Raw genomic sequence first — 113,141 nt, 5'->3', positions numbered from 1 at the left:
TGGGGGCTCATTTACGGGCTGGTGAAGAACACGCAGAAGTTCATGCCCTTCAAATGGCTGGTCAGAACGCCAAAGACGCTACCGTTTATGTAACACTGGAACCGTGTAGCCACTTTGGAAAAACACCACCTTGTTGTGAATTGCTCATCGAAAAAGGAGTTAAGCGTGTTGTAATTGCTACTCTCGATTGTAATCCGCTCGTTTCTGGTAACGGAAAAAGAAGATTAGAGGAAGCTAGAATTGAAGTAACTACCGGTGTTCTTGAAGCAGAAGCAGTTTTATTAAATCGCTACTTTTTTCACTACATGAAAACGAAACGCCCTTTTGTAACAATCAAAACAGCGATGAGCTTAGATGGAAAAACAGCAACTGTAACTGGTGAAAGTAAGTGGATTACAGGTGAAGAAGCACGTGCTGATGTTCACCAATATCGCCATATACATGATGCAATTCTTGTTGGAGTGAATACAGTTATAGCTGATAATCCTCATTTAACAACAAGAATTCCAAATGGTGGGAAACATCCTATTCGCGTTGTTTTAGATACCCATTTACGAACACCACCATCTTCTCATGTTATAACAGATGGTTTAGCACCGACATGGATTATTGTCGGTAAGGATGTAAAGAAAGAGAAGATATCTTCTTATGAATCTAAAAATATAGCTATATTCCAAATGGAAACGAAGCATATAGAAATCGAGGACCTTCTTTCCTTTCTTGGAGAAAAACAAATTCTTTCTCTATTCGTTGAAGGTGGCCAATCGATTCATGCAAGTTTCTTAAAAACAAACAATTTTAATGAAATTGTAACCTATATAAGCCCGAAATTAATTGGTGGGAAAGATGCTCCTACTTTATTTGGAGGAAATGGTTTTTCAAAATTACAAGATGCGCTTTCCTTGAAAATTCAAGAGATGAAACAAATTGGTGATGATATAAAAATTGTTGCGAATGCCCGAAACGAGGTGACGGAATGTTTACAGGAATTGTAGACGAATTAGGAACGATAGCAAACATGCAACAAAGCGGAGAAGCGATGAAATTAACGATTCATGCAAAGAAAATTTTATCAGATGTTCACTTAGGTGATAGTATCGCGGTGAACGGTATTTGCTTAACTGTAACAAGCTTTACAACTAATTCATTTACAGTTGATGCAATGCCTGAAACGATGCAGTCGACATCACTTCGCATGCTTAAACCGCACTCTAAAGTAAATTTAGAGCGAGCAATGGCTGCAAACGGACGATTCGGTGGACATTTCGTTTCAGGACATATTGATGGCATCGGAACGATTTTAAATAAAAAACAACATTACAATGCCGTCTATTACAAAATAGCAATTTCTGATGAACTGCTGCGCTATTGTTTGCATAAAGGATCCATTGCTGTTGATGGAACGAGTTTAACGATATTTGATATAGACGAATCTTCCATAACGATTTCACTCATCCCGCACACAGTAAGCGAATCTGTCATTGGAGAAAAAAATGCCGGAGATATCGTAAACATTGAGTGTGACATGATTGGTAAATATATCGAACGCTTTATTACTAAACCTACAAAACGAGTAGGTTCAATGACTGAAAGCTTTTTACAAGAAAACGGATTTCTATAAGGGGGAAGCACAATGTTTCATCGTATTGAAGAAGCTCTAGAAGATTTAAAACAAGGTAAAGTCGTTATCGTATGTGATGATGAAAACCGAGAAAATGAAGGCGATTTTATTGCTTTAGCAGAGTACATTACACCAGAAACAATTAATTTTATGATTACACATGGCCGTGGTCTCGTTTGTGTACCGATTACAGCAGGGTACGCAGAACGTCTACAATTAGAACCAATGGTATCTCATAATACAGATTCACATCATACTGCGTTTACAGTGAGCATTGACCATGTTTCTACAACAACAGGGATTAGCGCTCACGAACGTGCAACTACGATACAAGAATTGTTAAACCCCGCATCAAAAGGCGCTGATTTCAATCGACCTGGACATATCTTTCCATTAATTGCGAAAGAAGGCGGTGTCCTGCGTCGTGCAGGTCATACAGAAGCTGCTGTTGATTTAGCGAAGCTATGCGGTGCCGAACCAGCTGGAGTTATTTGCGAGATTATAAATGAGGACGGCACGATGGCACGTGTACCTGATTTAATAGAATGCGCAAAACAATTTGATATAAAAATGATTACAATAGAAGATTTAATTGCTTACCGCCGCCATCATGAAACACTTGTGACGAGAGAGGTGGAAATTACATTACCTACAGATTTCGGTACTTTCCACGCAATTGGCTATTCTAACTCATTAGATACGAAAGAACATATCGCACTTGTAAAAGGTGATATTTCAATAGGTGAACCGGTACTTGTGCGTGTTCATTCTGAATGCTTAACAGGAGATGTATTCGGTTCACATCGCTGCGATTGCGGACCACAACTCCATGCAGCACTTGCTCAAATTGAGCGTGAAGGAAACGGTGTTCTTCTTTATATGAGACAAGAAGGAAGAGGCATTGGGCTTCTTAATAAGCTTCGTGCTTATAAATTACAAGAAGAAGGATTCGATACTGTAGAAGCAAATGAAAAACTCGGCTTCCCTGCTGATCTTCGTGATTACGGTATCGGAGCACAAATATTAAAAGATTTAGGTTTACAAAGTTTACGATTATTAACGAATAACCCAAGAAAAATTGCTGGCTTACAAGGTTACGATTTAGAAGTAGTCGAGCGTGTACCGTTGCAAATGCCAGCAAAAGAAGAGAATAAATCGTATTTACAAACGAAAGTAAACAAATTAGGACACTTACTAAACTTATAATTAAAGGAGAGATTTATTATGGTATTCGAAGGTCATTTAGTTGGTACAGGATTAAAAGTTGGAGTTGTTGTTGGACGTTTTAACGAATTTATTACAAGTAAGTTACTTGGCGGCGCTTTAGACGGATTAAAGCGTCACGGTGTAGAAGAAAATGATATTGATGTTGCTTGGGTTCCTGGTGCATTTGAAATTCCTTTAATCGCTAAAAAGATGGCTAGTAGCGGAAAGTATGATGCTGTTATTACATTAGGTACTGTAATCCGAGGTGCTACAACTCACTACGATTACGTTTGTAATGAAGTAGCAAAAGGTGTTGCGTCTTTATCACTACAAATGGACATCCCAGTTATTTTCGGCGTATTAACGACAGAAACAATTGAACAAGCGATTGAACGCGCAGGTACGAAAGCTGGTAATAAAGGATATGAATCAGCTGTTGCTGCAATTGAAATGGCTCACTTATCAAAACAATGGGCATAAAAAAAGAGGCTTCGGCCTCTTTTTATTTTTTCACCTTTTTTTGTACATCTTTTATTAATTCATTCATCGTTTTTCCTTCTGTTTTTATATGAAGAGCTTGTGCTGTTCTCCATACATTCTCTCTTTTTTTCGCTTCTTCTATAATAGTAATTTCTTTTCTAACTTCCTTTAAATCTTTTCCTTCCGTTTTCAATCCAAAATGTTCAGCTTTCGTTCGAAAGTGTTGTTCGATTCTTTGTTGCATCTCTTTTTGTTCAGGATTTTCAGCAGCCTTAACTGGATCAGAACTTATTGCTTTTATTAAAATTAAACAAGTCATAATCGCTAATATGTATTTGTACATGTAAAATCCTCCAACCCAATATAAATTACATATTTACTATGTACAACTAGGGCTTGGAAAATTCGTCCACAAAAATTCTTTTTTCCGCTCAAAAACCAATAATATCAAGCGTTCACAACTATTTATTACATTTTATTTACAAAAAAAGCAAACCCTTTTACAAGTTTGCTTTTTCAACTATCTTATAATGCACACTCTTCAATCTCAAATCCTAAATCTGCAATCATACCCCAGTCTGCAGTCGGCTCTTGTCCAGCTGTCGTTAAGTAGTCCCCGACAAAAATAGAATTTGCTGCAAATAAACCGATTGGCTGTACAGAACGTAAATTGATTTCACGTCCTCCTGAAATACGAATTTCTTTTGTCGGGTTTACAAAACGCATCATTGCCAGTACTTTTAAACATTCTACTGGCGTTAACTCTTTTTGCCCTTCAAGAGGTGTTCCCTTTACAGCAACAAGGAAATTACAAGGGATAGAATCTGCATCTATACGTTGTAATTCAAATGCAATTTCAGCACGCTCTTCAATTGTTTCTCCCATGCCAAAAATCGCTCCAGAGCATGGAGAAATGCCCGCTTGTTTCGCTTTTTGAACTGTATCAACACGATCATCATACGTATGAGTTGAACAAATACTATCGTAATTATTTTCATGTGTATTTAAGTTGTGGTTATAACGATGCACGCCCGCTTCCGCTAAACGTCCTGCTTGATCTTCATTTAAGAAACCTAAACAACAACAAATCTTCAAGTCTGTCGTTTCACGAATTTCCTTAACTGCTCCAATTACGTGATTTACCTCTTTATCCGTCGGACGACGACCAGACGCTACAATACAATATGTACCTGCTTTACGGCGTATTGCTTCATGTGCCCCTTCTACAATCTTCTCCTGCGTTAACCATGCATATTTATCAATTGGTGCTTCTGAAATAATAGACTGTGAGCAATATCCACAATCTTCAGGACATAATCCAGATTTCGTATTAATAATCATATTCAATTTTACTTTCTTACCAAAGTGATGATGGCGAATAATGTAAGCTGCATTCATAATTTCTAAAACTTCTGTATCATCAGCTTCTAATATCGCTATTGCATCTTCTTTCGTAATCATTTTCTCTTCCACTACGTCGTATGCAAGTTTTTTCCAATCCCTTTTTGTTTGTACTTGTTTCATTTCATCTCTTCCCCTCTTTTGTTATATGCATAAATAAAGCATGATACGTTGCCATTATCCCTTCATTTCCCGTGAAGTCTCTTTCGTATATGCGCAGCATCGCACGAAAGAGTGAGGGACTTTGACAATATGATCCTTCATTGCTATTAGTCGCTCCTACTTTTCGAATAGAATGTAGAAATTCCTTAACTTCTGTAAAACTCTCTATGTAACATGTTTCAGAAACATGCACATCCCCTGTTTCTATCTTGCATATATGAAGCAACTGATCTTTCGAATAAAAACGTTGACCAATCGATGTTTCATTTTTTATATTTCTTTCTTCTTTCGCACGTTGGAACGAAGCATGCAATTCTTGAAATGTTTCATGTCCAAACGTTGAAAAGAGTAATATCCCATCTATAGACAAATGTTGAAATAAATTTCTTAACACTTGTTGTAAATTATTTAACCATTGAAATGTAGCATTTGAAATAATGACATCATATGATTCTTCTAATCGTAATCGCTCAATATCTTCACAGTGAAACGTTACATTTTTTACATTTTGTCTAGTTTGCGCAATTGCAATCATACTTTCAGCAAAATCAACTGCTGTAATATGTGCTTTCGGAAATAACTTTGATAATTGCTCTGTTACATACCCCGTCCCGCACCCCAGTTCTAAAATACGTATTGATGCCGTTTCACTATATCGTTCCTTTAAGATTGAAAGTAATGAATGTGCCATCTTTTTTTGTACATTTGCATATCGATCGTAAGATACGGCTGCCCCATTAAACCGTTTTTGTAGTAACGTTTTGTTGATCATGTCGTATCCCCTCTATAAATTGAATTATCTCATTTGCGCAATATTCAAAATTCGTCACACATAACGCATGCCCTGCATCACTTACTACTTTCAGCTCGCTGCTGCTATTCTCCGTCATACTACGTGCCGCAGACAATGGGCATATTACATCCTGTTCTCCGTGAATAAGTAGTATAGGTACTTTAATTTCTTTTAGTTCTTCTCTCATATCTGTTTCTATTAAATAATCCAAACCTAGTTGTAAAGACTGAATAGAATCACCTTTAAAACGGTTTACAATGTCTTCAAAGTTTTTATTCTCTTTTAGCTCATCTTTCGTAAACATATTTTCATAAAACCGCTTGAGCGTATCTTCTTTCCTTCTCGCCAAATTCCTTTTCAGCCGTTCTACATGCAAAGCATTCCATCCGTTACTGTAGTCGCTCGTATTTGTAAATTTAGCAGTACCACCAATTAATACGATGCCTTTTGCCTGAATCTTTTTATAAGCTTCAACTGCTGCTAACGCTCCTAGTGACCATCCAACTAAAATTACGTTGTCATTATGCGCTACATCTACAATTCGTTCCGCAAATTCACTTCGTTCTTTCACATTACGCCAATCTATGCTTTGAACAGGGTATCCTTTAAAATACGGAAATACTAAATCCCAAATATTCTCTTCCATTCCCCATCCTGGGATAAAAATAATCTTTAGCTCGTTCATACGAAAATCTCCTCTTCTTTCGCAATGTGAATAATTCGGTCAATAGCCCATTTTAAATCATCTATTGTATGTTGCGATGTAACTGCAAAGCGAATTCGAGAGCTATGAACCGGCACAGTTGGCGGACGAATTGCAATAGCCGCAATCCCTGCCTCTTGCAACCTTTTACTAAATCGTAAAGCATGTTCATTTGAACCGACTACAATCGGTACAATATGAGTTGAACTATTCCCAATATCAAAACCAGCATCCCTTAATTTAGTTCTGAAGTATTCTCCGTTTGCTATAAGGTTCTCTCTTCTTTCATTATCTTCTTTTACAATTTCAATTGCTTTTTGCACTGCTCCTAACGTACTTGGTGGTAAAGCTGTAGTAAAAATAAAGCTTCTCATCATATTTTGTAAATACTCTATATAAATTTCATCACCTGTCAAATACGCACCATAACACCCTAAAGCCTTGCTAAACGTCCCCATATGTATATCAATTTTTTGAGCAAGATTTTTTTCTATATGAGATAACCCAGCTCCGCCGATTCCATATATTCCACTCGCATGTGCTTCATCGACTATAATGATTGCCCCGTATTTCTCTTTCAGCTGTACTAAATCTCTCAAATAAGCAGTATCACCATCCATACTAAAAATGGTATCAGTTACGATTAATTTCCGCTTTTCAGGTGACGCTGTTTTCAACAGCTTCTCTAAATGATCCAAATCATTATGACGATACCTTTTATGCTCTGCCCCGCTTAATATGATTCCATCAACAATACTTGCGTGATTTAACTTATCACTAAAAACAATATCGTGCCGAGAGGCTAAAGAAGATATGGCACCTATATTTGCCGTATACCCACTATTTACAATTAAAGCTCTTTCAGTACCTTTCCAGTCACATATGCTTCTCTCAACCTCTTCATATAATGGATGATTTCCTACAACGAGACGAGAGGCAGTCGCTCCAGTTCCACATCTTTTTGTACAGGCAATAGCAGCTTCTTTTAACCTTTCATCTCCAGCTAACCCTAAATAATTATTTGACGCTAAATTTAACATCCTTTTTTTATCTCGAATAAGCCAAGTCTCTTCTGCCTTCTCTGTTACATATAAATTTCGATACTGCCCTTGCTCATGTAATTGTTGTAATTTAGATTGAAGATGCGCCCGCCACGTTTGATTCATTTTGGATAAACTCCTCTAATTTTGAAATCATAATATGTTCTTTTGCAGATTCCAATACTTCTTCTTTCGTAAACTCACCTTCAAAGAATGGTAATAATCCTAAAACTGGTACCCCGCTCAGCTCTTCAATCATCTCTTTATTTTCTTGCACTCTTTCCATTTCACATTCTTTGCAACCTGATAAAATGACACCCGCTACGGTTAAGCCATGCGTCTTTGCGTAAGCAATCGTTAACACTGTATGATTTACTGTTCCTAATGTAGGACGAGCTACTACAATAAGAGGCAACTGTAATTCTTTTGCAAAATCAATTACTAAAGCATCTTCTGTATATGGGACAGCAAGCCCACCTGCTCCTTCTACAAATAAGCTATTAAACTCTTTTAATAGTTCATTATAGCAATCAGTAATTTCTTTTAACTTTACTACTCTTCCAGCTCTTTTCATGGCAAGTCTCGGAGCAAGTGGTTCTTCAATAGAATAAGGGCAAATTTCATTTTCTTGTGTCGGTACACCTGATAGTACTTTTAACCTTGCCGCATCTCCCTCAGGGTTTGATGCAACATGCCCACTTTGTAACGGTTTATATACCCCTACGTTATATCCTAATTCTCTAAATACACCTGCTATAGCACCTGCAACTACTGTTTTTCCAACTTCAGTATCAGTTGCTGTTATGAAAAAACCACTCATTATTCTCCCTCCGTAACATCTGAGATTGCCTTATATAAAATGCGTAACATATCATCAATCTCTTCAAAAGTAGAAGCAAGTGGTGGCATAAATACAATCGTGTTACCTAGCGGTCGTAAAATCATACCCAGCTCTCTTGAGCGTTTACATACTTGAACACCGACTCTTTCTGTCCAGTCAAACGCTTCTTTCGTTTCCTTATTCTTCACAAGCTCAATACCAACCATTAATCCGCACTGACGAATATCACCTACATGTTTATACGCAAAGAGCTTTTCTAATTGCGCTGTCACATAATCCGTTTTACGTGTCACGTCTTCTATTAAATTTGTTTTTTCATATAGTTCTAGATTCGCGATTGCTACGGCACACCCTAACGGATTACCTGTGTAGCTATGTCCATGGAAAAATGTTTTTTGTTCTTCATATTCTCCTAAGAAGGCATTATATATTTCATCTGTTGTTACCGTAACTGCAATTGGTAAATATCCACCTGTTAAACCTTTCCCAGCAGTTAAAATGTCTGGCGTCACATTTTCATGTTCACAAGCAAACATTTTCCCTGTACGCCCAAATCCAGTCGCTACCTCATCTGTAATAAATAATACATTGTACTTAGTACATAAATCGCGCAGTCCTTTTAAATATCCTTTTGGCATTGTAATCATCCCGCCAGCACCTTGCATTAATGGCTCTACAATGATGGCAGCTACTTCTTCATGCTTTTCTTTCAACAATTCTTCCATTTCTTCTAAATGGCTTTTTACAATTTCCTCCTTATTATTTCCGTAAGGAGAACGATATGTATATGGATACGGCATTTTAATCGCATCAAATAAGAGCGAACTATACACTTGGTGAAACAAGTCTATTGCTCCTACCGAAACAGCTCCAATTGTATCACCGTGATATGCTTCTTTTAATGTAACGAATCTTTGTTTCTTTCGTTTCCCTTTATGCTGCCAATATTGGAAAGCCATCTTAATTGCAATTTCAACAGCGGTAGAACCTGAATCAGAATAGAATACCTTCTTCAATCCATCTGGTACAACCTCAATAATTTTTTCTGCTAATAAAATAGATGGAACGTTAGCAAGTCCTAACATAGTAGAATGAGCAATTTTATTTAATTGCTCACGAATTGCTTCATCTAATTCCGGTACTTGATGTCCGTGAACATTTAACCATATAGATGAAACACCATCCCAATATTCATTACCATTTACATCGTATAGCTTTCTTCCCTCTCCACGTTCAATAATGACAGGATCTTCTTCTAAATAATCTTTCATTTGTGTAAATGGGTGCCATACGTAAGCTTTATTTTTCTCCGCTAATTCTTCATATGTATAAGATGATTTTTCAATCGTTCTACTATTTATTGTCACAATTGTCACCCCTAATGTTAACTTGTTTATAAATATAGTTAACATTAAATCCGAATGACTGTCAATTATTTTAAAATCAAATAGTTCTTAAAAAAGAACAACTTATCATACGATAAGTTGTTCTACTTTCCATGCTGTATCTTTCCAATTTCTAAAATAATTTCTTCATCTTTTTTTCCCTCTGTATCAATTCCAAGTTGCTTAGCGTGCTCAATTAATAAATCATGACGCTTCTCAAACCTAGCGGTATTCACTTCTTTCGTAACCTCTTCTTTTGTTTTCCCCTCAGTAGAAACTCCTAGTTTTTCTGCTGCTTTTTCCATTGATTTCTTCTCTTCTATTTCTTTTACTTTCTTCACTTCTGACTGTTGTATTTGCTTTTGTTTCAACTGCTCTGATTCAGCCGCAAAAGCTGTGTAAATTCCAGCACTTCCTCCAATAACTAATAAAGTGGTAAAAAGAATTATTTTTTTCTTCACTCTTTCCTCCCCCTTTCAAATTCATTATAACGTACATTTTTACAGCGTTAAAAACAATTCTCCTTTATTTCCCTAAAAAAATAGTTAATATTTTTATTGACATGTAAGATGAAAATATGATAAAAATTTAACTAACATCATATGAATCGGCGTTGATAGGATTTAGTAGTATTTCGATTTCTGATTTCAGAGAGCTGGTGGTCGGTGCGAACCAGTACAGAGCGAATTATGAATTACCCCCTGGAGCTTCTTTTACGAAACGTGAGGAGTAGTGAAAGACGGTTATAGACCGTTATGTCTAAAGAGTGGTGAAACGACACTGTTTCACAATTTAGGGTGGTACCGCGAATTTTTCGTCCCTGCATATATTGCAGGGGCGTTTTTTATTTTATAAGTGCATATCATATGACCCTTTATTTTGTGACGCATTCATTTCACAAGCTAGGGTGGTACCGCGATTTCTTCGTCCCTGCATAATTATATGCAGGGACGTTTTTTTATCCAATCATTTCCGTATCATATAGAAGGACTAACAATTACCGGTAATTTGCCACAAAATTCTAAATTTTAGAAGGAAATATACAATATTGGCGAATTTTATATAAAAAAGAGCTATTTTACATTACTTAGGAGGGGAAAACAATGGTTTCAAAAATTGAGTCTGTTCTTTTAACAATTTTTATCTTTTTCTGTATTGGTTTTAGTGTTATTCAATTAGAAGTTTCACCACACATCCCAATTTTATTTGGTATCGTTCTTTTATTAGCATTTGGATTCCTGAAGAGAATCTCTTGGTCTACTATGGAGAAAGGGATGATTAGTAGTATTTCAGCTGGTATTCCATCTATATTTATTTTCTTACTTGTAGGCGTATTAATTAGCGTTTGGATCGCAGCTGGAACTATTCCGACTTTAATGGTATACGGCTTCCAGCTTGTATCTCCAAAAATTTTCGTTCCAACTGTTTTTGTTGTTTGTGCAATTGTTGGAACGAGTATCGGTAGTGCTTTTACAACTGCTGCAACTGTAGGACTTGCTTTTATGGGAATGGGTACTGCCCTTGGATACGATCCAGCTCTTATTGCTGGTGCAATTATTTCTGGTGCATTCTTCGGAGATAAAATGTCTCCTTTATCTGATACAACAAACTTAGCGCCTGCTGTAACGGGTGTAGATTTATTTGAACATATTCGTAACATGCTTTGGACAACAGTGCCAGCTTTCATTATTGCTTTTATCGCATTTTTCATTTTAGGAAGCGGATCTGGTGGAAACGTTGATTTCTCAGCATTTATTAACACATTAGAAAAAAATGCAACGATTTCTATCGTTACACTGATTCCTATTTTATTACTGTTCCTATTCGCATTTAAAAAGGTACCCGCAGTTCCAACATTACTTGCAGGAATTGTGGTAGGGATTATTATTCTCTTTATTTTTAAACCTAGCACTTCTTTAGCTGATTTAATAAAAATTATGCAAGACGGTTACGTTTCTAAAACTGGTATCAAAGATATTGATAGCTTATTATCTCGCGGTGGCCTGCAAAGTATGATGATGTCAATTGCTCTTATTTTCCTAGCTCTTTGTATGGGAGGATTATTACAAGGAATGGGTATTATAGCGCAGCTGATGAATATTATCTCTAGCTTCGTAAAAACTAGTACACGCTTAATTATTTCTACTGCTTCAACTGCAATTGGTGTAAACTTCTTACTCGGTGAGCAGTACTTATCCATCGTTTTAACAGGACAAGCATTTGCTAATAAATACGATGAAGTCGGTTTAGAACGTCGTAATTTATCACGAGTATTAGAAGATGCTGGTACAGTAATTAATCCACTCGTACCATGGGGTGTAAGTGGCGTATTCTTAACAAACGTTCTTAGCGTTCCAACATTCGATTACCTGCCATACGCAATCTTCTGTTTAGCATGTCCAGTCGTAACCATTATCGTCGGCTTTACTGGATTCGGTCTTTCATGGAAAAAAGAAAAAGCAGTACCAGTTTCATAATATAACAAAAAGGATTACCAAATCGGTAATCCTTTTTATATTTCTCGACTATCTATTCGCTTTCTTTCTTCTAAATAACATAAGTAATCCCGCTCCAACAAACGCAAGACCCACTCCAATTGTAGAAGCAATACTTGCACCTGTTTTCGGTAAATCACGTTCATCTTTTTCAGCTTCTTTATTTTCACTTACAGTTGTTGTTGTTTCTTTTGTATTTTGATCATCTGTTGTAGTTTGTCCAGATCCAGTATTGTTTCCATCTTGTTTTGGTTCATTACCATTATTACCTTCTTCTGTTGGTGGTGTTGGGTTTTCTCCATTACCTGTTGGCGGTGTTGTTGGATTTTCTCCCCCACCTGTTGGCGGTGTCGTTGGATTTCCTTCACCAGTTTCTTTATCATCATTTTTCTTCGTTATATCAATTGCATATTTAGCAAATTCATTTTCAGATGGTCCAACATATGATATGTTCCCATCTTTCTTTATATACTTTTGTGCATTTGGTGAAGAATCAAATGTTGTATGTAATTTATCTGCAACAATCGGTTTAAACGTCCAATTTTGATCAGCTGCTGGATCAATATTTTTTATTTTTTGCATATACTTCACAATGATTTGACGTGTTTCATCTTGTGATTGGTATACAACCTCCCCTTTACTTACACCTGGGAACGTTTGACTACTTCCACGATAGTTATTTGTAGCGACGATGAACTCTTGATCATCAGCTACTGGCTTACCTTCATATGTCATATTTACAATACGATTCGTATTTGCATTTACAACTTTTCCATCTTTATCGTATTTCGCCGGTTGTGTTACATCAATTTCGTATTTTAAGCCATCTAAAATATCGAAGTTATATGTAGGATAGCCTATATTTACTAATGGCTGTTCTTCTGTTTTCTTTGGATCAATTGTATTAAACTGACCTGCAGACATTTCAAGCCATTCTTTCACTTGTGCCCCATTTACTTTTACAGCATATAACGTATTTGGATACACGTATAAATCTGCAACGTTTTTAATTGCTAACGTTCCAGCTGGAATATCCGTATAATATGTAGCACCGTTTCGGCCACCTGCTTTAAATGGTGCGCCTGCAGATAAAACCGGAATATCTTTAATCTTTTCGTACTCTGGTTTTTTAAGTTCTTGTTCTACATACCATTTTTGCGCATTTGTCACAATTTGTACGGAAGGATCATCTTGTACTAATGAAAAATAACTATTAATTGGTGCTTTCGTTTCACCTACAGGTGTATTTACATAGTCGATTGTCGCTTGATGCTCATCTTTAATTTCATTAACTAATTTTTGATCAGATTCTACTAATGGGGTACCTTTACTATTAGCAATCGGGCGAAGTTGCGGCTTAGATTGATCTTTTTGTACTTCCCATTTTCCGTTTACCTTTTTCAATTGCATATCAATAATACCTAAGTTACTACCAAAAACACCAGGCATTACAACTGGAACACCATTAAATACATCCTTCACTTCAGTATGTGAATGTCCCATTAATACTGCATCTACGCCAGGAACTTGTGTTGCTAAATGATATGATGCATTTTCCATTCCTTCGTTGTATCCACTCTTATCAACACCTGAATGCGCTAGTGCAACGACAATATCTGCATGTTCCTCATTTTTCAGTTTCGGTACTAATTTATTCGCTGTTTTGACAATATCTTTCGCTTTTACTTTTCCTTCTAAATTTGCCTTATCCCAGTTCATAACTTGAGGTGGGACAAATCCTATTACACCAATTTTCACTATTTGTTTTTGGCCTGCTTCATCCACTACTTCTTTCTCTAAAATATGATATGGTTTAAAATAATTTTCATCGTTCGCTTCATTATTATCATGATCATCTTTATAAACATTCGAGTTAATAACCGGGAATTCCGTTTTACTAATTACTTTGTTTAAATAGTCTAAGCCGTAGTTAAATTCATGATTCCCAAGAGAGATGACGTCATACTTCATTAAATTCATTACACGATATAATGGATGTGTATAACTAGGATCCACAGGATTCTTCGGATCTTTTATTTTATTTGCTACATAATCTCCAAGCGGTGTCCCTTGTAATGCATCTCCATCATCAAATAGGACAGAGTTTTTCGCTTCTTCACGTGCTTTATTAACGAGTGTTGCAGTTTGCACGAGACCTACTTTATTATCTGTTTTCGTTTGATAATAATCGTAATTCATTAAGTTAACGTGAATATCTGATGTTTCTAGAATTCGTAAGTTAACTGTACTCTCCCCAGTGTTCTCATCTGCATGAGCTGTTGTTGGCATTACTTGCGGTGCTATAACACCAATCGCAAGAGTTGCTCCAGCTAGCATTTTTTTTGACTTTTTCACAAAAAATCCCCCTTATACAATTACCAGAAATAATGAAATGAATCCCTATCTGTCTCTAACCACATACCTTTTTTCTTCTATTAGAGACACAATTTTCATTTCACCCTGCGCTAACGAGTAGTCTCCTTAAACGCCCGATTGATGAAGACTATTAATTAATAGGAAATAAAGCTCCCACTCATTAAAGTTTCACCTTATCTGACATTATCATATATAAAGTTCTTTCCTATCGTCAATATTTTTTGACAAACTTCAACAAATTTTCTGTAAAGTTATTATAAACTTTTCATAAACATATAATATGCCCTTACATTGCTAATACTGCTGAATATGATACAATTACCAATTACAAGGAGGATGAATTTATGAAAAAAGTCATCTTAACAATTGTTTGTCTCCTCCTTCTGATCATTTCTTATTCTTATTTTGAAAAGAACGACGAGACAAAACAAAATGAATCTGAAGAAAAAACAGAAAAAACATCTGCCCCAAATTGGATTGATAAGCAAACAAACGAATCTTTTTATCATCTTGTATTAGGTGATTCACTCGCTAAAGGATATGGATCGACACAAGGTGGATTTGCTGAATTAGCTTCTAAGCAAATAGAAGCACAAATTCATAAACCAATTACAGTAGAAAACCTTGGGGTAAACGGTCTTACAACAGATCGTCTCGCTAAAAAAGTTCAATCAGAAGATGTAAAGGAAAAAATTAGAGCAGCAAATATAATTACAATTAATATTGGAGGAAATAATTTATTTCGTTTAAATCGTGATGTCGGTGTTATAGATGGTATAAAAATGTTAAATAAAGAAAAAGCCCATTTTGAAGCGGATATAAAAAGTATTGTAAAGACAGTTCGAGATCAAAATCCGGACGCTTTACTCATTCTCTCAGAACTCTATAACCCGTTACAACTCGATGACTCCATCGCAAGTTATGCAGATATGTTTTTAGATGGCTGGAATGAATCTGTTTATTCCATTTCCAAAGCAAATCAACCATCTATCGTTTTACCAATTCGCAAATTAATATCGAATGATAAAAAAGAGTTATTATTTGACCAAGTACACCCAAATGATAACGGCTATGCAATTATTGCCAACACATTTACAAAGCAAGTGTTATCCTACAAATATTAAAGCGACCATGAAACAATTCTATTTTTATAACATGTCTTTTTTGTTACAATGATAGTGGAAGGGGGCCTTTATATGGAATCACGCGAGTGGGAACGTATTGTTGATCATCTTCTTTCGCTAGTGCCTCTTTTTTATCGCAAATTTATGCTTCCTGGAGAATTTTCTTCTCAAAGACATATGCCGCCATCACATACACAAGTATTACTGCTTTTGCATGAAAACGGCACATTAGCAGTTTCCGAAATCGGCAAGCGGCTAGCGATTTCACGGCCTAACATGACACCTCTATTAAACAAACTTATTCAAGAAGAACTAATAGAGCGTCATTATAGCGAAAAAGATCGACGGGTCATTTTAATTTCTCTAACAGCTGAAGGGAAATTATTAGTAAATCAGTATCAGCAATTCATTTTAGACAAACTAAAAGAAAATTTCCAAACATTATCTGAGGAAGAGCGCGAAAAGCTCATTCATTCTCTTCAAACCATTCAAAATTTAATTTTGAAAACAAACGTATAAAGCTGCTTCTAAATAGAAGCAGCTTTATGATTCGTAATAATTACCATAGTATACATTGGAATATGGCCATGTTGTTAAATATGGTTTTTTTTCCTGTGTAGGCTGTTGTGTTGGTAATTGTGGTATTTGTGATAATTGCTGTAATTGTTGTTGCCGATATAATTCGTATTGTCTACTCGTATCATAAACCGGATAATAATTTACATATGGATATACTTGAGGCACGTAATAATAATACATTATCCTCTCCTCCTTTTTCTTAAACATATTCAAAGGAGAAAATGAATGTGACATTGTTTATAATTGTACAAGTGGTTCTCTCACTCGTTTCTTCCTTTTCTTCAAACGTAACTTACGGTTCTTTTCGTATAAATAATGCACAACGAAATATGAAATGAGACCAAACACAACTCCTAAAATCGTCATTCCAATTAATACATACACTTCACTTTGTAATAAGCTCTTTAATATCGTAAAAATGTGACTTGAAAACAAGTCCGATATCGTAAATGGTTCATGATGAATTTTCTGTACATGAAATGGATAAATCATTTTTCCTAGCGCATACGCAAGCGGAAATAAAAATACTGGGAGAAACGATATTTTCCCAATAATATTGCCAATAACTGCCGCAGGAAAAGATCCCTTTGCTAACCTGACGATTGGATAAAATATTACATATACGAGCGATGCCGTATAAATGACTAACATTTCTAAGCCGAATCCTATAGCAAACCCTAACGATACTTTCTTTGCGCCTTCTGGCGATCGAAGCAACTTATAATATTGAAACTTTAATATTCTCCACATCCGCTGGAAAAACGAATATGTTTTCTTAGTTGTTTTCACCCTCATCATCTCTTTAACTATATTTTTATATGTAGTATGTCCTTACACACTCTGAAAAACAAATTTAGTTTTCTCTTTTATTATAAATGATATCGAAATGGTTAACCAAATATACATCCGACATTTTAATATAAAAAAACCTCCCTTTTAGGAAGGCTCTTCTACATTTTTAAATAAACTCACTAATAACGCTTTTTGAGCATGCAATCGATTACCAGCTTGCTCAAAGACGATAGACTGCGGTCCATCTATAATTTCTCCTGTTACTTCTTCTTCACGATGGGCAGGTAAACAGTGTAAGAAACGATATGTTTGCTTCGCATGCTTAACAAGTTCGTTATTGATTTGGTAAGGTTGAAATAAAGTATACTTCTCTTCTTCGCCCTCTTGCCCCATGCTCATCCAAACGTCAGTATAAATGAAATCTGCTTCATTCACCGCTAATTCAGGATCATGCAAAACTTCAATTTCAGCTCCTGTTTCCTTGGCAATTGCTAACGCTTTTTTTACAATCTCTTCATTCGGTTCATACCCTACAGGCGTTGCCACAGTCATATGCATTCCGACTTTTGCACTCGCTAGCAACAATGAATGACATACATTATTTCCGTCACCTACGTAAGCCAATTTTATTCCTTTAAATGTATTTGTTTCTTCGTATATCGTCATAAGGTCTGCCAATGCTTGACAAGGATGATGATCATCCGTTAAACCGTTAATAACAGGAATACTTGATTCTTTTGCAAGCTCTTCTACATCCGCGTGTGAGAATGTACGTATCATGATCCCGTCAATATACTGCGATAATACTTTCGCAGTATCTGAAACGCTTTCTCCTCTTCCCATTTGCATCTCTTTCCCACTTAAAAACATACCATGTCCCCCGAGCTGTACCATTCCTGCTTCAAAAGATACACGAGTACGAGTTGAATGCTTATCAAAAATAAGCCCTAATATTTTGCCTTGTAATAAAGGCTCTTGCTTATTCTTTTTTAAATATATAGCGAACTCAATTAAAGAAATAATTTCTTCTTTCGTTAATTCTTCTAGTGTTAAAAGATCTTTCGTATTTAATTTCGGTACTTGTACAGTTGACATGAAACTTCCCCCTTATATGATTGATACGTTTTTTGTACAAACTACTTTTTTTATTATATATACTGCCTGTTCTAACTCTTCATTCGTGACAATGAGTGGCGGTAATAGTCTTATCACATTAGGACCTGCTTGTAATACGAGAAGTCCTTCGTTTTCTAGTTGTTCTATAAAACTTGCAACTTCATGCTTACACTCAATCCCAATCATAAGCCCCTTACCACGTATATTTTGAATACATTCGACATGCTGTAATTCCTCTTGCAACTTCTCTAATACGTACTCGCCTTTTTCTTGTACTTCTTTTAAAAACGATGGTTTTTCACTTACTTGCAATACTTCTTTCGCTGCAGCCATCGCGATGTAATTCCCGCCAAAAGTTGAACCGTGTGATCCTGCAGTAAACGACGCTCCGAGCTCTTTCCGGCCAATCATCGCTCCGACAGGAATCCCATTCCCAAGCGCCTTTGCAACGGTAACGATATCAGGCTCTATTCCCACTTGTTCATAAGCGAATAGTGTTCCAGTTCTTCCTATCCCCGTTTGTACTTCGTCTATAATAAATAAGGAACCGAACTTATTACATAATGTTTCAATCTCTTTCAAAAAAGATAGATCAGCAGGTATTACTCCTCCCTCTCCTTGAACAACTTCTACCATTACCGCCGCAACTTCTTCATTCATTACTTCCTCTAATGCTTTAATATCGTTAAAAGGGATATGTAAAAAAGATGGAAGTAATGGACCAAATCCTTCTTTTACCTTATCTTGGCCCGTTGCACTCATCGTTCCAAATGTTCTACCGTGAAAAGACTGCTGGCATGTTACGACGAGAGATTTTCCAGTATGCTTACGTGCTAACTTTAAAGCCGCTTCATTTGCCTCTGCCCCACTATTACAGAAAAACACATAATCTAATTCTCTATTTTCTGTTAATAATGACGCAACTTCTTCTTGCAAGCTGTTTGTAAACAGGTTAGATATATGCCATATATCATAAAGTTGCTCTTGTACACCTTTGAGAACAGTAGGGTGACAATGTCCTAAATTACATACGCCAATTCCTGATGTGAAATCTAAATATTCCTTACCGTTATTATCAATAACTTTCGTTCCAGTTCCCTTTACAAACTCAATAGTTCTTCTGCCATACGTTTGAAAAAGATGACTCGTCATGCAATACTCACACCTTTCGTTACCGTCGTTCCAATACACTCTCCCGTAACCTCAGTAAAATCTTTTGTACCATTCACAATACTTATCTTTTGCACTCCCATTTTTAATGATGCTAGTGCCGCCTGTACTTTCGGAATCATCCCACCTGTAATAACACCTGTTTCTATAAAAGTAGCAATTTCAGATTCATCCGTTTCCTTTACCAAATTCCCTTCATGTAATATTCCATCTACATCCGTAATAAAAATAAGCTCTTTTGCCCCTAACGCAGCCGCAATCCCAGCTGCAGCATTGTCCGCATTTATGTTATAAACTTCATTACCATTTACCCCGATTGGAGCAATAACAGGAATATACTCCATATTCATTAATCCTTTTAATAAGGCTGTTTCTACATAACTTACTTCCCCCACATATCCTATCTCTTCACTGACAGGTTGAACTTGAAGTAAATTGCCGTCACATCCTGAACAACCTACCGCAAGTAAATTATGCTTTTGTAAATTCATTACGAGTTTTTTATTCGTACTTCCGCATAGCACCATTTGAACAACATCCATAACTTCTTTTGGTGTTACGCGTAATCCATCTCTTTTTTCTACGTTGATGTTACAATCTTTTAATTTGGCATCAATTTCTGGCCCACCACCATGAACAATCACTACTTTATACTTCTGTTGCAATTTCTTTATACATTCAAAAAACACAGCTTTTAATTGATTCAACATACTACCGCCGCATTTCACTACAATATATTCGCTCATCTTCTCTCTCCTTATGTACGATAACAAGCGTTTATTTTTACATATTCATAGCTTAAGTCACAGCCCCAAGCTGATCCTGTCTCTTCTCCTAAGTGTAAGTACACATTAATGACTATTTCATCTTCTTGTAATCTCTCTTTCATTTCTTCTTCAGAAAATGTTTGAGGCTCACTATTTTTTAATACCAATATAGATTGAAGAGTAATGTCAATTGTATTCGGACTAATAGCTACTTCACTTTGTCCAATACTGCTAATAATTCGTCCCCAGTTTGGGTCTTCACCATGTATTGCTGTTTTCACAAGACTCGAACCGACTATTTGCTTTGCAATTTTTTTTGCCTCTTCATTCGTTTGAGCTCCTAGCACATTTACTTCTATTAACTTCGTAGCGCCTTCACCATCTTGCGCAATTTTTTTTGCTAAATCTTCACATACCTTCTGTAAAGCACATACGAAAGTTTCCCAATCTGTATGTTCCATATTTATCGGCCTTGTTTCTGATAATCCACTTGCCATAACGATGACCATATCATTCGTAGAAGTATCTCCATCTACCGTAATTTGATTAAATGTATGATTCGTAATTTGGGATAATGCCGTTTGCAATACGTCATGCTCTATATGAGCATCTGTCGTAATAAAACTAAGCATCGTTGCCATATTCGGATGAATCATCCCTGAACCTTTTGCAACACCCGCAATCGTCACTTTCTTCCCATCAATAATCATTTCATAGCAAGTTTCTTTCGTTATGAGATCCGTCGTTAAAATTGCTTCAGAAAAAGAATATGCTTCACTTTCTTCCTTCGTCGGTATAAGAGTTGCAACTCCCTTTCGGATTATATCCATCGGCAGCGGAACACCAATTACACCTGTTGAAGCTACTGCAACGTAATTTTCTTTCAATCCAAAATGTTCCGCCCCTAATGTGCGCATCTCGTATGCGTCTTGTAATCCTTTCATTCCAGTACAAGCATTTGCATTTCCACTATTAACGATAATTGCTTGTAACTTCCCTTCTGCCGTTATACTATCCTTCGTTACTTGCAAAGGGGCTGCTTGTATTTGATTCGTTGTATACACAGCGGCACATGATGCTGGTACGTCACAAACGATTGCCCCTAAATCCTTTTTCTCCTTTTTCAGACCATTTGCAGTACCAATTGCCGAAAAGCCTTTCGGCGTTACAATTGAACCATTTTCTAATTTTGTAATAGACGCTACTTTAATCATCATGTCCCCCTTATAGATAAAGCGGCATATGTTGTAAACCTGTTGTCTCTTCTAGTCCCGCTATTATGTTTGCATTTTGAATCGCTTGCCCAGCCGCGCCTTTCATCATATTGTCTATAACAGAAACGACCGTAACTCTTTCTGTTCTTTCATCGTAAGCTATGCCAATATCACAATAATTTGAGCCTCTCACTTCTTTTGGACTTGGAAATTTCCCTTGCGTACAAATTCGGATGAAAGGCGATTGTTCATACGTTTCTTCATACAATTTTTGAAGTTGCTTTATTTCCATCTTTTGTTTTACTTTTGCATAAAGTGTAATCATGATTCCTCGTGATATCGGTATTAAATGTGTGCTAAATGTAATTGGCTGTAATTCACTATTCCATTCTGTAAGCATTTGCTCAATCTCTGGAACGTGCTGATGCTGGTTTACTTTATAGATGTGTAAGTTATCGTATAGCTCAGGAAAATGAGTCATTGTTGTTGGTGTTTTACCTGCTCCTGATACCCCTGATTTCGCGTCAATAATAATCGAATCTTCTTCAATCCTGCTACTACGTACTAACGGTGCTATCGCTAGCAATGTGGCTGTAGCAAAACATCCTGGGTTTGCAATTAAATTTGCCTTTTGAATCTCAGTCCTTTTCCATTCACTTAACCCATACACTGCTTTTCTAAGAATTTCTTCTTTCGCTGCTGGCCTTTTATACCACAGTTCATATGACGAAGGATCTATCATACGAAAGTCTCCAGATAGGTCAATTACTTTTAAACCTTCTGCTAATAACTTGGGAGTTAACTCCGCCGATACTCCTGCTGGGGTTGCTAGAAATACGATTTCTGCTTCTTTTCCTATCGTCTCCACATCAATTTCTTGTAACGTATGAAAAAGGACATTTCGAAGATGCGGATATACATTTGTTATACACTCACCAACTTGTGAAAAAGAATGGAGAGATGCTATCGAAAAATATGGATGTTGTTCTAATAAACGAATTAACTCAATGCCCCCATATCCAGTGGCTCCAATAATTGCGACTTTCATAAGTTCCTCCTCATATCGATTCTTTAAATTAAGTATGATTATAATATTGTATATTTATAGAGTCAATTAAATATTTATAAATTTTTAAATCTAAAAAAACTTAATTTTATTAGAAAAATAATATACTCAACCGAATTTTTATACAAAAATAGTGCATAGTAGTTTTTTTATTTCACTTCAAGTACAATAAAACAATACATACGTACATACAGGCGGGGAAAAATATGAACGAAAAATTAATTGAGAAAATGATTATAAAAAGTTTTCAACAATATCAATGCAGTCCAATATCAAAAGAAGATCAGGAAATGCTAGTGAAACATATTCAAACGGTGACTCATTCAAATATTGAAATTGATTTATACGAGGAAATTGAGGATATTGTTTATGATTATGTAACTGGAAAACAATAAAAAATAGGAGATTTCCATATGGAAATCTCCTATTTTTTACTTAATGATTTACCTGCTACACGTTCAAATAAACCTGGGAATAAAGCATAAAGTTTCGGGCCAATTCCCATCCACTTCGGTAAGTTTACTTCACGTTTTTTCGTGTGCATCGACTTTACGATTTGTTCTGCTACGTATGTTGGTTTTAACATGTAACGTCCCATATTCTTTACATATGTACCAGATTGATCCGCTATTTCAAAAAAGTTTGTATCTATCGGACCTGGATTAATTGCTGTAACATAAATATCTGTATTCGCTAATTCCATGCGTAAACTATTCGTAAATCCTAATACGGCATGTTTCGTTGCTGCATAAGCACTCGATTTCGGAGTTGCAATTTTTCCAGCAAGTGAAGCAATATTAATAATATGCCCTTCATTCTTGTTTACCATATAAGGTAGTACCGCTTTCGTACATGCTACTAATCCAAATACATTTACTTGGAACATATCTTTTACTTCACCCATTGACGCATCTTCAAACGTTTTAAAAATACCAAATCCCGCATTGTTTACTAATATATCAATACGTCCCACTTCTTGTAATACCTTTGAAAAAACAGACTGTACTTCCATCTCTTCACTTACATCTAATACATAATAATAGCAAGGCGTATTATAAGTTTCTTTAATTTTGTCTACTAACGCTTGTAGTTTCTCTTCTGTTCGAGCCATTAATACTGGAGTCGCTCCCTGTGCTGCAACTTGCATTGCAACTTGCTCACCAATCCCACTAGAAGCACCTGTAATGACGATTACTTTATTTTGTAAACGTCCTGTCATTGCTGTCACCTACTTTGCATAATAAATCAATTGTTGCGATGACTCATCAATCATCACTTGTTGATTATATGCTAAATAGTCCAATTGTCCAACCGTTTCTGAAATAGTAAGTGGTAATTGTTCTTTATATAATACCGGAAATAGTTTTACACATACTTCAAATGCTGTCATTGGTTTTTCCTTTAATAACTCAAGTACTTTAAAAGCACGTGTTTCTTGCTTTTGTAATCTCGTTTCAATAAGTTGTTTCACATTTAGAACATCTTCCCCATGCCCTGATAAAATGCGTGAAATATTCATTTCGCTTAAACGCTGTAATGTTTGATTATATTGTAGTAATGGGCGTGCCCGTTCTGTTTGCCCTTCATATGGTGGTTCTAGTATTGGATTCGAAGAAATATGACTAATGAGAGCATCTCCACCAATTAATATTCCATCAGATTCTCTATATAAAGAAATATGAGTAGAAGCATGACCTGGTGTTTCAAGCACTGTAAATCCAGGCAAAGAATTAATACGATCTCCTTCTCTCACAGTATGCGTTAACGATCTATTACAAGAATATTTAAGTGTCCTCGTCGTCAATAACGACTCGTCTTTCAAAAATGCTACTGGCACACCAAACTGTAAGGCCGTCTCTCTAAAAAATTCATGATACCGCTTTAAAAACTCTGGATTTTGTGTGATCCAAGGCTCATTCCAAGGATGTCCAATAATATTCGTCTTCTCAGAAAATATATTTAAAAGTCCACAATGATCTGCATGATGATGCGTAATGACTACTGTTTCAATATCTTCTATCGTATGTCCTAATGTACCTAATTGACTTTCTAACGCATTTCTTGCCTCTTCTGTATTCGTCCCTGTATCAATTAATGTTAATGTCTCCCCCTCAACTAAAAACACATTCACAGTTTCCACTGCAAATGGTACAGGAATCTCCATTCGGTGAATCGCCGTCATGCTTAGCCCCCCTGTCTCTTTCCGGTTCAAAAATGAATACTTCTTCAGTTTACAACTTCTATATATATTTGTCATTATTTTCAGATAAAAAGAGGTGTTTCCTATAAAAAAACGAATGTATGTACATTTATAAGAATTTCTAACCAAAATTAAAGGAGGAACATCATGTCTATTCAAAACATTTCCTTTCTCGGTGCAGGCTCTATTGCTGAAGCTATTATTGGTGGCTTGTTACATGCAAATGTTGTTAAAGGTGAACAAATTACTGTAAGTAATCGTTCTAACGAGACAAGATTACAAGAGCTACATAAAAAATACGGTGTCAAAGGTACTCATAATAAAAAAGAATTACTTACTGATGCAAATATTCTTTTTCTAGCAATGAAACCAAAGGATGTTGCAGAGGCGCTTATCCCTTTTAAAGAATACATAAATAATAACGTGCTTATTATTTCATTACTAGCAGGTGTTTCTACTCACTCAATTAGAAAACTACTTCAAAAAGACGTTCCAATTATTCGTGCAATGCCAAATACATCCGCAGCCATTTTAAAATCAGCTACCGCTATCTCCCCTTCGAAACATGCAACAGCGGAACATATTCGCACTGCAACATCTTTATTTGAAACGATTGGTCTCGTCTCTGTTGTAGAGGAAGAAGATATGCATGCTGTCACTGCATTATCCGGAAGTGGACCTGCTTATATTTATTACGTAGTGGAAGCTATGGAAGAAGCTGCAAAAAAAATTGGTTTAAAAGAAGATGTTGCAAAATCACTTATTCTTCAAACGATGATTGGTGCTGCTGAAATGCTAAAAGCAAGTGACAAACACCCTTCTATTTTGCGAAAGGAAATTACTTCTCCTGGCGGAACTACCGAAGCAGGTATTGAAGTATTACAAGAACATAAATTTCAACAAGCACTTATTTCTTGTATTACACAGGCAACGGAACGATCACATAATCTTGGAAAAACATTAGAACAACTAACAAAAGAAAAATAAAAAAAGGAGCTCAAGTTTATTTGAGCTCCTTTTTCTATAATTACACTTAGTTATTGTTCTTCCCAAAAATCTCTTCTTGCAGGCGACGACCAGTCGGCGTTGCTGCAAGTCCACCTTCAGCTGTTTCACGAAGTGCTACTGGCATCGTTTGTCCGATTCTAAACATTGCCTCAATTACTTCATCACATGGAATTGTACTCGTTACACCAGCTAATGCTAAATCTGCTGAAATCATCGCATTTGCAGCTCCTGCTGCATTACGTTTTACACAAGGTACTTCTACAAGTCCTGCAACAGGATCACATACTAAACCAAGCATATTCTTTAATGAAATCGCCATCGCTGTAGCTGCTTGATCTTGCGTTCCACCAGCCATCTCAACTGCAGCTGCTGCTGCCATTCCACTTGCTGAACCTACTTCAGCTTGGCAACCTCCTGCCGCGCCGGAAATACAAGCATTATTCGCAACAACCATACCGAAAGCTCCTGCTGTAAATAAAAATTCAATCATCTCTTCGCGTGTCGGTTTTAATTTTTCTTGCAGTGCAAACAGTACACCTGGCACTGTTCCAGCAGACCCTGCTGTTGGTGTTGCACAAATAATTCCCATCGCCGCGTTTACTTCATTTGTTGCAACAGCTTTACTCACCGCGTCCAAAATCGTATCTCCAGATAAGCCTTTTCCGCTATTCATATACGCCTGAACTTTTACAGCATCTCCGCCAGTTAAACCAGTTGGTGATTTCACTCCGCGAATACCACGTTCTACTGCTTGCTCCATCACGACTAAGTTCTTTTCCATACCAGCAATTACTTCTTCACGTGAAATACTTCTTGTTTCCATTTCACATTGAATCATAATTTCTGCGATTTTTACATTTTGTTCTTTAGCTTGCGCCACTAGTTCCGCTGCGTTCCGAAACATGGTGTGTCCCCCCTGCAATTATTCCATAATAGTTACTTGACAAATATTTTGTTGCGCGTTTATTTCTTCAATCACTTCATCTGCTAATAATTCATCTGTTTCGATGACCATAAGCGCTCTTCTTCCTTTTTCTTTACGAGAAACACTCATTGTACTAATGTTAATTTCATGTTTCGCAAGGATTGAAGCTACTGCTGCAATAGCACCGAAGCGATCGTTATTTACAATAAGTAGTGCTGGACTTGTGCCTGATAATTGAAGATCGAATCCGTTTAATTCTACAACTTCAATTTTACCGCCACCAATTGAGCAAGCAACAACTTCAATTTCTTCTTCACCTTTATACAAACGAATTTTCGCTGTATTTGGGTGAGGTGCATTGGCATCTTCTTCAATGAATTCCACTTCAATTCCGCGCTCTTTTGCTATTTCTAGCGCCTCTGGAATACGTAAGTCATCTGTTTCAAATCCTAATATTCCACCGATTAGTGCTACATCCGTACCATGCCCTCGATACGTCTTTGCAAATGATCCATATAACGAAATGCTTACTCTTTCTGGTTCATGACGAAACAGCTGGCGAGCAACTTGCCCCATTCTTGCCGCGCCTGCTGTATGTGAACTTGATGGTCCAATCATAACTGGACCGATAATATCAAATACTGAGCGATACTTCATCATAACTCCCCCTAAACCTCTATGCAAAAATTTATTCTACTATTCTATTAACCTGCTACATCTGTCGCTTTTCCAGTTGTACCACGAATTTGTTCTGCTGTATGAATTGGATAATTTTTAAATAAAAGTAATCCAATATAACCTGAAATAATACCAGTTATAATAATACATAAGAATCTTAGCATTATTTTCATTAAAAAATGATATAAGATAATCCACAATAAAGTCTGGTAGCAATCCAAAGTTTAACACAGAAGCCATTGCAAGGATAGCATAAACAAGCGATATCTTTCCTATTATAATTCTCATGTTACTCTCTCATGGTTTAGTCAACTTCACTTGTTACGATAATAACTAAAAAGCATGTGACTTATCATAAATTATAATCTGCCCTCATTATAGCTTGTTTTTTATAAAACGCTTACTTTTGTTGAATTTTAAAAGTTCTGAATAAAAGTCCATTCCTGCTATTTGTATCACTTGTATGTCATCTGACTTATATAACAGTTTTTCTAAATAATCATTATTTCGTATTTTTATCGTATATATTCAAACCATTCTAATTTTCTGTATCATCCAAGTATAAGTATAAAATAATAACAGTTTTATTTTTAAATTTTTTTAGACATAAAAAAATGGTAACCCATCGTTACCATTTTTTACAAAATTATTATTTTTCTACTGGGAATGATTTCAAATCTGTCGCTATTTCTGTATTAGCAAACAACTCTCTTGCCTCTTTCAATAATTCCTTATATGTATCTCCTTGATAGCGAGAACTAATGTGAGTTAAGATTAATCGCTTCGCATTTGCCTGAAGTGCAATGCTCGCAGCTTGCTTAGATGTGGAATGAAAATAATCATGCGCTTGTTGCTCATCTTCTGCTGCGAAAGTCGCTTCATGGACAAGTACATCTGCATCTTGCGCAAGCTCCCTACTCGCTTCGCAATATCGCGTATCACCTAAGATAGTAATAATTCTTCCTTTTTGAGGTGGGCCGATAAACTCATTTCCATTTAATATCGTGCCATCCTCTAATTCAACTACTTCTCCATCCTTTAAACGTTTAAAGATTGGACCTGGTTTCACACCCATCTCAAGCAACTTATTAACTAAAAGAGCACCTTGTATATCTTTCTCTACAATACGATATCCAAAACATTCTATACCGTGTGACAATCTTTTCGTTTCTACATAAAATTCATTATCTTCAAATACGGTACCTTCTTCTGTTATCTCCACAACTTCAAGTGGATATTTCACATGTGTCGTACTTACCGATAATGCCACTTCAATAAATTGTTTAATTCCTTTCGGTCCATACACCGTTAAAGGCGTAGTTCCTCCTTGAAATGAACGGCTACCTAATAAACCAGGCAATCCAAAAATATGATCGCCATGTAAATGCGTAATAAATATTTTTTCAATGCGGCGCGGACGTACAGATGTATGTAATATTTGATGTTGCGTGGCCTCGCCACAATCAAATAACCAAGTTTGTCCTCGTTCTTCTAACAATTGTAAAGCAATTGCTGAAACGTTCCTTCCTTTTGAAGGAACACCTGCACCAGTTCCTAAAAATACAAATTCCACTTTCTTTCCTCCAGCTCTAAATATACTCTATCTCTCATCTTACGGAATGTTATTTCAAATGGCAAATTGAATTTACATAACCAATCATCTAGACAACTATATAGCACGAACGTTATACTCAAAAAATTTAGCGATCGTTCGTGTTTTGTGTTAAAATGATTATACTACATTTTAAGGGAGCGTTTTATTATGAAAGAAGTATTTCGTTTACAAACTGATTTTTCATCTTCATTTGATCGCTGGGTAAGTTCTTTCGTGTCTGATCACCCAGCACAATTAGAATGGACAACTTTAAAGGAATTAATCCATGAATATACAACATCACATACAAATGATACGTTACCAGCATATATTTCTTCAGCTTTAACATATTACGCCCAACGCGTTTCAACTACAAACAGTTCAGAGATTGTTATTTTTGAAAACCCTACAATCTCGTAATCTATAATAAAAAAGCACTGGTTACAGTGCTTTTTTATTTATACTTATTTAGCAAATGATTATATTCCGTCCAAAAGTCTGTATACATACTTTGATCAAACTCATCTAAAATTATCTTTTCATTTGATTTATTGAATAATTCTTTTGCTTGTAGTGCAAAAGAAAGAATTTGTTTTCTATATTCATTTTCATTTACTTCTATATGAAGCCCTTCATAGTATATAGCCTTTTGATCAGTAGAAATAACTTTGACAAAATCCTTTAAAACCACATTTTCACCTATATGGTTTATAGTCCAATGAATTGAAATTGGGCATCCTAACATGAGCATAGTGCCACATCCATGCAAAATAAGCCCCTCTTCATTTTCAATATCACAAATATATTCTTTATCTAAAGTTCGTAACAGAGCTAAAGCTGATTCACTTATTCCCCATTCCTCATCCATACCTGTTTGTGTAATAATCGTTCCATCCACATTTAAATAAATTTCCCCGTGAGAACATAAATCTTCCTGCTCATTAAACAACCACTTTTGATTCTCAATATTTATAATAAAATTTTGTGGTACCATTACAAATTCCCCTTTTATAAAAATATTTATTTTCCACATTATTTATAATTAATATCATGTATTTCATCCCATATATCTATTATAAATCCATTTAATATTTTAAAAACACAGATAAAAAAGATATTGACACTACGATTTTACAGTGCTAACATTCAACATGTAATTGAATATGGTCTCTGTTAGGTGAGGCTCCTGTATAGAGAAACGCTGCTGCCCAAAAATGTCGAGAGACGCCAATGGGTCAACAGGAAAGGTCGGAATGAAGGCCTTTTTTAACGTAGCTGGTTTCAGTACCTATGCTATACAGTGCTAAAACTCAACGAGGGAGAGGTGCATGTATTTTGTCATACACAAAAACTGTTTTTATTTATGTCTACTAGCAGTCTTTGTTGTGGACTCTTTTAACTGCGAATTCAGACCTTTACTCGTTTTGAGTAAAGGTCTTTTTACGTCTATATGCACCTTACTATGAAACAAACATAGCATATTCAGAAACTACTAAATTGTACGGAGGTGAGGAACAGTTGGCAATTGATGATTCGGCCCAGATACCCATACGTTTTACATTCATATTTCATCATGTAGGTAGGAAAGAAACTGTTCCTCACCATTTCAAATAGTTAGTTAGGTAACAGATTGTTTCCTCCTTCATGACAGAGGAGGAACTACCGATGTTTAATTTACAAAGACAAGAAACAAAGCATGCTTATGAGCAAGATAGCATGAAAACAAATAACGAATTATTAGTGGAGGTTGCAACACAAGATGTAATCTCTGCGTTAAAACTTCTAGAAACAACACAAGATGGATTATCTAAACAAGAAGTGGCTCGTAGACTTTCTTTATACGGTCCGAACGAAATAGCTCATAATAAAATGGCGCCGTGGTACATTCAATTTCTGCTGGCATTTAAAAATCCATTTATTTTCGTTTTATTAGCTCTTGGAGCACTCTCCTTTTTCACAGATGACATACAAGGAACAATTGTCGTATCTGCAATGGTACTACTTAGTGCAACGATTCGGTTTTCCCAAGAATTTCGTTCTCAAAAAGCTGCCGATAAGTTAAAGGCTATGGTTCGAACAACTGCGAGCGTATTTAGAATAAATGGATTTGTACATGAAACAAAAAATGTAACGAATTTAAATCGAAATTACACAACAGAAATTCCAATTGAAGAGCTTGTACCTGGCGATATTATTTCCCTTTCAGCTGGTGATATCGTTCCAGCTGATGTGCGTGTTGTATCCGCTAAAGATTTATTTGTTAATCAATCTTCTTTGACAGGGGAAGCACTTCCTATAGAAAAATACGAACACTGCTACCATACAGAAAATAAGCATATCTTACCGAAAAACATGAAAAAAAATTACAATCCACTCGATATGGAAAACCTTTGCTTCATGGGAACAAATATTGTAAGTGGTAGCGCAAAAGCTGTTGTCATCTCAACAAGTACCGATACGTATTTCGGCTCTTTAGCAAATAAGGTAATCGGAAAGCGTGTAGAAACAAGCTTTGATAAAGGTGTAAACAAAGTAAGCTGGCTCTTAATTACATTCATGCTTATTATGGCGCCTATCGTCCTTCTCATTAACGGATTCACAAAGGGAGATTGGCAAGAAGCTTTCTTCTTCGCTATTGCCGTTGCTGTTGGTCTTACACCTGAAATGTTACCAATGATTGTAACTGCTAATTTAGCTAAAGGTGCCGTTAACATGTCTAAACAAAAAGTAATTGTAAAACAGCTAAATTCTATTCAAAACTTAGGTGCTATGAACATTCTTTGTACAGATAAAACCGGAACTTTAACAGAAGATAAAGTTGTCCTTGTTCGTCACTTAGATTCTAGTGGAAATAAATGCAATCGTGTCTTGCAATTTGCCTATTTAAATAGTTTCTATCAAACTGGATTGAAAAACTTAATAGATAAAGCTGTTATTAAGCATACAGAGGAAAACAATACATTTGACCCATCAGCTTTTCAAAAGCTAGATGAAATTCCATTCGATTTCGCCCGCCGGCGTATGTCAGTCATCGTAAAAGATATTTCAGGTGAACATACAATGGTTTGTAAAGGTGCCGTAGAAGAAATTTTATCAATTTGCAACTACACTGAAGTGGATAAAAAAATCGTTACACTCACTGAGGAAATACGCTCAAATGTCAAAAAACTAAGCGAGACATTGAATAGTGAAGGTATGCGGGTTATTGCTGTGGCTTATAAAAAAGATAGAAACATAAATGATAAAGAGTACGCAGTAAAAGACGAAACTGATATGATTCTCGCTGGATATATCGGCTTTTTAGATCCACCGAAACCATCTGCAGCAGCTGCAATTCAAGCATTACAAAAGCATGGTGTACAAGTAAAAATTTTAACTGGCGATAACGAAATTGTTACACGAAAAGTTTGTAAAGAAGTTGGATTAGATATCGGCGAACCAATCCTCGGTTACGAGATTGATTCTTTACCAGATAAAGCATTAGCAAAACTTGCTGAAGAAACGACTGTATTTGCGAAGCTTAATCCAATGCAAAAATCTCGCATTATACACGCATTACAAGGAAACAGACACACTGTAGGTTACATGGGAGACGGCATTAACGATGCTGTAGCATTACGTGAAGCTGATGTCGGAATATCTGTTGATACTGCTACTGATATTGCGAAAGAAGCTTCTGATATTATTCTACTCGAAAAAAGTTTAACTATATTAGAAGCCGGGATTGTAGAAGGACGTACTACATTCGGAAATATTTTAAAATATATTAAGATGACAGCTAGCTCTAACTTCGGTAATGTGTTTAGCGTGTTAGTAGCAAGTGCTTTCATTCCTTTTTTACCGATGCTTGCCATTCATCTTTTAATTCAAAACTTACTTTATGATATTTCACAACTTTCTATTCCATGGGACAAAATGGATAAAGAGTTTCTAGAAAAACCCCGAAAATGGGATACTGCAAACTTACGAAACTTCATTATTTGTATCGGCCCAATTAGTTCCATATTTGATATTATCACATACGTAGTCATGTGGAATGTATTTGGCGCAAATACACCGAGCGAGCAATCATTATTCCAGTCCGGTTGGTTTGTGGTTGGATTGTTAACTCAAACTTTAATTGTTCACATGATACGAACACAGAAGATTCCATTTATTCAAAGCACTGCATCAACACCCGTCGTTTTATTAACCGCTCTTATTATGGCAATCGGGATTTATATTCCATTCTCACCACTTGGTGCAGCCGTTGGTTTACAAGCATTGCCACTTAGCTACTTCCCTTGGTTAGTAGGAATACTATTAGGCTACGCTTTTTTAACACAATTCCTGAAAAAGCTTTATATTAAAAAGTTTCATAGCTGGTTGTAAAAATAAGAATGAGTGGGTATTCCCCGCTCATTCTAAAAGACATAACACATATTTATATATGGAGGTGACCATGATGGTATGGTACGACATTATATTCAGATTAGTTATAGCAATTATTGTAGGAGCTTGCATCGGAATGGAAAGACAATGGAGACATCGAATGGCTGGGTTACGGACAAATGCTCTCGTATCACTTGGTGCCTGTATATTTGTTTTATTATCCGTCATGCTTGATCATGATGCTAGCCCCTCACGCATTGCTGCTCAAGTCGTTAGTGGCATTGGTTTTTTAGGGGGTGGCGTTATTATCCGCGATGGTTTTAGTATTAGAGGGCTAAATACGGCAGCTACTTTATGGTGTGCAGCTGCTGTCGGTACTCTTACAGGCGCCGGTTTCCTCGTTGCAGCTATATTAGGTGCAGCCGGCGTGTTACTAGCAAATATACTTCTTCGCCCAATTGCTCTTTTTATGAATAAAAAATCAAAAGAAGAATCACCTGAACAAACGAACTACTTACTTTCCCTTACTTGTTCAGAAGAAACTGAAGCACATATTCGTTTTTTACTTATGCATATGGTAAGTACAGAAGGGCTCAGTTTAAAAGAGTTGTATAGTGAAGATGTAGATTCTAATCAAAAAGTTTGTATACAGGCTATATTACATTGCAAGACAAATGCAGCTATCTTAATTGAAAAAATAGTAAGTAGAATGCTATTAGAATCTGGCGTTACTGGAGCTGGATGGAAGACTTCTTTAGATTTAGAAGCGAGTTAAATAGGAAAGGTGTCATGATTTTTACTACTTCATGACACCTTCTACATAAATTTATTTTCTAACTTTTGTTGAAACGACTTCTCTTGCTTACGTAGTAGTTGACTACCTCGTTGTAAAAGCAGTGTTCCATACTTATCATTAATTTGATCAATGACAGCAAGTAGCGGTTCTTTTTTTGCATCCTCTTCAAATGAAAACAAATCTAATTGTTTCACCGATTCTGTCTTCCACTCTATTTCAGTAGCTGTAACACCTAGTAAACGAACGGAATCACCATCCCAATGTTGCTTCCATAAACGGGATGCTGCTTGAAAAATATCGCGTTCTTCCCAAATCGCATTTTTCAATTGCTTACTCCGTGTTACTGTTCGTCTATCATGGTATTTAATCATAATTTGAATATTATAGCTGACAAGGGTTCGCTTTTGTAACCTTTTACTCACTGACTTTGATAAACGTTCTAACATATCAAGTAATTCTTTCTCTTCATCCATATCCTTTGAAAAAGTCATCGAGTTACCGACACTTTTATGCTGTCCCATTTGACTCGGATCCACTTCCCTATCATCCATACCTTTTGCACGCCTTTGCAAATCAACACCGTGCTTGCCAATTTTAGCGCGAATGATATGCTCGTCTCCCTTTGCCAACTGTTCAATTGTCTGTATATGAATATCATTTAATTTTTCAGCTGTTTTCTCACCAATTCCATGCATTGCTCCAACTGGACGTGGCCAAATCAGTTCTGGAATATCGCGTTTTCGAAGCACGGTAATACCAAGTGGTTTTTTCATATCTGAAGCGGTCTTTGCTAGGAAAAGATTTGGAGCGATTCCAATACTACACGGAAGCTGCAACTCTGTTAATAGTGCTTGTTGAATCATCTTTGCTATTTCAAGAGGAGAACCAAGTGCGTAGCAATCTGTAATATCTAAATATCCTTCATCTATTGAGACTGGTTGTATCTTTTCTGTAAAACGGGAAAGGACTTGAAACATTTGAAATGAAGCTTCGCGATATAATGTGAAATTAGGACGCCTTACAACTAATTGCGGGCATAACCTTTTCGCTTCCCAAAGGGGCATCGTCGTACGTATTCCGTATTCTCTCGCCTCATAACTACATGTTATGATAATTCCTTTTCTCTCTTTTTCATTTCCAGCAACCGCTAATGGCTTTCCTTGTAATGATGGATCATGAGCAATTTCAACAGATGCGAAAAAGCAATTCATATCTACATGTAAAATTACACGACCATTTTTCGGATACATTTCTCGCATAGTACTCACTCCCTAATCAGAACGTTCGTTCTTTTATTATATCAAATTTTGCACAATAGTTATAATAATTACTTGTTCTTTTTTATAATCCATATAAAGAGGATACACATGTGAAAGAGGCTGATTATGGTGAAATTAACTATATGTTCCTTGTAGTTATATTAATCATCATAATTATTTACTCCTTCCAATTTTCAACATGAATACGTTTGGATTTTTCTCTCGTCTAATATTATATACTGCTATGATTTTTCTTGTATTGGCTTATACGCCTTGTAAAAACAATCGAATCAAAATAAAAAGCGTGTAAATCACAATTGATTTACACGCTTTTTCTATTCTATTACTTCGCTACTTCTTCAATAATTGCAACAACTAATTCTGCTGTTTTTGCTAACTCTTCAACAGGAATCTTCTCGTTTGTTGTATGAATTTCTTCATAACCAACTGCCAAGTTAACTGTTGGGATACCGTGTCCTGCAATTACATTTGCATCACTTCCGCCACCACTTTGGTGAAGAGAAGGTGTACGACCAATTTTTTCAGCTGCACGTTTTGCAACTTCTACAACGTGATCGCCATCAGCAAATTTAAATCCTGGGTACATAACGTTTACTTCAACGTCTGCATGACCACCCATTTCTTTTGCAGTTGTTTCAAATGCTTCTTTCATTTTCGCAACTTGTGCTTCCATTTTCTCATTGATTAAAGAACGAGCTTCTGCAAAGATTTGTACATGATCGCAAACGATATTCGTTTGTGTACCACCTTCAAAACGTCCAATGTTTGCAGTCGTTTCAGAGTCAATGCGACCAAGTGGCATCTTCGCAATTGCTTTCGCTGCGATAGTAATTGCAGATACACCTTTCTCCGGTGCTACACCAGCGTGAGCTGTTTTCCCGCGAATAATTGCGTTCACTTTCGCTTGTGTTGGAGCTGCAACAACGATTTCACCAACTTTTCCATCGCTATCTAATGCGTAGCCATACTTCGCTGTAATACGCTCACGATCTAAAGCTTTTGCACCAACAAGACCTGATTCTTCTCCGACTGTAATAATAAATTCAATTTTACCGTGAGAGATATTTTTCTCTTTTAAAACACGGATTGCTTCGAACATTGATGCTAATCCAGCTTTATCATCCGCGCCCAAAATTGTTGTACCATCTGATACGATATATCCATCTTTAATAGAAGGCTTAATTCCATTACCAGGAACTACTGTATCCATATGAGAAGTAAAGTAGATTGTATCAACACCATCTTTTGTTGCTGGTAAAGTACAAATTAAGTTACCTGCACCATGACCAGTTACAGCCATTGTGTCATCTTCAAATACTTCTACACCTAAATCTGTAAATTTCTTCGTTAATACTTTGCAGATTTCTGCTTCAAATTTCGTTTCAGAATCTACTTGTACTAATTCCATAAATTCATTTACTAAACGTTCTTGATTAATCATAAGACTGCGCCTCCTGCACTACCATTATGTATGTAACACTATTAATTATAACAGAATTTCGCAAAAGTTTCGAAATACAAGACAAAAAACAGATGGTTTACATGTCTAGATAACCATCTGCTTTCTATTACTCATTTAACAATACCCAGCGCATATGATCCTCCCACACGCCATTTACCATTAACATCTTCCTAGACACGCCTTCATATTGAAAGCCTATCTTCGTCACTACTTGTATAGATGCTAAATTACGAGGCATAATCGGAGCTTCTATACGATGTAACTGAAATCCCTCAAAAGCAACTTGAATTGCTTTTCTAAGCGCTTCTGTCGTATACCCTTTGTTTAACTCTGCTTTATCTAATTTATAACCGAGTACACAAGATTGATAAATGCCACGAACGATTAAATTAAATGAAATACACCCAATTATTTTCGTATCATCACCCTTTTTAAAAATCCATAGTCTGATGATTTTCCCTTCTTCGAACTCTTTGCTATCCTTTTGCAACTTTTTCTTTTGATAATCTAGCGTAAAAAAATCATCCGGTCTATACTCTTCCCAAGCTTTTAAAAACTCACGATTTCTGTCGTAATATTGAAGAACTGTTTCAGCATACGACTCATCAATTTCCTTTAAATATAAACGATCTGTTTCGTATATTTTCATCATCGTATCTCCATTCTTCAGCTTGCCCAACTAAAAATTAACAATATACCCTTTTACTATATTCTCTACACACACTCAAATTTCCTGTTATATTTTGCAACCCCTTCCCGAATTTTGTCCTTACTCTCCCCTTGTCCATAATTTCATTTCTCGTTACAATGAAATTGTACTGATTTGCAAGGAGGTATAACGATGCATAAAAAAGCTCAAAAAATTATGGTTTATGTGATGCTAATTTCTATGCTTATAACAACATTACTTGCTGGCGCGAGTATGTTTTGGTAAAAAGGGCGATGTGTTCGTCCTTTTTTTACTTTTTACACATGACAAAATAAACCATCTCGACATCGAGATGGTTTATTTTATATAAAACACAATCGCTACAATACTAAAGGAAAATGACATTACAAGTGCTATTACAAAACTTGTATATTGTTTCTGCTGAAATGCCCCAATAACAAAAGTGAGATTAAGTAATGCCATACATACAATCGCTACAAGATAAGAACATATATTAAAAGTTGCCAATATGAATGTAATAACAAATAGAAATCCCATAAAAAACTGCATATACGAAAGTTTTGGATTCAAGTACATATAAGCAACCCCTTTATCTAATTTTATCTTTCTATACTTTCATTAACGCATGGTTATGTACACATGTCAAGACAACTTATTACAATAGAAAAAGCCAACCTTTTCGTTGGCTTCTTCATATGCAACGGCTCCTTTTTCTTTTGCCAATTGCTGAAATGATTTTTTCGATTTCACAATCCATACTTTCGTTCCAATTGGAATACGATCAAACAAATATTCCACATCGTTTTTCTTCATTCTTATACATCCTTGTGAAATATACTTTCCAATTGAACTCGGTTGGTTTGTTCCATGTATTCCATATTTACTTCCATCAGTTCCTCTTGCATTAAATCCAATCCACCTGGATCCAAGTGGATTTTTTGGCGATCCACCTGGAATATCCTTCGCAATGTAATACGGATCCTTCGCTTTCATTACAACATCAAAAGTTCCTTCTGGAGTTAATTCATTCGTTTTCCCTGTCGCTACTGGAAAAACCTTTTGAATCTTTCCATCGTCAATGTAAGCTAATTTATTCGTTGCTTTATTTACAATAATAAAAGGATCTCCGGCACGTGGATTATCCCCAAGAGGCCAAATCGGTGATAAAGAAAGACATAATATGATAGAGAGAAGATACGGCATAAATAATTCCTACCTTCTATATAAGTTCTTTTATATTATCCTTTCCCTTAAAGCGACTTTTAATGAGTAAATATTGTTCCATTTCATACACAAGTTGAACAAGTTTCGCACGTATCTCAAATTCTTCGCGTGTAGCTGGCAATGGCATGTCTCTAAATAATTCCCTCATTTCTTGAAGCTGCCTTAAGGAAATAACGCCTGTACTCTCAGGGCTAATAGCATTACCAATGTTTTCAACAACATCTGCAATCATGTCAGCTTGTTCATACGTCCACGATAAAGAAGCTGCTAATGGTATCATTCGCTCTAAAATTTCAAATTGTTGCATACGCATATTAAAATAACGATAGTAATAATCATCTTCTCGCATAAATGCATTCTCAAGTTTTTTAAACGATAAATCTCTTGCTTCATTTAACATATTCTCGGTTTCAATGAGTTCTGCTCCACTCCAACTACTTTCTCGATTTCGTAAATACACAACCATTTCAAACAAAATCGTTTTAAAATTACTCTCTATTTTATCCTGATACTCTTTTAGCTTATTTTCACTACTCGGCATATACATATTTACTAATAACGCCACGCTAATTCCTATTGTTAATATAGCAATTTCATTTCCAACTATAAGCCATGTAATTTGCTTCAATGAATATAGATGCATAACAATAACTGAACTCGTGACAATACCTTCTTGAATTTTAAGCATTACTGCAGTCGGAATAAATGTAAGTAACAATATGCTAATTGCAAGTGGTGTATAGCCGATCGTTTCAAAAATACAAAACGCGAATACCATTGATAATACACACGCTAGAAAACGATGTAACGACACTTGAAGCGATTTGCGCTTCGTATTTTGTACACATAAAATAACTAAAATACCTGCTGAACTATAAAATTCTAATCCTAATAACTGAGCAATAAAAACTGCCGCGCCTGTCCCTATTGCTGTTTTTACTGTACGGTATCCAATTTTGAACATATCATTGCTCCTATATGTATAAACGTATTTACAGCTAGTATAAAAAAAGGATGACACAATGTCATCCTTTTCTACTTATTATTCACATAACCTTTTCATATTACAATATTTTTTGTAAAAATTGTTGCGCACGTTCACTTTTCGGCGCTGCAAAAAATTCTTCTGGCGCACTATCTTCTACAAGCTTTCCTCCGTCCAAGAAAAGAACACGATCTGCCACTTCTTTTGCAAAGCCCATTTCATGTGTAACAATAGCCATCGTCATTCCTGTCGTAACTAACGATTTCATAACTTCTAACACTTCTTTCACCATCTCTGGATCTAGCGCCGATGTCGGTTCATCAAATAACATAACTTCCGGTTCCATCGCTAACGCTCTTGCAATTGCTACACGTTGCTTTTGTCCTCCCGACAAACGATTCGGATACGTATTTTTTTTATCTACTAATCCAACCTTTTCTAAAAGTTTCTCAGCTTTCTTTTCAGCTTCTTGCTTCGTTACCCCTTTTACATTGATAGGGGCATACGTAATATTTTCTAATACAGTCATATGAGGAAATAAGTGAAAATGCTGAAATACCATACCGACATTTTCACGAACATGCATAACATTCGTTTTCGGATTCGTTACTTCTTCCGTTCCAATCCAAATGTGACCATCCGTTGGTGCTTCTAACATATTCATACAACGTAAAAATGTTGATTTTCCTGATCCAGAAGGTCCTATAATTGCAACTACTTCCCCTTTTTCAATCGTTGTTGTAATTCCTTTTAATACTTCGTTTTTACCAAATGATTTATGAAGGTTTTCAATTTTAATCACTTTTCTTCATTCTCCCTTCAATTGCCTTCCCGACTAATGTAAGAATAATGACTAACATATAATAAATCAGTCCAACAAAAAGTAATGGTTCAAGATATTTAAATGTCTCACCGCCTACAATGTAAGCACGACGCATTAAATCAGTCGCGCCTATTACTGTTACTACAGCTGATTCTTTCGTAAGTGTCGCAAATTCGTTCACAAGCGCTGGTAATATATTTTTTAATGCTTGAGGGAAAATAATATTTCTCATCATTTTTCCGTATGGTATCCCTAAAGCCATTGCTGCTTCTGTTTGTCCTTTATCAACTGCTTGAATACCAGCACGAATTACTTCTGACATGTATGCACCTGAATTCAAGCTAAATGCAAGTACAGCTGCTAAGAATGCTGGTATTTCATAACCAATTATTTGCGGGACACCGAAATAAATAATCATTAATTGCAATACAAGTGGTGTACCACGAAAAATTGATGTATAAAAATCTGCTGCTATATTTAATGCTCGTATTCTAGCAATTTTACAAAGTGCTAATAACGTTCCTAAAATAAATCCTGCTAAAGCTGATACCGCTACAATTTTCAAAGTAACTTCTAAACCTTTTAGTATATATGGTATCGAAGGCGTAATCGCCGAAAAATCTAAGTTCATTCTTTTCATTCCCCTCACAGAAAAGTGAAAGGCAGCTTATTTTCCGCTGCCAAACCATTTCTTCACTAATTTATCCATTTCTCCATTTTCTTGCATTTTTTTAATTACTTTATTAAATTCAGCTGTTTTATCACTGTTTTTCGGAAGGGCAATTGCTGCTCCAACTTCTTCTGGCGCTTCTTTAATTTCAATTCCTTGTAAATCTTTCATTTTCTCTAAATAATTTTTAGCAACTGTGTCTTCTATAATTGCAGCGTCAAAACGACCAGCTTTAATTTCTTGTACGATTTCTGGTATACGGTCACGTCCCTCAACTTGGAAATCTACTTGTTTTTTAAATTCTGCCGCTTTCTCTTCTTGAATAGATCCTGTTTGTACCCCTACTTTTTTCCCTTTTAAATCCTCTACAGATTTAATGTTAGAATCCTTTTTAGAAACAACCATATTTTTCGCAACAAAATAAATATCTGTAAAATCAACATTATTTTTACGCTCTGCAGTTGGCGTCATGCCTGCCATTACGAAATCAACTTTTCCTGAACTAAGAGATGCTAATAAACCACCAAAATCCATATCTTTCACTTTCACTTCATACCCAAGTTCTTTTCCGATATATTTAGCAACATCAACATCAAAACCAATAATTTCATCACTTTTTGAAGCTTCCACGTATTCATATGGTTTATAATCTGCTGAAGTCCCCATTACGAGTACTTTCTTATTTCCTTTTGTTTCTTTCGATTCCCCATTACTACAAGCGCTGAATATACTTACAATTAAAATAAGTGCAAACGATATTGATACTAACTTCTTCATCTTTCTTCCCCCTAATAATGTATATTTAAAAGTTTAATAGAATATTTATTCGATGTTTGTATTGTATCAGCACTTTTATTTTTATGCAATATATAAAATAAAAATAAATAATAAAACAATATAAATGCTATTTGTTATGTATAAAACAATGCATAAAATAACATAACTATGCATATCTCTGAAATTTTAATAATAAATAAAAAAGGCGGCACATCCACTTGATTGTGGACGTGCCGCCTTTTCTCTTATTTTTTATAGTTCTTCACAATTCTCTTCAAAATATGATTGTAGTTTCGCAATAACTTGCATCGGTTCATGACCTTCAATTTCATGACGCTCTACCATCGTTACAATTTTTCCATCTTTTAATAAAGCAAATGATGGAGAAGAAGGTGGGTACCCTTCGAAATATTCACGCGCTCTTGCTGTCGCTTCTTTATCTTGACCTGCAAACACCGTTACAAGGTGGTTAGGACGTTTATCATAATGTACGGAATGCGCAGCAGCAGGACGAGCAATACCACCTGCACAACCACATACAGAGTTTACCATTACAAGTGTTGTTCCATTTCTTTTAAACGCTTCTTCTACCGCTTCTGGCGTCGTCAATTCTGTATATCCAGCAGAGACAATCTCTTCACGCGCTTGGCGGACAACATCATTCATAAAAAAGTTAAAATTAATCACTCTTTTCCCTCCTCTAAAACTACCTATTTGTATCTTACCAGTTAATGTTTATGAAATACAAGTAAGTTTACTTGTATTTAAGTATAGAAAAGGTGTTAGAGCAATTGCTCTAACACCTTTTCTTTAATGACCACGATGTTTTTGCTTTGCTTTTTGTACTTTAATTAAACGTCTTCTTTCTTTTTCAGCTTCTCGCTTCTCCTTAGACTGCACTTTCTTTTCTTGTTTATGCAATTCATAAGATAAACTAATCGCCTCTTGCGCCTTAGTAAAACGTTTAACATTTGTTTCTTTTGCTGCTTGTCGTATGATACGCTTTATGTTTTTAGGACGCTGTTTTTCTTTAACTTCTACACCACATTTTGCAAAATGCTGAAAATGCTCTAAAAGTGAACTATTCACAAACATAAGCACTTCTTCATCTGACGGTTCCGCTCCAAAAATATACCTTGCTCCATACAATTTCCCTTGTTCTTTACATGTAATGATTCCAACAAAAAATTGGCCATCGTGATATACTGTCAACTCCATTGACAGCCCCTCCTTTAAAAAATTAGAAATACGGGACATCCCGGAGGGGAAGGTTACTGACATGAAATCATGCGTCTGGACTACCAACCAGAGCTGTGTTTTTGTATTTATTTCACTTTTATTATATCTTTTTTTCCATAATCTTCATATATTCAACAATCATTTTTTTATGCGATCCTACAATATAGTCAGGTAGTTCTGTTACTGAAAAGAATTTAAGCTGAACAGCTTCTTCTTTATTCATAACAAAATCCCCTTCGTATTCATCCGTATAATAGGCGGTTGTTACAGATTGAAATTCATCACCATTTGCTAATTTTGTAAAGTAGTTCGCTCCAGAAAATACATTGATTAGTCGCAAGTTCTTCACTTTTATTCCTGTCTCTTCATATACTTCACGATAAGCTGTTTCTTCTGGTGATTCACTAAGCTCCATTAGCCCGCCAGGTAGCCCCCATTTTCCGTACGGCTCTGTCCGCTGCTGCAATAAAACATAACCATTTTCATCTATAACGAGTACAACAGCACCAACTAAAATTAAAGGGCGATGACCAACTATTTTTCGTAATTCTTCTACATATCCCACCGTATCGCCTCCTTTTTCGTTGTCCACACTATTGTATCATATGTACGAAACGACAAAATGCGTATATTTTTCATTTTTTTAACAAAATATTTATTTTATGTGATTCATCTACTGTAGCTAACATAATGGATTCGACTTCTGTACTCTCCTCTAGAAATTCTCTCGCCCACGCTTCTGTTTTTCCTAATAATGCAAGAACATCTTTCTGAATCCTCCCATCCTTTACTAATACAAAAGAAACTGGAGATTTTCTTCCCGCCACTTTAAGATCAAGCCGCGAAACTGCTTCATATTCTGGATACCGAAATATAGAAACGACACCGTTCGCTTCCCATAATGCTAATTTAATCGTTTGAATATCGCTCACATTTCGCATACGAAGTTCCGAAAACAAATATTCCATGGTAATTCTCGCCTTTTTCAAATTGCTAAAATCAATGGAACCATTATGTATAAGAATGATAGGTGCTGGCTCTAAAAAGCGTCTCCATCTATCCCATTTCAGCATTAAAACTGAGCTTATAATATGAAGTACAACGAGTATGAACGTTGTAATCATCGAGCCCAGTAACCCTACTTTTTCATCAGACAATGCGTTAGAAACATTCCCACCAAGCAATAACACTAATACAACATCTAAAAAACGAAGTTGTGCGATAGACCTTTGCCCCATTGCTTTCGCAACTAATATTAAAAATATGTATGCTATAATAGCCCGAATAACCCATTCACTATTAGAAAGATGCCGTGCTCCTTCAAAAATATGCATATGCATCACTTTGCACTCCTTACCCGTCTCAAACTGCTATCCTGTTTTAGTTTGCAACGTTTATGAGCATATATGTAAAAAAAGCTGGTTCGTTTAAAAACGAACCAGCTTTTTTTACTTAACTGAAAACATATATTTTTTATAAGTTTTCCGTACCGATAGTATGAGCCCCATCATAATCATATTCGAGAATAAGGAACTTCCCCCATACGATAAGAAAGGTAATGCAATACCTTTTACAGGCATTAACCCAACGATCATACCGATGTTTTGGAATATTTGAACTGTTAATATACCGATAGATCCAGCGCATAATAATGTACCAAATAAATTATCAGCGGAATAACCAATAATAATTGTTCGATATAGTAGCAACAGGAACAAGAAGACAACTAACGCTGCTACGATAAATCCACCTTCTTCGGCAATTGTAGCGAAAATAAAGTCAGTATGCTTCTCTGGGATATAGACGCTTCCTCCCCCAAACCCTTTACCTTCCATTCCTCCACTACCTACAGCTAAAATCGATTGTTGCGTTTGATAACCTTGATCTGCATTTTCAAATGGATTTAACCAACCTACAATACGCGACTGTTGGTGAGGTTTTAGTAAAGTAACTAAATTATTATAGAAAAAATCTTGATACTTAAAGAAAATAAATATTAAAGCAGATAATATGGTCAACGGAATAACTGTACATAATGCTATCAATTTCTTTTGAATACCTGACATAAATAAAATACATGCAATAGCAGCAGCATATAAGAACACCATACCTGTATCCGGTTGACTATATACAACCGCCATAGGTGGAAGTGACACTAGCATAATTTTACCTACTAGCTTTAAATCTGTTTGGAATGTCCTTGCCATATACTGTGCATTATGTTTTACTGCTATACTCGCTACTACAAGTAGCAATGCAATTTTGAAAAACTCAGACGGCTGAATTTGTCCAAATACCGGGAAAACAAACCATCTTTTTGCACCTAACTTTTCAGGTGTAAAACCTGATGGTGGTAATACTTTCAAAAGAATAAGTGAAGCAAACCCGGCAATATAAAGCGGCCAAGATAATTTTTGTAACTGATCTAAATCAATGCTTGCAACAAGAAGTAACAATACAACCCCAATTATGTAGTTAACACCTTGTTTCATAGCAAAGTTTGCAGCTCCATACTGTCCCGTTTGCTGACTGCTATATATAGCAGCTATACTCGTCACACATAGTGCACACAAAATTAAAATTAATTTTACATCTAAACTTTTTAGAAACTCGGTACTTCTTTTCATGACATCCTCCTGAAACATTGTTACGGCAAAAATAAAAAACCAGGAGTCAACATTCTTCATGTTTTGACGACTGATTACACATTATCTATAAAACACTTATATAGAATAACTCTCTTTTTCATACAATACAATATATTATACTACAGTTTCATCAGTAAGATTTGCCAAAAAAATTATTCTTTTCTTATTTTATATCCATATACCATATATCAGCAATGTATTTTCGTAAATTCCTAATACATAATCATTTATTGTAAGATTACTGGGAAAGGTATTTATACATATAGTAGGATGTAGATGAAGAAATAAGATAATAAAAAGCTCGCATAAGCGAGCTTTTTATTAATATACAGATGTATTATTTTCTGACATGTTTTCTAAAATTTCTTTAACACGCCCTAAGAACTTACCACAAATTAAACCATCAAGTACGCGGTGATCAAGTGATAAACATAAGTTAACCATGTCACGAGCACCGAACATACCGTTATCCATAATTACTGGGCGTTTTACAATTGATTCAACTTGTAAAATAGCCGCTTGTGGGTAATTAATAATACCCATAGATTGAACAGAACCGAATGATCCTGTGTTATTAATTGTAAATGTTCCACCTTGCATTTCGTCTGCTTTTAACGATTTCGTGCGTACTTTTCCTGCAAGTTCTGTAATTTCACGAGCGATACCTTTAATTGTTTTCTCGTCCGCTTGCTTAATTACTGGTACAAATAGTTCTTCCTCTGTTGCAACAGCGATAGAAAGGTTAATATCTTTCTTCTGAACAATTTTATCGCCAGCCCACATTGAATTAATTTGAGGATACTCTTTTAACGCTTGTGCCACTGCTTTTACGAAGAAAGCAAAGAACGTTAAGTTAAAGCCTTCACGCTTCTTAAAGTCACCTTTAATTGAGTTACGGTATGACACAAGGTTTGTCACATCTACTTCAATCATCATCCAAGCATGTGGTGCTTCGTGTTTACTACGTAACATGTTTGCTGCGATTGCTTTACGCACACCTGTGACTGGAATTTCGATATCTCCAGGCATTGTAGGTACAGAAACTGGTTTCGCAGCTTCTCCTTTTTGCGCTACTGGTGCTGCTTTTGGTGCTTCTGGGCGAGCTTCTACTACCGCCGCTACAGCTTCATCTTTCTTCGCCGCACCTGCTTGCGGAATATTTCCAGATTCCACTAGCTTTAAAATATCTTTACGAGTGATACGGCCGTTTGCTCCCGTACCCTCTACTAGATCTAAATCAACGTTATGCTCACCCGCAAGTTTTAACACAGCTGGTGAAAAACGTGGTTTTCCATCAGTTGGTTGTTTTACTTTCGGTGCTTTTTCAGGCGTAATTGCTGCTGCCTTTGGTTCTTCTTTCGTTTTTTCCTCAACAGCTGTTGCTGCTACTTCGTCTGCGCCTTCTACTTGAATCACACAAACTACTTCACCTACAGCTAACGTATCACCTTCACCAGCGATTAACTCTTTCACAATACCAGTGAAAGAAGATGGTACTTCAGCATTTACTTTATCAGTCATTACTTCTGCAAGCGGATCATACTTGTTTACGTGATCGCCAACATTAACGAGCCATTTACTAATTGTGCCCTCTGTAACGCTCTCCCCGAGCTGAGGCATTGTAATATTTTCTACAGCCATGTATAGTCCCCCCGATTAAAATTCCGCAAGTTCACGCATTGCTTTTTCAACTTTATCTGGATTTACCATAAAGAATTTTTCCATTGTTGGTGCATATGGCATTGCTGGAACGTCTGGACCTGCAAGACGTGCGATTGGCGCATCTAAATCAAATAGACAGTTTTCAGCAATAATTGCTGCCACTTCACTCATAATGCTTCCTTCTTTATTGTCTTCTGTTACAAGAAGAACTTTACCTGTTTTAGAAGCTGCTTCAATGATTGCTTCTTTATCTAATGGATATACAGTACGTAAATCAAGAATGTGTGCAGAGATGCCATCTTGTGCTAACTTTTCAGCTGCTTGAAGAGCAAAATGAACACATAATCCGTACGTGATAACTGTAATATCATCACCTTCACGTTTTACATCTGCTTTTCCGATTGGTAATACGTAGTCATCCTCCGGCACTTCACCTTTAATTAAACGATATGCACGTTTATGTTCGAAGAATAATACTGGATCTTCATCACGAATGGCTGCTTTTAATAAGCCTTTTGCATCATATGGTGTAGAAGGGATAACGATTTTTAAACCTGGTTGGTTTGCAAACATCGCTTCTACAGATTGTGAATGATACAATGCACCGTGAACACCCCCACCAAATGGTGCACGGATTGTAACTGGACAAGTCCAATCATTATTAGAACGATAACGAATTTTTGCTGCCTCAGAAACAATTTGGTTTACTGCTGGCATGATGAAATCAGCAAACTGCATTTCAGCGATTGGACGCATACCATACATTGCTGCACCAATTGCTACCCCAGCAATTGCAGATTCTGCAAGCGGTGCATCAAGCGCACGATCTTCACCAAATTGATCATACAAACCGTGTGTCGCTTTAAACACGCCACCTTTTTTACCAACATCTTCTCCTAAAACGAATACTTTCTCATCGCGTTCCATTTCTTCGCGCATTGCTAATGTAATAGCATCAATATAAGACATTACAGCCATGAAACGTTCCCCCCTATTCTGCGTATACGTGCTTCAATGCATCTTCAGGTGCTGCATACGGAGCATTTTCTGCATATTCTGTTGCTTCATTTACGATATGCATAATTTCGTCTAACATTTGTTTTTCCGATTCCTCAGTTAACACACCAGCTTCTTTTAAATAAGCCGCGAATGTTATAATTGAATCTTTTTTCTTTGCTTCTTCTACTTCTTCTTTATCACGATAAACACGATCATCATCGTCACTAGAATGTGCTGTTAAACGATATGATACTGTTTCAATTAAAGTTGGGCCTTCACCACGACGACCGCGATCTGCTGCTTCTTTTACAGCTTTATATACTGCAAGCGGATCGTTTCCGTCTATTGTATATCCAGGCATACCATAACCAATTGCACGATCTGATACGTTTTTACATGCTAATTGTTTTTCAACCGGAATAGAGATTGCATATTTGTTATTTTCACACATAAAAATAACAGGTAGTTTGTGTACACCAGCAAAGTTTGCCCCTTCATGGAAGTCACCTTGGTTTGAAGAACCTTCTCCAAATGTAACGAACGTTACTAAATCTTTCTTCTCCATTTTTCCAGCTAGTGCAATACCAACTGCATGTGGTACTTGCGTTGTTACTGGAGATGAACCTGTAACAATACGATTTTTCTTTTGACCGAAGTGACCAGGCATTTGACGACCACCAGAGTTTGGATCTCCAGCTTTCGCGAAAGCAGACAACATAAGCTCTTTAGCTGTCATACCAAATGCTAGTACAACACCCATATCACGATAGTATGGTAATGCATAATCTTTCTCTCTATCAAGAGCGAACGCCGCTCCAACTTGTGCAGCCTCTTGTCCTTGACAAGAAATTACGAATGGAATTTTACCAGCGCGGTTTAATAACCACATACGTTCGTCGATTTTACGTGCAAGTAACATCGTACGGAACATTTCTAATACTTGCTCATCACTTAAGCCAAGCTCTTCATGGCGCTTTTCTTTTACTTCTGCCATTTTTCATAACCTCCTAAATCCACATTTTTATGCGTGTAACGCTCTTCCATCTACAGCAAGTGCTGCTTCACCAATCGCCTCAGATAATGATGGATGCGGATGAATTGTATGTGCTACTTCCCAAGGTGTTGCATCAAGTACTCTTGCAAGACCAGCTTCAGAAATCATATCTGTTACATGCGGTCCAATCATATGAACACCAAGAATGTCATTTGTCTCTTCATCAACTACAAGTTTTACGAAACCATCTGATTCTCCGTATACAAGTGCTTTTCCGATTGCGCGGAATGAGAACTTACCTACTTTTAACTTATAGCCTTTTTCTTTCGCTTCTTGTTCTGTTAAACCGACAGAAGCAACTTCTGGACTGCTATATACGCATTTTGATACCATAGAGTAATCAATTGGTGTAACTTCTTTCCCTGCAATATGTTCTACTGCAGCAATTCCTTCATGAGAAGCAACGTGAGCAAGTTGCAGGCCACCGATTACATCTCCAATTGCATAAATATGCGATTCTTTCGTTTGATAAAACTCATTTGTTTGAATGTATCCTTTTTCCACAACGATATCTGTGTTCTCTAAGCCAATATTTTGCGTATTCGCTTGTCTTCCTACAGATACAAGCATTTTTTCTGCTTTAAATTCTTTATTTTCACCGTTGTGTTCAGCTTGGATTGTTACTCCATTATCTTTTACCAATGTTTCTGGTAATACTTTTGCACCAGTTACCACTTTAATACCTTTTTTCTTGAATAGACGTTGCATTTCTTTTGAAACGTCTTGATCTTCTAGTGGTAATATCGTTTTTGCATACTCTAATACTGTAACTTCTACACCGAAGTCAGCAAGCATAGATGCCCACTCAATACCGATTACACCGCCACCAACGATAATAATCGAACTAGGAAGCGTTTCCATTTTTAGGGCATGATCCGAAGACATTACGTATTCTCCATCTAATTCTAAACCTGGTAATGAATTTGGACGAGAACCTGTTGCAACAAGTACATTTTTTGGAATTAACATTTCATTCTCTTCTCCACTTGCAAGTTCAACTGAAATTGTCCCTGGCATAGGAGAGAAAATAGACGGGCCAAGAATACGACCAATACCTTCAAACACATCAATTTTACCTTGTTTCATTAAATGTTGAACGCCTTTATGAAGCTGCGTTACAATCTTCTCTTTACGCTCTTGTACTTTTGCAAAGTTTAGTTCTACATTGCTTGCAATAACTCCGAACTCTTCGCTTTTTTTAGCAGTTGCATATACTTCCGCACTACGTAAAAGAGCTTTACTAGGAATACATCCTTTGTGTAAACAAGTACCACCAAGATTTTCTTTTTCGACTAGTGCTGTTTTTAACCCTAATTGTGATGCACGAATTGCAGCAACATATCCACCAGTACCGCCGCCAACGATGACTAAATCATATTCTTTTGCCATTATCTCAACCCCTAGCTACCGTTTCTTTTTCACGTACAACGTATTCTTTTGGAGCTTCTTCTTCACGTAATACACGAAGTGCTCCTTCTGCTAACGCTTCTAACTCATCTTCGCCTGGATGTACGATAACATCTGCAATCCAGTCCACTCGCTCTTTTATTTCATCGACAAGAATTTTACTGTATGCCAGTCCACCAGTTAATACGATTGCATCGATTTTCCCGTGAAGTACAGCGCTAGCTCCGCCAATCTCTTTTGCAACTTGATATGCCATTGCTTTATAAATAAGAGTTGCTTCAGGATCACCTTTTTCAACCATTTGCTCTACTTTAATCGCATCATTTGTACCGATTAAACTTACAAGTCCACCTTGTCCGACAAGTTTTTTAATCATTTCATCACGGTAATACTCACCAGAGAAACACATTTCTACTAGTTGCCCTACTGGTACTGTACCAGCGCGCTCTGGACTAAATGGTCCTTCTCCGTTTAAACCGTTATTCACATCGATTACTCTTCCTTTTTTATGAGCACCAACTGTAATACCGCCACCCATATGTGTAACTAATAAATTTAAATCCTCGTATTTGTGATTTAACTGTTCAGCTACTTTACGAGCAACTGCTTTTTGATTTAATGCATGGAAGATACTTTTGCGTTCCATACCAGCAATGCCACTTATACGAGCAACCGGCTCCATCTCATCTACAACGACAGGATCTACAATGAATGCAGGAATGTTTAATCCAGAAGCAATTTCATATGCTAAAATGCCTCCAAGGTTTGAAGCGTGATGACCGCTAAAGCCATTTTTCAAATCTTCTAACATCGCATCGTTTACTGTATACGTACCGCCTTCGATTGGACGAAGTAATCCACCACGCCCACAAACAGCGTTTAATTTTGAAATGTTAATACCATGAGAATGTAGAACTTCTAAAATCGTTTCTTTTCGAAACTCATATTGGTCGATAATTCTCTTATATTTTCCAATCTGTTCTACGTCATGACGAATCGTTTCTTCTAGAACGGGTCTTTCATTATCAAAAACACCAATTTTTGTGGATGTACTACCTGGGTTAATAACAAGAATTCGATTTACAGACAATGTTGCTACCTCCACTAATAAATTCAAAAGGAAGTGGAAACCTCATAAGAGGTAACCACACCTTTTGTAAAAGTTATATATGAATGATTAGCGACGGCTAATAATATCGTGACCGTTGCGTAAGTAAGTGCTACGAGAATTCTTCAAGCTTGCAATGCGCTCTTCAGCTAGACGATCTGCCGCTACATAAGTTGCTATGCCATCGCGTTTTGAAATTTCGATTACTTTTGCAATCGTGTCATAAATAGACTCAACACGTTTTAGTGCACGTTCTCTATTGTATCCATATAATTCGTCTGCTACGTTAATTACGCCACCTGCATTAATTACATAATCTGGTGCGTATACAATACCCATTTCATGAATGATGTCACCGTGACGATCTTCTTTTAATTGGTTATTTGCAGAACCTGCGATTACTTTTGCTTTAAGTTGTGGAATAGTTTCATCATTAACTGTTGCGCCTAATGCACATGGTGCGTAAATATCGCATTCCACACCGTAAATTTCATTTGGTTCAACTGCTGATGCACCGAATTCTTCTACAGCACGTTGTACAGCTTCTTTATTAATATCTGTAACGATTAATTTTGCTCCTTCAGCGTGTAAATGTTTGCATAGATGATATGCTACGTTACCAACGCCTTGAACAGCAATTACTTTTCCTTCTAAATTGTCAGTACCGAAAGCTTCTTTTGCAGCTGCTTTCATACCACGATAAACACCGTATGCAGTTACTGGAGATGGGTTACCAGAAGAACCGAATGATGGTGAGATACCTGTTACAAAGTCAGTTTCTTCGTGGATAATATCCATATCATCTACTGTTGTACCAACATCTTCAGCTGTAATGTATCGTCCGTTTAGTCCTTGGATATAACGTCCTAGTGCACGGAACATTGCTTCGCTCTTATCTTTACGAGGATCACCAATAATTACTGTTTTCGCACCACCTAAGTTTAAACCAGCTGCTGCGTTTTTGTATGTCATCCCTTTTGCAAGACGCAATGCATCTTCAATCGCCGCTTCTTCAGAATCATATGTCCACATTCTTGTTCCACCAAGAGCCGGTCCAAGTGTTGTATCATGAATTGCAATAATTGCTTTTAAACCAGATTCTTTATCTTGACAAAATACCACTTGCTCATAATCATATTTTTCTAAGTATTCGAAGATTTCTAATGTCATTGTCGTTTCCCCCTAATGTTTTACCCTTTTTGGTTTATTTTGAAGCAGTCGCAACTGCCAATGCTAATGAATATACTTTTGTTTCTGCTGAATCAGCACGAGATGTTAAAACAATCGGTGCTTTTGCGCCAGCAATCATTGCTCCTACTTTTGCATCCGCAAAGTATACGAGTGATTTATATAGCACATTTCCAGCTTCAATCGTTGGGACGAGTAAAATATCTGCCTTACCTGCTACATCACTTACTATGCCTTTATGCTCTGCTGCAATTTGTGATACTGCATTATCTAAAGCAAGTGGTCCATCAACGATACAATCTTTAATTTGTCCGCGGCGATTCATTTGTGTTAACATCGCTGCATCAATTGTCGCCTGCATCGCTGGATTCACAACTTCTACTGCTGCAATTGGTGCCACTTTTGGCAAGTCGATTCCTATTGCCCGGGCAACTTCTACAGTATTTTGTATAATAGCAGCTTTTTGTGTTACATCAGGTGCGATGTTCATCGCTGCATCTGTAACGAAAATAAGACGATCATAATTTGGAACTTCAAATGCTGCTACATGTGAAAGTACGCTACCTTTACGTAGGCCCCACTCTTTGTTTAACACAGCCTTCAAAATATTCGCTGTTGGGATGTTACCCTTCATAAGCACGTCTGCCTCACCATTTCTCACAGATTTAACAGAAAGTTCTGCAGCCTCTGCATTAGACATTGCTGCAATCACTTCAACATGTTCTGAAGTTTGTAAACCATGTTCTTGTAGCATCCCCATTATTTTTTCTTGATTTCCATATAGACGAAATTGAGCTAGCTGTAATTTAATTGCTTTCGCTACAGCTTCAATTACTTCATGATCTTCAGCTACTGCTACAGCTACAGTTTTTTTAGGCTGTCCCGCTGCTTGATCAATTAAGTATTCTAACTTCATATTTTGTAATCAACCCTTTCCGTCGTCCCTCGTCTATTTATAAAGCAAATACCGTGCCAACTTTTAAAAGTGGTCTTACCAATAATGAAAACGCATTCAAAATGCAGTAAAATCAATACTTTGGAAAATAACAAAAGATTCTGTCTTATTTTGTCGCTTTTTGTATACCATGCAATAAATTGCACGGTACGCAATTTATTGCATGCTATTTTTTGCATGGTCATACTTTTCTAGCTTATAATATAAATTTCGAACGGAAATTCCTAACGCTTTTGCAGTTTGTGTTTTATTCCCATCAAATCTCTCCAAATATTCATGAATAATATTCCCTTCAAACTCTGTTACTAAATGTTCAAGTGGCTTTTCTTCTAATTCAGGTAATAAATGAGATTGCTTTGACTCCACCTGCTCTTCATTATGTAATGGTGGTAAATGTTGTACATCAATATAGATCTCGTTATAATTCATAAAAATAATCGCTCGTCCTAAAATATTTTCAAGTTCTCTCACATTTCCTGGCCATTCGTATGATTGTAAATATAAAATAGCTGAATCAGTGAGCCCTTCTACATTACGACCATAATCTTGATTAATTTTTTGAATCAACCTGTCCGCAATTTTCGGTATATCTCCTTTACGTTGACGAAGAGATGGAATTTGAATTGGAATTTTATTTAATCGATAATATAAATCCTCCCTAAACTTCCCTTCTAGAATAGCCTTTTCTAAATTCACATGTGTCGCTGCAATTACTCGAACATTAATGGGTATCGCTTTCGTCCCACCAACTTTTACAATTTCTTTTTCCTGCAATACACGAAGGAGTTTCGCTTGTGTATTTGCAGATAACTCCCCTATTTCATCTAAAAAAATACTACCGTTATTCGCTTCCTCAAAGAACCCACGTTTCCCGCCTCTTTTCGCTCCAGAAAACGCCCCTTCCTCATAACCAAATAATTCACTTTCTAACAACGTCTCCGAAATAGCCGCACAGTTTACACGGACGAATTTATTGTATTTTCGATTACTTCCATTATGGATTGCATGTGCAAACAATTCTTTACCAGTCCCAGATTCACCGCGTAACAGTACCGTTGCTGGTGTATTCGCTCCTAGCTTCGCCTGTTCGATAGCTGCCGTTGTTTCATCTGAATTTCCGACAATATCATCAAATGAATATTTTGCTTCTAATGTGCGAATAATTTGCCTTGCTCTATTCAATTCATTTGTTAACTTTTGAATTTCCGACACGTCACGGATAACGCCAACGCTTCCTTTCAATATTCCATCCACAATAACTGGCGCTACGTTTACAATTACATCGCGCTTTTTTTGCCCAATCTTCATATGTATTCCGCGCACCGCACGACGCGTTCGAAGTACTTTCATATGCATACTTTCGCCTTCTACAATATCAGTTGTAGCAGGCTTCCCAATAATATCTTCTTCTGTTAGACCCGTTAATTTCGTATATGCCGGGTTAATGACTAAACCTCTTCCTTTTTCATCCACAACCGAAATCGCTTCTTCAGATGAGTTGATAATTGCCTCTAATAGTGTTTGAATTTCTTTTAAGTCTGTAACTTCTTCCGCTAAATCTACAACTTCTGTTATATCTTTAAAAATTGCAAATGCCCCTTGTACCTCTCCGCCTTCTTTTAATATCGGTATACGCGTTGTAATAATTTTCTTTCCATTCTCTAATGTTAGTTCATAATTTACTTCTATTTGTTTCGTACGTATAATGCGAAGTAATTTACTAGTGGGAATGACTTCTAAAATATATTTTCCTATCGCCTCTTCTTTTTTATATCCGATAATACGCTCCGCACTTTTATTAAAAAGACGAACTTGTCCCTCTCGATCAATTACGATCATGCCGTCATGCGTAGAATTTAAAATTAATTCTCCTTGTTGCGTTTGTTCCTCTAACCGCCCAATTAACCCTTCCTTCTCATGCGCTAATCCTGTAACAATTTTTGCAATATCACCTGGTATAAGAAGAGTGTCTTTTTTCTTTTTTTTCAATAAAACTTTATGTACATCATCTTCACCTGTCATATCAAATATTACATCGATATGCATAGAAAGAAATGGAGTTACACTTTCTCCAATTGCAATTCCATATTCCTTAGCAATTTGTAATCCTTTTGCCAACGGATTTATATCAATAATCCCTATAATTTGAAATATATTCGAACTATGTAACAGATTCAGCAGTGCGCTCCCGCCTTCACCTGCACCAACAATTAATACTTTTTGTTTCATATATTACACTTCCTCTCGAAGTAACTCTGCAAATTTTTTCACACCCTTATCTTACTCGTTCAGCACCCTCTTGACAAACCCCCTTTCCGTATAACATCATTAAAATATACGAAATAATCTGAAAAGGAGAGTTATGTATGCAGCGTTACGTTGCTCTACTATTAGCACTCATCCCTATTTCATTAGCTGTGTTTGGTATAAAGTTAATGAGAGATACTGTATTCGGGATTCTATTTCCACCAATCTCTATACTGTGGTTACAATTTTTAATCGGTGCTCTCTGCTTCGGGCTCGGGTTTTATATCTTCGGTGGCTTCGTCTTGCACCGAGACCGTAAACGAAATAAAGTACAGGCTCGCTTTAGAAGATAGGAAGGCCCCACTATTTATAAATAAAAAAATGAGACCGTTACACGCGGTCTCATTTTTTTATTGGCAACAACGTTCTTGCCGTTTCAGGGTAATCAGTAATAATCGCCGATATATTCATATCAAAATATTTACGCATAAGCGTTTCTTCATTAATTGTATAAGGGCGAACCTCTACACCACTTTCCATCGTTAGTTCAGCAATAGCATCTTGAAGGTAACGATAATTCGGATGTACTGCTGTAGCCCCCATTTTTTTCGCGTATGCCCACGGACTATGCAAACCTTCGCGATATAAAATTGCTGTTTGAATATCAGGAGCCATCATATGACACCGTTTCATGCTGTAGTGATTAAACGAAGAAAATATAACACGATCCTCTAAACTAAATTTCCGTACAAGCGTTATAACTTCTTCCTCTAAACCTCTGTATGGAATTTTATTATTTTTAAGTTCAATATTAAGTAGCAAACTCGTTTGTTCAAGCCATTCTAATACCTCTTCTAAAAGTGGTATTTTACAAAACCCTACTTTATCACCAAATTTATAACTTGCATCTAACTTGCATAAATCCTCATATACATAATTCCGAACCGCACCTTTTCCATTTGTTGTTCGGTCCACCGTTTCATCATGAATGACGACAACTTTTCCATCTTTCGTTAATTGAACATCAAGTTCAATTCCATCCGCTCTAAAAGACTCAGCCGCTTCAAATGAAATCATTGTATTTTCTGGGTACGTTCCAGCCGCACCACGATGTGCAAATATAAGAGTCATCCTCACTCCCCCAATCTTATGCTATACTATACGAAAAAGGAGGTACTTCTATGAGACCATTACAAATTTCTCCAGATACTGCAGTCCGCTTATCAAAAGCACTAGGTGTTCCACTTGAACAACTCATGCATATGCCGCAGCACATTTTAATTCAAAAGCTAGTTGAATTAGAAAAACAAAATAAAGACGAAGAGTAATACAGTCCTGTTTTGCAGGGCTTTTTATATTTTCTATTATATCACGGATGACTTCCTTGCTAAAATCCCTTACCGGATATACTATGATCCCATTTAATCTTTTCTTCAAACATTTAAATGAAGCCCCCTCTTTTAACAAAAGAGGGGGCTTCTCATTACTCGTTTTAGTTACTCAAATTATGCGTTTTTCTTTTCTTTGTTAAAAATCATAAACACTTTATACAATCCTAAAGAAGCTGGAATATTCATAAATGCAAATGCTTCATACGTATAATGAGGAGCTGTTTCCCATAGTAACAAGAAAGTAAATACCCCTAATGCACTAATCATCGCAATTCGTATAACTTCCGATTCATTTTCATCTTTCTTTTTATAAAGAATAACAGCCGCCAAAACAGCTATATAAACAAATAATTTGATAATATACGAATATATAGTAACGATTTTATACTTCGTTGTACTATAATTCGATACGTAATTAGTTACCATGTCATTCTTCTGTTCAAACCATTGCCCAATACGGTACATGGAGAACTGACTTGATACCCATTCTCTAGTTATTTTTTCATTCAAATGTTGCACATAACCCATTACACCAAGTTCACTGAAACGTTGCACTATAACTTCTTGATTGTGCTCATTCAAATCTTTCGTATTCTTTATGTTTTCATCATCAATATAATCTGCATCTGCCTGATTCCACACACCATACGTATCTTTGTTCAGGCCCATTTTCACCCAATGAGTGAATGGAATTTTTTCAATTTCATTATCGGTACTGAGATTTAGCTTTGTCGTTATACCTTTAAAACTTACAATAAGGATTAAACAAAATAAAACACTACTTAACACCTTTACAGAGTATTCCTTACGAAACTTAAAAATATTTTCAATTAAAATCGCTAACGCTACGGTTAATGCTGTCGGTCTTATAATATAAGTACAAGCTGCGAAAACCCCTAATAAAATCCATAAAATAATCTTCATTCTTTTTGTTTCCGCCGTTTTCAAGCACAAATATGTATACATTGTTGCTGAAATAAAAAATATTACCAATGTATGAGTATAGAAAACTGGTGCCTGCCAATATATAAAAATATTTAGCACAGATAACACAATCGATATGTGAGCAACTTTAAAGTTTGTAATTTTCCTTACAATCAATACATTTAAAATAATACTGCCTGTTATACAAGCTATTGGTAATATTTTTATCGCTAAATCTACGCTCCCTATCAATTTAGCAAAATATCCTCCTATTAATACAACATGTGTATTATATGGATAAAATAAAAGCTGTCCCATTTCTAAAAATTGATTATCTCCATTAAACACAGAGACAATTCCTTGTTTAAGGATAGCATAATCCCCAACAACAGGGTTAAATGCTATGGAAGTAATAATTATTTCCATCGTCAAAATGATTATGATACCTAAAGCAATCATAATATTTGTATACGTTCTTTTCATTTTATTAATAACCAATTTATAATACATAAAGAAGAGCACAAATAAAAGCAACGTCAACGCTATAACAGCAGCGACTTTTTTGGGAGTATACTCCTCAGTCGGATAAGGAAATTCACCACTCATCAAAATTGTTTTTGGGATAAAAAATTTACTTACTATCATTGAAAATATAGATAAAAACACCGTCATGACAATGATTGGGTACGCTCGATTTACTATTTTTTTTAAAGTCATTCATCCATTCTCCTATATCTCTAACTTTTCCAAATCAATGATACGTTATAGAGATTATGATGTCAAATCCACTTATTTTCTGTACATATCCGTATTTTCACTGCATTTTTCTATATAAATATGTATTCCTTCAAAATCCTTAAATCGAGGTAAATAAAAAACTCATTGATTTTAAATTTACTATCGAGTATAAATTGCAAGAATTATTAAGCTTTACTATAACTTAAATCCCTTACTGTTCCTACTCTCAGCTTATCCGCAACCATTGCGATAAATTCAGAATTCGTAGGTTTGCTTTTGACATGGATACTGTATAACCATCGCTATATCAAGGCATTGTATATTTCATAACTATCATTAAATGATTCTATTTATTGGTGCCCATCCTCAAATTGATAGGTCAACTTAATAAGAGTTCATCATTTTCTTCTATTTAGATGCTTTGCATCGCAATGAAGTAAAAAGTTTTCTACATTCATTTGAAAGTTATTCATACAACAAAAAACCTCCTAGCTATTGGAATCAAAATTTCAATCCAATAAATAGAAGGTTTTTAAATTAACCGCCAATTACCTATGTACTTTATTGCCTACATACGTAATTCGTTGGTTATTAAATTTTATTATGAAATACGCTTAACACCTTGATACTACAGCGTTTACGAAGCCTTATGTTCAAGTCTCAGCTTATCCGCAACCATTGCGATAAACTCAGAGTTCGTAGGTTTTGCTTTTGACATGGATACTGTATAACCGAATAAGGACGAAATAGAATCAATATTCCCACGGCTCCAAGCTACTTCAATCGCGTGACGAATTGCTCGCTCCACACGGCTTGCTGTGGTATTATATTTCTTTGCGATATCTGGATACAATACTTTCGTAATCGATCCTAATAATTCGATATCGTTGTATACCATGGAGATTGCTTCTCGTAAATACATATATCCTTTAATATGAGCGGGTACACCAATTTCATGAATGATACTCGTAATACTCGCATCTAAATTTTTCGGTTTTCCATCTACTGTTGTTGCTGATCGGAATGATGGTAGTGGACGTTTAATCATAGCATTTGCTTTACCACTCACTTGACGAATATGACTCGTTAAATTCTCCATATCAAATGGTTTTAATATGAAATATGAGGCACCTAAGTCAACTGCTTTTTTCGTCACATCTTCTTGCCCGAATGCTGTCAACATAATTACGCTAGGCTGTTTTAACCTTTCAATATGTCGCATTTTTTCCAATACAGCTAAACCATCTAAGTGTGGCATAATAATGTCTAAAACGAGTACATCAGGTTGCTTATCTGTTAATAAGTTTAAACACTCTTGACCATTATAAGCAGTACCGATTACTTCCATATCATCTTGAGCAGCTACATAGCTCTCTAACATTGATACTAGTTCTTTATTATCATCCACAAGACATACTTTAATTTTCTCCACAGCTTTTCCTCCCTTACCGAATCGATTCTCCGACATGTGTATCCTTCTAGGCTACATGAATTGTTCGACAATTGTGTGAAAATTCCCTTTTAAAGTTTCTTACTTTCCGATAAAATCACAAAAAAATATGTTTATCGTTCATTTATTCCCTTTCGCAACACATTCCATCATAGAAATACAACGAAACGTTCAACCCTTTTCTTTTATTTTACAACAAAAAACACCTCTTGCGGAGCTTTTACAAAATTTCAACGAATTTTTCAACAGAAAAAGCGAGCTAATATGTATTAGCTCGCTTTTTTCTCTTGATCATAAATATTAATTCCAGCTTGATGTAACATCCATTCAATATGAACACCATATCCGGATGTTGGATCATTTACAAATACATGTGTAACAGCACCAATTACTTTTCCATTTTGTACAATTGGACTTCCACTCATTCCTTGTACGATACCGCCCGTTTTCGCTAATAGACGTTTATCTGTTACCTTTATTACCATACCCTTTGTAGCTGGGAATTTTTGCTGCACTGTACTAACAACTTCAATATCAAACGCTTCTACTTTATCTTGATCAATAACTGTTAATATTTTTGCCGGTCCTTCTTTTACTTGATGAGATAATGCGATAGGCATTGCTTTATCCATTATACCGTTTTTCATATTCGTATTTAATTTTCCAAAAATACCATATGGACTATTAATTGTAATATTGCCAATCACTTCACGATCTGGTGAAAATCTTGCTAATTTCTCGCCTGGATTCCCATGACTGCCTCTTTCAATTGATGTAACTGTCGAGCGCATAATTTGTCCATCTTCGACTTGAATCGGCTTTTTCGTATCATTATCAGAAATAACATGACCAAGTGCCCCATATTTCATAGAATCTGGATGAACAAATGTCATCGTTCCAATTCCAGCTGCCGAATCGCGGATATACAAGCCAATTCGATAAGACGATTCACCATTGTCTTTTTGTGGCGTTAGCTTCGTGCGAATATATTTTCCATCTCTTAACAATACAAGATTAAGCGGTTCACCTGTTTCTCCACTATTATGAATAAACGGTGCTACATCACTCATTCTTTCAATGGTTTTACCATTAATTTCAGTAATCATATCTCCAATTTGTACACCTGCTGTTTCACCAGGAGATATTTTACCTTTTTCAGTTTGAATTAAATGATGGCCTACAACAAGTACACCTTTTGTATTTAATTTCACACCAATTGATTGTCCACCTGGAATCACTTTAAAATCTTTTAACACTTTCACATTTACTTTTTTCACTGGAAAGCCCGCAAGCTGAAATACCATATCAGCTTCACCATTTTGATGAGAATTTACCATAAGTCCTTGTTTTTGTTCATTCGAACTCACTGTAAATACATGACGATTTGTGGATGAAGCTTTGAAAACTGGTAATGATGATATTTCTGATTGTTGTCCTTCAAAAACAACAAGTTGTTTCGGTGATGAAATAAACGTTCGAAGCGGTTTAAAACATCCAATAAAAACTAAAGAAACAAGGAGACAAAGACCTATTATTTTTCGAAATTTTTCTAATTTCAACTTGTTCACTCTCCTCGCTCCTACCCCACATTCAGCCTCTTGGCTTCACTTTTTAATCTCTCCTTGCAATGCTTTATTTATAACCGGAAGAATTAAGAAATCGTCATTTGAGAAAAAAAGCTATCCATTACTGGATAGCCTCTGCTGTCTGTTTAAAATGATGCGCTTGCGTAAGTAATTCTTTCGCATGCTCCGTCGTTAAATCTGTGATTTCCACACCAGAAATCATTCGAGCTATTTCTGTTACTTTATCCTCCATAGTTAAAACAGTAACTGATGTAATTGTCCGATCATTCGCTACTTGTTTTCGAATAAATAAATGCGAATCTGCCATTGAAGCTACTTGAGGTAAGTGCGTAATACAAAGTACTTGCGAGTTTACTGATACTCGATAAATTTTTTCAGCAATAGCCTGTGCGACCCGGCCACTTACACCCGTATCCACTTCATCAAAAATAACAGATGCAACCCCTTGATGCTTAGAAAAAATGCTTTTTAAAGCTAAAATGATACGAGATAACTCTCCGCCAGAAGCAACCTTTGAAAGTGGTTTTAGCGGCTCTCCTGGGTTGGTCGAAATATAAAATTCCACATGATCGTAACCATCTGCCGTAAGTCTTACCGGTGCACCTTCCACAAGGGGCTCTTCTGCATTTCCTTCTCTCTTCATAATTCTCACTTCAAATTTCGTTTTTTCCATATATAATTCTTTTAATTCCTGATGAATTGCATTTGTAAGGTGTTCTGCAAGCTCATGACGCATATTACTTAACAACGTTGCTTCTTTCAGAATAACACTTTCTAATTCCTTCAACTGTTTCTTCGTCGTTTCAATATGAACGTCTTTATTTTCAATTGTAAATATTTCTTGTTCAATTTTATCTGCATACGCTAAAATCTCTTCTACAGTATTTCCATATTTTCTCTTTAGCATACGAATTTCATTCAAACGTGTTTCGATTTCATCTAAACGATTTGGATCATATTCCATCATATCGAGCTTTTCTCTCAGTTGATATGCAACCTCTTCTAATAAGTAATAGCTATTTGCAATTGAATCATGATTCTCTTGATACATTTCATCTAAATGTGTAATACTTTCCATTTGTCCCATTGCGCTTCTTACATTATCTAATCCTTGTCCGTCAGCACTCAATGAACGATATGCATCACCTAATGCTTTATAAATCTTTTCAAAATTAGAAATTTGCAATCGTTCCTCAGTTAATTCATTTTCTTCATCCATCTTTAAATCAGCTTTGCGAATTTCTTCATGCTGAAATTGAATTAAATCTAAGCGATGCGCCATCTGTTGTTCATTTTCACTTAACGATTTCAATTGTTTTTTTAATTTTTCATAGTCAGCGTATACGTTTTGATATATGTCTAGTTGTTTAACGATTCGATCCCCATCAAAGTGATCAAGCATAAACAGATGTCGTTCTTCATTCATTAAATCTTGCGTTTCATGCTGTCCATGAATATCAACAAGTGTTTTCCCAATTTCTTTTAATATGCTAAGTGTAACAAGCTTCCCATTTACACGACATACACTCTTCCCGTTCGCAGCAATATCACGCTTTAAAATAATCATGCCATCTTCTATTTCTATATCTAACTCTTCTGCCTTTTCAATACATGGATGCTTATCATCTTCAACATAAAACAGCCCTTCAATCTCAGCCTTTTCTGTTCCATATCGAACAAATTCTGCTGACCCACGGCCACCTACAAGTAAACTAATCGCATCAATAATAATCGATTTTCCGGCCCCTGTTTCACCGCTTAAAACCGTTAAACCTTTTTGAAAAGAAATATTTAATGCTTCAATAATAGCAAAGTTTCTAATCGATAATTCCGATAACAATGCCCCATTCACCTCGTTATAAAATAATCCCTTACTAAAGGATTTTCTCATTTCTTCATTCAAATAATCATGCTATATATTTGTATGTATATACTCTTCTAACCCGCTTCATTGTACCAAACATTTGTTTTACGGGTCAATCCATCTATTTTCTAACTTTATGCAAACAAAATATTATATTACAATTGAAAAATCATATTTTTGACCAATAAAAATATCTTGTTCACTTCCCACTTTACGATGGAAAGCAAACAAGATTTTTTGTTACAACATATTTAAGAAACGATCAGAGACAACACCTGTATCGTCAGGTGTACGGCAAATAATTAAGCAAGTATCATCACCACAGATGGTTCCGATGATCTCATCCCACTCTAAATGATCAATAAGTGCTCCAAGTGAATGAGCGTTACCAGGCAATGTTTTTAGCACAAGCATATGTCCTGCCGTGTCTAATTTTACAAATGAATCCACTAGATTTCGTTTTAATTTTTGTAACGGGTTAAATCGTTGATCTGCTGGCAAGCTATATTTATAGCGCCCATCATGTAATGGCACCTTCACTAAGTGCAGTTCTTTAATATCGCGCGATACTGTTGCTTGCGTTACATTAAATCCCTCATTACGTAAAATATCAACTAATTCATCTTGTGTTTCAATTTCTTTGTTTGCAATAATTTCCCTGATTTTAATATGGCGCTGACCTTTATTCATACATTTGCACCTCACACTATCTCTTACCATAGTTTAAACATTGGTATACTTCACTTATTTATGTTAACTTATAATTCGTTTCTTGTACACAATTGTTTTTACAATCATTATACAATTACAGCAAAAAGAGGAACAACATATGTTATTCCCCTTTCCCTTTTTGTTTTAGAACGTCATGTGCTTCTGTAACAACTTGCTCTATAGAAATCGGAGAATGATTTTCGCCATTCTCACGTTCACCATGCCATTTCAGATGAATTAAAAATTCAATATTACCATCCCCACCCGTAATTGGTGAGAATGTTAAACCTTCCACATCATAGCCCTCTTTTAAAGCAAAATCGACAATCATTTCTACAACAGCTTCATGTACTTTTCTATCACGAACGATACCTTTTTTCCCAACTTGCTCTCTTCCAGCTTCAAACTGCGGTTTAATTAACGCTGCTACATCTCCGTTAGGCATAAGCATTGTTTTTAAAACTGGCAGTATAAGCTTTAATGATATAAATGAAACATCAATACTTGCAAATTGAGGTAAACCACGTTCTAAGTCTGCTGGTGTCACGTAACGGAAGTTTGTTCGTTCCATTACAACAACACGCTCATCCTGACGTAATTTCCACGCTAGTTGATTGTATCCTACATCTAATGCATAAGATAATTTCGCTCCATTTTGAAGCGCGCAATCTGTAAAGCCACCAGTTGATGAACCAATATCTATCATAACTTTATCTTGTAAATCAAGATGAAATGTCTCTAATGCCTTTTCAAGTTTATAACCACCACGACTTACATACGGCATAACTTGTCCCTTCACCGTAATCTCAGTATCTTGCAAGATTTTCTCTCCTGGCTTATCAAGTCTCATCTCATTTGCATATACGAGTCCGGCCATAATGGCGCGCTTTGCTTTCTCACGCGTTTCTATAAGTCCTCGCTCTACTAATAGTACATCTACTCTTTCTTTTTTTACGCTCATTTGTTACGCCCTTTTTTGTTTTGATGGAATCATTGTATGAATACGGTCTACAACAGCATCTGTCGTTAAACCAATTTCTTCTAATAATTTTGTTACACTTCCGTGCTCTATGAAGCGGTCTGGAATACCCATTCGTTCAACTAATGCACTATGGTAACCATTTTCAGATGCAAATTCAACTACTCCTGTTCCAAAACCACCGATTAAACAAGCTTCTTCAATCGTTAAAATCGGTATATTCTTCCCTAGAAGATCATGTAAATATGCTTCATCCATTGGTTTAATAAAGCGAGCATTCACTACTTTCACTGAAACCCCAGCTTTTTCAAGACGCTCAGCTGCTTCCATTGCCATTGGTATTGTCGTACCAAACGTTAAAATAGCTGCTTGTGTACCCTCTTTTAACGTCTCCCACGTACCGATTGGAATCGCCTTTAATTCTTCATCCATATGAACGCCAAGTCCATTACCACGAGCATAACGCAATGCGATTGGTCCATCTTCATATTGCATCGCCGTATAAACTAAATGTTGCCCTTCATTTTCATCTTTCGGCATCATAAGCACCATATTCGGCAAGTGACGTAAGAATGAGATATCAAATACGCCTTGATGCGTTTCACCATCTGCTCCTACTAATCCCGAGCGATCTATTCCGATGAAAACATTTAAATTTTGGCGGCATATATCATGAACAACTTGGTCATATGCTCTTTGTAAAAATGTCGAATAAATTGCTAAGAATGGCTTCATTCCTTGCGTTGCCATACCTGCTGCCATTGTTGTAGCGTGCTGTTCTGCAATACCTACATCAATCATACGATCTGGGAATTCTTTTTGGAATTTCTCAAGTTTTGATCCAACAGGCATTGCAGGTGTAATTGCTACGATACGCTCATCCGCTCTCGCTAGCTTAAGTACTGTTTCACTAACGACAGCACTCCATGCTGGTGCAACTTCTTTTGGCTTAACGAAGTCACCTGATTCAATTTTATAAGGTCCTGTTCCATGCCAAGTTCCAATAACGTCACTCTCAGCCGGTTTATAACCTTTTCCTTTTTTCGTAATAACGTGAACAAGTACTGGGCCTTTTGTTTTCTTTGCATATTGCAACGTTTCGAATAACTTTTCATAATCATGCCCATCGACTGGACCTAAATATGTAAAGCCTAACTCTTCGAAAAAGACACCAGATACTAGTAAATATTTAAGACTATCTTTTATTTTCTCTGCTGTCGCAGCCACTTTCCCGCCAACTGCTGGGATTTTCTTTAATATATACTCTAACTCATCTTTTACCCAGTGATATTTTCCTGCGGTACGTAAACGACCGAGTACATTATGAAGCGCACCAACGTTTGGTGCAATTGACATTTCATTATCATTCAAAATAACAATCATGTCTGTTTTTTCATGTCCAATATGGTTCAATGCCTCTAAGGCCATTCCACCTGTTAAAGCACCATCTCCAATAATTGGTATAACATATTCTTTCGTTTTCTTTAAATCACGTGCCAGAGCCATTCCCATTGCAGCCGATAACGAAGTCGAGCTATGACCAGTTTCCCATACATCATGCTCACTCTCGCAACGTTTCGGGAAACCACATAGACCTTGATATTGCCTTAATGTACCAAACTCTTTCGCGCGTCCAGTTAAAATTTTATGTACATAGGATTGATGTCCTACATCCCATAAAAATTTATCTTGCGGGCTATCAAATAATTTGTGCAGAGCAATTGTGAGTTCTACTACACCTAAATTAGGTGCAATATGTCCACCTGTTTGAGAGAGCTCTTCAATTAAAAACTTACGAATATCCTCACTCAATCCCTCTAGTTCACTGATAGACATATCTTTCAAAAAACTAGGGTTTTGAATTTGCGTTAGATCCACATGGATCACTCACTTTCATTTCATAATCTGTCAACATGTCAAATATTATAAAAAACATTTACACAAAACAAGAAATTCTCTTTTCTATTTTTCGTCTTGTCCCGCTATTAACCAGTCTATTGCGCCTTAATCCTATTATAAACCATATTTCTTTAGGCGATGAAAAAAATAGCCGCTAACACGAAGTGATAACGGCAATGTAATCTACATATATTTTTGCCAATAACAAGAAAAGAAAAACCTTTTCCTACATTTATATCATAAAATGATGAATGACTCAACAAATGAAAACGCTGTTATATTAGTTATTACGTTTTGCAATCAAATCGCAAATAGATAGTAAATATTCATCTTGTAATTGCAAGGAGCTAATTGCACCTTTTGCTTCTGCAATTGTTTCTTCTAAAATATCCTTTGCTCTATCTACAGTAAACAACGTCGTATATGTGCTCTTTTCATTAGAAAGATCGCTACCAATCGGTTTTCCAATCTCTTCTTCGGTGCCTTCGACATCTAAAATATCGTCTCGAATTTGGAAAGCTAGACCGATATATTTAGCAAACGTAAGCAACTTTTCTTCTTGCTCTTCTGTCGCATCAGAAAGTATCGCACCCGCAAGTACAGCAAATTCAAGCAGTTTTCCGGTCTTATGTTTATGGATGTACTCCAATTCATCAATCGTAAGGCGTTTCCCTTCAGCTTCCATATCTGCCACTTGTCCGCCAACCATTCCTTCTGGTCCTGCTGCTTTTGCAAGTTCAAGTACAAGTCTTACTTTTTTTTCTGCAGAAATTTCTTTTTGCTCATATGCCATAATAACTTGAAAAGCATACGTCAATAAGCCATCTCCTGCTAAAACTGCCATCGCTTCACCAAATACTTTGTGATTTGTGGGCTTTCCTCTTCTTAAATCATCATCATCCATACAAGGTAAATCGTCATGAACTAACGAATATGTATGAATCATTTCAAGAGCACAAGCTGCACCTACTCCAAGATTTCTTTCTTTCCCAAACGCTTGTAATGTTGCAAACAAAAGTAACGGGCGGAGACGTTTTCCACCCGCTTCTAAAGAATATGCCATCGCTTCACGAAGTACATTTGGACATTGTAATTCATTTGCATAGCTTACAAGTTTCTCTTCTACGAAAGTTTTACTTTCCTTCAAAAAAGTATCAAAAGCAATCGTCACTATGCTTCATCTCCTAAAGCAGTAAACGGTTCAAGCTCCCCATCTTCCCCAAGAATAACTGCCATTTGTTCTTGTACATTCTTCAACTTCTCATCACAAAGCTTAGATAATTCCATACCCTCTTTAAAATAAGAAATCGCTTCTTCTAAAGGTACGTCACCTTGTTCTAGCTTAGAAACAAGATGCTCAAGTTGCGAAATTGCCTCTTCAAAGCTTAATTTATTTTCCATTATTCAATTCACGCTCCTCTATGCCTGATACGCTACAATCTAGTATTCCATCTTGTAATTGAACTGAAACAGCATCTCCAAGGCTTACATCTTTCACACTTTTTAACACTTGCTTCTCTTCATCATATACAAGCCCGTACCCTCTCATCATTACTTTAAGCGGACTTAACGCTTCAAGTTTTTGAGCAGCTCTTACAAAGGCAAATTCTTTCGTTTGAAGTAACGTTTGCATTTCACGTTGTAATTGCTTTTGCAAAGTTTCAACAGCTACCTTCGTTTGAATAATTTTTTGAGATGGGTGGTGCTTCTCTAAATAAAATGAAAGTTGCTTTAACTGATTCACCTTTTTATCAATATAGCGCTCTTTCGCTAAAACAAGCTGTTCTAGCGCTCTATCTAATTGCTCTTCCTTTTGCTCATATACTTGTCTTGGATAACGGAACGCATACGATTTTTGCAACACTTGTAGTTTTTCTTCTTTTTTATGTACTAACTCTTTCATTGCTCTTTGCAATCTCAGAGTTCTTTGTAATACCTTTTCTTGTAACTCTATAATATTAGGTGCTGCTAGCTCAGCTGCTGCAGTCGGTGTTGGTGCGCGTAAATCTGCAACAAAATCTGCGATTGTAAAGTCCGTTTCATGGCCTACTGCCGAAATAATAGGAATTTCACTCTTAAAGATTGCTCTTGCAACCATTTCCTCATTGAAAGCCCATAATTCCTCAATAGAACCTCCACCACGACCAACGATTAGTACATCTATCTCTCCTATTTCATTCGCTGTACGAATCGCTTGTACAATCGAGGGAGCCGCTGACTCCCCTTGTACAAGTACCGGAAATACAATAACATTCCCAATTGGATAACGACGTTTAATCGTTGTTATAATATCACGAATCGCTGCTCCTGTTGGCGACGTAATCACACCTATTGTTTTAGCGTAAGGAGGAATTGCTTTTTTATAAACTTGAGAAAAAAGTCCTTCTTCTTCTAAGCGAACTTTTAACTGTTCGTACGCTAAATGTAAATTTCCGACTCCGTCAGGCTGCATGTCTTGAATATAAATTTGATAAGAACCACTCGCCTCGTAAACAGAGATTTTCCCTTTCACGAGTACCTTCATCCCATTTTCAGGTTTGAATTTAATATTACGATTATGACCCGCAAACATAACCGCTGCGATTCTTGCATTTTCATCTTTCAATGTAAAATACATGTGGCCACGGCTATGATTTTTAAAGTTGGAAATTTCACCTTTTAACCAAACAGACTGCAAATGCGGATCATATTCTATTTTTGTTTTTATATAGCGTGTTAACGCTGTAACGGTTAAATATTGCTTCTCCATTTCTCTCTCCTCATAGCCGACTCAAATTATTTACAAACGACACCTGCACGTTTGGCAGATTCAACAGTATTATGAAGAAGCATTGTGATTGTCATTGGACCAACACCCTTTGGCACAGGTGTAATGTAACCCGCAACATCTAACACGTTGTCAAAGTCAACATCACCACAAAGTTTTCCTGTTTCTAAACGGTTAACACCAACGTCAATTACAACCGCTCCTTCTTTAATATAATCCGCTGTTATCATTTTAGGTCGTCCAACAGCTACGATTAAAATATCAGCTAACTTCGATAACTCTTTCATATTTTGCGTCTTAGAATGACAATATGTGACAGTTGCATTTTCATTTAAAAACAATTGCCCCACTGGTTTACCGACAATATTACTTCTTCCAATTACTACTACATGTTTTCCAGAAATATCAAGATTTGTTTCTTTTACTAATTCTACAATACCATGCGGTGTACATGGAAGGAATGTATCTTGTCCCGTCATCATACGTCCCACGCTGATTGGGTGAAATCCGTCTACATCCTTTTCTGGTGAAATTCTTTCAATGATAGCTTTTTCTTCAATATGTTTTGGTAAAGGTAATTGCACCAATATGCCATTAATACGGTCATCGCCATTTAAGCGATCGATTTCAGCAAGCAAGCGTTCCTCAGTAATTGTTTCAGGAAGTTCAATTAGCTCTGAGTAAATCCCTACTTGTTCACAGCCTTTTTCTTTTCCTTTCACATAAGAACGAGATGCTGGATCTTCTCCAACTAAAATAACTGCTAACCCTGGTACAATACCTTGCTCTTTCAACTTCACAACTTCTTCTGTTAATTGTGCTCGTTTTTTCTCCGCAACTTCATTTCCTTTGATGATTACTGCTACCATTTTAAGATTCCCCCTTAAAGAATTTACAGTGTATCTTTTATATTAGATAAAACGCCGTTAATAAAACGACGAGATTCCTCATCCCCAAATGTTTTAGCAATTTCAATTGCTTCGTTAATTGTTACGTTGTGTGGAATTTCTTCCATGTATTTCATTTCATACACAGCTACACGTAAAATACTGCGATCAACAATGCTAATACGCTCAAGCTTCCACTTTTTTAAGTTTTGACGAATCGCTTCATCGATTGCTTCTTTATTTTCTACAAAACCTACTACAAGTGACTCTAGAAACTCATTTGTTTCTTCGCCTTCATCTAGCGTGTTTTCCACTGCTACTATCGGTTCTAATTCACCTGTAATATCCATTTGGTATAATGCTTGCATTGCTCTTTCTCTAGCCGTCCTACGTTTCATTGTAACTCTCCTTTATGCTTCAAGTCTTTCCTTATACTTTGTTATATTATTATAATTTATAAGCCGTCAATTCACTTACTCTTACAGTTTTCATTGATTTTCCAACCTTATAATACAATGATAATAACACAATTTATCGTTTCACACACGGGTTACAAGGCTGAAAAATAATAAAAAGATTAACTTCAAGTTCCATATCTTATCACAATGTACGTTTTTTGGAAAAACAACACATTTTCTTGTTTATTTCTTATTTTTTGAAATAGTATAATAATTAGAGGGTTGTAATTTGTGAAGAAATGAAACGATAAAAAAGATGCCTATGTTACTAGGCACCTTTTCATTCTTACACTGGTTCGATTTCTGTTTTTTGTGTTTCGAATGTTACGCCAACGATGTGAACATTCACTTCTTTTGGCTCAAGTCCTGTCATCGTAAAGAGTGCTTGGCGAATATTGTCTTGAATCTTTTGTGCAACAACTGGAATTGCTACACCAAAATACATTACAACATAAAGGTCAACGATAATATCTTCGTTTGCTAATTCAACCTTTACACCTTTACCATGATTTTTCTTACCTAACTTCTCAACAACATCTGTAGCAAAATTACCGCGCATTGCCGCTACACCTTCTACTTCAGCAGCTGCAATACCTGCAATTACTTCAATTACTTCTGGTGCAATTTCTACTTTACCAAGAGTTGTATCTTGACCCATATCTAACATATGTTCAGCCATGAAAAAAAACCTCCTTTAATGTATCACTGCGTCACAAGTTCATGCTCTTCCAAAAATTTCGTATTAAACTCACCTTTTACAAAATCAGGATGATCTAGCAATTGCAAATGGAACGGGATTGTTGTATGTACGCCTTCAATGACAAATTCACTAAGTGCGCGCTTCATTTTTGCAATTGCCTCTTCACGTGTTTTTCCGTGAACAATTAATTTAGCAACCATCGAATCATAGAAAGGTGGGATTGAATATCCCGGATATACAGCTGAATCGACGCGAATACCAAATCCTCCTGGTGGTAAGTACATTTCTACTTTACCTGGAGATGGCATAAATTTTTTGGCAGGGTTTTCCGCATTAATTCGACATTCAATTGCCCAACCATTAAATTGTACTTCTTCTTGCTGTAACGATAACTTTTCTCCTGAAGCAACAAGAATTTGTTCTTTAATTAAGTCCATTCCCGTTACCATTTCAGTAACCGGATGCTCAACCTGAATTCTCGTATTCATCTCCATGAAATAAAAGGTTTTCGTTTTATATTCATAAATAAACTCAACCGTACCAGCACCTGTATAATCAACCGCTACCGCCGCTTTAACTGCCGCTTCACCCATCTGCTTGCGAATATCTTCATCAAGTGCAGGTGATGGACTTTCTTCTAATAGTTTTTGCAAACGGCGCTGAATTGTACAATCACGCTCTCCTAAATGAATGGCATTTCCGTGTGTATCTGCCATTATTTGAATCTCAACATGGCGGAAATCTTCAACGTACTTTTCTAAGTATACACCAGGGTTCCCAAAAGCGGTACTAGCTTCTTGCTGTGTAATTTGAATTCCTTTTATAAGCTCTTCTTCATGGCGTGCAACACGAATACCTTTTCCGCCACCACCTGCAGTCGCTTTAATAATAACTGGATATCCAATTTGATTAGCAAGCTCGATCGCTTCTTCGGTATTTTTAATAATCCCTTGTGAACCTGGTACAATCGGAACCCCTGCTTCTTTCATTGTATCACGAGCAACGTCTTTTGTGCCCATCTTTGAAATAGCTTCTGGACTTGGACCGATAAAAATCAAGTTACATTCACGGCATAACTCTGCGAAATCTGCATTCTCTGCTAAAAATCCGTATCCCGGATGAATAGCATCGCAGCCTGTTAACTTCGCAACGCTAATAATGTTCGTCAAATTTAAATAGCTTTCTTTCGAAATCGTTGGTCCTACACAATACGCCTCGTCTGCAATCTGTACGTGAAGTGACTCTTTATCTGCTTCTGAATAAATTGCAACTGTTTCAATATCCATTTCTTTACAAGCACGAATAATTCGTACAGCAATTTCCCCACGATTGGCTATTAATACTTTTTTTATCATCACAAAGACTCCCTTATTACGCTTTTACAAGAAATAGCGGTTGTCCATACTCAACAAGCTGTCCGTTATTAACAAGAATTTCAACAATTTCGCCCTCTACATCAGCATCAATTTCGTTAAATAACTTCATAGCCTCGACAATACATACGATAGAATCTTTCGATACTCTATCCCCAACACTTACATATGGAGGTGTATCAGGTGAAGAAGAAGAATAGAATGTACCTACCATTGGTGAGGTGATCTTATGTAGGTTTTCATCTTGAACAGTTTTCTTCTCTTCTTGTTTTGGCGCTTCTGCTTGCGCTGCTGCTACTGTCGTTTCAACTTCAACAGGCGCTACTGGTTGCATAGCTTGTTTTGCTGCAGGTACTTGCACAGCAACAACTTCATTACCACGCTTTTTCATTTTGATTGTTGTACCGTCTTTTTTGTATTCAAATTCATCAATATTAGAGCTATCAATTAATTTAATTAATTCACGAACTTCTTGAATTTTAAACATGTAAAATCCACTCCCATACTCTTGTTTGTCCCGTTTTTACAGATTCTCGTCACGAAAACTAGATTGACTGTAAAAATACGATGTATTCTATTAGAAAATATATTTCATTAACTAATAGAAATATTTACTATTTCCATCTTACGATAAATTTTTTAAACATTCCAATTTATATTTCTTTATAATAAATCGAAACTCCTGTAAAAATATTATTCCAATAAAAATTTAATACCTAGTAATAATACCAAGTTTCACATGAAATTGGCAAGACCACTTCTTAAAAAACATTCACTACTTTAGCAAAACGTTACACAGCAAACATGCCATTCCCTCTCCACTCTTCACTACACCTATAGTCAATAACATATTTTTACCAAATATTATTTTTTTGTTTACACGCCGTTCATCATTCCTTCATATAAGAATAGTATGTTCAAAGTGTAGAAAATATATTGTGTCGAGGTGTGGAAATATGATATGGCTCATTCTCTTTTTACCTGCTGTAATCGTTTGGGCATGTGTTCTTTGCATCCACGTCAAATCCGGAAAAAGTAATCATCAGTACCATGAACCATTAATCTTTTACTCGCAACGTGTTTCTCCATTCCGAGTTGAACATAGTAAAAATAACTACAAAGACGAAATAGAAAAAAGCTATCGAAAATGATAGCTTTTTTCTATTCACACGTTTACTTACATACTCTATTTTACTATTTGCATACCCTTTGCTTAGTAAAAGATAATAATCCGCAGGGAAATCCCTGCGGATTAAAGTTTCACTTATTTCGCTGGTGGATCAAATTTCACACCTACATCTTTTGATCCGCCTTCACTTCTTACAAGTTGAATAATTTTATTTGCTTCTTTCTGTGAATGTTTTGCCGCTTTAACCGTTACTCTAATGTCAGTACCATCAGCTCTTACAAGAGCATCTGGATATCCTCCTTGAGATTTAATTACTGTCTCAAGTAATTCTTGCTTCGTTTCCATTGTCGTAATGGCATCAAAATTTTCTTTTGCTTTATTCTTTTCTGTTGCTGAAGCTTTTGTTGAACTCATCACTTCTTGTAATTTTGCTTTTTGTTCACTACGCTGATCTTCCATTTGCATACGTAAAGCTGTGAAATTCTCATCACTTGATTGAACTGATACATTGCCCTCTTTTTTACTTGTTTCTTTTTTTGCATTTTCTTTTTTGTCTGTTTCTTTATTTGTTGTTTCCTTGCTTGTATTTTCTTTTTTCGGAGTTTCTTTAGGCGCTTCGTTTGTTACTGCTTTATCAGTACCTTGTTTTTCTTGTCCAATCTTTTCACCTGTTGCCGGCGATGCTGTATTCATTTTGTCAGGAGTTGTCACGTAATACACAGATAGTACAACAACTAAACTTAACATCGTTAATAACCAAACTGTTTGTTTTTTTAACACTTTATTTCCTCCCTATCAATTTTTCGGTGAAACTGAAACGCGATGGGCCGGTACATCTAGCAGCCTTATCACAGCTTCTTTTACCATTGCTTTAACTTGTATATTATCCACTCCCTTTGCTACGACAAGAACACCACGTACTTTCGGCTTCTCTGTTCGTAAAACAACAGGAGTTTCTTTATCCCCTTCACGTATAATGACAGTCTTTTCATCAAGAGACTCGTCCTCTACTTCTCTCTTACCGCCTGTTTTATCTGTTTCACCTGTTGTTTGTGAGCGTTTCACTGTATTTTTTTCTAAAATTTTTTCTTCAGATGAATCTAAATTCACTTTAATCGTTACGTCTTTTACTCCTGCTATTTCTTCTAAAGCAGTTTTTAATTCTTGTTCATACGCTTTTTCATATTTTTCTACATTTGACATACTATCATTACTTTTTTGTCCGAAAGTTGGTACGTCTTTTTCTTGATTTTGAGTTTTTTGTTCTTTAAATACAGGTACTTCTTCTTTTTTACTTGAAAAGAGACTACTAGAAAACATAAGCAAAATTCCAAGTATGAGTAGGACAAGTAAAAACTTAGGTGTTACCTTTTTACCCTTCTCGTTGCTTTCTTTTTGATCCCCATTCAATAAGTTTCGAAAAAATGAGAACTTCGAATTTTTATCTTTATTGTCCATTTACTCTACCTGTCCTCCCTTCCATTTGAACTTGGATTTGTTTACCCTCTAGTTGCCATCTGCTTGAAAAGAAATCTTTCATTTCTACATTCGTTTCTTCCACTTTTTTTGGAGGCTCTTTCGTGTTAATTTCAATTGGCTTTACTGTTTCGATTGCATCATTTTTACTACGTTCTTTTTCTTTCAACGTCACAACAACAGATTGAATATCTTTCGCTGACTTTACTTCTTCTGTATTTTCTGCTGCGACTATTTGTATTTCAGAGACAGTCATACCATACTTTTTCTCAAACTCTTTTCCTACTTCTTTTTTCATTTTGGTAGCCATCTCTTCTAAACTATATGCACGTGTTAGAGCTTGTATTTCTTTTTTCTTCGAATCTATTGAATTTTTTACAGATCCTTCTGCTACGTACTTTTCTTCATTAAAATTTGCAATTACTTCATTTACATCTGTCTGCAATAGTTTAAAAAGGGGCGTTAAAATTAATACGACTAACAAAAGACTTACAACGAATTTAACGTATTTTTGCAAATTCGAATTTGGAAGAATAAGATGAAGCATTGTTGCTAAGAGCAAAAAAACGATAATATTTCTGATCCACTCTGTAACAAATTGCATACTCTTCACCTCCTACCGCATCATAAGTGTAATATTCCCCGCAGCAATAATAATTGTAATACTTAAAAAGAACATAAATGATACGATAGCTAAGCAAGCAAATACGTAAATGATGCTTCGTCCAATAATGTCTAAACATTGAATAATTGCTCCGCCGCCAACCGGTTGCAATACTGCTGCTGCGAATTTATAAATAAATGCAATACAGAAAATTTGAATCGCTGGAAAAGCAACAATTAAGCATAAAATGACGAGCCCAATAATTCCGACTGTGTTTTTCAATAATCCTGATGCGCTAATAACAGTATCTGCCGCTTCTGTAAACATCCTTCCAACTACTGGAATGAAGTTTCCTGTTACAAATTTAGCAGTTTTCACAGCTATTCCATCAGCAACAGCTGTTGCTGTCCCTTGTACAGACAATACTCCTAAAAAAATTGTTAAAAAGACACCGATAATCCCTACGCTAACGTTTTGCAGAAGCTTGGATAATTTCGTCACTTTATATTGATCACTCATTGTACTTACAATACTTAATATCGTTGCCAGTAATAAAAGTGGTAGAACGATATAATTCATAAGAAGCCCACTCGTATTCATTAAGAAAATGATAACCGGATGAAAAAATGATACAGATACAACCCCGCCCCCAGTTGCTATAAGCGCCAGCAAAATTGGCAATAACGCTAATATGAAATCTACCATTGTTTGTATCGTTTCTCTTGCATATGTCATAACGACATAAAAACTATTTAAAGCAAAAATAATAAGTACCATATACACAACAGCATCAGCAATTTTACTTACGCTACTTTTTGAAAAAGCGGATTGCAGTGATTGCAACAATGCACTAAAGATTGTGAGCATAATAAGTGTGCCAAGCAGTTTTCCATTAGCAGCAAGCTCATGAAATAAATATTTTAATAACCCTATCATCCACTCTTTTAGAGAGAATTCTTTTTCTCCCTTTACAAACTCCATAAAGCTACCTTTTTGACTCTCTGGCAAATAGCCACCATATTTTGTAACAAGCCCGTCCCAAAATTGCTTCACATCTTCAATTCCGAGCTTATCCAATTGTTGATCAACGACGTTTGTTTCTACAGGAGAAGCTTGTACAACAACCGGTAAAGAAAAGAAAAGGAAGCAAGCAAATAGCAGCTTAGCTCCAAACCTCCTCAACATTCACTCCCCCTTATCCCGTCGGTAAAAATCCGAGAATAGTTTCAATTACAACCGTCAAAATAGGAATCGCCATAACGAGAATTAAGATTTTCCCAGCAAGTTCAATTTTCGAAGCGATGGCACCTTGACCAGCATCTTTTGTAATTTGGGCTCCAAACTCAGCAATATAAGCAATTCCAATAATCTTTAGTAACGTTTCCACGTAGACGTTACTAACTTTCGCTTCACTTGCTACTCTCTCAATCATTTGTAAAATAGAATGAATTTGATCGATTAAAATAAGAAACATCACGCTACCTACGAACACAATAAATAAAGATGTAATACTAGATTTATGCTGATTCAAAACAGCAGCTAAAAACGTAGCAACGAGGCCTAATCCGACAATTTGTATAATTTCGATTCGAACCGCCTCCTTTACTGGAAGAGAAAGACACTTTTAATCTTGTCAAATAGCGTGTTAATTAAAAATGCAACATGAAATAAAATGACGACAAAACCGACAAGGATAACCCAATTTGCAATATCCTCCCGCTTTAATTCTTTTAGTACAGTATGAATGAAAGCTAAAACAATGCCGATTCCGGCGATTTGAAATATTAATCCAACATCAATGGACATCGCCTTTCTCCCCCCTATAGCAGTAAAATTACAATAAGTAGCCCTGCTAGTACCCCTAAGCTCTTAATCATTTTTTCGTATTGCAGTTGTAGTGCTTTCGCTTCTCCTTCTTCTCTCTCCAAATGTGTAATACATAAGCGAATATGTTTTTGTTGTGATTCACGATCATGTTGCCCGAGCGTTTCACCAAATTGCTGCAGTATTTCATACTCAGTTTGTTGAAATGCGGTTAACTTCCAGTTCTCTTTCAAACTATCTATCCACGCTTCTCTTACTGTTTGTTCCCCGCTTTGTAGTCTTCTGGCGAAACTTTGAAATATCCAATTTAATGGCTTTGGCATTTGTTTAACTAATCGCTCGGCAGCCTCAGATAAAGGTGTGTGTCCATACATAATTTCTGCTTCTAATGATTGAAGTGCTGATTTTAATAATCTAAGTTGCCTCGGCCTCTCACTATATCTTTTAGCGTATGAAAACCCGAAAAAGGTGCTGACCGCAACGATTAACACTGCACCGAATATTTTCACCATACGCCCTCAGCCTTTCTACTTGATAGCACTGGTTTTCCATATTTATCTTTCACCTGCATAACCGTTCCTGGACCCCTTGCTTTTGACAACTCCACAAACCTATCAAATATACCAAGCTCTAGCACTGCCTTTAGCGATGGACGTCTCACAACATCCTCATAGGAAAATCCGTGTGCACTTATAAAAAGCTGAACACCTGCATGCACTGCCTCCATAATTGCTTCACTATCTTCTTTACGGCCAATTTCATCTACGATCAAAATATCAGGACTCATAGAACGAATCATCATCATCATTCCTTCTGCCTTTGGACACGCGTCTAACACATCGACTCGGGTACCAAAATCATATTGCGGGATCCCTTTCACACAGCCAGCAATTTCTGACCGTTCATCAACGATCCCCACTTTACAAGAAGGAATTTCCGAGGCACTTACTCCTTGACTCATGCAACGAGCTACATCTCTTAAAAGTGTCGTTTTTCCCGTTTGCGGAGGGCCAATTACCATCGTGTTTAACCATCTTTTTTCATACAAATATGGCAAAAGCGGTTCAGCAATCCCTATTTTTTGACGAGCAATACGAATATTAAAGGAAGAGACATCACGAATCATTTTCACTGCGCTTTTTTCTGTAATGACTTTTCCCGCTAATCCGATTCTATGCCCCCCGCGAAGTGTCACATACCCACGTTTTAATTCCTCTTCCATCGTATAAATTGAGAATTGACTTAACTTATTCAGTAAGTAAATAGCATCCTCTGCAGTAGTGATATAGTCATAAAAAAACACCTTTCCGTGTGCAATACACTCTAGCGGTCTTCCAATTCGAACACGAATTTCCTCTAAAGCATCGTATTGCTTACATTCTTCAATTAAATACTTCATCGTTTTTGGTAAAACTTCTAATACCTCTTTCATCGGCTTCTCCCCACTATACTCGACTTACTATTTCAGTAATGCGATAAAAATACAGCAAATTCCAAGCGCTAGAAAAAAGAGCTTCAAGAAAGAAATTTCACTTGCTACACTCGCTATCCCAATTGTCATTGTTAAAATTAATACGGTAGGTCCAACAAACGCTAACATACCATTTATAAACAACGCTTTCTTCGCATCATTCACATAAAGCATAAGCAAAGCAGCAAATATCTCCGCACTACCTGAAAATAATCGAAGTGCTCCCATAACAAGCACGGATGTTTCCATTGCCGCTAGCCACTGTTTCATTCTTCCACCTTCTCCCGTAACAGTTACTAACTTCGTATTCTTAAAAAGAATATATTTGTACAACCATATGCAGAGGTTGTCTATTTCAGAAGTAAAAACATAATTTTTCTCTAAAGCCCGAATTAGAATCTGAATATCCATATTACTTTATGGTATATTATGGTACATTTAGTTTAAAAGGGGTATAAACCATGCAGCACGTTACTTTATTACCACTCGATTTACGCTATACAAATGTGATTTTCGAGCTATCAAGTGATCCACATATAAAAAATGCATTAGGGATAACGGTAGAAAACATCGAAGACACAAAAGCATTTCTTCTTTTCGCAATAGAAGAAGAACATCAAAAGAAATCCTTATCGAGAATGATTGTGAATGAAGAGAATGAAATAATTGGCCTCACCACACTTAAACATATTAATGATGAGAAGAAGCAATCTCACATTGGTAGTTGGCTCGGCTATCCGTACTGGGGAAAAGGCTATAACGAGGCTGCTAAAAAAGAAATCTTTAAAATCGCCTTTTTAGACTTACAACTTTCCTACGTATTTGCTGGTGCTAAAACGAATAATACCCGCTCGTTAAAAGCACAAGAAAAACTACCTTATATTTCATTGCATGTGGAAAACAAGTTTCCAGACGAACACGCTGCACTAGAGAAAGAAGTAAAGTCAACTTGCTCTTTGCATGTCGTGTCACGTGAAAATTTTTTAAACTGGTTGAGATTACAGAATGAGGGGGAAAAATATGAAGAAATTGAAAATTAGTTTAACCGTTGTAGTAGAATTAGCTCTTATTTATCTTTTTTCCTTATTGGTCGGTTGGTCATTTATAGAGACATTTTTCCTTGGTAGTTTAGGGATATTTGCAATTATGTGGTTAATTATTATGAGTAACCATAGAAATAACATTACAGATCACGCAATAAGTAAAACATTAACTGGTGTTGAGACTGGGGAAATAAAACCATTTCAAATTGTTTTGACTCCATCTATTATGGGTACTCTTTCACTTGTTTTAGTCAGTTTTATTATAACAGCTATTTACTATATACCCTATTTCCTATAAAAAAAGCACTCGTGAATTATCACGAGTGCTTTTCTACTATGCACGAGAAACGTATTTACCTTCACCAGTGTTGATGATAAGCATTTCGCCTTCGTTAATGAAGATTGGTACTTGTACAACAAGACCAGTTTCTAATGTAGCTGGTTTTGTTACGTTAGAAGCAGTATCACCTTTAATACCAGGCTCTGTTTCTGTAACTTGTAATTCAACTGTGTTTGGAAGTTCAACACCAAGTACTTCGCCTTGGTAAGTCATGATTGCTACTTCCATGTTTTCTTTTAGGAATTTAAGCTCGCGCTCGATTTGTTTTTCACCAAGCTCGATTTGCTCATAAGTTCCGTTATCCATAAATACGTGAGCCTCACCACTTGCGTATAAATATTGCATACGACGGTTTTCGATGTGTGCTTTTTCTACTTTCTCACCTGCACGGAATGTTTTCTCCTGAACAGATCCTGTGCGAATGTTACGTAGTTTAGAACGAACGAATGCAGCACCTTTACCTGGCTTTACGTGTTGGAAATCAAGTACTTGCCAAAGGGCATTGTCCACTGAAATTGTTAAACCTGTACGAAAATCGTTTACTGAAATCATGTAAAAAAATCCTCCTGTGTATTACAAAATAATAAGTTCTTTTGGTGATTTCGTAATTACTTCATTACCTTCACTTGTCACAATGATATCATCTTCAATACGTACGCCGCCAATACCTGGAATATAAATACCTGGTTCTACTGTTACAGCCATACCGGGTTCAAGTACTGTATCAGAACGGAACGCTAAACCTGGTGCTTCATGGATTTCAAGACCTATTCCATGACCAGTAGAGTGTCCAAAGTATTCACCATATCCTTTTTCCGTTATGTAATCACGCGTTAGCGCATCAGCCTCGCGACCTGTTAAACCAGCTTTAATACCGTTCACACCACGTAGTTGTGCTTCTAAAACGATATTATAAATTTCTTTTAATTTATCAGATGGTTCACCGACTGCAATCGTACGAGTAATATCAGAGCAATATCCTTTGTAATAAGCGCCGAAGTCTAATGTAACGAAATCTCCTGTTTCTATCACTTTTTCAGATGCCACGCCGTGCGGTAATGCCGAACGAAGACCTGAAGCAACGATAATATCAAACGAAGAAGATGTTGCTCCTTGTTTTCTCATGAAAAATTCAAGTTCATTTGACACTTCAATTTCAGATACTCCCGGGCGAATGAATGATAGAATATGCTCAAAGGCAGCATCTGCAATCTGTGCAGCTTCCTTTAATATCTTAATCTCTGAATCAGTCTTTATCAAGCGTAACTTTTCTACAAGTCCAGAAGTTGGGATAAATTCAGCATCAATCGCTTCCTTATGCGCTGAATAAGAACTATATGTAAGAGTATCTTGCTCAAAACCAAGCTTTTGAATTCCAAGCTCTTTCACTTGCTTTGCCACTTCATCAATGATTAATCCTGCGTGCTGTACAATCTCATATCCAACCGCTTGTTTACTTGCCTGCTCGACGTAACGGAAATCTGTAATAAATTGCGCACGATCTTTTGAAATAAGAACTACACCTGCTGTTCCTGTGAAGTTAGCCATATATCTACGACTATGTTCATTTGTTAACAAAATACCGTCAATGCCAGCCTCACCAAATGCACTTCGTAATCTTTCAATTTTCTCCATTACTTTATGCCTCCCTCAATTTCTCCATTAATGCAAATAACGCTAACTTATAGCCATAAAAACCAAATCCAACAATTTGTCCTGCACAAACAGCTGCCGTCACAGATTCGTGACGGAACGATTCACGCTGATGAATGTTAGAAATATGTACTTCAATAACAGGAATCGAAATGCTCGCAATGGCATCACGAATCGCATAGCTATAATGCGTAAATGCTCCCGGGTTTAAAATGATCCCTTCATATATATCTTCCGCTTCATGAATAATGTCGATAATGGCACCTTCATGATTCGATTGGAAACATTCTAACTCCACTCCCATTGTTTCCGCTTCTTGCTTCATATCTGCTTCAAGTGTCGCTAGCGTGCCCTTTCCATATACATTTACCTCACGAACACCGAGGCGATTTAGGTTAGGACCGTTTACGAGGAGTAACTTTTTCATATTCTTAAAACTCCTTAATATTAAATATCTATACAATATTTTAACATAGGAGTTACTTATTTGAATAGTTCGTCTTCTCTCGCCCTTCTTGCTCTACTTTATTGCTATTTACTGCGTAAGAAACAGAATATGCTATAAACACACCATACAATATAAAAATACATATTGTCGTTACAATTGTCTCTTTTGGTAAATGGAGCGCACTTTTAATAACAGGAGCCATTAAACCCATCCCCAAAAACAGTAATGCCCACCAAAATAATCCATAAATAATTCCCGCAATAATCCCTTCAAACTTCGCAAAAAATGCTTTATACAAAAAGGCAATCAAAATTGAAAGAAGTCCCATACAAACTATTCCTGACACATTCCCCCATACACCTTCCTTCCAACTTCCAAACGCAAATGGTAAAAGGAAATAATTCGGTCCCGCCTCCGTGAATGAAAATATATGAAGGAAATACCATATCCCGCCCCAAAAGATTCCACCAAACAAACCGATTTGTACAAAATTCCTTGTTCCTAATTGTTCTTGACTCACATCGACACCTCCGCTCAATAGTATGCCCGAAACTATTTTGAAGCATGTTTAAATCCTGCGAAATTTGTCTATAAAAAGAATAAGAAATGTCCGACTCTCATAACATTTTCCCTTGTCATCTACTTGTATTTGCCGATAAAATAAAGGAAACTCGGTGATTGTCTTATTTCAAAACGACAGAACCCAGTATGACAATTGCCTCTTTTTCTACATAAGAGAGAAACAAATACAGGTTGGTGTTAACATGGCAGAAGAGTCAAAACAAATATATGGCGGGCAAGCGGTCATAGAAGGAGTTATGTTTGGCGGTAGAGAATATACTGTTACAGCGGTTCGTCGTAAAGATAAATCGATTGAATTTTATCGATTACCACGCGTTCGTAATAAAGTATTATCTATCCTAAAAAAAATTCCATTTTTACGAGGTATTGCCGCTATTGTGGATGCAAGTGCGAATGGAGCAAAGCATTTAAACTTCGCTTCAGAACGATTTGACGTCCACCCAGAAGATGATGAACAAATTGCAAATAAAAAAGAAGAACAATCAAAATTAACGATGGTATTAGGAGTTGCAGCTGTTGGCGTTTTATCTTTCATATTCGGTAAAGTCATCTTCACAGCAGTTCCTGCACTATTAGCTGAATTAACGAGACCGATTTTCCCATCTCATACTGGGCAAATCATTGTCGAAAGTGTCATTAAGCTCATGCTATTATTGAGCTATATATACTTTATTTCTTTAACCCCACTTATTAAGCGGGTATTTCAGTATCACGGTGCAGAGCATAAGGTAATCAATGCTTATGAGAATAACCTTCCTCTGACTGTAGAAAACGTTCAAAAGCAAACTCGCCTCCATTATAGATGCGGCAGTAGCTTTATTATATTTACAGTCATTATTGGAATGTTCGTTTATTTCCTAGTCCCTACAGATCCTCTTTGGGCACGAGTTATAAACCGAATTTTATTAATTCCAGTTGTACTTGGTATTTCTTTTGAAGTATTGCAATTTACAAATCGATTAAGAGATATTCCCGTATTACGCGTACTTGGATATCCTGGGTTATGGCTACAACTATTAACAACGAAAGAACCAACAGATGACCAAGTGGAAGTAGCAATTGCATCGTTTGAAGAATTATTACGTTTAGAGAACAAACAATAATTATTTAAAAATGGTGTTCAACTCCTTTCCTCATCGTTAATATACTAATTTTAATATACGTTTTTAGGAGGTGTCCCTTATGAACGGTCGTTCGTTTACTTTCGCTATATTTGTGCTTATTATTGGATTGGCAATATTCGGCCTTGTTTCATCTGTTATTACAAATCCCATGGGTGTATTAAGAAATATCGGGTACATGTTACTTGTTGTCGGTATCTTTTACTTGCTATACAAGATGTTTACAAATTCCAGTGGTTCCGCAAATTCGCAAAGCTCATATAAGCGTGCGGCAAAACAATCGAACCGCAAACATGGGAAACAAAATGTAGCACCCCTAGGCAATTCTTTCTTTAAGTCAAATACTTCTAATGACAAAAGTAAAAAAGGAAATTCTTCCACTTTGAAACGAAAAAGAAAACAGTCTCATTTAACTGTCATTGAAGGCAAAAAAAGTAAAAAGAAAGACCGTGCTTCCTTTTAGGAAATACGGTCTTTTTTTATACTTTGAAGCACTTCTTTTAAACTTTTCTCTCTCATACTTTCAATTCGAAGATGATGATTTTTAAATGGTAAATTCCGTGTCACATCATTAGGTACAACAACGCACGTTAATCCCGCTGCAACTGCTGCTCTCAATCCATTTAATGAATCTTCAAATACAACAGCTTCAGATGGCTTAATTCCTAATTCTTCTATTGCAACTCGATAAAGAGCTGGATCTGGTTTTACCTTCTCAACATCTTCTCTCGTTTTAATTACTTCAAAATATTCTCGAATCTGAAGCTCTTCTAAAAAATGAATAACCCATTCTCTAGACGAACTAGAAGCTAGTGCGATTTTTAATCCCATTTCTTTCGCTTCTTCTAAATATTCTTTTACCCCGTCACGAGCTTCTGGTATTTTCATTTTCTCTTTATGTAAAGTTGCCACTTTTTCTTTTAATACACTTTTGTTAAACTTCTCTTTTAATTGATCATTTAAATATGCATAAAGTACCTCATCTGTTGTTCCAATGCATTTCGCAAATTCCTCTAAAGGTAGTTCCCCGCCGTATTCACGAACAGCATCTCTGAAAGAGTGAAACCATATCGTTTCTGTGTCCACAATTAATCCATCAAAATCAAAAATAATTGCTTTCATAATTCTCCCATCCTTTTCGAATTGAAATAAAAAAGGAAACGCCATCCGTTCCCCTTAATTACTTTTCTCTTCATTTGCTTTTTGAACACCACGAAGTGTTTCCACTCGAACCTCATCTTGTTCAAAGTATTGTACTAAATCACCGATACGGTCAATTGATTCCCAACTTAAATGATGTTCAATTCCTTCTACATCATTATAAATTTTGCTTTCATCCACACCGATAATGCGCATAAACTGTTCTAACAATTCATGTCGATATACGAGACGTTCCCCGATTTTTTTACCTTTTGATGTTAATACAAGCCCTCTATATTTTTCATAAATTAGATATTCGTCTTTGTCTAATTTTTGTACCATTTTTGTTACAGAGGATGGATGTACACTAAGCGCTTCAGCAATATCAGATACACGGGCATAACCCTTTTCATCAATCAACAAATAAATTTGTTCAATATAATCTTCCATACTAGGGGTAGGCATCGGTTTCCTCCATCCAATTTCATTTTGCTTATTCCGTACGAAGCAATCAATAAAATGATACACCAGAAAGAATAACGTGACAAGGTGGAAACGAGCCTAAATCTGCAAAAGTGAAAAGAACCTGTATTCACATACAAGTTCCTTTCATGTAAAATATTGAATTTCTGCGTCAGGAAAAAAGTGATGAATATATCCTCGAATCGTTTCCTCCAATACTTCTGCATCATCTTTTTTATATACATATTTCCCAATTCCATATCGTCCCCATTTATACTTTCGCTTCTCTTCATCCATTTCAAGCTTCGTATTTGGGTAACGCTCTTGAATAACCTTTTTCGCTGGTTTCGTAAAACGATGCTGAATTAATTCAAACGTTAAATTTGGTATCGTCATATCTTTCAGCGCATTGTACAGTCGCTCAAATAGTTCACGATATCCTTCTTCCCATCCTTCATGCATATAAAGTGGCGCGACTATAAAACCAAGTGGATAACCTGCACCTGCTACTTTACGTGCCGCCTCAATTCGCTCCTCAAATGGCGATGTCCCTGGTTCAAAATTTTTAATTACATATCGTGAATTTATACTAAACCTGAAACGAGTTTTCCCATTATGCTTTGCATCTAATAAATGATCAACGTGCGAATATTTCGTGACGAAACGTAAGCGCCCATATTCACTTTCTCCAATGAATTCAATCGCCCGCTTTAATGCATGTGTTAAATGATCAATCCCAACAATGTCTGATGTACACGCTGCTTCAAATCTTGTTATTTCAGGTGCCCTTTCATCCATATATTGCTTTGCCTTCTCAAATATTTCATCAAGATTGACATACACACGAACGTAAGGCTTACTCCCAAGTGTTGTTTGCAAATAGCAATAATGACAATGTCCCATACACCCTGTTGCGAGCGGAATTGCATATTCAGCTGACGGTTTTGACGTATCAAACTTTAGCGTCTTCCTTACTCCAACGACAAGCGTCGCTTTTGCATTACGATACTTTTGCAAATCATTTTCTCCTGGCAAATTTCTAATTTGATTATGTGATGTCGTTTCACGAATTTCTAATCCCATCTTCGTAAACTTCTCATAAAGCTCTTTTCCAAGCGGATATTCAAGTGCCTTTGGTTCAAAGTAAACGAGTTTTGGCATAAATGGTTTCATGTGCTTCCCTCCCTCTCGTTAGTATGGGAAACGTTGAAAAATTAACACGCATTAAAGTTTTCCACTTCAGTAACTTGCGTTGCAAGTTACTGAATGTTATAATTTGGATAACAGCTACCTTGCAACGCAAGTTACCTGAGTAAAAGGTGGTGAAATCATGCACAGCCAAATGTTAAAAGGTGTACTAGAAGGTTGCATCCTATACATCATTTCACAAGAAGAAGTGTACGGATATGAACTGAGCACAAAATTAAATAAACACGGATTTACATTCGTAAGCGAAGGAAGCATATATCCGTTATTGTTACGTATGCAAAAAGAAAAATTGATTGAAGGAACATTAAAAGCCTCCTCACTCGGTCCAAAACGAAAATATTATCACGTAACCGATAAAGGATTAGAGCAGCTTGAAGAATTTAAACAAAGCTGGGGAATGGTTTCAACTACGGTAAATAACTTATTACAGAGGGAGTGATAGGGATGAATGCACAAGACATGATTGAATTGAATAATAAAAAACGTGAGCTTCTAACTTCCGAAAACGAGGCTGCTTATGGTGATATGTTAGTATATCTTCGAATATCAAACGTACCCGAGCAACAAGTAGAAGAACTATTACTAGAAATATTAGACCATCTCATCGAAGCACAAACAGAAAATAAAAATGCTTATGACATTTTTGGTGATGACTTACAATCTTATTGTGATGAACTCATATCGGCTTTGCCGGTTCAAACAATGTTAGAAAAAACTTCTTTAATCGGCTTTGTTATTAGCTTACTTCTCGCTATACAGTTTGGAATGGACACCATTGCTTCTCTTTTCATTTTCTTTTTTGAAAAGAACACCGAAATAATAAGTCCACCTTTTAGTATCCTTGGAACTACTTCGTCTGTTTCAATAATTATACTAGGTATACTATTTATTTTATATTTATTAAAGCGGTACTCCTTTGATCAGAAAATGAATTGGAAAAGAAGAATTCTATTTGGATTCGCATTTGCTATCCCGTTTTGTTCCGCTATATTCTTAAATATTTATTTTAAAAAACAACCTTATCTCATTTATCATCTAACCTTTTGGCAAAATGCCTTAATCGCTATCTTATTTTTTATTTTATATAAATTACTATATAAAAAATCAAATTTTTAACAGCCCTTCAAAAGGCTGTTTTTTCTTCTGTCTAATTTTACAAATTGAAAAATTTCATAAAGAAAATAAGAAAAATGCAAAATAATTAAAGTTAATTGTTGACGTGATGCTTTTATTATCGGTATCATAAATCTTCGTGAGCAATTATTTTTCGTTATACGATTTTTTTATTATTACTGAATTTTTGAGAGGAGAAATTAGATGTCAGTTAAGAAGAAAACGCAAGTACGCACCGGCAAAATGGTACGTGAACTAATGTTAGCAGACGAAGATGTAAATGCTTCGCTAATTATGGTATATAGTGAAAACGGTGTAAACGCAGAAATTAAAATCGAGGGCTTAACGCCGAAATGTAACGAAGAATTATTTTTGAGCGGAAACGTGGATTGGAACAAGAGTGTTATTTATAAAATTGTTGATTTCACTGGAAACGCTGAAGTTGGTAAAGTTACATTAACAGCGATGAACAAAAACAATGTTTCTCTAGAAATTGAACGCGTTATGTGGAGTAAAGAAAATAAAGAAGCTGCTGAGCAAGAAGAAACTGTTGTAGAAGCTACTCCGAAAAAAGAAGTAGTTGTAGAAGCGCCAAAAGCAGTTACACCTGCTCCAAAACCTGTTACGCGAGTAGAAACACCTGCAGCACCTAAACCTACTCCGGTACCAACACCGAAGCCAGTAAGTGTAGAAGCTGCTATGGAATTATCTACTCCAGCACCTGTGAAAAAAGCAGTACCAACTCCAGTTACAAAGCAAGAGTCTGCACCGGTTGCGCCTGCAAAACCGAAGCAATCTGCTTTGACTGAAACAAATACAAAACTACAAGAAAATTATGTGAAACTCGTGAAAAAGACAATTGAAGTTTGTCAAGATTACGAGCTTGGCATCGACATAGATGATTCTATTGAAAGCTTAAAAGAAGAACTACAAAGCCAAGGTATTAGCGTTACATTTGACAAAGAAATTATGGACGTTGTAAGTCGCCTTCGTTCTTTACAAGATAAAGGAATCAAAGTAGAAAAAGTACTTAATTTACTATAAAAAAATAAGAGGTGGCAATTGCCATCTCTTATTTTTTATAATTCCACTCATTACTTTCATACTTTTCTTTCGCTAACGTTTGAACTTCATGTAACTGTTCTTCTGTTAATTCATATGGAACAAGTTCTACATCCAATCCTTTTTCAAAGCCAACTTCAAACGCTTTAATTAACTGTTCTATCGTAAATGTACGGTCTGTTAATTCATTAATTGCTACTGCTTTAGAAGAGAACATACTCTTCATACGTTCCTTCACACGTTCATTTGGGAATAAAAATAGATCATATAGTTCATCTAAATCAATTTCTAATGGAATCGATCCATGCTGTAAAATAACACCTTTTTGACGTGTTTGAGCACTACCAGCAATTTTTCTTCCTTCCACTACAATTTCATACCAAGATGGTGCATCAAAACATACACCTGAACGTGGATTTTTCAAATTTTCACGATCTGCTTCTGTTTTTGGAACTGCATAATATGCTTCTAACCCTAATGCCTTAAAACCATCTAATAAGCCTTGCGAAATAACACGATATGCTTCTGTAACTGTTTTCGGCATATTCGGATGATCTTCAGACACAATAACACTATACGTTAACTCTTTGTCATGTAGTACACCCCTGCCGCCTGTTTGACGACGAACGAATCCATATTTTTTTTCGTTAACTACATCCATATTAATATCTTTCTCAACACGTTGAAAATATCCAACTGTTAATGTTGGTACTTCCCATTCATAAAAACGAATTGTTGGTGGCATTTTCTTTTCACTTTGCCAATTTAACAAACATTCATCTAACGCCATATTAAATGCCGGTGAACATTGACCAGAGTTAATATAACACCATTTTTCTTTTCCCATCCTGCACCTCATATAACCAATTATTTTTCACATTCTCTAGTCTACCAAATTCGACAAAATTTGTGAAAGAATACGAAATTTCTTCTTATATGCAAATGAATCTGTTGCATAAATACATATGGGCATTATAATATTGAAAGTAGGATAAGAAAAAAGGGAGCGATAGAATCGTGTCAACAACTTGGATTATTTTATTAGCCGTAATCGTAGCATTTATCGGCTACACTGTATGGATGTACTTCTATCAGAAAAAATTAATTAAAACTCTTACAGAAGAAGAATTTCGCGCTGGCTACCGTAAAGCACAGCTTATCGATATTCGTGAAGCAGACGAATATAACGCAGGGCATATTTTAGGTGCACGTAACATTCCGTTATCACAAATTCGCCTTCGCCATAAAGAACTTCGTCAAGATCAACCTGTTTACTTATATTGCCAAAGCGGATTCCGTACAGGTCGTGCAGCGCAATACTTAAAAAAACAAGGCTACAAAGATTTCTACCAATTACAAGGTGGATTTAAATCTTGGACAGGCAAAATTAAAAAGAAATAATAACATACAAAAAACTAGCTGAATAAATCAGCTAGTTTTTTCATTTCATCTTATTCGCAATGTATAATAAATTCTGCTTGATTACCTTTTCATCGTTCTCTTCTACATTCCGATACAGCAGCTGATATTCAATTCCTTTCTCTTTCCATATAAGCGTAGCAAATTCGTCACCACGTTCATAATCATCTTTATTTTTAAAATAAGCAGACGTTCCATTATTCAGTTTCATTTGTTCTTGAAATCGCCTCTCTTCCATAAGATCCGGAAAACTATAAGGAAAGTTCGCGACATTTAACTCAATATACTCATTTCTACCTGGCTCCTTCTGTTTATATTTAATCGTTAAGACAGCGTTCTTTTTCCCAAGCGTTCTTACTTCACCCTTCACATCACTTGTAATGTCGTACGGTAAAAACGTTGGAACTTTAAACTTCACCGGAAAATATTTTGGAAGTTCCTTTAGCGGAATAGGATCCGTAACACGATCCATAGCTCCTCCTGTTGTTCCCACAAAGTGTTTTTCTTCTTGCATCGTTTGCTGAAACGAACACGAACTAAGTACAAAACTAGAAAACACGAAACAAATGATTCTTTTTTTCAATTTGTTTCCGCCCTTTCATACCGCTCTCTTAACGAACGAAGCGTTGATATGCTCTTCATATTCGCTTTGTCATCAAACTCCACCTTTGAAAACTTTCCACGTTATTCTCACACATTTTGACAACACTTTTTGCAAACAAAAAAGACCCCTATCATTCTTACGCCCAAGTGAAAAGGTTACGCGAATAAAAAGAAGTCTTATTAATACCATAGTTTGTGAAAAGCTTTTCAGGTCAAGATTTTTTCTTTCTTATTATTTTCCCTTTATAATAAGGGAAAGAGGTGATACATATGGCCAATATAAAACAAATTGCTAAAACTGCTGGTGTATCGATATCAACTGTTTCTCGTGTTCTGAATAATCACCCTTACGTAAAAGAAGAAAAGCGTAAGCGTGTTCTAGACGCTGTTGAAGAATTAAACTACGCAAAAAATATAAATGCTGTCCATTTAATAAGAGGGAAAACATATACTATTGGCGTTATGCTTCCTTTCATTAACCTCCCCTACTTCAGTACCATTATTGAAGGAATCGGTAACGAAGCATTATTAGCTGGATATCACATTAATTTATGCCAAACAAATTACGATAGCCTTGAAGAAATTCGTGTTCTTGAAATGATGAAAATGAAACAATTTGATGGGATGATTATTTGCTCCCGAACGAGCTCTTGGGAACAAATCGAACCTTTCGCAAAATTTGCCCCTATTATTTCATGTGAAAAAATGAAGCACCCCCTCATTTCATCCATCTACGTAGATCATTATGAAGGTTTCCGTCTCGGTACTGCCTATTTACTAAGTAAAGGCCATGAAAAAATCGGAATTTGTTTAGCAAGAAAAACAAGTGTAAATTCCATGGAGCGCGAAAAAGCGTTCGCCGATACCCTTCGTAACGAAGGGAAAACGTTGCATCCTGAATGGATTTTCCACCAATGCTATACAATGCAGGACGGAGCACAAATACTCCATCGTATTTTAAATATGAAAAATCGTCCAACTGCTATTTTTACAGCGAACGATCAAGTTGCAGCTGGTTTATTAACAGAGGCTCGAAAACATGGTATTCGAGTACCTGAAGACCTTGCTATCCTTGGATTTGATAATCATGAAATTTCAAAGGCATTAGAAATTTCCACAATTGAACATCCCGGTCTCGCAATGGGCTCACATGCTTTTTCTTTATTCTATAAGCAGATCCAAAGCGAGCAAATTGGCGGCAGTGCAAAAGAACTTTCATTCCATTTAATTGAGCGAGAGACTGTCTAAAAAGAGCGTTACCTATAACGCTCTTTTTCAGCTCTTCACCTATTGACATTATATTTTTTATCTCATATAATGAACCTAACGAACGGTAGGTAGGGGATGAAAATGACAGCAAACCGAATTAAAGCTGTAGCACTTTCTCATTTCGCACGCTACGGCTATGAAGGAACTTCATTGGCAAATATTGCTCAAGAAGTTGGGATTAAAAAACCATCGATTTACGCACACTTTAAAGGAAAAGAAGAGCTATATTTCATATGCTTAGAATCTGCTCTTCAAAAAGATTTGCAGAGCTTCACAGGCGATATCGAAAGCTTTTCCAATTCGTCTACTGAAGAATTGCTTTTAAAATTATTAAAAGGCTATGCAAAACGCTTTGGTGAAAGTGAAGAATCAATGTTTTGGTTACGAACTTCTTATTTTCCGCCTGATGCATTTCGCGAACAAATTATTAATAAAGCCAATGTACACATTGAAAACGTTGGAAAACTTTTATTCCCTGTATTTAAAAGAGCAAGCGAACAAGATGAGCTGCATAACATTGAAGTAAAAGACGCCTTAGAGGCTTTTCTATGCTTACTCGACGGTCTTATGGTTGAACTACTATACGCAGGTTTAAATCGTTTTGAGACACGTTTAGAAGCTTCTTGGAAAGTATTTTGGCGCGGACTTTCAAACTGACGGATTGCTCCTTTGCAATGCGTCGTTTTTAAGCCCTTTACCTAACGACTGGTAGGAAGGAGAAATGACATATGGCATGGATTTATGTAATCATCGCTGGTATTATTGAAATCTTTTGGGTGATTGGACTAAAAAAAGCAGAGGCACCACTTGAATGGGCTGGTGTCGCTCTATTAATTACAATTAGTTTCGTCTTATTATTTAGAGCTTATAAAGATTTACCTGTCGGCACTGTATACGCAGTCTTTACAGGAATCGGAGCTGGTGGAATCGTTCTTACAGAGATTTTCATCTTCGGAGAACCTTTCTCTATCGTAAAAGTCTTATTAATCGGTTTAATCTTCTTCGGAGTAATTGGTTTAAAACGAGTAACAGAAGAAAAAGAAGCGAAGGAGGCCGCATAAAATGGCTTGGGTATTTTTAATTCTAGCTGGTATTTGTGAAATTATTGGTGTACTCTTTATGAAAGTAGCCACTGAAAAGAAAGGCTGGGCACCAAAAGTTATTTTAATCGCTAACTTCGGCGTAAGCTTCTTCTTCTTATCTCTTGCGATGAACACATTACCGATGGGAACTGCTTACGCAATTTGGACTGGAATCGGAACTGCTGGAAGTGCACTTCTAGGCATTCTCATTTTCCGAGAATCAGCGGATTGGCGTCGTCTTGCTTTCTTAAGCTGCATTTTATGCGGCGCTGTTGGCTTAAAACTATTAAGCTAACGTGAGGTGAATGTCATGTGGAAAGAAAAAGGAAAGAAAATATTAGCATGGATCACACTTGGTATCGTCATTCTATTACAAATAAGTTTTCATATAATAGAATGGTTGTTTCATAAAGTAGTATCCATTCTTACCTTCCTTCCTAGCATGGCACTTGAAATTGCATCTATTGCTTGGTCAATTATTGCCTCCATTGCAATCGTCATTATATGGAGTATCGCCAAGCTATGGAATAAGTTATTTAAAAAGGACAGTACTTCTGAAAAAGAGTAACTGTCCTTTTTTGTATTCATTCAGATTTTCTATAAAAGTTAGATGCAATAAGACAAAGAAGACCAACTATGACAATACTTATACCAATTCCTTTATGCAAATTAGGAAACGGTGATGGTATGTCTGAATAAAAATTTGCTAATATGAGACCGATTGAAACGAAAAGTACCCCTATTCTATATAACCATTTTCTTTTGTTCATCATTCTCCCCTCCTAAAATTTTTCATACACTCCTTTCTTTTGGACATACTACCTAAAAAAGGAGTGAATAATATGCAAAATTCTATACATAAGCAAATCCTATTTTTATTTTTCCTATTTCTTATTCTCATCATCGTTTTCAGCTTTATATTACATACTCCGACAGATGTACCAAATAGCGTTTCTTTTTATAAACTACTGCTCTCGTATTGTCGTTATTGAAGAAGGTGCCTTTTTTAAGGCACCTTTTAAAATTCTCTTTTTTCATATATTTTTACTGAAACGAAGATAGATGCTATGAACATGCATATTGAACCAATGAATAACAAGCTGTTATATAGCTGAATTTGTTCTAAGTTGATTTGAAACAAAGCTTCTAAAACAATTATCGGTGCCATGAATATTACTATCGCAATAAAAATAGTTTTCTTATACCCTAGCCAAAAGGATAGCGGTAAAACCAAACTTAAATACACTAAAATAAAGCTAATACTAGCAACTATTGTCGTTTCAATAAATTCAAATAAGTTAACCCCGCTCTTCATTCCCATCGTGAAACAACCGACCGTTACACTTATAAAAAGAATAATAATTGCTACTATATATTTCGCATACACAATTTGTTTTCTCAATATTGGTAAACTATTTACTATAACTTCACTCTCATTTTTACTATCTGCTTCAAACGTTTTTACTGTTGCCCCAATTGTAATAATTACTGACATAATGATGAATAAATTTTCCGTATCTGTTAAGGCCATATAAAAGAAAACAGGATACAGTATGTACCAAATTAAAAATTTCCATTGAATAATGAAATCTTTTAAAATTAGTTGCTTGATCATGTATTACCCCTCCTAATATGAAAATGCTCCTTCTATAACTCTGCCTCCTGAAACATTTTCATTGAGAGAAACATTGATATGACTATACTTACTAACACTCCAATACTAAGAACACCCATTGCTAGTGTAGCCTCTTGAGAGTGAAGTACTTTTAACATAATTGTTTTATCACCAAAAATATTGCACATAAGACCAATCATACCCATTAAAGGAAAAAGCATAATCAAATTCAAGACAGTAATAACTTTATATCCCCCAATGTAATTAGTCGGTATCGTTACTGCACAATAAATCAAAGTTGCTACTATTGCTGAAAATATTGCATACCCAGGCATAACTATATCTCTGTTCAATAAAATATTTCCTAATATTACGACTATAAAAGTTACACTCAAACCAGCCATAATAAATAATGTGCTTGAAATATATTTAGCTATAATTATCTCTTTTCTCGTTATAGGCAAACTCACTAACACTTTTTCTGCTTTACTTTTCTCGTCATAATAAAAAGAAATATATATAATCGTACTACATGTTATAAATACTCCTATTGCAATCCCCATTGGTTCGACGGAATCCTTAAAAATAGATAAAATGGGTATTAAAAAATAGAAAGGAAACATCTTCTTCTGTAAAAAAAACTCCTTCAAAATCAACTGTTGCATATGAATTCTCCTCTCTATAAATCACGCGTTTCATAAATTTTAATTGTAAGAAACATAGAAGCGATATAGGCACTAGCTAGTGTGATTAATCCAACTATAAATATGCCAAAATGTAATGGATTCATAATCCAATCAATGAATGATGCCGTAGCACTTTCTCCGTCACCAATAAACATTCCAACAATAACACCTATTCCAGCGGCTCCACCTGTAAATATTCCACGTACTACTTTTGATTTTGTCCCATAATAACTCGGGAATAATGCTGTAATATAAACTAAAGAATATACAGCACCTCTGACTACTACATACCAAGGAATTTCAATATACAAATTGGGATGATAAGCTCCAATATCACCAATGACAGCGATACCTCTTATAAGAAAAACAACTAGCGTAGTAGAAATCATGCCACCTACAATAAATATTACACCCGAAATATATCTAGCAATAATGATATCCTTTCGTCCAACAGGTAAACTATTTATAATAACATCACTTTTATTTTTTTCATCCATCGCTATTAGTATCATAGAAGATGATATCGTTATGAGTAAGCAACTCATTGGAAATAACAATTCACCATCTGGATCTAATCCAAAGAAAACAAGAGGCATAATAAAATACACTAACCACATAACCCGAAAAAAGAACAAATCTTTATAGATTAGCTGACGCATAGGCACCTCTCCCTTTCGCAGTGTAAACGATAATGTCATCTAATGTAGGCTTTTCTAGTACAACCTCATTTCCAAACCAATCGATAATTCCTTGTTTATCCTTCGCTAAACCTTCGAAACCGAATTTATTTTTTCGTAATCCAACAAATAGTTCTTTTCCTTCTCGATCTAATAAATCATTGCTTCCCTTAACGATTACGTAGTTCTCCATTAATTCATCTTTTTCACCAGTAAATATAATTTCTCCATCGTTGATAAACGTAATATAATCTGCAATACGTTCTAAATCCGTTGTAATGTGGGTTGAGAATAATACAGATACTTCATCTTCCATTACAATTTCTTGCAACATATCAAGTAATTCACTTCGGACAACTGGATCTAATCCTGCTGTCGGCTCATCCATAATGATAAACTCTGCATGATGTGAAAGTGCGATGGCAATCGCAAACTTCATTTTCATCCCTTTAGATAGCTCTTTAATTTTTTTATACTTTGGAACTTGCAATCTGTGCATATACGATTGGTATTGATTTTCGTCCCACTTTTTATATAACGGTGCAACAATACGTTTCATTTGTTCACACGTTAAATCTTCGTAATAATGATTTTCATCATATACAAAACCAATATTTTGTTTTATGTCCTTTTCAGCTTTCTTATTGTCTTTGCCAAAAATTTTTATATCGCCGCTATCTTTTCTAATTAAATTCATAATCATTTTGATCGTTGTACTTTTCCCAGCACCATTTGGTCCGACAAACCCCATAATATATCCTCGTGGTAATGCAAAACTTATATTTTTCACTGCAAAATCTTCATAACTTTTACAAACGTTTTTTAACTCTAACATCTCTCTCATTCCCCCTTATATAAAAACGCAATCATCTGCTGCAATTCTTCAAGTGAAAGCTGCAACACTTTACTTTCTTTTACGATTTCTTCAGCCTTACTTTCCAATAGACGTAGCCGCTGTTCTTTTAATAGTTCATTATTTTTACGTGAAACATAAGTCCCCTTCCCAGCAACAGTTTCTATATATCCTTCTTTTTCAAGCTCCTCGTACGCACGCTTCGTTGTAATTACACTAATTTGCAATTCCTTCGCTAAGCTACGAATAGACGGTAATTGGTCTCCACCCTTTAAACCACCATTTAAAATAAGCTGGCTTAATTGTTTTCTTATTTGCACATAAATAGGGTCTTGGGAAGAATTCGAAATAATAATATTCATGTTTTCCTCCAGTGTGTGTATATACTGTATATACCTTATATATACAGTATATACACAGCATCCTATTTTTGGCAAGAAAAAAAGACCAACATTTTCCTGTTGGTCTTTCGTATATGTATCACTTTTCAAAGCGATCTAACATCTCGTCTCTCATTCCGAAACTTACTACTGCAATTCCTATATACATAAACAGAAGGAATGCCGGATGAACCGTGTTGTACCAGCTGCTGTCAACGATTAAGTAAATCGTTAATGCCACAACAAGAACAAACGCTAAGATAAACATATAAAAGTGTCTTGTACTACCCATGATAAACTCCTCTCTTCTCACTTCACCATTCAACAGTTTATTTTATCGAATAATTCGATATGACTCAAGGTTAACTTTCTGTTATGTAATCAAGTTCCACCTTTACAATGTCCTCACATGCTATTGAAATGATTGTTCCTTGTTTATCAATCGCCGTCACTTCTCTATTATCCATTACACGATTTGCTACTCTTTCTAACACTTTCCCTTGGTCTCGATAGCAAAATTCTTTTACATCTTTAATTGTTTCTCCATTTTCTAAATGGTATACCATTCTATAACATCGATATCCCACACTTTCACCCCCGTCTTGCTCGTTTTTTCACATATACATAAAAATGAGTAATTTTTGCCTCATCACATCTTCTTAATTTCAATAAAATTCTAACAAAAATAAATACTTTTATCAAACCGACTTTTTCAACAAAACTACCTATAAAACTACACCTTTACACCATTAGGAAACAAAAAATATAATTTTTTAACATTTTCTTCACTATTTCTGCACAAATTCTCCATACAAAAAAAGAACCCGCCGCAGCGAGTTCTCCTTTTGTTATTCTAATCAAACTTGTACAGGAGCTGGCTTTGCATAACGTAAAACTGGTTTACGTGCAGCCATCGTTTCGTCTAAACGTTTAATGACTGTCGTATGCGGTGCTTCTTGTACAACTTCTGGATTTTCTTCTACTTCTTTAGCGATTTGAATCATCTTATCAATGAAACCATCTAATGTTTCTTTTGATTCTGTTTCTGTCGGCTCAATCATAATACATTCTTCCACATTTAATGGGAAGTAAATTGTTGGTGGATGGTAACCGAAATCAAGCAGACGTTTTGCAATATCTAATGTACGTACGCCAAGTTTCTTTTGACGACGACCTGATAATACAAATTCATGCTTACAATGTCTATCGAATGGAAGATCGTAGAATGGCGCTAATCTTCTCATCATATAGTTCGCATTTAATACAGCATACTCAGTTACTGCACGCAAGCCATCTGGACCCATAGAGCGAATATACGTGTATGCACGAACGTTAATTCCGAAGTTACCATAGAATGGCTTCACACGACCAATTGCTTCTGGACGGTCGTAGTTGAAGTGATAACCATTTTCCGTTTTTTCTAAAATCGGTTTTGGTAAGTACGGAATTAAATCAGCTTTCACACCTACTGGACCAGAACCTGGGCCACCACCGCCATGAGGACCTGTAAATGTTTTATGAAGGTTTAAATGCACAACGTCAAATCCCATATCTCCTGGGCGTGCTTGGCTTAATACCGCATTTAAGTTTGCACCATCATAGTATAACTTACCGCCTGCATTATGGACGATTTCTGCCATTTCTAAAATATTTTCTTCGAATAGACCTAATGTATTAGGATTTGTTAACATAAGTGCTGCTGTTTCTTCGTTTACAACACGTTTTAAGTCTTCTAAGTCAACAAGGCCATTTTCATTTGATTTTACTGTAATTGTTTCAAAACCAGCTACAGTTGCAGATGCCGGGTTCGTTCCGTGAGCAGAGTCAGGTACAATTACTTTCGTACGGTTAAAGTCACCATTCGCTTCATGGTATGCACGAATTAACATTAAACCTGTCCATTCTCCGTGTGCACCAGCTGCTGGTTGTAAAGTAACAGTATCCATACCTGTAATTTCAATTAAATGCTCTTGTAAGTCATACATTAATTCCATTGCACCTTGTACTGTCTTTTCATCTTGCAGTGGATGAATATTTGCAAATCCTGCGAAACGAGCTACACTCTCATTAATTTTCGGATTATATTTCATCGTACAAGATCCAAGTGGATAGAATCCAGAATCAACACCGTGGTTACGGTTTGAAAGTGCTGTATAGTGGCGCATAATATCAAGTTCAGATACTTCTGGTAGCTCTGCATCTTCTACTCGAATATAATCGCTCTCAAACACATCTTCTAGTTTCACTTCTTCTACATCTAATTTGGGTAAGCTATATCCTATGCGTCCTTCTTTACTCACTTCAAAGATAAGTGCTTGGTCTTGGTTCTTCATTGGATAGCCCCCATTTCGTTTACAAGTGTGTCAATTTCCTCTTTTGTACGAAGCTCAGTTACTGCTACAAGCATATGGTTTTCATGCTCTTTATAATCACGGCCTAGATCGTAACCACCGATAATATTCTTTTGTAATAATGCATCGTTTACTTCTTTCACTGGACGTTTGCAATCTACAACAAACTCATTGAAGAATGGCCCAGCAAATGTTACTGTGAAGCCTTTCGCCTCAAATTGACGTTTTGCATACTGTGCTTTAGAAATGTTTTGACGTGCCATTTCTTTCACACCTTGTTTGCCAAGTGCCGTCATTGCAACAGAAGCTGCTAATGCATTTAACGCTTGGTTTGAACAAATATTAGACGTCGCTTTATCACGGCGAATATGCTGTTCACGTGCTTGTAACGTTAATACAAATCCACGTTTACCATCTGAATCTACAGTTTGTCCAACAAGACGTCCTGGAATTTTACGCATAAATGCTTTCGTTGTTGCAAAGTAACCACAGTGCGGTCCACCAAACTGCGTTGGAATACCGAATGGTTGTGCATCACCGATTACAATATCAGCACCAAATTTCCCTGGTGGTGTTAATGCGCCTAATGATAATGGATTTGAAGAAACGATAAATAATGATTTTTGTTGATGAACGATTTTTTCAATATCAGCTAATTTTTCAACTTGTCCGAAGAAGTTTGGATATTGAACGATTACACAAGCAACTGTATCATCTACTTCACTTTGTAATACGTCTAAATCTGTTACACCATCTTTATGATTAATTTCAACAACTTCAAGATTTTGACCTTTTGCATACGTTTCAAGTACTGCTCTTGATTCTGGATGAACCGCGCTAGATACAAGAATTTTCTTTTTGCGAGTATGGCCAGCTGCTAACATTGCCGCTTCAGCTAAAGCTGTACCCCCGTCATACATAGAAGAGTTTGCTACATCCATTCCTGTTAATTCACAAATCATTGTTTGGAATTCAAAGATTGCTTGTAATTCCCCTTGTGAAATTTCCGGTTGGTATGGTGTGTAAGCTGTATAAAATTCTGAGCGAGAAATAACATGATCTACAATTACTGGAGCATAATGATCGTATACGCCTGCTCCTAAGAAAGAAGCGTATTCTTTTAAGTTAGCATTTTTACTAGCCATTTGAGATAGCTCTTTTAAAAGCTCTGGCTCTGATTTTGCTTCTTTAATTTTTAAATCCCCTTTAAAACGAACACTCTCTGGAATATCAGAGAATAATTCATCGATCGTTTGAACGCCGATCGTTTGTAACATTTCTTTTTTGTCTTCTTCTGTCATTGGAAGATAACGATGCAACATGAAATCTACCCCTCTCCCCGTTACTTTGAACGTTTGTAAAATGGTGTTGGAACAACTACTGCTTTGACGCGTTTATTACGAATTTCAATTTCTACTTCTGTATCAACTGCTGCGTATTTTACATCAATTAGTGCTAAACCAATGCTTTTCTTTAACGTTGGAGATTGTGTACCACTCGTTACTTCCCCAATTTTTTCTTCACCAATAAATACAGGGTAATGCGTACGAGGAATTCCACGTTCGATTACTTCAATGCCGACTAATTTACGAGGCGCACCGTTTTCTTTTTGCTCTTTTAACGTTGCTTTTCCAAAGAAGTCTGCTTCTTTATTTGTTTTTACCGCAAAGCCAATTCCAGCCTCAATCGGTGTAATATCTTTTGATAATTCTTGTCCATAAAGTGGTAATGTTGCTTCGAATCGAAGTGTATCACGAGCACCTAAACCACATGCTTTTAAGCCCTCTTCTGCTCCAACTTCAAGAAGTTTCTCCCAAAGTTTTGCAGCATCTTCACTCTTACAGTAAATTTCGAATCCATCTTCACCTGTATAACCTGTACGAGATACAAGTGCTGGAATTCCATCTACAAGAATATCGTTTTTAAATTTAAAGAACTTAATTTCTTTCAAATCTTCTGACACAACTTTTTGTAAAATGCCTTCTGCTTTTGGTCCTTGAATTGCAAGCTGTGCAACTTCACTAGAAACATTGACTACTGTCGCATCGCCAATTACATGACTTGCTAACCATTCGTAATCTTTCTCGATATTTGATGCATTGATTACTAATAAATAGTCTTCTTCACCACGTTTGTAGATTAATAAATCATCTACTGTACCACCATTTTCGTAGCACATAGCTGTATATTGTGCGCCCCCTACCTTTAAGGTAGATACGTCATTTGTAACAACACGTTGTAAAAATGCTAAACTATCTACACCTTTTACTTCAACTTCTCCCATATGAGACACATCGAACAAACCTGCAGCTGTACGTACAGCTTCGTGTTCTTCTTTAATGCTTGAAAATTGAACTGGTAATTCCCAACCACCGAAGTCGATTGTTTTCCCACCATACTTCGCGTATACATCAAATAACGGTGTACGTTGTAATGTAATCATGCTCTCTCCCCCTTATGCTTTGACAAATCAATAAAAGTTGCTTCCTTTTTCTAAACATTTTCATTCTGAAAAGATAGGATATACGGAATCTCATTATATTTTTTTATGAAAGCGTAAATAAAAAATCACTTTCTTGGATAAAATACGAAAGATTCCACACATTTCACACCATTATCCTAACATCATTCGCTATATTTCATCAATATTCTAGCATAAAAAATAATTTAGAATTTTTTATTTTAAAACACAATAAATACAGCTTTTGAGATTTAATACTTTATTATTGTCTATCATATAGCCTTTAATAACGATAATTATGCCTTCTTTTGAGGCAAATCATCATACATTAAAAAATAATTACTTTAGTTTATAAAAGGTGGGAGAGTCGTAATGAATGTCGATATTTCCGTAGATCGGACGTGGCAAAACAATTTTTTAAATAGAATTGATGAAGATGGTCCTTGGACAAACTGGGATTTATATCACTTAGCTTATGAAACAGAAAAATCGTTACTTGTTCCTACTTTTGATGGACTACAAGCACCGAAACATTTATCCCATTTCACGCCGCTTCCGCATCAATTAGAAGTCGCTCAAAATGTGATTGAACAAATGAATGGTAAAGCGATTCTAGCAGATGAAGTAGGTCTTGGAAAAACAATCGAAGCTGGACTTATTTTGAAAGAATACATGGTCCGCGGGCTTGTGAAAAAGGTACTTATACTTGTCCCAGCCTCTCTCGTATCACAATGGGCATACGAGCTGAATACAAAGTTTTTCATTCCCGCTGTAGCACAAAAGAAAAGCTACTCGTGGGAACAAGCTGACGTAATCGTATCATCAATTGATACTGCGAAACGTTCACCACATCGCGATATCGTGTTGAACTTAGAATATGACCTTATTATTATCGATGAAGCACATAAACTGAAAAATAATAAAACAAAAAACTATGAATTTGCACAACGATTAAAAAAGAAGTTTTGTTTATTACTAACCGCTACTCCTGTTCAAAATAAGATTGATGAAATTTTTAACCTTGTTTCTTTATTAAAGCCAGGACATTTAGGCAATCAATCCAACTTTGAAGAATATTACGCTTCCAAAAATCGTTCAGCCGAATCAGATGAAGACTTAAAAGCTCTCATTAACAAAGTAATGGTGCGAAATAGACGACATAATACCGGTATCGATTGGCCGAAGAGACATGTACGTACAATTTTTGTTGAGTTTAATGAACAAGAACAAGCTCTATATAATGATATCGAAAATTGGCGAGGGCAAGACGCCTTCACATCTGCTTTCTCATCGTTAACTTTAAAACGGGAAGCGTGCAGTAGTCGTGAGGCTGTTTACTATTCATTGAAAAAGCATGTAGAAAAAAGACAGAAAGAAAATGAACATTATATAAAAGATCCACATATCGATGTGCTAATGGACAAAATTAATCATATTCCTTTCAACTCGAAAGCAACTAAAGCTCTAGAGCTTATAAAAGAAATTGACGATAAAGTCGTCATTTTCACGGAATACCGAGCATCACAGATGTACTTACAATGGTTTTTACAACAACACGGTATTTCTTCTGTCCCATTCCGCGGCGGATTTAAACGCGGGAAGAAAGATTGGATGAAGGAACTTTTCCAAAATCGTGCCCAAGTGTTAATTGCAACGGAAGCTGGCGGAGAAGGCATTAACTTACAGTTTTGTAGCCATATGATCAATTATGATTTGCCATGGAATCCAATGCGTCTTGAGCAAAGAATCGGACGTATTCACCGTCTCGGTCAAAAGAATGATGTTCATATTTATAACTTAGCTACAAAGCATACTGTTGAAGAACATATTCTGAAACTGTTATATGAAAAAATCAACTTATTCGAGCGTGTTATCGGTGAACTCGATGAAATTTTAACGAGAATTAATATGAAAAACATCGACGCGCACATTCAAGAAATTTTCGCGCAATCAAAAAGCGAAGGTGAAATTAGAATTAAGATGGAAAACTTAACATCTATAATCGACTTTGCGAAACGAAATGAAGCTGAGGTGCAAGGCTATGCAGCAACATGAAATTCATAATTACTTATACAATTTCTTTGAGGCGAATAACTGTGAAATTTTAGAACGTTCTCCTCATTTATTAGATGTACAGTTAACAATTGAGATGGATAAATTATTAATGAATCGCCCTTTTTATTGGCACTATCTTGAGAAAACAGGAGGCGTACCGAATCCGATGCGCCTTACTCTTATTACAAATCCAGAAAATGAAGAAAATGATGGTGAGCTTATTCACTACGGTTCACCACGTCTACATCAAATTTTCCAAACGACAAAAGAATTAGGCTCTTACATACGTTTATATGAGGATGTAAGACATAATGGGGCAACACATACACCGCTCCACCCTTGGCTCGGTATTAATATAAAAGTTTCCTATCAATGTGATCGAAAAAAAGACATCCTTCACTCGATTGGCATTCATCTCATTTCTGGAACAATGATGGCAAACTTTCATGAAACATTAACAAACATTAAACTTACACCAAAAATACCTGATTTTTGTTTTACGCTCTCGCCCATCATTAAACCTCAAAGTGGTTTACAACGCATAGAAGACGCTTTAAAAAATATAATTGCAGAAGATGACCATACGTGGGCAAAAGAAGCAAGAGTGCGTTGGAATCATGATCTAGACCTTTTAAACCGTTTTTATGAAGAAAGTGACGAACTTCCTGAGAGCTATGAAATTGAAAAACAAGCTCTGCAAGAACAGTATGAACCACGTATTACAGTGCAAATTATTAACGGTGGCCTTTTTTATGTTACCGCGAATCATTTTCTATCTTGAAGAAGCTCCTTCTGCTTTAGAAGGAGCCTCTTTTGAGCTATTTTCTACCCTACTCGCTATCGCCACTACGCTCTTGCTGCTTTTTCTGTGCCATACGTTTCTGCTGTGCACGATCCTTTGCGCTCACATGATTTGCATCAGTTGGAAGATTTTCTTTCGAACGTCCAATTCCATTGCTCATCTTTCCCACTCCTTTTTGCGTTTTTCAAAATACATGTTTATTTTCAGCTAGAGTTACAATCCTTATACAAAAAATAAGAGCAGCCATTGGCTACTCTTACTCGCTCACATATTTTTGAAACATATCATGGATGCCTTTATTTACTAGGTTCGAGATCTGCTCGTCAGATTTATTCGGATAACGATCACGCAATCTGATAGATGCCTTCACCATTAAATTTTCTAATACAGAACGGCCACCTTCTCCATAAATAATTTCAGCATATTTAACAAGCCTTCCATCCTCTACTGTTGCTGGATTATGATTGAAGAAAAATTTACTCATTGTCTCCACCTCTCTCTTTTGATAACGTTTACATTTATATAGATTATTTATGTTATTTATTTCACAATATTGTATGCATGTATATTTAATTAGTTTCATTATAAAGCAACATATCGATAGTAAATATGTGATTTTCCGTCCATTTTGTGAACAAATTAAAAATGAAAGCGTTTCCTTTATTATATACTAAAAAAACTTACTACGCTAGGGGCAATTTTTTTCAATCTACTAATCCCTCAAAAATTGATATATTTTTTCTTTTCCCATTAAACCTTATACAATTTTCAGAAATTATATTATAAAATATATGTATGACTTAAGGAGGCTTTGTATGAATCAAAATAAAAAAGCTATATTAGATCTTGTCTTTTATCTCGTAATCCCATTCCTCATTTGGAAATTTGCAAAACCTTATATCGATCCTTATTACGCGATGTTACTTTCCTCTGTTCCGGGGATTATTTATACACTGTATACCTTTAAAAAAGAAAAACAGTTTAACGTGACAGGGTTCTTTATTTTAATTACACTCATTTCTAATACAACGGTAGATCTATTATCTGGGTCAGCTGAACGAATGTTGTGGAATGATGCATATTATCACATCGTACTCGGTATTATCGTCATCTGTACAATTTTCATAAAAAAACCACTCATGTTATATTTCGCTGCGGATATTGCAGCGCTGCAAGGACATGACCGCGATAAAAGTCGTGAACTGTATCGTGATAGTCGTATCTATCCAGCACTACAATACTTAACGTTATTTTTCGGCCTACAATTCATATTAAAAAGCTTCTTAAAAATTTATTTCATCTCTGTTTTTGGTGTAGATGGCTACGGTGAAATGAGAGCGATTATGACCGCTGTCGGCTGGGGCATTTCTATTTGTATTGGAATAGGGTTCGTATGGGTGAACAATAAAATACATGCCGTTACGGAAGAACAAGAATCCGTGCAGTAAATAAAAATCCCCTGGTGTATTACGACACTAGGGGATCTTTATTTTGCTAGACATATGACTAAAATTTAACTTGATTTTTTTCTTTTACTTTTTACATTTCGATAAAACAAAGCAGCACTCAGCGGCATAACACCAAACCACTTATTCATAAATGGCTCTTTTTCAGCACGGCGTTGTTCTTTCTTTTGTTTTCGATCTTCTTTTGGAGCATCCATATACGACACAAACTGCTGCGTCACAAAGCGAACATAATCATTAGTAGACATATTATCATCACCTCTACTTCATTAGTATGTCCACTTTTTTATACATTAATCTTTTCCTTTAATTCATTCATAATTTGCTTTACAGACTTATTTGTCGTATCGATATGAATATGAGCCTCTTCATAATAAGCTCGGCGTAATTCAAATTTCGTTACAAATGCATCTATATCTTTCTTTTGAAATAGTGGACGTGTCGTATCTTCACGAAGCCTCTCTGCAATTACATGCGGATCACAATATAAATACACGACAGTTCCGTTCTCTTTCATCCACTTGCGATTTTCCGCTCGTTCAATAATTCCCCCACCAGTTGTAATAATGACATTATGGACTGGTAGCGAACGTAACATTTCGCTTTCATATTCCCGAAAAGCCGTTTCGCCTTCTTCGGCAAAAATATCACGAATTGCCTTCTCTTGCTTCTCTTCGATTTTTTGATCAGTATCTACAACATCCATTTGAAGTTCTTGACTTAATGCTTTTCCAATTGTTGTTTTCCCTGCTCCCATATAGCCGGTTATGTATATAGATTTCATTTTCTGTCCTCTCAATCGTCATTTATTAATTGTTATTATAACGAAAGATGCTACTTTGTTTAATAAAAAAACGTTTTGTTCTTATACTATGAAGAACAAAACGTAACACTCGCTTTTACTTATAAGTACCTCTTCTCACCCACTGCGTTGCAATCCATTTCTCGCCTTTCGTTACAGGTGCCCCTCCATGTAACGTAAGCTCATTTAGTGATTGATCTTGATAAAAATACTCAAAGTATACTGCCATTCCCTTTCTAGGATGTACAGAAAGATTTAATTTCGGGAAGTACGTTTCCCCGCCTTCTTCTACATCATTTAAGTACATTACAAGCGTACTAATACGATTGTTAGCAGCTGATCTACTATGTTCCGCAAAATAATCATAGTGTGCTTTATATTGTTGATCCACTTCATAATTTAAAATGTGCAATCCTTCACCATGCGACGCAGGAACATTCATGATAGATGAAATTCGTTTTTCAATCTTTGAAGTAAGTTCATTGTCTTCCAAAAATGCACCGCTACTTGTTCGAATATCATTTACATCACGTGATGAACCAACTTTAGAACGCTTCATTTTATTTTTAGACATTTCAATTAATTCACCACACTCTTCATCACTTAGTACATTTGCTAATACGACAATAAGAGGTTCTTCGAATTTTGAAATAATGTGTATTTCTCTATCTTCTGTCATAATCGTATTTCCTTTATGATCAAAAATAGTTTGTTCCTTATTTTCACCTATTTGATTGTTGTTTGTCATTTCCCTATTCTCCCTAAAAATAATGATTGGATAGCATGAATATATCACATTCTTTCTACCTTTCTCTTTTTTGAGAAAATTTAAACTTTTAATCATTATATTTATCCATTTCTTCTAAAAAATCAATTCAATTTACAATAGAAATCCCTGGTTTTTCTTCGTATTTTTTACATATTATCCTTCTATCCAATCGACTATTTTTCCATCCTTTTTTCTATACCGAAAGCTCACCGTATAGAAAGCTTCCTGTTTGAGTGTACACTGCAACGCAACGAGAATTAAATCATTTTCAAAGATATAATTTCCACTCACTTCTCCCTTTTCATACTGAAAGAAAAATGCACCTTCTTTTTCTTTTTGCTGTAAGTCTTTTTTTATATCTGTAATAGATCGGTTAAGTAGTTCATCCAGTAAAAACTTTTGTTCTATTTCTATATAAAAATTTTTATCTGTAAACAACATATTTGTTTCGTATATAAAAAAAGAAGTTAATAAAATAAGAAAGATGAGTGTTCCAGGCATTGTAAACCCATTTTGCCCTCTCATACATTCATTTCCATTTCACTATATCGCATAACTACACCTTCATATATTTTTTCGCTAGTATCTTTCACATTTATAATGAGTACATGAGGTGTTAGTTTGTAAGAAACCGTTCCAATATTTTGTAAAACAACTTCCCTCCCGCGCCTATTTACCTTTCTTATAAGACGACTATTCTCTTTTTCATACGATACTTCACTCCCATTACGCGATCGAAATCGTAAAATACTTTCTCCATTTTCAAATGCTAGCTGTTCTCCAGATGATACTTCACGAAACTCCAATTGCATTTGACCTAAAAATACATCCCACTCCCAATCATTTAATCCTTTTGTCTGTTTATTTTCCATTTCAATGAAATGTAGGCGGGGAAAGAGCAAAAAAAATATTGATAATAGAAACAGACATACAATCATTTCTATTAATGAAAAACCAAATTCTAATTTATTTTTTCTCCTACATAAAAGCATTGTTCCATCACTCTGTCTTTCACATCTCTCCACATGGTACAAACTTCATTGCCTCCCCAATATGTGTAATACACAATTCCATTTATATTCTTTTCTATTATTCGCTTTTCTTCATTTCCATACATATATATAATTGCTTCCTTTTTTAATAATCCAGATGCCTTATAACGAATTTGTATATTTTTTCTTTCTTGCATAACTAATACTGTTTGCGGTAGTAGTAACGATACAGCCATCATTAAAATACTTAACGATACAATCATTTCAGCCATTATGGATCCTTTTTGACATTTCACGATACGTAAATCTCCCTCTTCCAAGCTGAAATACAATTTCATATTTATAATTTCGATATGAAATTATAATCGTACCACCTCTATTAATATTCCCACTTGGATTATATGTCATCGGATTTGGAAACGTATGCAAATCAATTTGTATATCTTCTTCATACTCTCTCTTGACGATATAATACTTTGTACCTGACTCTTTTATAGCATACATATTTCTATCTTTATGCCAACGTAATGTATAGTGCTTTTGACGATTTATCGCTAATTGCTGCATATACAAAATATCATTTGAAAACTGTCTCAAAAATTGTTCAACTTTTTGTCGCTCGTATAAGGAATGAACACTAAAATACGTAACTATACTTAATACAGAAATAGCAAATAAAACGAGTAACATTTCTAAAAAAGTAAACCCCTGTTGTTTCACAATGCCCTAATTGATACTGCGCCATCATCTGAAATATGAATAGATTCGCCATTCGGGCACTTATCAGTTGTAATATACTTTTCATCTGTCAGTTCTTTTAACGATGGAATTTTATTATGTTGTAATTGATATACTTGTATTTGTGCTTCTATAGATTTCACGTAAGCTGCACACCCTTTTCCTTGGACCGATGAACGCTGTGTAACTACATTTGGAATAATTAATAGTAATAATATAGTTATGACAACCATTACTAATAGCATCTCTAACAGAGTAAATCCTTCCTCATTCTGCATACAAATGCCCCCTAAATAGAATTCATCATTTGAAACATTGGCATAATCATCGCTAAATACATAAGGACAACGATTCCTCCAATACATATAAATAAAATAGGCTGAATGATAACTAACATATGTTTAATTTTCCGTTCCATCTTTTCCATAATAAGATCGCTATAGTCACCTAATTCAATCGCTAAATTGCCGTTTGCTTGTCCATGCGTAATAACATAAGAAAGTTCTTTCTCGTAATACCCACTTTTAGCAATGATAGATTGTAACCGTTCTCCTCCAATTAATTGTCTTTCAATCCGGCTCGCTTCATATTGAAAGAACGGATGATATCTTTGCTCCATCATTATTGTTAAAGCTTCGCATACTGATAGTCCACCATTTAATAAACCACTCAACTGAGTAGCAAAATAATGTGAATGCTTTAAAATAAGAAATGTTTTGATGAGGGGCATACGAAGCATGATTTTTACCTGGCTAATATGTGGAAGTTTCCTAAAATACAACATATACAAACTACATCCAATAATAACAGTTAAAATAGCGGTTAAAATAATGTAAGGTAGCAGTTTTATTGCACTTAAAATTTGTTCTGTAAGTAGTGGTGTATTAGAACCGAACGAACTATAAACCATTTCAACCTGAGGTAATAAAATGAGGTTGAAAATAAAAAGCATGATTAGTAGAAAAAACATTAAAAACATAGGATACTGCATGATTTTCATCATATCTCTCCTATACTTATCTTTCTTATAAAGAAGTGCACTTCCTTGTTGCAAAGCAAAAGAAATATCACCATGTTGCTCGGCATAAAATAAATAACTTAACATGTCCTGATGAAACTTTAACTGATGAAAAGAATCGTGTAGACTTTTCCCATCTTTTAACCCCTCAATCATGTGCTGCAATTGTACTTTCTTTTCTACAGGTAATTGAAACTGTAAAAATTCTAATGCTTGTAAAAGAGAGTAGCCTTTTTCTAGTAATTCTCCTAAACGTTTCAACAATACTACTTGATCACTTAAACTCCAAGTTTTCTTAAACATAAACATCATCTTCTAAAAAACCTAAAGCATATCCTTTTCTTATTGACGATTCTAAAGTCTCATGTTTGTAAGTAACACATTCTCCATCTGCTTCT

Annotated in this window: 135 protein-coding genes, 1 riboswitch and 1 other annotated feature (2 of these 137 cut by a window edge); of the genes, 33 read left to right on the top strand and 102 right to left on the bottom strand. The window is 35.9% G+C overall.

The window, feature by feature from the left end:
- The 4 genes in view from ribD to ribH are tightly spaced (at most 18 nt apart) and all read left to right on the top strand, a layout consistent with a single transcriptional unit that may run on beyond the window.
- On the top strand, positions 1–995 hold the 3' portion of the coding sequence (gene ribD / locus BM089_RS13120; RefSeq protein WP_000131984.1) for a bifunctional diaminohydroxyphosphoribosylaminopyrimidine deaminase/5-amino-6-(5-phosphoribosylamino)uracil reductase RibD. The gene continues 118 nt to the left of window position 1, outside the view; the window shows 995 of its 1,113 coding nt (coding positions 119–1,113); its start codon lies off the left edge, out of view; the stop codon is at positions 993–995.
- Positions 977–1,621 carry a riboflavin synthase subunit alpha gene (gene ribE / locus BM089_RS13115; RefSeq protein ID WP_000493869.1) on the top strand — a complete coding sequence of 215 codons (645 nt, stop codon included), beginning with the start codon at positions 977–979 and terminating at the stop codon, positions 1,619–1,621. Before ribD ends, ribE begins: the two co-directional genes overlap by 19 nt.
- 12 nt (positions 1,622–1,633) lie before the next feature.
- Positions 1,634–2,827 carry a bifunctional 3,4-dihydroxy-2-butanone 4-phosphate synthase/GTP cyclohydrolase II gene (gene ribBA / locus BM089_RS13110; protein ID WP_090977117.1) on the top strand — a complete coding sequence of 398 codons (1,194 nt, stop codon included), beginning with the start codon at positions 1,634–1,636 and terminating at the stop codon, positions 2,825–2,827.
- 18 nt (positions 2,828–2,845) lie between these two features.
- Entirely contained in the window at positions 2,846–3,307 is a 462-nt protein-coding gene (gene ribH / locus BM089_RS13105; RefSeq protein ID WP_000230895.1) for a 6,7-dimethyl-8-ribityllumazine synthase, read from the top strand.
- Positions 3,308–3,329: 22 nt separating this feature from the next.
- On the opposite strand, the gene BM089_RS13100 is transcribed toward ribH, so the two are convergent.
- The 8 genes from BM089_RS13100 to BM089_RS13065 form a co-directional block, all read right to left on the bottom strand.
- Entirely contained in the window at positions 3,330–3,650 is a 321-nt protein-coding gene (locus tag BM089_RS13100; RefSeq protein ID WP_000280032.1) for a hypothetical protein, read from the bottom strand.
- A 182-nt stretch (positions 3,651–3,832) separates the two neighbouring features.
- Positions 3,833–4,831, bottom strand: coding sequence for a biotin synthase (gene bioB, locus BM089_RS13095; protein WP_000815858.1), 999 nt, complete (start codon positions 4,829–4,831; stop codon positions 3,833–3,835).
- Position 4,832: 1 nt separating this feature from the next.
- Positions 4,833–5,642: a malonyl-ACP O-methyltransferase BioC gene (gene bioC / locus BM089_RS13090; protein WP_000608912.1), complete on the bottom strand. Its 810-nt coding sequence runs from the start codon at positions 5,640–5,642 to the stop codon at positions 4,833–4,835.
- A complete protein-coding gene (locus BM089_RS13085) occupies positions 5,608–6,348 on the bottom strand; it encodes an alpha/beta fold hydrolase (RefSeq protein WP_090977115.1) in 741 nt (246 codons plus the stop codon). Before BM089_RS13085 ends, bioC begins: the two co-directional genes overlap by 35 nt.
- On the bottom strand, positions 6,345–7,532 hold the full coding sequence (bioF, locus tag BM089_RS13080) for an 8-amino-7-oxononanoate synthase (RefSeq protein ID WP_001077298.1): 1,188 nt from the start codon (positions 7,530–7,532) through the stop codon (positions 6,345–6,347). Before bioF ends, BM089_RS13085 begins: the two co-directional genes overlap by 4 nt.
- A complete protein-coding gene (gene bioD / locus BM089_RS13075; protein ID WP_090977113.1) occupies positions 7,498–8,226 on the bottom strand; it encodes a dethiobiotin synthase in 729 nt (242 codons plus the stop codon). Before bioD ends, bioF begins: the two co-directional genes overlap by 35 nt.
- Positions 8,226–9,659, bottom strand: coding sequence for an adenosylmethionine--8-amino-7-oxononanoate transaminase (gene bioA / locus BM089_RS13070; protein ID WP_139213261.1), 1,434 nt, complete (start codon positions 9,657–9,659; stop codon positions 8,226–8,228). The genes bioD and bioA overlap by 1 nt, the downstream gene beginning before the upstream one ends.
- A 77-nt stretch (positions 9,660–9,736) precedes the next feature.
- Positions 9,737–10,093, bottom strand: coding sequence for a hypothetical protein (locus BM089_RS13065; protein WP_000726902.1), 357 nt, complete (start codon positions 10,091–10,093; stop codon positions 9,737–9,739).
- Positions 10,094–10,236: 143 nt separating this feature from the next.
- Positions 10,237–10,457: a binding site (T-box leader), on the top strand.
- A 278-nt stretch (positions 10,458–10,735) separates the two neighbouring features.
- Here BM089_RS13065 and nhaC point away from each other — a divergent pair.
- Positions 10,736–12,109 (top strand): Na+/H+ antiporter NhaC, encoded by a 1,374-nt coding sequence (gene nhaC, locus BM089_RS13055; protein WP_000253736.1) that lies wholly within the window; start codon positions 10,736–10,738, stop codon positions 12,107–12,109.
- Positions 12,110–12,157: 48 nt separating this feature from the next.
- Here nhaC and cpdB read toward each other — a convergent pair whose 3' ends face one another.
- Positions 12,158–14,482 (bottom strand): bifunctional 2',3'-cyclic-nucleotide 2'-phosphodiesterase/3'-nucleotidase, encoded by a 2,325-nt coding sequence (cpdB, locus tag BM089_RS13050; RefSeq protein WP_090977109.1) that lies wholly within the window; start codon positions 14,480–14,482, stop codon positions 12,158–12,160.
- A gap of 365 nt (positions 14,483–14,847) precedes the next feature.
- Here cpdB and BM089_RS13045 point away from each other — a divergent pair, with 365 nt between their 5' ends.
- Both BM089_RS13045 and BM089_RS13040 read left to right on the top strand, forming a co-directional pair.
- Positions 14,848–15,627, top strand: coding sequence for a GDSL-type esterase/lipase family protein (locus BM089_RS13045; RefSeq protein WP_000755850.1), 780 nt, complete (start codon positions 14,848–14,850; stop codon positions 15,625–15,627).
- A 72-nt stretch (positions 15,628–15,699) separates the two neighbouring features.
- Positions 15,700–16,146: a MarR family winged helix-turn-helix transcriptional regulator gene (locus BM089_RS13040; protein ID WP_000445819.1), complete on the top strand. Its 447-nt coding sequence runs from the start codon at positions 15,700–15,702 to the stop codon at positions 16,144–16,146.
- Positions 16,147–16,170: 24 nt separating this feature from the next.
- Here BM089_RS13040 and BM089_RS13035 read toward each other — a convergent pair whose 3' ends face one another.
- From BM089_RS13035 to argC, 7 genes are all read right to left on the bottom strand, one after another.
- Complete coding sequence (locus BM089_RS13035) at positions 16,171–16,386, bottom strand: hypothetical protein (RefSeq protein ID WP_000291957.1); 216 nt, start codon at positions 16,384–16,386, stop codon at positions 16,171–16,173.
- Positions 16,387–16,443: 57 nt separating this feature from the next.
- Positions 16,444–17,004, bottom strand: coding sequence for a DUF2062 domain-containing protein (locus tag BM089_RS13030; RefSeq protein ID WP_002005691.1), 561 nt, complete (start codon positions 17,002–17,004; stop codon positions 16,444–16,446).
- Positions 17,005–17,142: 138 nt separating this feature from the next.
- Positions 17,143–18,093 (bottom strand): ornithine carbamoyltransferase, encoded by a 951-nt coding sequence (argF, locus tag BM089_RS13025; protein ID WP_000108852.1) that lies wholly within the window; start codon positions 18,091–18,093, stop codon positions 17,143–17,145.
- Between the two features lie 12 nt (positions 18,094–18,105).
- Positions 18,106–19,266 carry an acetylornithine transaminase gene (locus BM089_RS13020; RefSeq protein WP_087967334.1) on the bottom strand — a complete coding sequence of 387 codons (1,161 nt, stop codon included), beginning with the start codon at positions 19,264–19,266 and terminating at the stop codon, positions 18,106–18,108.
- The gene (gene argB / locus BM089_RS13015; RefSeq protein WP_000006080.1) at positions 19,263–20,030 is read right to left on the bottom strand and encodes an acetylglutamate kinase; all 768 of its coding nucleotides are present in this window, start codon (positions 20,028–20,030) and stop codon (positions 19,263–19,265) included. Before argB ends, BM089_RS13020 begins: the two co-directional genes overlap by 4 nt.
- 11 nt (positions 20,031–20,041) lie before the next feature.
- Positions 20,042–21,265, bottom strand: a complete 1,224-nt coding sequence (argJ, locus tag BM089_RS13010; RefSeq protein WP_000598389.1) for a bifunctional glutamate N-acetyltransferase/amino-acid acetyltransferase ArgJ — start codon at positions 21,263–21,265, stop codon at positions 20,042–20,044.
- Positions 21,266–21,275: 10 nt separating this feature from the next.
- The gene (gene argC / locus BM089_RS13005; protein ID WP_090977107.1) at positions 21,276–22,313 is read right to left on the bottom strand and encodes an N-acetyl-gamma-glutamyl-phosphate reductase; all 1,038 of its coding nucleotides are present in this window, start codon (positions 22,311–22,313) and stop codon (positions 21,276–21,278) included.
- Between the two features lie 224 nt (positions 22,314–22,537).
- Between argC and BM089_RS13000 the strand changes: the two genes are divergently transcribed.
- A complete protein-coding gene (locus tag BM089_RS13000; protein ID WP_001003222.1) occupies positions 22,538–22,726 on the top strand; it encodes a YqzH family protein in 189 nt (62 codons plus the stop codon).
- A 29-nt stretch (positions 22,727–22,755) separates the two neighbouring features.
- Here BM089_RS13000 and BM089_RS12995 read toward each other — a convergent pair whose 3' ends face one another.
- Both BM089_RS12995 and BM089_RS12990 read right to left on the bottom strand, forming a co-directional pair.
- Complete coding sequence (locus tag BM089_RS12995; protein ID WP_000147794.1) at positions 22,756–23,550, bottom strand: SDR family NAD(P)-dependent oxidoreductase; 795 nt, start codon at positions 23,548–23,550, stop codon at positions 22,756–22,758.
- A gap of 9 nt (positions 23,551–23,559) precedes the next feature.
- Entirely contained in the window at positions 23,560–24,513 is a 954-nt protein-coding gene (locus BM089_RS12990; protein ID WP_000125135.1) for an MBL fold metallo-hydrolase, read from the bottom strand.
- Positions 24,514–24,678: 165 nt separating this feature from the next.
- Between BM089_RS12990 and proI the strand changes: the two genes are divergently transcribed.
- The gene (gene proI, locus BM089_RS12985) at positions 24,679–25,518 is read left to right on the top strand and encodes a pyrroline-5-carboxylate reductase ProI (RefSeq protein ID WP_053563686.1); all 840 of its coding nucleotides are present in this window, start codon (positions 24,679–24,681) and stop codon (positions 25,516–25,518) included.
- 46 nt (positions 25,519–25,564) lie between these two features.
- Here proI and sdaAA read toward each other — a convergent pair whose 3' ends face one another.
- From sdaAA to rnz, 4 genes are all read right to left on the bottom strand, one after another.
- The gene (gene sdaAA, locus BM089_RS12980; RefSeq protein WP_000489464.1) at positions 25,565–26,443 is read right to left on the bottom strand and encodes an L-serine ammonia-lyase, iron-sulfur-dependent, subunit alpha; all 879 of its coding nucleotides are present in this window, start codon (positions 26,441–26,443) and stop codon (positions 25,565–25,567) included.
- An 18-nt stretch (positions 26,444–26,461) separates the two neighbouring features.
- Entirely contained in the window at positions 26,462–27,121 is a 660-nt protein-coding gene (gene sdaAB / locus BM089_RS12975; RefSeq protein WP_000877448.1) for an L-serine ammonia-lyase, iron-sulfur-dependent subunit beta, read from the bottom strand.
- 47 nt (positions 27,122–27,168) lie between these two features.
- Positions 27,169–27,306 carry a hypothetical protein gene (locus BM089_RS31365; protein WP_000943432.1) on the bottom strand — a complete coding sequence of 46 codons (138 nt, stop codon included), beginning with the start codon at positions 27,304–27,306 and terminating at the stop codon, positions 27,169–27,171.
- Between the two features lie 485 nt (positions 27,307–27,791).
- On the bottom strand, positions 27,792–28,715 hold the full coding sequence (rnz, locus tag BM089_RS12965; RefSeq protein ID WP_090977105.1) for a ribonuclease Z: 924 nt from the start codon (positions 28,713–28,715) through the stop codon (positions 27,792–27,794).
- Positions 28,716–28,904: 189 nt separating this feature from the next.
- Between rnz and BM089_RS12960 the strand changes: the two genes are divergently transcribed.
- A complete protein-coding gene (locus tag BM089_RS12960; RefSeq protein ID WP_000665709.1) occupies positions 28,905–29,156 on the top strand; it encodes a DUF3932 family protein in 252 nt (83 codons plus the stop codon).
- 34 nt (positions 29,157–29,190) lie between these two features.
- Here BM089_RS12960 and BM089_RS12955 read toward each other — a convergent pair whose 3' ends face one another.
- Positions 29,191–29,730, bottom strand: coding sequence for a hypothetical protein (locus BM089_RS12955; RefSeq protein ID WP_090977103.1), 540 nt, complete (start codon positions 29,728–29,730; stop codon positions 29,191–29,193).
- A gap of 168 nt (positions 29,731–29,898) precedes the next feature.
- Positions 29,899–30,066: riboswitch (M-box (ykoK) riboswitch) on the top strand.
- A gap of 335 nt (positions 30,067–30,401) precedes the next feature.
- Between BM089_RS12955 and mgtA the strand changes: the two genes are divergently transcribed.
- On the top strand, positions 30,402–33,107 hold the full coding sequence (gene mgtA / locus BM089_RS12950; RefSeq protein WP_000482681.1) for a magnesium-translocating P-type ATPase: 2,706 nt from the start codon (positions 30,402–30,404) through the stop codon (positions 33,105–33,107).
- 73 nt (positions 33,108–33,180) lie between these two features.
- A complete protein-coding gene (locus BM089_RS12945) occupies positions 33,181–33,882 on the top strand; it encodes an MgtC/SapB family protein (protein ID WP_000262339.1) in 702 nt (233 codons plus the stop codon).
- Between the two features lie 41 nt (positions 33,883–33,923).
- Here the strand turns inward: BM089_RS12945 and BM089_RS12940 are convergent, their stop codons facing one another.
- The 3 genes from BM089_RS12940 to BM089_RS12925 all read right to left on the bottom strand — a co-directional run bounded on the left by BM089_RS12940 (position 33,924) and on the right by BM089_RS12925 (position 37,297).
- The gene (locus BM089_RS12940) at positions 33,924–35,162 is read right to left on the bottom strand and encodes a DNA polymerase IV (protein ID WP_025118230.1); all 1,239 of its coding nucleotides are present in this window, start codon (positions 35,160–35,162) and stop codon (positions 33,924–33,926) included.
- A 343-nt stretch (positions 35,163–35,505) separates the two neighbouring features.
- Complete coding sequence (locus BM089_RS12930; RefSeq protein WP_000609816.1) at positions 35,506–36,624, bottom strand: tripeptidase T; 1,119 nt, start codon at positions 36,622–36,624, stop codon at positions 35,506–35,508.
- 127 nt (positions 36,625–36,751) lie between these two features.
- Positions 36,752–37,297 (bottom strand): GNAT family N-acetyltransferase, encoded by a 546-nt coding sequence (locus BM089_RS12925; protein WP_100910393.1) that lies wholly within the window; start codon positions 37,295–37,297, stop codon positions 36,752–36,754.
- A gap of 189 nt (positions 37,298–37,486) precedes the next feature.
- Between BM089_RS12925 and prli42 the strand changes: the two genes are divergently transcribed.
- On the top strand, positions 37,487–37,579 hold the full coding sequence (gene prli42, locus BM089_RS31080) for a stressosome-associated protein Prli42 (RefSeq protein ID WP_175495688.1): 93 nt from the start codon (positions 37,487–37,489) through the stop codon (positions 37,577–37,579).
- Positions 37,580–37,651: 72 nt separating this feature from the next.
- Here prli42 and BM089_RS12915 read toward each other — a convergent pair whose 3' ends face one another.
- The 19 genes from BM089_RS12915 to BM089_RS12815 all read right to left on the bottom strand — a co-directional run bounded on the left by BM089_RS12915 (position 37,652) and on the right by BM089_RS12815 (position 56,283).
- The gene (locus tag BM089_RS12915; protein ID WP_000281167.1) at positions 37,652–37,891 is read right to left on the bottom strand and encodes a DUF3894 domain-containing protein; all 240 of its coding nucleotides are present in this window, start codon (positions 37,889–37,891) and stop codon (positions 37,652–37,654) included.
- 66 nt (positions 37,892–37,957) lie between these two features.
- A complete protein-coding gene (locus tag BM089_RS12910; RefSeq protein ID WP_001146564.1) occupies positions 37,958–38,518 on the bottom strand; it encodes a L,D-transpeptidase in 561 nt (186 codons plus the stop codon).
- A gap of 16 nt (positions 38,519–38,534) precedes the next feature.
- Complete coding sequence (locus tag BM089_RS12905; protein WP_000472671.1) at positions 38,535–39,503, bottom strand: aromatic acid exporter family protein; 969 nt, start codon at positions 39,501–39,503, stop codon at positions 38,535–38,537.
- Between the two features lie 100 nt (positions 39,504–39,603).
- Positions 39,604–40,326, bottom strand: a complete 723-nt coding sequence (locus BM089_RS12900; RefSeq protein WP_000590203.1) for an amino acid ABC transporter ATP-binding protein — start codon at positions 40,324–40,326, stop codon at positions 39,604–39,606.
- Entirely contained in the window at positions 40,319–40,978 is a 660-nt protein-coding gene (locus BM089_RS12895) for an amino acid ABC transporter permease (RefSeq protein ID WP_001046915.1), read from the bottom strand. Before BM089_RS12895 ends, BM089_RS12900 begins: the two co-directional genes overlap by 8 nt.
- 36 nt (positions 40,979–41,014) lie before the next feature.
- A complete protein-coding gene (locus BM089_RS12890; protein WP_000737678.1) occupies positions 41,015–41,794 on the bottom strand; it encodes a transporter substrate-binding domain-containing protein in 780 nt (259 codons plus the stop codon).
- Positions 41,795–42,046: 252 nt separating this feature from the next.
- Positions 42,047–42,460 (bottom strand): BrxA/BrxB family bacilliredoxin, encoded by a 414-nt coding sequence (locus BM089_RS12885; RefSeq protein ID WP_001979317.1) that lies wholly within the window; start codon positions 42,458–42,460, stop codon positions 42,047–42,049.
- A gap of 144 nt (positions 42,461–42,604) precedes the next feature.
- Complete coding sequence (locus BM089_RS12880; protein ID WP_000424203.1) at positions 42,605–43,012, bottom strand: YjdF family protein; 408 nt, start codon at positions 43,010–43,012, stop codon at positions 42,605–42,607.
- A 121-nt stretch (positions 43,013–43,133) separates the two neighbouring features.
- Positions 43,134–43,598: an NUDIX hydrolase gene (locus BM089_RS12875; protein ID WP_065229330.1), complete on the bottom strand. Its 465-nt coding sequence runs from the start codon at positions 43,596–43,598 to the stop codon at positions 43,134–43,136.
- A 70-nt stretch (positions 43,599–43,668) separates the two neighbouring features.
- On the bottom strand, positions 43,669–44,373 hold the full coding sequence (locus tag BM089_RS12870; RefSeq protein WP_090977097.1) for a DUF421 domain-containing protein: 705 nt from the start codon (positions 44,371–44,373) through the stop codon (positions 43,669–43,671).
- A 108-nt stretch (positions 44,374–44,481) separates the two neighbouring features.
- The gene (locus tag BM089_RS12865; protein ID WP_000831181.1) at positions 44,482–45,660 is read right to left on the bottom strand and encodes an FtsW/RodA/SpoVE family cell cycle protein; all 1,179 of its coding nucleotides are present in this window, start codon (positions 45,658–45,660) and stop codon (positions 44,482–44,484) included.
- Between the two features lie 342 nt (positions 45,661–46,002).
- Entirely contained in the window at positions 46,003–47,322 is a 1,320-nt protein-coding gene (locus tag BM089_RS12855) for a dihydrolipoamide acetyltransferase family protein (RefSeq protein WP_078400969.1), read from the bottom strand.
- Between the two features lie 15 nt (positions 47,323–47,337).
- Positions 47,338–48,321, bottom strand: a complete 984-nt coding sequence (gene bfmBAB, locus BM089_RS12850) for a 3-methyl-2-oxobutanoate dehydrogenase subunit beta (protein ID WP_000290071.1) — start codon at positions 48,319–48,321, stop codon at positions 47,338–47,340.
- Positions 48,322–48,334: 13 nt separating this feature from the next.
- Positions 48,335–49,336: a 3-methyl-2-oxobutanoate dehydrogenase subunit alpha gene (gene bfmBAA, locus BM089_RS12845; protein WP_000852551.1), complete on the bottom strand. Its 1,002-nt coding sequence runs from the start codon at positions 49,334–49,336 to the stop codon at positions 48,335–48,337.
- A gap of 27 nt (positions 49,337–49,363) precedes the next feature.
- Complete coding sequence (gene lpdA, locus BM089_RS12840; RefSeq protein ID WP_001051295.1) at positions 49,364–50,785, bottom strand: dihydrolipoyl dehydrogenase; 1,422 nt, start codon at positions 50,783–50,785, stop codon at positions 49,364–49,366.
- 4 nt (positions 50,786–50,789) lie between these two features.
- A complete protein-coding gene (buk, locus tag BM089_RS12835) occupies positions 50,790–51,893 on the bottom strand; it encodes a butyrate kinase (RefSeq protein ID WP_000115781.1) in 1,104 nt (367 codons plus the stop codon).
- 87 nt (positions 51,894–51,980) lie between these two features.
- Positions 51,981–53,081 (bottom strand): leucine dehydrogenase, encoded by a 1,101-nt coding sequence (locus tag BM089_RS12830; protein ID WP_000171355.1) that lies wholly within the window; start codon positions 53,079–53,081, stop codon positions 51,981–51,983.
- A gap of 34 nt (positions 53,082–53,115) precedes the next feature.
- Positions 53,116–54,015: a phosphate butyryltransferase gene (gene yqiS, locus BM089_RS12825; RefSeq protein WP_053563676.1), complete on the bottom strand. Its 900-nt coding sequence runs from the start codon at positions 54,013–54,015 to the stop codon at positions 53,116–53,118.
- Between the two features lie 195 nt (positions 54,016–54,210).
- Entirely contained in the window at positions 54,211–56,283 is a 2,073-nt protein-coding gene (locus tag BM089_RS12815; protein ID WP_090977095.1) for a sigma-54 interaction domain-containing protein, read from the bottom strand.
- A gap of 137 nt (positions 56,284–56,420) precedes the next feature.
- Here BM089_RS12815 and BM089_RS12810 point away from each other — a divergent pair, with 137 nt between their 5' ends.
- The gene (locus BM089_RS12810; RefSeq protein ID WP_001190211.1) at positions 56,421–56,654 is read left to right on the top strand and encodes a DUF2627 domain-containing protein; all 234 of its coding nucleotides are present in this window, start codon (positions 56,421–56,423) and stop codon (positions 56,652–56,654) included.
- Between the two features lie 49 nt (positions 56,655–56,703).
- Here the strand turns inward: BM089_RS12810 and BM089_RS12805 are convergent, their stop codons facing one another.
- Positions 56,704–57,432 (bottom strand): glycerophosphodiester phosphodiesterase, encoded by a 729-nt coding sequence (locus BM089_RS12805; RefSeq protein ID WP_000172580.1) that lies wholly within the window; start codon positions 57,430–57,432, stop codon positions 56,704–56,706.
- Positions 57,433–57,482: 50 nt separating this feature from the next.
- On the opposite strand from BM089_RS12805, the gene BM089_RS12800 reads away from it, so the two are divergent.
- On the top strand, positions 57,483–57,629 hold the full coding sequence (locus tag BM089_RS12800) for a YycC family protein (protein WP_001247671.1): 147 nt from the start codon (positions 57,483–57,485) through the stop codon (positions 57,627–57,629).
- A gap of 177 nt (positions 57,630–57,806) precedes the next feature.
- Here the strand turns inward: BM089_RS12800 and BM089_RS12795 are convergent, their stop codons facing one another.
- From BM089_RS12795 to accB, 15 genes are all read right to left on the bottom strand, one after another.
- Positions 57,807–59,333 carry a glycosyltransferase family protein gene (locus BM089_RS12795; RefSeq protein ID WP_090977093.1) on the bottom strand — a complete coding sequence of 509 codons (1,527 nt, stop codon included), beginning with the start codon at positions 59,331–59,333 and terminating at the stop codon, positions 57,807–57,809.
- Between the two features lie 658 nt (positions 59,334–59,991).
- Positions 59,992–60,786: a sporulation transcription factor Spo0A gene (gene spo0A / locus BM089_RS12785; protein ID WP_011110369.1), complete on the bottom strand. Its 795-nt coding sequence runs from the start codon at positions 60,784–60,786 to the stop codon at positions 59,992–59,994.
- A 287-nt stretch (positions 60,787–61,073) separates the two neighbouring features.
- The gene (gene spoIVB, locus BM089_RS12775) at positions 61,074–62,372 is read right to left on the bottom strand and encodes a SpoIVB peptidase (protein WP_002000940.1); all 1,299 of its coding nucleotides are present in this window, start codon (positions 62,370–62,372) and stop codon (positions 61,074–61,076) included.
- Positions 62,373–62,490: 118 nt separating this feature from the next.
- Positions 62,491–64,230 carry a DNA repair protein RecN gene (gene recN, locus BM089_RS12770; protein ID WP_000947734.1) on the bottom strand — a complete coding sequence of 580 codons (1,740 nt, stop codon included), beginning with the start codon at positions 64,228–64,230 and terminating at the stop codon, positions 62,491–62,493.
- Positions 64,231–64,494: 264 nt separating this feature from the next.
- Positions 64,495–64,944: an arginine repressor ArgR gene (gene argR, locus BM089_RS12765; RefSeq protein WP_001032580.1), complete on the bottom strand. Its 450-nt coding sequence runs from the start codon at positions 64,942–64,944 to the stop codon at positions 64,495–64,497.
- Positions 64,945–65,086: 142 nt separating this feature from the next.
- Positions 65,087–65,926: a TlyA family RNA methyltransferase gene (locus BM089_RS12760; RefSeq protein ID WP_090977091.1), complete on the bottom strand. Its 840-nt coding sequence runs from the start codon at positions 65,924–65,926 to the stop codon at positions 65,087–65,089.
- A gap of 3 nt (positions 65,927–65,929) precedes the next feature.
- Positions 65,930–67,822 carry a 1-deoxy-D-xylulose-5-phosphate synthase gene (gene dxs, locus BM089_RS12755; RefSeq protein ID WP_000366452.1) on the bottom strand — a complete coding sequence of 631 codons (1,893 nt, stop codon included), beginning with the start codon at positions 67,820–67,822 and terminating at the stop codon, positions 65,930–65,932.
- Between the two features lie 301 nt (positions 67,823–68,123).
- On the bottom strand, positions 68,124–69,014 hold the full coding sequence (gene ispA, locus BM089_RS12750; protein WP_000150374.1) for a (2E,6E)-farnesyl diphosphate synthase: 891 nt from the start codon (positions 69,012–69,014) through the stop codon (positions 68,124–68,126).
- Positions 69,014–69,244 carry an exodeoxyribonuclease VII small subunit gene (xseB, locus tag BM089_RS12745; protein WP_000428423.1) on the bottom strand — a complete coding sequence of 77 codons (231 nt, stop codon included), beginning with the start codon at positions 69,242–69,244 and terminating at the stop codon, positions 69,014–69,016. Before xseB ends, ispA begins: the two co-directional genes overlap by 1 nt.
- Positions 69,234–70,592 (bottom strand): exodeoxyribonuclease VII large subunit, encoded by a 1,359-nt coding sequence (gene xseA / locus BM089_RS12740; protein WP_090977089.1) that lies wholly within the window; start codon positions 70,590–70,592, stop codon positions 69,234–69,236. Before xseA ends, xseB begins: the two co-directional genes overlap by 11 nt.
- Before the next feature lie 26 nt (positions 70,593–70,618).
- A complete protein-coding gene (gene folD / locus BM089_RS12735) occupies positions 70,619–71,479 on the bottom strand; it encodes a bifunctional methylenetetrahydrofolate dehydrogenase/methenyltetrahydrofolate cyclohydrolase FolD (RefSeq protein WP_000226732.1) in 861 nt (286 codons plus the stop codon).
- 23 nt (positions 71,480–71,502) lie between these two features.
- Positions 71,503–71,895, bottom strand: a complete 393-nt coding sequence (nusB, locus tag BM089_RS12730; RefSeq protein WP_090977086.1) for a N utilization substance protein NusB — start codon at positions 71,893–71,895, stop codon at positions 71,503–71,505.
- 346 nt (positions 71,896–72,241) lie between these two features.
- Entirely contained in the window at positions 72,242–72,634 is a 393-nt protein-coding gene (locus BM089_RS12725) for an Asp23/Gls24 family envelope stress response protein (protein WP_000807630.1), read from the bottom strand.
- 23 nt (positions 72,635–72,657) lie between these two features.
- On the bottom strand, positions 72,658–74,010 hold the full coding sequence (gene accC / locus BM089_RS12720; RefSeq protein WP_000592870.1) for an acetyl-CoA carboxylase biotin carboxylase subunit: 1,353 nt from the start codon (positions 74,008–74,010) through the stop codon (positions 72,658–72,660).
- 16 nt (positions 74,011–74,026) lie between these two features.
- Positions 74,027–74,515 (bottom strand): acetyl-CoA carboxylase biotin carboxyl carrier protein, encoded by a 489-nt coding sequence (gene accB, locus BM089_RS12715; RefSeq protein WP_090977084.1) that lies wholly within the window; start codon positions 74,513–74,515, stop codon positions 74,027–74,029.
- A 469-nt stretch (positions 74,516–74,984) separates the two neighbouring features.
- On the opposite strand from accB, the gene BM089_RS12710 reads away from it, so the two are divergent.
- The gene (locus BM089_RS12710; protein WP_002000935.1) at positions 74,985–75,179 is read left to right on the top strand and encodes a hypothetical protein; all 195 of its coding nucleotides are present in this window, start codon (positions 74,985–74,987) and stop codon (positions 75,177–75,179) included.
- Positions 75,180–75,292: 113 nt separating this feature from the next.
- On the opposite strand, the gene BM089_RS12705 is transcribed toward BM089_RS12710, so the two are convergent.
- The 9 genes from BM089_RS12705 to BM089_RS12665 are packed head-to-tail and all read right to left on the bottom strand — an operon-like array spanning position 75,293 to position 80,802.
- Positions 75,293–75,937: a SpoIIIAH-like family protein gene (locus tag BM089_RS12705; RefSeq protein ID WP_000914710.1), complete on the bottom strand. Its 645-nt coding sequence runs from the start codon at positions 75,935–75,937 to the stop codon at positions 75,293–75,295.
- A 15-nt stretch (positions 75,938–75,952) separates the two neighbouring features.
- Complete coding sequence (gene spoIIIAG, locus BM089_RS12700) at positions 75,953–76,615, bottom strand: stage III sporulation protein AG (RefSeq protein WP_000368890.1); 663 nt, start codon at positions 76,613–76,615, stop codon at positions 75,953–75,955.
- Positions 76,605–77,237, bottom strand: coding sequence for a stage III sporulation protein AF (spoIIIAF, locus tag BM089_RS12695; RefSeq protein WP_001161037.1), 633 nt, complete (start codon positions 77,235–77,237; stop codon positions 76,605–76,607). Before spoIIIAF ends, spoIIIAG begins: the two co-directional genes overlap by 11 nt.
- A gap of 12 nt (positions 77,238–77,249) precedes the next feature.
- The gene (gene spoIIIAE, locus BM089_RS12690; protein WP_000946113.1) at positions 77,250–78,422 is read right to left on the bottom strand and encodes a stage III sporulation protein AE; all 1,173 of its coding nucleotides are present in this window, start codon (positions 78,420–78,422) and stop codon (positions 77,250–77,252) included.
- Positions 78,423–78,432: 10 nt separating this feature from the next.
- Positions 78,433–78,816: a stage III sporulation protein AD gene (gene spoIIIAD, locus BM089_RS12685; protein WP_077393170.1), complete on the bottom strand. Its 384-nt coding sequence runs from the start codon at positions 78,814–78,816 to the stop codon at positions 78,433–78,435.
- A gap of 23 nt (positions 78,817–78,839) precedes the next feature.
- Positions 78,840–79,043: a stage III sporulation protein AC gene (gene spoIIIAC / locus BM089_RS12680; protein ID WP_000020914.1), complete on the bottom strand. Its 204-nt coding sequence runs from the start codon at positions 79,041–79,043 to the stop codon at positions 78,840–78,842.
- 14 nt (positions 79,044–79,057) lie between these two features.
- Positions 79,058–79,573 (bottom strand): stage III sporulation protein SpoIIIAB, encoded by a 516-nt coding sequence (spoIIIAB, locus tag BM089_RS12675; RefSeq protein WP_000238703.1) that lies wholly within the window; start codon positions 79,571–79,573, stop codon positions 79,058–79,060.
- Positions 79,567–80,493, bottom strand: coding sequence for a stage III sporulation protein AA (spoIIIAA, locus tag BM089_RS12670; protein ID WP_000665907.1), 927 nt, complete (start codon positions 80,491–80,493; stop codon positions 79,567–79,569). Before spoIIIAA ends, spoIIIAB begins: the two co-directional genes overlap by 7 nt.
- A 27-nt stretch (positions 80,494–80,520) precedes the next feature.
- Positions 80,521–80,802, bottom strand: a complete 282-nt coding sequence (locus tag BM089_RS12665) for a YqhV family protein (RefSeq protein WP_000816050.1) — start codon at positions 80,800–80,802, stop codon at positions 80,521–80,523.
- A 191-nt stretch (positions 80,803–80,993) separates the two neighbouring features.
- On the opposite strand from BM089_RS12665, the gene BM089_RS12660 reads away from it, so the two are divergent.
- Positions 80,994–81,572, top strand: coding sequence for a GNAT family N-acetyltransferase (locus BM089_RS12660; RefSeq protein ID WP_016512323.1), 579 nt, complete (start codon positions 80,994–80,996; stop codon positions 81,570–81,572).
- Entirely contained in the window at positions 81,553–81,873 is a 321-nt protein-coding gene (locus tag BM089_RS12655; RefSeq protein ID WP_090977082.1) for a hypothetical protein, read from the top strand. The genes BM089_RS12660 and BM089_RS12655 overlap by 20 nt, the downstream gene beginning before the upstream one ends.
- Before the next feature lie 36 nt (positions 81,874–81,909).
- On the opposite strand, the gene efp is transcribed toward BM089_RS12655, so the two are convergent.
- Genes efp through BM089_RS12635 form a run of 4 tightly spaced genes read right to left on the bottom strand, consistent with a single transcriptional unit; the run spans position 81,910 to position 84,536 of the window.
- The gene (efp, locus tag BM089_RS12650) at positions 81,910–82,467 is read right to left on the bottom strand and encodes an elongation factor P (RefSeq protein ID WP_000626513.1); all 558 of its coding nucleotides are present in this window, start codon (positions 82,465–82,467) and stop codon (positions 81,910–81,912) included.
- A 21-nt stretch (positions 82,468–82,488) separates the two neighbouring features.
- Positions 82,489–83,550: a Xaa-Pro dipeptidase gene (pepQ, locus tag BM089_RS12645; RefSeq protein WP_000411057.1), complete on the bottom strand. Its 1,062-nt coding sequence runs from the start codon at positions 83,548–83,550 to the stop codon at positions 82,489–82,491.
- A gap of 4 nt (positions 83,551–83,554) precedes the next feature.
- Positions 83,555–83,995, bottom strand: a complete 441-nt coding sequence (gene aroQ / locus BM089_RS12640; protein WP_000735140.1) for a type II 3-dehydroquinate dehydratase — start codon at positions 83,993–83,995, stop codon at positions 83,555–83,557.
- 52 nt (positions 83,996–84,047) lie between these two features.
- On the bottom strand, positions 84,048–84,536 hold the full coding sequence (locus BM089_RS12635) for a YqhR family membrane protein (protein WP_000076886.1): 489 nt from the start codon (positions 84,534–84,536) through the stop codon (positions 84,048–84,050).
- Positions 84,537–84,780: 244 nt separating this feature from the next.
- Here BM089_RS12635 and BM089_RS12630 point away from each other — a divergent pair, with 244 nt between their 5' ends.
- Together BM089_RS12630 and BM089_RS12625 are read left to right on the top strand one after the other, a co-directional pair.
- A complete protein-coding gene (locus tag BM089_RS12630) occupies positions 84,781–85,701 on the top strand; it encodes a DUF1385 domain-containing protein (RefSeq protein ID WP_000807120.1) in 921 nt (306 codons plus the stop codon).
- A gap of 79 nt (positions 85,702–85,780) precedes the next feature.
- The gene (locus BM089_RS12625) at positions 85,781–86,182 is read left to right on the top strand and encodes an SA1362 family protein (protein ID WP_001014463.1); all 402 of its coding nucleotides are present in this window, start codon (positions 85,781–85,783) and stop codon (positions 86,180–86,182) included.
- On the opposite strand, the gene BM089_RS12620 is transcribed toward BM089_RS12625, so the two are convergent.
- The 3 genes from BM089_RS12620 to splB all read right to left on the bottom strand — a co-directional run bounded on the left by BM089_RS12620 (position 86,179) and on the right by splB (position 88,494).
- Positions 86,179–86,841: an HAD family hydrolase gene (locus tag BM089_RS12620; RefSeq protein WP_053565474.1), complete on the bottom strand. Its 663-nt coding sequence runs from the start codon at positions 86,839–86,841 to the stop codon at positions 86,179–86,181. The genes BM089_RS12625 and BM089_RS12620 overlap by 4 nt on opposite strands.
- 54 nt (positions 86,842–86,895) lie before the next feature.
- On the bottom strand, positions 86,896–87,324 hold the full coding sequence (gene mntR, locus BM089_RS12615) for a transcriptional regulator MntR (protein WP_001143080.1): 429 nt from the start codon (positions 87,322–87,324) through the stop codon (positions 86,896–86,898).
- 144 nt (positions 87,325–87,468) lie between these two features.
- A complete protein-coding gene (gene splB, locus BM089_RS12610) occupies positions 87,469–88,494 on the bottom strand; it encodes a spore photoproduct lyase (protein ID WP_065485176.1) in 1,026 nt (341 codons plus the stop codon).
- Positions 88,495–88,651: 157 nt separating this feature from the next.
- On the opposite strand from splB, the gene BM089_RS12605 reads away from it, so the two are divergent.
- The 3 genes from BM089_RS12605 to BM089_RS12595 all read left to right on the top strand — a co-directional run bounded on the left by BM089_RS12605 (position 88,652) and on the right by BM089_RS12595 (position 90,687).
- Positions 88,652–88,969 (top strand): PadR family transcriptional regulator, encoded by a 318-nt coding sequence (locus BM089_RS12605; protein ID WP_062923521.1) that lies wholly within the window; start codon positions 88,652–88,654, stop codon positions 88,967–88,969.
- 5 nt (positions 88,970–88,974) lie between these two features.
- Entirely contained in the window at positions 88,975–89,646 is a 672-nt protein-coding gene (locus tag BM089_RS12600; protein ID WP_139213260.1) for a DUF1129 domain-containing protein, read from the top strand.
- Positions 89,647–89,847: 201 nt separating this feature from the next.
- Positions 89,848–90,687, top strand: coding sequence for a hypothetical protein (locus tag BM089_RS12595; protein ID WP_053563664.1), 840 nt, complete (start codon positions 89,848–89,850; stop codon positions 90,685–90,687).
- Between the two features lie 28 nt (positions 90,688–90,715).
- On the opposite strand, the gene BM089_RS12590 is transcribed toward BM089_RS12595, so the two are convergent.
- Entirely contained in the window at positions 90,716–91,552 is an 837-nt protein-coding gene (locus BM089_RS12590) for a lipoate--protein ligase family protein (RefSeq protein WP_000514081.1), read from the bottom strand.
- A gap of 170 nt (positions 91,553–91,722) precedes the next feature.
- Between BM089_RS12590 and BM089_RS12585 the strand changes: the two genes are divergently transcribed.
- The gene (locus BM089_RS12585) at positions 91,723–92,106 is read left to right on the top strand and encodes a rhodanese-like domain-containing protein (RefSeq protein WP_000108653.1); all 384 of its coding nucleotides are present in this window, start codon (positions 91,723–91,725) and stop codon (positions 92,104–92,106) included.
- A 40-nt stretch (positions 92,107–92,146) separates the two neighbouring features.
- Here the strand turns inward: BM089_RS12585 and BM089_RS12580 are convergent, their stop codons facing one another.
- Positions 92,147–92,683 (bottom strand): hypothetical protein, encoded by a 537-nt coding sequence (locus BM089_RS12580; protein WP_033689861.1) that lies wholly within the window; start codon positions 92,681–92,683, stop codon positions 92,147–92,149.
- 314 nt (positions 92,684–92,997) lie between these two features.
- On the opposite strand from BM089_RS12580, the gene BM089_RS12575 reads away from it, so the two are divergent.
- The 5 genes from BM089_RS12575 (at position 92,998) to BM089_RS12555 (ending at position 95,646) form a co-directional block, all read left to right on the top strand.
- Positions 92,998–93,975 carry a LacI family DNA-binding transcriptional regulator gene (locus BM089_RS12575; protein WP_001273987.1) on the top strand — a complete coding sequence of 326 codons (978 nt, stop codon included), beginning with the start codon at positions 92,998–93,000 and terminating at the stop codon, positions 93,973–93,975.
- A gap of 96 nt (positions 93,976–94,071) precedes the next feature.
- Positions 94,072–94,653 carry a TetR/AcrR family transcriptional regulator gene (locus BM089_RS12570; RefSeq protein WP_139213259.1) on the top strand — a complete coding sequence of 194 codons (582 nt, stop codon included), beginning with the start codon at positions 94,072–94,074 and terminating at the stop codon, positions 94,651–94,653.
- A gap of 71 nt (positions 94,654–94,724) precedes the next feature.
- Positions 94,725–95,057 (top strand): DMT family transporter, encoded by a 333-nt coding sequence (locus BM089_RS12565; protein ID WP_000312339.1) that lies wholly within the window; start codon positions 94,725–94,727, stop codon positions 95,055–95,057.
- A gap of 1 nt (position 95,058) precedes the next feature.
- Positions 95,059–95,373: a DMT family transporter gene (locus BM089_RS12560; RefSeq protein WP_000312623.1), complete on the top strand. Its 315-nt coding sequence runs from the start codon at positions 95,059–95,061 to the stop codon at positions 95,371–95,373.
- Between the two features lie 15 nt (positions 95,374–95,388).
- The gene (locus tag BM089_RS12555) at positions 95,389–95,646 is read left to right on the top strand and encodes a DUF3975 family protein (protein ID WP_000265371.1); all 258 of its coding nucleotides are present in this window, start codon (positions 95,389–95,391) and stop codon (positions 95,644–95,646) included.
- 16 nt (positions 95,647–95,662) lie between these two features.
- Here BM089_RS12555 and BM089_RS12550 read toward each other — a convergent pair whose 3' ends face one another.
- From BM089_RS12550 to gcvT, 11 genes are all read right to left on the bottom strand, one after another.
- Positions 95,663–95,848: a hypothetical protein gene (locus BM089_RS12550; protein WP_042969072.1), complete on the bottom strand. Its 186-nt coding sequence runs from the start codon at positions 95,846–95,848 to the stop codon at positions 95,663–95,665.
- A 248-nt stretch (positions 95,849–96,096) separates the two neighbouring features.
- Complete coding sequence (locus tag BM089_RS12540; protein ID WP_080476022.1) at positions 96,097–96,690, bottom strand: ABC-2 transporter permease; 594 nt, start codon at positions 96,688–96,690, stop codon at positions 96,097–96,099.
- A 35-nt stretch (positions 96,691–96,725) separates the two neighbouring features.
- A complete protein-coding gene (locus BM089_RS12535) occupies positions 96,726–97,358 on the bottom strand; it encodes an ABC-2 transporter permease (protein ID WP_090977076.1) in 633 nt (210 codons plus the stop codon).
- Positions 97,359–97,372: 14 nt separating this feature from the next.
- The gene (locus tag BM089_RS12530; RefSeq protein WP_078400978.1) at positions 97,373–98,038 is read right to left on the bottom strand and encodes an ABC-2 transporter permease; all 666 of its coding nucleotides are present in this window, start codon (positions 98,036–98,038) and stop codon (positions 97,373–97,375) included.
- Positions 98,019–98,891, bottom strand: coding sequence for an ABC transporter ATP-binding protein (locus BM089_RS12525; RefSeq protein ID WP_090977074.1), 873 nt, complete (start codon positions 98,889–98,891; stop codon positions 98,019–98,021). The genes BM089_RS12530 and BM089_RS12525 overlap by 20 nt, the downstream gene beginning before the upstream one ends.
- A 5-nt stretch (positions 98,892–98,896) precedes the next feature.
- Entirely contained in the window at positions 98,897–99,271 is a 375-nt protein-coding gene (locus tag BM089_RS12520) for a GntR family transcriptional regulator (protein WP_001021350.1), read from the bottom strand.
- Positions 99,272–99,389: 118 nt separating this feature from the next.
- On the bottom strand, positions 99,390–99,581 hold the full coding sequence (locus BM089_RS12515) for a hypothetical protein (protein ID WP_000535933.1): 192 nt from the start codon (positions 99,579–99,581) through the stop codon (positions 99,390–99,392).
- A gap of 70 nt (positions 99,582–99,651) precedes the next feature.
- Complete coding sequence (locus BM089_RS12510; RefSeq protein WP_000262496.1) at positions 99,652–99,855, bottom strand: DUF3929 family protein; 204 nt, start codon at positions 99,853–99,855, stop codon at positions 99,652–99,654.
- Between the two features lie 291 nt (positions 99,856–100,146).
- Positions 100,147–101,622: an aminomethyl-transferring glycine dehydrogenase subunit 2 gene (gcvPB, locus tag BM089_RS12500; RefSeq protein ID WP_000795702.1), complete on the bottom strand. Its 1,476-nt coding sequence runs from the start codon at positions 101,620–101,622 to the stop codon at positions 100,147–100,149.
- Entirely contained in the window at positions 101,619–102,962 is a 1,344-nt protein-coding gene (gcvPA, locus tag BM089_RS12495) for an aminomethyl-transferring glycine dehydrogenase subunit 1 (protein ID WP_000903240.1), read from the bottom strand. Before gcvPA ends, gcvPB begins: the two co-directional genes overlap by 4 nt.
- Positions 102,963–102,982: 20 nt before the next feature.
- Positions 102,983–104,083, bottom strand: coding sequence for a glycine cleavage system aminomethyltransferase GcvT (gcvT, locus tag BM089_RS12490; protein WP_000631769.1), 1,101 nt, complete (start codon positions 104,081–104,083; stop codon positions 102,983–102,985).
- A 390-nt stretch (positions 104,084–104,473) separates the two neighbouring features.
- Between gcvT and BM089_RS12485 the strand changes: the two genes are divergently transcribed.
- Together BM089_RS12485 and BM089_RS12480 are read left to right on the top strand one after the other, a co-directional pair.
- Positions 104,474–106,156, top strand: coding sequence for a DEAD/DEAH box helicase (locus BM089_RS12485; protein WP_001100040.1), 1,683 nt, complete (start codon positions 104,474–104,476; stop codon positions 106,154–106,156).
- A complete protein-coding gene (locus tag BM089_RS12480; RefSeq protein WP_001183963.1) occupies positions 106,143–106,937 on the top strand; it encodes a YqhG family protein in 795 nt (264 codons plus the stop codon). The genes BM089_RS12485 and BM089_RS12480 overlap by 14 nt, the downstream gene beginning before the upstream one ends.
- Positions 106,938–106,986: 49 nt before the next feature.
- On the opposite strand, the gene BM089_RS31775 is transcribed toward BM089_RS12480, so the two are convergent.
- Positions 106,987–107,118 carry a hypothetical protein gene (locus BM089_RS31775; protein ID WP_000064665.1) on the bottom strand — a complete coding sequence of 44 codons (132 nt, stop codon included), beginning with the start codon at positions 107,116–107,118 and terminating at the stop codon, positions 106,987–106,989.
- A 96-nt stretch (positions 107,119–107,214) separates the two neighbouring features.
- Positions 107,215–107,442: a hypothetical protein gene (locus BM089_RS12470; RefSeq protein WP_000032702.1), complete on the bottom strand. Its 228-nt coding sequence runs from the start codon at positions 107,440–107,442 to the stop codon at positions 107,215–107,217.
- A gap of 73 nt (positions 107,443–107,515) precedes the next feature.
- Here BM089_RS12470 and BM089_RS12465 point away from each other — a divergent pair, with 73 nt between their 5' ends.
- Complete coding sequence (locus BM089_RS12465; RefSeq protein WP_001987222.1) at positions 107,516–107,632, top strand: hypothetical protein; 117 nt, start codon at positions 107,516–107,518, stop codon at positions 107,630–107,632.
- A gap of 141 nt (positions 107,633–107,773) precedes the next feature.
- Complete coding sequence (locus BM089_RS12460; protein WP_001073111.1) at positions 107,774–108,406, top strand: VC0807 family protein; 633 nt, start codon at positions 107,774–107,776, stop codon at positions 108,404–108,406.
- A gap of 65 nt (positions 108,407–108,471) precedes the next feature.
- Here BM089_RS12460 and BM089_RS12455 read toward each other — a convergent pair whose 3' ends face one another.
- From BM089_RS12455 to comGA, 10 genes are all read right to left on the bottom strand, one after another.
- Positions 108,472–108,672, bottom strand: a complete 201-nt coding sequence (locus BM089_RS12455) for a YqzE family protein (protein WP_000106083.1) — start codon at positions 108,670–108,672, stop codon at positions 108,472–108,474.
- A gap of 38 nt (positions 108,673–108,710) precedes the next feature.
- On the bottom strand, positions 108,711–109,208 hold the full coding sequence (locus BM089_RS12450) for a shikimate kinase (protein ID WP_000836660.1): 498 nt from the start codon (positions 109,206–109,208) through the stop codon (positions 108,711–108,713).
- Positions 109,209–109,323: 115 nt separating this feature from the next.
- Positions 109,324–109,974 (bottom strand): 2OG-Fe(II) oxygenase, encoded by a 651-nt coding sequence (locus tag BM089_RS12445; RefSeq protein WP_139213258.1) that lies wholly within the window; start codon positions 109,972–109,974, stop codon positions 109,324–109,326.
- Positions 109,975–110,148: 174 nt separating this feature from the next.
- The gene (gene comGG, locus BM089_RS12440; protein ID WP_023523011.1) at positions 110,149–110,520 is read right to left on the bottom strand and encodes a competence type IV pilus minor pilin ComGG; all 372 of its coding nucleotides are present in this window, start codon (positions 110,518–110,520) and stop codon (positions 110,149–110,151) included.
- Complete coding sequence (comGF, locus tag BM089_RS12435) at positions 110,517–110,987, bottom strand: competence type IV pilus minor pilin ComGF (protein WP_139213284.1); 471 nt, start codon at positions 110,985–110,987, stop codon at positions 110,517–110,519. The genes comGG and comGF overlap by 4 nt, the downstream gene beginning before the upstream one ends.
- The gene (locus tag BM089_RS12430; protein ID WP_000829462.1) at positions 110,957–111,259 is read right to left on the bottom strand and encodes a hypothetical protein; all 303 of its coding nucleotides are present in this window, start codon (positions 111,257–111,259) and stop codon (positions 110,957–110,959) included. The genes comGF and BM089_RS12430 overlap by 31 nt, the downstream gene beginning before the upstream one ends.
- The gene (gene comGD / locus BM089_RS12425) at positions 111,252–111,707 is read right to left on the bottom strand and encodes a competence type IV pilus minor pilin ComGD (protein ID WP_000813141.1); all 456 of its coding nucleotides are present in this window, start codon (positions 111,705–111,707) and stop codon (positions 111,252–111,254) included. The genes BM089_RS12430 and comGD overlap by 8 nt, the downstream gene beginning before the upstream one ends.
- Positions 111,704–112,003, bottom strand: coding sequence for a competence type IV pilus major pilin ComGC (gene comGC, locus BM089_RS12420; protein WP_001178687.1), 300 nt, complete (start codon positions 112,001–112,003; stop codon positions 111,704–111,706). Before comGC ends, comGD begins: the two co-directional genes overlap by 4 nt.
- Before the next feature lie 11 nt (positions 112,004–112,014).
- Positions 112,015–113,046, bottom strand: coding sequence for a competence type IV pilus assembly protein ComGB (comGB, locus tag BM089_RS12415; protein WP_090977070.1), 1,032 nt, complete (start codon positions 113,044–113,046; stop codon positions 112,015–112,017).
- A protein-coding gene (gene comGA / locus BM089_RS12410; RefSeq protein WP_001013187.1) for a competence type IV pilus ATPase ComGA crosses the window boundary here: on the bottom strand, positions 113,039–113,141 show its final stretch. Its footprint extends 941 nt past the window's final position; 103 of the gene's 1,044 nt are visible here — the last part of the coding sequence; its start codon lies off the right edge, out of view — the gene reads right to left on this strand; the stop codon is at positions 113,039–113,041. The genes comGB and comGA overlap by 8 nt, the downstream gene beginning before the upstream one ends.

This window comes from Bacillus sp. 5mfcol3.1 (assembly GCF_900114335.1).
Lineage (GTDB): Bacteria > Bacillota > Bacilli > Bacillales > Bacillaceae_G > Bacillus_A > Bacillus_A thuringiensis_S.
The sequence above is the reverse complement of the archived record's forward strand: the minus strand, read 5'-3'. Positions and strand labels throughout refer to the sequence as shown.

Excerpts from the sequence above, each read along its gene's own strand:
- ribE (WP_000493869.1), top strand. The coding sequence starts at position 977 with ATGTTTACAGGAATTGTAGACGAATTAGGAACGATAGCAAACATGCAA.
- ribBA (WP_090977117.1), top strand. The coding sequence starts at position 1,634 with ATGTTTCATCGTATTGAAGAAGCTCTAGAAGATTTAAAACAAGGTAAA.
- ribH (WP_000230895.1), top strand. The coding sequence starts at position 2,846 with ATGGTATTCGAAGGTCATTTAGTTGGTACAGGATTAAAAGTTGGAGTT.
- BM089_RS13100 (WP_000280032.1), bottom strand. The coding sequence starts at position 3,650 with ATGTACAAATACATATTAGCGATTATGACTTGTTTAATTTTAATAAAA.
- bioB (WP_000815858.1), bottom strand. The coding sequence starts at position 4,831 with ATGAAACAAGTACAAACAAAAAGGGATTGGAAAAAACTTGCATACGAC.
- bioC (WP_000608912.1), bottom strand. The coding sequence starts at position 5,642 with ATGATCAACAAAACGTTACTACAAAAACGGTTTAATGGGGCAGCCGTA.
- BM089_RS13085 (WP_090977115.1), bottom strand. The coding sequence starts at position 6,348 with ATGAACGAGCTAAAGATTATTTTTATCCCAGGATGGGGAATGGAAGAG.
- bioF (WP_001077298.1), bottom strand. The coding sequence starts at position 7,532 with ATGAATCAAACGTGGCGGGCGCATCTTCAATCTAAATTACAACAATTA.
- bioD (WP_090977113.1), bottom strand. The coding sequence starts at position 8,226 with ATGAGTGGTTTTTTCATAACAGCAACTGATACTGAAGTTGGAAAAACA.
- bioA (WP_139213261.1), bottom strand. The coding sequence starts at position 9,659 with ATGTTAACTATATTTATAAACAAGTTAACATTAGGGGTGACAATTGTG.
- nhaC (WP_000253736.1), top strand. The coding sequence starts at position 10,736 with ATGGTTTCAAAAATTGAGTCTGTTCTTTTAACAATTTTTATCTTTTTC.
- BM089_RS13045 (WP_000755850.1), top strand. The coding sequence starts at position 14,848 with ATGAAAAAAGTCATCTTAACAATTGTTTGTCTCCTCCTTCTGATCATT.
- BM089_RS13040 (WP_000445819.1), top strand. The coding sequence starts at position 15,700 with ATGGAATCACGCGAGTGGGAACGTATTGTTGATCATCTTCTTTCGCTA.
- BM089_RS13035 (WP_000291957.1), bottom strand. The coding sequence starts at position 16,386 with ATGTATTATTATTACGTGCCTCAAGTATATCCATATGTAAATTATTAT.
- BM089_RS13030 (WP_002005691.1), bottom strand. The coding sequence starts at position 17,004 with ATGATGAGGGTGAAAACAACTAAGAAAACATATTCGTTTTTCCAGCGG.
- argF (WP_000108852.1), bottom strand. The coding sequence starts at position 18,093 with ATGTCAACTGTACAAGTACCGAAATTAAATACGAAAGATCTTTTAACA.
- BM089_RS13020 (WP_087967334.1), bottom strand. The coding sequence starts at position 19,266 with ATGACGAGTCATCTTTTTCAAACGTATGGCAGAAGAACTATTGAGTTT.
- argB (WP_000006080.1), bottom strand. The coding sequence starts at position 20,030 with ATGAGCGAATATATTGTAGTGAAATGCGGCGGTAGTATGTTGAATCAA.
- argJ (WP_000598389.1), bottom strand. The coding sequence starts at position 21,265 with ATGATTAAAGTAGCGTCTATTACAAAATTAGAAAATGGTTCAATTGTA.
- argC (WP_090977107.1), bottom strand. The coding sequence starts at position 22,313 with ATGAAAGTCGCAATTATTGGAGCCACTGGATATGGGGGCATTGAGTTA.
- BM089_RS13000 (WP_001003222.1), top strand. The coding sequence starts at position 22,538 with ATGAACGAAAAATTAATTGAGAAAATGATTATAAAAAGTTTTCAACAA.
- BM089_RS12995 (WP_000147794.1), bottom strand. The coding sequence starts at position 23,550 with ATGACAGGACGTTTACAAAATAAAGTAATCGTCATTACAGGTGCTTCT.
- BM089_RS12990 (WP_000125135.1), bottom strand. The coding sequence starts at position 24,513 with ATGACGGCGATTCACCGAATGGAGATTCCTGTACCATTTGCAGTGGAA.
- proI (WP_053563686.1), top strand. The coding sequence starts at position 24,679 with ATGTCTATTCAAAACATTTCCTTTCTCGGTGCAGGCTCTATTGCTGAA.
- sdaAA (WP_000489464.1), bottom strand. The coding sequence starts at position 26,443 with ATGTTTCGGAACGCAGCGGAACTAGTGGCGCAAGCTAAAGAACAAAAT.
- sdaAB (WP_000877448.1), bottom strand. The coding sequence starts at position 27,121 with ATGAAGTATCGCTCAGTATTTGATATTATCGGTCCAGTTATGATTGGA.
- BM089_RS31365 (WP_000943432.1), bottom strand. The coding sequence starts at position 27,306 with ATGCTAAGATTCTTATGTATTATTATAACTGGTATTATTTCAGGTTAT.
- BM089_RS12960 (WP_000665709.1), top strand. The coding sequence starts at position 28,905 with ATGAAAGAAGTATTTCGTTTACAAACTGATTTTTCATCTTCATTTGAT.
- BM089_RS12955 (WP_090977103.1), bottom strand. The coding sequence starts at position 29,730 with ATGGTACCACAAAATTTTATTATAAATATTGAGAATCAAAAGTGGTTG.
- mgtA (WP_000482681.1), top strand. The coding sequence starts at position 30,402 with ATGTTTAATTTACAAAGACAAGAAACAAAGCATGCTTATGAGCAAGAT.
- BM089_RS12945 (WP_000262339.1), top strand. The coding sequence starts at position 33,181 with ATGGTATGGTACGACATTATATTCAGATTAGTTATAGCAATTATTGTA.
- BM089_RS12940 (WP_025118230.1), bottom strand. The coding sequence starts at position 35,162 with ATGCGAGAAATGTATCCGAAAAATGGTCGTGTAATTTTACATGTAGAT.
- BM089_RS12930 (WP_000609816.1), bottom strand. The coding sequence starts at position 36,624 with ATGATTAATCAAGAACGTTTAGTAAATGAATTTATGGAATTAGTACAA.
- BM089_RS12925 (WP_100910393.1), bottom strand. The coding sequence starts at position 37,297 with ATGATGAAAATATACGAAACAGATCGTTTATATTTAAAGGAAATTGAT.
- prli42 (WP_175495688.1), top strand. The coding sequence starts at position 37,487 with ATGCATAAAAAAGCTCAAAAAATTATGGTTTATGTGATGCTAATTTCT.
- BM089_RS12915 (WP_000281167.1), bottom strand. The coding sequence starts at position 37,891 with ATGTACTTGAATCCAAAACTTTCGTATATGCAGTTTTTTATGGGATTT.
- BM089_RS12910 (WP_001146564.1), bottom strand. The coding sequence starts at position 38,518 with ATGCCGTATCTTCTCTCTATCATATTATGTCTTTCTTTATCACCGATT.
- BM089_RS12905 (WP_000472671.1), bottom strand. The coding sequence starts at position 39,503 with ATGTTCAAAATTGGATACCGTACAGTAAAAACAGCAATAGGGACAGGC.
- BM089_RS12895 (WP_001046915.1), bottom strand. The coding sequence starts at position 40,978 with ATGAACTTAGATTTTTCGGCGATTACGCCTTCGATACCATATATACTA.
- BM089_RS12890 (WP_000737678.1), bottom strand. The coding sequence starts at position 41,794 with ATGAAGAAGTTAGTATCAATATCGTTTGCACTTATTTTAATTGTAAGT.
- BM089_RS12885 (WP_001979317.1), bottom strand. The coding sequence starts at position 42,460 with ATGAATGATGTTGTCCGCCAAGCGCGTGAAGAGATTGTCTCTGCTGGA.
- BM089_RS12880 (WP_000424203.1), bottom strand. The coding sequence starts at position 43,012 with ATGGAGTTGACAGTATATCACGATGGCCAATTTTTTGTTGGAATCATT.
- BM089_RS12870 (WP_090977097.1), bottom strand. The coding sequence starts at position 44,373 with ATGCATATGCATATTTTTGAAGGAGCACGGCATCTTTCTAATAGTGAA.
- BM089_RS12865 (WP_000831181.1), bottom strand. The coding sequence starts at position 45,660 with ATGAAAAGAAGTACCGAGTTTCTAAAAAGTTTAGATGTAAAATTAATT.
- BM089_RS12855 (WP_078400969.1), bottom strand. The coding sequence starts at position 47,322 with ATGGCTGTAGAAAATATTACAATGCCTCAGCTCGGGGAGAGCGTTACA.
- bfmBAB (WP_000290071.1), bottom strand. The coding sequence starts at position 48,321 with ATGGCTGTAATGTCTTATATTGATGCTATTACATTAGCAATGCGCGAA.
- bfmBAA (WP_000852551.1), bottom strand. The coding sequence starts at position 49,336 with ATGGCAGAAGTAAAAGAAAAGCGCCATGAAGAGCTTGGCTTAAGTGAT.
- lpdA (WP_001051295.1), bottom strand. The coding sequence starts at position 50,785 with ATGGCAAAAGAATATGATTTAGTCATCGTTGGCGGCGGTACTGGTGGA.
- BM089_RS12830 (WP_000171355.1), bottom strand. The coding sequence starts at position 53,081 with ATGACATTAGAAATCTTCGAATACTTAGAAAAATATGATTATGAGCAA.
- yqiS (WP_053563676.1), bottom strand. The coding sequence starts at position 54,015 with ATGAAGTTAGAATACTTAATTGATCAAGCAGCGGGACAGCCTAAAAAA.
- BM089_RS12815 (WP_090977095.1), bottom strand. The coding sequence starts at position 56,283 with ATGAAACAAAAAGTATTAATTGTTGGTGCAGGTGAAGGCGGGAGCGCA.
- BM089_RS12810 (WP_001190211.1), top strand. The coding sequence starts at position 56,421 with ATGCAGCGTTACGTTGCTCTACTATTAGCACTCATCCCTATTTCATTA.
- BM089_RS12805 (WP_000172580.1), bottom strand. The coding sequence starts at position 57,432 with ATGACTCTTATATTTGCACATCGTGGTGCGGCTGGAACGTACCCAGAA.
- BM089_RS12800 (WP_001247671.1), top strand. The coding sequence starts at position 57,483 with ATGAGACCATTACAAATTTCTCCAGATACTGCAGTCCGCTTATCAAAA.
- BM089_RS12795 (WP_090977093.1), bottom strand. The coding sequence starts at position 59,333 with ATGACTTTAAAAAAAATAGTAAATCGAGCGTACCCAATCATTGTCATG.
- argR (WP_001032580.1), bottom strand. The coding sequence starts at position 64,944 with ATGAATAAAGGTCAGCGCCATATTAAAATCAGGGAAATTATTGCAAAC.
- BM089_RS12760 (WP_090977091.1), bottom strand. The coding sequence starts at position 65,926 with ATGAGCGTAAAAAAAGAAAGAGTAGATGTACTATTAGTAGAGCGAGGA.
- xseB (WP_000428423.1), bottom strand. The coding sequence starts at position 69,244 with ATGGAAAATAAATTAAGCTTTGAAGAGGCAATTTCGCAACTTGAGCAT.
- xseA (WP_090977089.1), bottom strand. The coding sequence starts at position 70,592 with ATGGAGAAGCAATATTTAACCGTTACAGCGTTAACACGCTATATAAAA.
- folD (WP_000226732.1), bottom strand. The coding sequence starts at position 71,479 with ATGGTAGCAGTAATCATCAAAGGAAATGAAGTTGCGGAGAAAAAACGA.
- nusB (WP_090977086.1), bottom strand. The coding sequence starts at position 71,895 with ATGAAACGTAGGACGGCTAGAGAAAGAGCAATGCAAGCATTATACCAA.
- BM089_RS12725 (WP_000807630.1), bottom strand. The coding sequence starts at position 72,634 with ATGGCTGAACATATGTTAGATATGGGTCAAGATACAACTCTTGGTAAA.
- accC (WP_000592870.1), bottom strand. The coding sequence starts at position 74,010 with ATGATAAAAAAAGTATTAATAGCCAATCGTGGGGAAATTGCTGTACGA.
- accB (WP_090977084.1), bottom strand. The coding sequence starts at position 74,515 with ATGTTTAAAATTCAAGAAGTTCGTGAATTAATTAAATTAATTGATAGC.
- BM089_RS12710 (WP_002000935.1), top strand. The coding sequence starts at position 74,985 with ATGATATGGCTCATTCTCTTTTTACCTGCTGTAATCGTTTGGGCATGT.
- spoIIIAG (WP_000368890.1), bottom strand. The coding sequence starts at position 76,615 with ATGGACAATAAAGATAAAAATTCGAAGTTCTCATTTTTTCGAAACTTA.
- spoIIIAF (WP_001161037.1), bottom strand. The coding sequence starts at position 77,237 with ATGCAATTTGTTACAGAGTGGATCAGAAATATTATCGTTTTTTTGCTC.
- spoIIIAE (WP_000946113.1), bottom strand. The coding sequence starts at position 78,422 with ATGTTGAGGAGGTTTGGAGCTAAGCTGCTATTTGCTTGCTTCCTTTTC.
- spoIIIAC (WP_000020914.1), bottom strand. The coding sequence starts at position 79,043 with ATGTCCATTGATGTTGGATTAATATTTCAAATCGCCGGAATCGGCATT.
- spoIIIAB (WP_000238703.1), bottom strand. The coding sequence starts at position 79,573 with ATGGTGAAAATATTCGGTGCAGTGTTAATCGTTGCGGTCAGCACCTTT.
- spoIIIAA (WP_000665907.1), bottom strand. The coding sequence starts at position 80,493 with ATGAAAGAGGTATTAGAAGTTTTACCAAAAACGATGAAGTATTTAATT.
- BM089_RS12665 (WP_000816050.1), bottom strand. The coding sequence starts at position 80,802 with ATGAAACAGTGGCTAGCGGCAATGGAAACATCCGTGCTTGTTATGGGA.
- BM089_RS12660 (WP_016512323.1), top strand. The coding sequence starts at position 80,994 with ATGCAGCACGTTACTTTATTACCACTCGATTTACGCTATACAAATGTG.
- BM089_RS12655 (WP_090977082.1), top strand. The coding sequence starts at position 81,553 with ATGAAGAAATTGAAAATTAGTTTAACCGTTGTAGTAGAATTAGCTCTT.
- efp (WP_000626513.1), bottom strand. The coding sequence starts at position 82,467 with ATGATTTCAGTAAACGATTTTCGTACAGGTTTAACAATTTCAGTGGAC.
- pepQ (WP_000411057.1), bottom strand. The coding sequence starts at position 83,550 with ATGGAGAAAATTGAAAGATTACGAAGTGCATTTGGTGAGGCTGGCATT.
- aroQ (WP_000735140.1), bottom strand. The coding sequence starts at position 83,995 with ATGAAAAAGTTACTCCTCGTAAACGGTCCTAACCTAAATCGCCTCGGT.
- BM089_RS12630 (WP_000807120.1), top strand. The coding sequence starts at position 84,781 with ATGGCAGAAGAGTCAAAACAAATATATGGCGGGCAAGCGGTCATAGAA.
- BM089_RS12625 (WP_001014463.1), top strand. The coding sequence starts at position 85,781 with ATGAACGGTCGTTCGTTTACTTTCGCTATATTTGTGCTTATTATTGGA.
- BM089_RS12620 (WP_053565474.1), bottom strand. The coding sequence starts at position 86,841 with ATGAAAGCAATTATTTTTGATTTTGATGGATTAATTGTGGACACAGAA.
- mntR (WP_001143080.1), bottom strand. The coding sequence starts at position 87,324 with ATGCCTACCCCTAGTATGGAAGATTATATTGAACAAATTTATTTGTTG.
- splB (WP_065485176.1), bottom strand. The coding sequence starts at position 88,494 with ATGAAACCATTTATGCCAAAACTCGTTTACTTTGAACCAAAGGCACTT.
- BM089_RS12605 (WP_062923521.1), top strand. The coding sequence starts at position 88,652 with ATGCACAGCCAAATGTTAAAAGGTGTACTAGAAGGTTGCATCCTATAC.
- BM089_RS12600 (WP_139213260.1), top strand. The coding sequence starts at position 88,975 with ATGAATGCACAAGACATGATTGAATTGAATAATAAAAAACGTGAGCTT.
- BM089_RS12595 (WP_053563664.1), top strand. The coding sequence starts at position 89,848 with ATGTCAGTTAAGAAGAAAACGCAAGTACGCACCGGCAAAATGGTACGT.
- BM089_RS12590 (WP_000514081.1), bottom strand. The coding sequence starts at position 91,552 with ATGGGAAAAGAAAAATGGTGTTATATTAACTCTGGTCAATGTTCACCG.
- BM089_RS12575 (WP_001273987.1), top strand. The coding sequence starts at position 92,998 with ATGGCCAATATAAAACAAATTGCTAAAACTGCTGGTGTATCGATATCA.
- BM089_RS12570 (WP_139213259.1), top strand. The coding sequence starts at position 94,072 with ATGAAAATGACAGCAAACCGAATTAAAGCTGTAGCACTTTCTCATTTC.
- BM089_RS12565 (WP_000312339.1), top strand. The coding sequence starts at position 94,725 with ATGGCATGGATTTATGTAATCATCGCTGGTATTATTGAAATCTTTTGG.
- BM089_RS12560 (WP_000312623.1), top strand. The coding sequence starts at position 95,059 with ATGGCTTGGGTATTTTTAATTCTAGCTGGTATTTGTGAAATTATTGGT.
- BM089_RS12555 (WP_000265371.1), top strand. The coding sequence starts at position 95,389 with ATGTGGAAAGAAAAAGGAAAGAAAATATTAGCATGGATCACACTTGGT.
- BM089_RS12550 (WP_042969072.1), bottom strand. The coding sequence starts at position 95,848 with ATGAACAAAAGAAAATGGTTATATAGAATAGGGGTACTTTTCGTTTCA.
- BM089_RS12535 (WP_090977076.1), bottom strand. The coding sequence starts at position 97,358 with ATGCAACAGTTGATTTTGAAGGAGTTTTTTTTACAGAAGAAGATGTTT.
- BM089_RS12530 (WP_078400978.1), bottom strand. The coding sequence starts at position 98,038 with ATGCGTCAGCTAATCTATAAAGATTTGTTCTTTTTTCGGGTTATGTGG.
- BM089_RS12525 (WP_090977074.1), bottom strand. The coding sequence starts at position 98,891 with ATGTTAGAGTTAAAAAACGTTTGTAAAAGTTATGAAGATTTTGCAGTG.
- BM089_RS12520 (WP_001021350.1), bottom strand. The coding sequence starts at position 99,271 with ATGAATATTATTATTTCGAATTCTTCCCAAGACCCTATTTATGTGCAA.
- BM089_RS12515 (WP_000535933.1), bottom strand. The coding sequence starts at position 99,581 with ATGGGTAGTACAAGACACTTTTATATGTTTATCTTAGCGTTTGTTCTT.
- BM089_RS12510 (WP_000262496.1), bottom strand. The coding sequence starts at position 99,855 with ATGGTATACCATTTAGAAAATGGAGAAACAATTAAAGATGTAAAAGAA.
- gcvPB (WP_000795702.1), bottom strand. The coding sequence starts at position 101,622 with ATGAAGAACCAAGACCAAGCACTTATCTTTGAAGTGAGTAAAGAAGGA.
- gcvPA (WP_000903240.1), bottom strand. The coding sequence starts at position 102,962 with ATGTTGCATCGTTATCTTCCAATGACAGAAGAAGACAAAAAAGAAATG.
- gcvT (WP_000631769.1), bottom strand. The coding sequence starts at position 104,083 with ATGATTACATTACAACGTACACCGTTATTTGATGTATACGCGAAGTAT.
- BM089_RS12485 (WP_001100040.1), top strand. The coding sequence starts at position 104,474 with ATGAATGTCGATATTTCCGTAGATCGGACGTGGCAAAACAATTTTTTA.
- BM089_RS12480 (WP_001183963.1), top strand. The coding sequence starts at position 106,143 with ATGCAGCAACATGAAATTCATAATTACTTATACAATTTCTTTGAGGCG.
- BM089_RS31775 (WP_000064665.1), bottom strand. The coding sequence starts at position 107,118 with ATGAGCAATGGAATTGGACGTTCGAAAGAAAATCTTCCAACTGATGCA.
- BM089_RS12470 (WP_000032702.1), bottom strand. The coding sequence starts at position 107,442 with ATGAGTAAATTTTTCTTCAATCATAATCCAGCAACAGTAGAGGATGGA.
- BM089_RS12465 (WP_001987222.1), top strand. The coding sequence starts at position 107,516 with ATGCATGTATATTTAATTAGTTTCATTATAAAGCAACATATCGATAGT.
- BM089_RS12460 (WP_001073111.1), top strand. The coding sequence starts at position 107,774 with ATGAATCAAAATAAAAAAGCTATATTAGATCTTGTCTTTTATCTCGTA.
- BM089_RS12455 (WP_000106083.1), bottom strand. The coding sequence starts at position 108,672 with ATGTCTACTAATGATTATGTTCGCTTTGTGACGCAGCAGTTTGTGTCG.
- BM089_RS12450 (WP_000836660.1), bottom strand. The coding sequence starts at position 109,208 with ATGAAATCTATATACATAACCGGCTATATGGGAGCAGGGAAAACAACA.
- BM089_RS12445 (WP_139213258.1), bottom strand. The coding sequence starts at position 109,974 with ATGACAAACAACAATCAAATAGGTGAAAATAAGGAACAAACTATTTTT.
- comGG (WP_023523011.1), bottom strand. The coding sequence starts at position 110,520 with ATGAGAGGGCAAAATGGGTTTACAATGCCTGGAACACTCATCTTTCTT.
- comGF (WP_139213284.1), bottom strand. The coding sequence starts at position 110,987 with ATGCTTTTATGTAGGAGAAAAAATAAATTAGAATTTGGTTTTTCATTA.
- BM089_RS12430 (WP_000829462.1), bottom strand. The coding sequence starts at position 111,259 with ATGGCTGAAATGATTGTATCGTTAAGTATTTTAATGATGGCTGTATCG.
- comGC (WP_001178687.1), bottom strand. The coding sequence starts at position 112,003 with ATGCAGAATGAGGAAGGATTTACTCTGTTAGAGATGCTATTAGTAATG.
- comGB (WP_090977070.1), bottom strand. The coding sequence starts at position 113,046 with ATGTTTAAGAAAACTTGGAGTTTAAGTGATCAAGTAGTATTGTTGAAA.